General features: G+C 70.7%; 93 protein-coding genes and 2 pseudogenes (2 of these 95 running past the window's edge). 53 read left to right on the top strand and 42 right to left on the bottom strand.

Features of this window, described 5'->3' with window-relative positions:
* From FM051_RS26020 to FM051_RS26010, 4 genes are all read left to right on the top strand, one after another.
* Positions 1 to 2237: the 3' portion of an amidohydrolase family protein gene (locus tag FM051_RS26020; protein WP_158847741.1), read on the top strand. The gene continues 871 nt to the left of window position 1, outside the view; only the last 2237 of its 3108 coding nucleotides appear in the window; its start codon lies beyond the left edge, outside the window; it ends in the stop codon at positions 2235 to 2237.
* Positions 2238 to 2423: 186 nt separating this feature from the next.
* Positions 2424 to 3107 carry a hypothetical protein gene (locus FM051_RS50750; protein ID WP_202919027.1) on the top strand — a complete coding sequence of 228 codons (684 nt, stop codon included), beginning with the start codon at positions 2424 to 2426 and terminating at the stop codon, positions 3105 to 3107.
* Positions 3025 to 3741 (top strand): hypothetical protein, encoded by a 717-nt coding sequence (locus FM051_RS50745; RefSeq protein WP_202919026.1) that lies wholly within the window; start codon positions 3025 to 3027, stop codon positions 3739 to 3741. The genes FM051_RS50750 and FM051_RS50745 overlap by 83 nt, the downstream gene beginning before the upstream one ends.
* 257 nt (positions 3742 to 3998) lie before the next feature.
* Positions 3999 to 4763 (top strand): anti-sigma factor family protein, encoded by a 765-nt coding sequence (locus FM051_RS26010; protein WP_158847739.1) that lies wholly within the window; start codon positions 3999 to 4001, stop codon positions 4761 to 4763.
* Here the strand turns inward: FM051_RS26010 and FM051_RS26005 are convergent.
* The 3 genes from FM051_RS26005 to FM051_RS25995 all read right to left on the bottom strand — a co-directional run bounded on the left by FM051_RS26005 (position 4697) and on the right by FM051_RS25995 (position 11178).
* Positions 4697 to 7873, bottom strand: a complete 3177-nt coding sequence (locus FM051_RS26005) for a glycosyl hydrolase 115 family protein (protein ID WP_158847737.1) — start codon at positions 7871 to 7873, stop codon at positions 4697 to 4699. The two genes, FM051_RS26010 and FM051_RS26005, sit on opposite strands and share 67 nt — an antisense overlap.
* A 166-nt stretch (positions 7874 to 8039) precedes the next feature.
* Positions 8040 to 9371, bottom strand: coding sequence for a LacI family DNA-binding transcriptional regulator (locus tag FM051_RS26000; RefSeq protein ID WP_202919025.1), 1332 nt, complete (start codon positions 9369 to 9371; stop codon positions 8040 to 8042).
* Positions 9372 to 9450: 79 nt separating this feature from the next.
* Positions 9451 to 11178, bottom strand: coding sequence for a LamG-like jellyroll fold domain-containing protein (locus FM051_RS25995; RefSeq protein WP_158847735.1), 1728 nt, complete (start codon positions 11176 to 11178; stop codon positions 9451 to 9453).
* A gap of 406 nt (positions 11179 to 11584) precedes the next feature.
* Here FM051_RS25995 and FM051_RS25990 point away from each other — a divergent pair, with 406 nt between their 5' ends.
* The gene (locus FM051_RS25990; RefSeq protein ID WP_158847733.1) at positions 11585 to 12964 is read left to right on the top strand and encodes a hypothetical protein; all 1380 of its coding nucleotides are present in this window, start codon (positions 11585 to 11587) and stop codon (positions 12962 to 12964) included.
* Here the strand turns inward: FM051_RS25990 and FM051_RS25985 are convergent.
* Both FM051_RS25985 and FM051_RS25980 read right to left on the bottom strand, forming a co-directional pair.
* A pseudogene (locus FM051_RS25985) lies at positions 12949 to 13266 on the bottom strand (AMP-binding enzyme); the annotation flags it as partial. The gene FM051_RS25990 and the pseudogene FM051_RS25985 sit on opposite strands and share 16 nt — an antisense overlap.
* Before the next feature lie 28 nt (positions 13267 to 13294).
* Positions 13295 to 13429, bottom strand: a complete 135-nt coding sequence (locus FM051_RS25980) for a GntR family transcriptional regulator (protein ID WP_238412654.1) — start codon at positions 13427 to 13429, stop codon at positions 13295 to 13297.
* A 15-nt stretch (positions 13430 to 13444) separates the two neighbouring features.
* Between FM051_RS25980 and FM051_RS25975 the strand changes: the two genes are divergently transcribed.
* The 3 genes from FM051_RS25975 (at position 13445) to FM051_RS25965 (ending at position 16238) form a co-directional block, all read left to right on the top strand.
* On the top strand, positions 13445 to 13894 hold the full coding sequence (locus tag FM051_RS25975; protein WP_158847731.1) for a DUF5605 domain-containing protein: 450 nt from the start codon (positions 13445 to 13447) through the stop codon (positions 13892 to 13894).
* Between the two features lie 233 nt (positions 13895 to 14127).
* Positions 14128 to 15468, top strand: a complete 1341-nt coding sequence (locus FM051_RS25970; protein ID WP_158847729.1) for an MFS transporter — start codon at positions 14128 to 14130, stop codon at positions 15466 to 15468.
* A complete protein-coding gene (locus tag FM051_RS25965) occupies positions 15465 to 16238 on the top strand; it encodes an alpha/beta hydrolase family protein (RefSeq protein ID WP_158847727.1) in 774 nt (257 codons plus the stop codon). Before FM051_RS25970 ends, FM051_RS25965 begins: the two co-directional genes overlap by 4 nt.
* 35 nt (positions 16239 to 16273) lie before the next feature.
* Here FM051_RS25965 and FM051_RS25960 read toward each other — a convergent pair whose 3' ends face one another.
* Positions 16274 to 17275, bottom strand: coding sequence for a LacI family DNA-binding transcriptional regulator (locus tag FM051_RS25960; protein WP_158847725.1), 1002 nt, complete (start codon positions 17273 to 17275; stop codon positions 16274 to 16276).
* A 119-nt stretch (positions 17276 to 17394) separates the two neighbouring features.
* On the opposite strand from FM051_RS25960, the pseudogene FM051_RS52025 reads away from it, so the two are divergent.
* Positions 17395 to 18459 (top strand): annotated as a pseudogene (locus FM051_RS52025) (family 78 glycoside hydrolase catalytic domain); the annotation flags it as partial.
* Positions 18460 to 18545: 86 nt separating this feature from the next.
* Positions 18546 to 19532: an alpha-L-rhamnosidase-related protein gene (locus FM051_RS50735; RefSeq protein WP_238412653.1), complete on the top strand. Its 987-nt coding sequence runs from the start codon at positions 18546 to 18548 to the stop codon at positions 19530 to 19532.
* Positions 19533 to 19589: 57 nt separating this feature from the next.
* On the opposite strand, the gene FM051_RS25950 is transcribed toward FM051_RS50735, so the two are convergent.
* Together FM051_RS25950 and FM051_RS53280 are read right to left on the bottom strand one after the other, a co-directional pair.
* Positions 19590 to 21050: a cellulase family glycosylhydrolase gene (locus FM051_RS25950; RefSeq protein ID WP_238412652.1), complete on the bottom strand. Its 1461-nt coding sequence runs from the start codon at positions 21048 to 21050 to the stop codon at positions 19590 to 19592.
* 119 nt (positions 21051 to 21169) lie between these two features.
* Positions 21170 to 21301 (bottom strand): hypothetical protein, encoded by a 132-nt coding sequence (locus tag FM051_RS53280; RefSeq protein ID WP_274383717.1) that lies wholly within the window; start codon positions 21299 to 21301, stop codon positions 21170 to 21172.
* Positions 21302 to 21421: 120 nt separating this feature from the next.
* Here FM051_RS53280 and FM051_RS25945 point away from each other — a divergent pair, with 120 nt between their 5' ends.
* From FM051_RS25945 to FM051_RS25935, 3 genes are all read left to right on the top strand, one after another.
* Complete coding sequence (locus tag FM051_RS25945) at positions 21422 to 21682, top strand: beta-xylosidase family glycoside hydrolase (RefSeq protein WP_238412651.1); 261 nt, start codon at positions 21422 to 21424, stop codon at positions 21680 to 21682.
* Positions 21683 to 21753: 71 nt separating this feature from the next.
* The gene (locus tag FM051_RS25940; protein ID WP_158847723.1) at positions 21754 to 22206 is read left to right on the top strand and encodes a LacI family DNA-binding transcriptional regulator; all 453 of its coding nucleotides are present in this window, start codon (positions 21754 to 21756) and stop codon (positions 22204 to 22206) included.
* Between the two features lie 129 nt (positions 22207 to 22335).
* On the top strand, positions 22336 to 22899 hold the full coding sequence (locus FM051_RS25935; RefSeq protein WP_158847721.1) for a superoxide dismutase: 564 nt from the start codon (positions 22336 to 22338) through the stop codon (positions 22897 to 22899).
* Between the two features lie 357 nt (positions 22900 to 23256).
* Here the strand turns inward: FM051_RS25935 and FM051_RS25925 are convergent, their stop codons facing one another.
* The gene (locus FM051_RS25925) at positions 23257 to 24333 is read right to left on the bottom strand and encodes a LacI family DNA-binding transcriptional regulator (RefSeq protein WP_158847719.1); all 1077 of its coding nucleotides are present in this window, start codon (positions 24331 to 24333) and stop codon (positions 23257 to 23259) included.
* A gap of 180 nt (positions 24334 to 24513) precedes the next feature.
* Between FM051_RS25925 and FM051_RS25920 the strand changes: the two genes are divergently transcribed.
* Complete coding sequence (locus FM051_RS25920; RefSeq protein WP_158847717.1) at positions 24514 to 26418, top strand: DUF2264 domain-containing protein; 1905 nt, start codon at positions 24514 to 24516, stop codon at positions 26416 to 26418.
* 30 nt (positions 26419 to 26448) lie between these two features.
* On the opposite strand, the gene FM051_RS25915 is transcribed toward FM051_RS25920, so the two are convergent.
* From FM051_RS25915 to FM051_RS25905, 3 genes are all read right to left on the bottom strand, one after another.
* Positions 26449 to 28092, bottom strand: a complete 1644-nt coding sequence (locus FM051_RS25915) for an extracellular solute-binding protein (protein WP_158847715.1) — start codon at positions 28090 to 28092, stop codon at positions 26449 to 26451.
* Between the two features lie 62 nt (positions 28093 to 28154).
* Complete coding sequence (locus tag FM051_RS25910) at positions 28155 to 29015, bottom strand: carbohydrate ABC transporter permease (RefSeq protein WP_202919022.1); 861 nt, start codon at positions 29013 to 29015, stop codon at positions 28155 to 28157.
* Positions 29016 to 29038: 23 nt separating this feature from the next.
* Positions 29039 to 30079 (bottom strand): ABC transporter permease, encoded by a 1041-nt coding sequence (locus FM051_RS25905; RefSeq protein WP_202919021.1) that lies wholly within the window; start codon positions 30077 to 30079, stop codon positions 29039 to 29041.
* A gap of 193 nt (positions 30080 to 30272) precedes the next feature.
* Here FM051_RS25905 and FM051_RS25900 point away from each other — a divergent pair, with 193 nt between their 5' ends.
* A complete protein-coding gene (locus FM051_RS25900; protein ID WP_202919020.1) occupies positions 30273 to 31286 on the top strand; it encodes a hydroxyacid dehydrogenase in 1014 nt (337 codons plus the stop codon).
* Positions 31287 to 31312: 26 nt separating this feature from the next.
* Here FM051_RS25900 and dacB read toward each other — a convergent pair whose 3' ends face one another.
* From dacB to FM051_RS25880, 4 genes are all read right to left on the bottom strand, one after another.
* Positions 31313 to 32884, bottom strand: coding sequence for a D-alanyl-D-alanine carboxypeptidase/D-alanyl-D-alanine endopeptidase (dacB, locus tag FM051_RS25895; protein ID WP_158847709.1), 1572 nt, complete (start codon positions 32882 to 32884; stop codon positions 31313 to 31315).
* Between the two features lie 101 nt (positions 32885 to 32985).
* Complete coding sequence (locus tag FM051_RS25890) at positions 32986 to 33504, bottom strand: oxidoreductase (protein ID WP_158847707.1); 519 nt, start codon at positions 33502 to 33504, stop codon at positions 32986 to 32988.
* Complete coding sequence (locus FM051_RS25885; RefSeq protein ID WP_158847705.1) at positions 33505 to 34422, bottom strand: class I SAM-dependent methyltransferase; 918 nt, start codon at positions 34420 to 34422, stop codon at positions 33505 to 33507.
* Positions 34423 to 34532: 110 nt separating this feature from the next.
* A complete protein-coding gene (locus tag FM051_RS25880) occupies positions 34533 to 35246 on the bottom strand; it encodes a DUF4386 domain-containing protein (protein WP_158847703.1) in 714 nt (237 codons plus the stop codon).
* A gap of 290 nt (positions 35247 to 35536) precedes the next feature.
* On the opposite strand from FM051_RS25880, the gene FM051_RS25875 reads away from it, so the two are divergent.
* The 11 genes from FM051_RS25875 (at position 35537) to FM051_RS25825 (ending at position 46091) form a co-directional block, all read left to right on the top strand.
* Positions 35537 to 36067 (top strand): hypothetical protein, encoded by a 531-nt coding sequence (locus tag FM051_RS25875; RefSeq protein WP_158847701.1) that lies wholly within the window; start codon positions 35537 to 35539, stop codon positions 36065 to 36067.
* A gap of 51 nt (positions 36068 to 36118) precedes the next feature.
* Entirely contained in the window at positions 36119 to 36715 is a 597-nt protein-coding gene (locus FM051_RS25870; protein WP_158847699.1) for a hypothetical protein, read from the top strand.
* Between the two features lie 123 nt (positions 36716 to 36838).
* A complete protein-coding gene (locus FM051_RS25865; protein WP_158847697.1) occupies positions 36839 to 37537 on the top strand; it encodes an LPXTG cell wall anchor domain-containing protein in 699 nt (232 codons plus the stop codon).
* A 184-nt stretch (positions 37538 to 37721) separates the two neighbouring features.
* Positions 37722 to 39962: a WD40/YVTN/BNR-like repeat-containing protein gene (locus FM051_RS25860; RefSeq protein WP_158847695.1), complete on the top strand. Its 2241-nt coding sequence runs from the start codon at positions 37722 to 37724 to the stop codon at positions 39960 to 39962.
* A gap of 124 nt (positions 39963 to 40086) precedes the next feature.
* Positions 40087 to 41343, top strand: coding sequence for a cellulose-binding domain-containing protein (locus FM051_RS52020; RefSeq protein ID WP_238412650.1), 1257 nt, complete (start codon positions 40087 to 40089; stop codon positions 41341 to 41343).
* An 85-nt stretch (positions 41344 to 41428) separates the two neighbouring features.
* Positions 41429 to 42874, top strand: a complete 1446-nt coding sequence (locus tag FM051_RS25850) for a phenylacetate--CoA ligase family protein (protein ID WP_238412649.1) — start codon at positions 41429 to 41431, stop codon at positions 42872 to 42874.
* A complete protein-coding gene (locus FM051_RS25845; RefSeq protein ID WP_158847693.1) occupies positions 42871 to 43071 on the top strand; it encodes a hypothetical protein in 201 nt (66 codons plus the stop codon). The genes FM051_RS25850 and FM051_RS25845 overlap by 4 nt, the downstream gene beginning before the upstream one ends.
* An 80-nt stretch (positions 43072 to 43151) precedes the next feature.
* Positions 43152 to 43547: a nuclear transport factor 2 family protein gene (locus tag FM051_RS25840; protein WP_158847691.1), complete on the top strand. Its 396-nt coding sequence runs from the start codon at positions 43152 to 43154 to the stop codon at positions 43545 to 43547.
* A gap of 76 nt (positions 43548 to 43623) precedes the next feature.
* A complete protein-coding gene (locus tag FM051_RS25835; RefSeq protein WP_158847689.1) occupies positions 43624 to 44571 on the top strand; it encodes an alpha/beta fold hydrolase in 948 nt (315 codons plus the stop codon).
* A gap of 42 nt (positions 44572 to 44613) precedes the next feature.
* The gene (locus FM051_RS25830) at positions 44614 to 45498 is read left to right on the top strand and encodes an alpha/beta fold hydrolase (RefSeq protein WP_158847687.1); all 885 of its coding nucleotides are present in this window, start codon (positions 44614 to 44616) and stop codon (positions 45496 to 45498) included.
* A 5-nt stretch (positions 45499 to 45503) separates the two neighbouring features.
* On the top strand, positions 45504 to 46091 hold the full coding sequence (locus FM051_RS25825; protein ID WP_202919019.1) for an MFS transporter: 588 nt from the start codon (positions 45504 to 45506) through the stop codon (positions 46089 to 46091).
* A gap of 181 nt (positions 46092 to 46272) precedes the next feature.
* Here the strand turns inward: FM051_RS25825 and FM051_RS25820 are convergent, their stop codons facing one another.
* Positions 46273 to 47157 carry an SDR family NAD(P)-dependent oxidoreductase gene (locus FM051_RS25820; protein WP_158847685.1) on the bottom strand — a complete coding sequence of 295 codons (885 nt, stop codon included), beginning with the start codon at positions 47155 to 47157 and terminating at the stop codon, positions 46273 to 46275.
* Positions 47158 to 47465: 308 nt separating this feature from the next.
* Between FM051_RS25820 and FM051_RS25815 the strand changes: the two genes are divergently transcribed.
* Complete coding sequence (locus tag FM051_RS25815; protein WP_158847683.1) at positions 47466 to 48086, top strand: TetR/AcrR family transcriptional regulator; 621 nt, start codon at positions 47466 to 47468, stop codon at positions 48084 to 48086.
* A gap of 250 nt (positions 48087 to 48336) precedes the next feature.
* Here the strand turns inward: FM051_RS25815 and FM051_RS25810 are convergent, their stop codons facing one another.
* The 5 genes from FM051_RS25810 to FM051_RS25790 form a co-directional block, all read right to left on the bottom strand.
* Positions 48337 to 48525, bottom strand: a complete 189-nt coding sequence (locus tag FM051_RS25810; protein WP_158847548.1) for a DUF5999 family protein — start codon at positions 48523 to 48525, stop codon at positions 48337 to 48339.
* 172 nt (positions 48526 to 48697) lie between these two features.
* Positions 48698 to 49342, bottom strand: coding sequence for a 2'-5' RNA ligase family protein (locus FM051_RS25805; RefSeq protein WP_202919018.1), 645 nt, complete (start codon positions 49340 to 49342; stop codon positions 48698 to 48700).
* Positions 49339 to 50721 carry an extracellular solute-binding protein gene (locus tag FM051_RS25800; RefSeq protein WP_158847681.1) on the bottom strand — a complete coding sequence of 461 codons (1383 nt, stop codon included), beginning with the start codon at positions 50719 to 50721 and terminating at the stop codon, positions 49339 to 49341. The genes FM051_RS25805 and FM051_RS25800 overlap by 4 nt, the downstream gene beginning before the upstream one ends.
* A gap of 76 nt (positions 50722 to 50797) precedes the next feature.
* Positions 50798 to 51619 (bottom strand): carbohydrate ABC transporter permease, encoded by an 822-nt coding sequence (locus FM051_RS25795; RefSeq protein WP_158847679.1) that lies wholly within the window; start codon positions 51617 to 51619, stop codon positions 50798 to 50800.
* The gene (locus FM051_RS25790) at positions 51616 to 52455 is read right to left on the bottom strand and encodes a carbohydrate ABC transporter permease (RefSeq protein ID WP_158847677.1); all 840 of its coding nucleotides are present in this window, start codon (positions 52453 to 52455) and stop codon (positions 51616 to 51618) included. The genes FM051_RS25795 and FM051_RS25790 overlap by 4 nt, the downstream gene beginning before the upstream one ends.
* A 185-nt stretch (positions 52456 to 52640) precedes the next feature.
* Between FM051_RS25790 and FM051_RS25785 the strand changes: the two genes are divergently transcribed.
* The 3 genes from FM051_RS25785 to FM051_RS25775 all read left to right on the top strand — a co-directional run bounded on the left by FM051_RS25785 (position 52641) and on the right by FM051_RS25775 (position 58233).
* Positions 52641 to 53318 carry an HAD family hydrolase gene (locus tag FM051_RS25785; RefSeq protein ID WP_158847675.1) on the top strand — a complete coding sequence of 226 codons (678 nt, stop codon included), beginning with the start codon at positions 52641 to 52643 and terminating at the stop codon, positions 53316 to 53318.
* Positions 53311 to 54324, top strand: a complete 1014-nt coding sequence (locus tag FM051_RS25780) for a LacI family DNA-binding transcriptional regulator (protein ID WP_158847673.1) — start codon at positions 53311 to 53313, stop codon at positions 54322 to 54324. Before FM051_RS25785 ends, FM051_RS25780 begins: the two co-directional genes overlap by 8 nt.
* A 174-nt stretch (positions 54325 to 54498) precedes the next feature.
* Positions 54499 to 58233, top strand: a complete 3735-nt coding sequence (locus tag FM051_RS25775) for a S8 family serine peptidase (protein ID WP_158847671.1) — start codon at positions 54499 to 54501, stop codon at positions 58231 to 58233.
* 82 nt (positions 58234 to 58315) lie between these two features.
* Here the strand turns inward: FM051_RS25775 and FM051_RS25770 are convergent, their stop codons facing one another.
* The gene (locus FM051_RS25770; RefSeq protein WP_158847669.1) at positions 58316 to 58909 is read right to left on the bottom strand and encodes a TetR/AcrR family transcriptional regulator; all 594 of its coding nucleotides are present in this window, start codon (positions 58907 to 58909) and stop codon (positions 58316 to 58318) included.
* 82 nt (positions 58910 to 58991) lie between these two features.
* Here FM051_RS25770 and FM051_RS25765 point away from each other — a divergent pair, with 82 nt between their 5' ends.
* Entirely contained in the window at positions 58992 to 59915 is a 924-nt protein-coding gene (locus FM051_RS25765; protein WP_158847667.1) for an alpha/beta fold hydrolase, read from the top strand.
* On the opposite strand, the gene FM051_RS25760 is transcribed toward FM051_RS25765, so the two are convergent.
* On the bottom strand, positions 59872 to 60264 hold the full coding sequence (locus FM051_RS25760) for a DUF4333 domain-containing protein (protein ID WP_158847665.1): 393 nt from the start codon (positions 60262 to 60264) through the stop codon (positions 59872 to 59874). The two genes, FM051_RS25765 and FM051_RS25760, sit on opposite strands and share 44 nt — an antisense overlap.
* A gap of 104 nt (positions 60265 to 60368) precedes the next feature.
* Between FM051_RS25760 and FM051_RS25755 the strand changes: the two genes are divergently transcribed.
* From FM051_RS25755 to FM051_RS25730, 6 genes are all read left to right on the top strand, one after another.
* On the top strand, positions 60369 to 60899 hold the full coding sequence (locus FM051_RS25755) for a GNAT family N-acetyltransferase (protein ID WP_158847663.1): 531 nt from the start codon (positions 60369 to 60371) through the stop codon (positions 60897 to 60899).
* The gene (locus FM051_RS25750; protein WP_158847661.1) at positions 60896 to 63142 is read left to right on the top strand and encodes an Rv1355c family protein; all 2247 of its coding nucleotides are present in this window, start codon (positions 60896 to 60898) and stop codon (positions 63140 to 63142) included. Before FM051_RS25755 ends, FM051_RS25750 begins: the two co-directional genes overlap by 4 nt.
* A gap of 270 nt (positions 63143 to 63412) precedes the next feature.
* A complete protein-coding gene (locus tag FM051_RS25745; protein ID WP_158847659.1) occupies positions 63413 to 64993 on the top strand; it encodes a cellulase family glycosylhydrolase in 1581 nt (526 codons plus the stop codon).
* Positions 64994 to 65193: 200 nt separating this feature from the next.
* The gene (locus FM051_RS25740) at positions 65194 to 71031 is read left to right on the top strand and encodes a hypothetical protein (RefSeq protein WP_158847657.1); all 5838 of its coding nucleotides are present in this window, start codon (positions 65194 to 65196) and stop codon (positions 71029 to 71031) included.
* A 4-nt stretch (positions 71032 to 71035) separates the two neighbouring features.
* A complete protein-coding gene (locus FM051_RS25735) occupies positions 71036 to 71494 on the top strand; it encodes a hypothetical protein (RefSeq protein ID WP_158847655.1) in 459 nt (152 codons plus the stop codon).
* A 153-nt stretch (positions 71495 to 71647) separates the two neighbouring features.
* Positions 71648 to 72955, top strand: coding sequence for a hypothetical protein (locus FM051_RS25730; RefSeq protein WP_158847653.1), 1308 nt, complete (start codon positions 71648 to 71650; stop codon positions 72953 to 72955).
* Positions 72956 to 73547: 592 nt separating this feature from the next.
* Here the strand turns inward: FM051_RS25730 and FM051_RS25725 are convergent.
* On the bottom strand, positions 73548 to 73883 hold the full coding sequence (locus FM051_RS25725; RefSeq protein WP_158847651.1) for a hypothetical protein: 336 nt from the start codon (positions 73881 to 73883) through the stop codon (positions 73548 to 73550).
* A gap of 194 nt (positions 73884 to 74077) precedes the next feature.
* Positions 74078 to 74392, bottom strand: a complete 315-nt coding sequence (locus FM051_RS25720; RefSeq protein ID WP_238412648.1) for a type 2 periplasmic-binding domain-containing protein — start codon at positions 74390 to 74392, stop codon at positions 74078 to 74080.
* A gap of 98 nt (positions 74393 to 74490) precedes the next feature.
* Here FM051_RS25720 and FM051_RS25715 point away from each other — a divergent pair, with 98 nt between their 5' ends.
* Entirely contained in the window at positions 74491 to 74748 is a 258-nt protein-coding gene (locus FM051_RS25715) for a helix-turn-helix domain-containing protein (protein WP_158847649.1), read from the top strand.
* A 455-nt stretch (positions 74749 to 75203) separates the two neighbouring features.
* Positions 75204 to 76535 (top strand): pectate lyase family protein, encoded by a 1332-nt coding sequence (locus FM051_RS25710; RefSeq protein WP_202919017.1) that lies wholly within the window; start codon positions 75204 to 75206, stop codon positions 76533 to 76535.
* A gap of 70 nt (positions 76536 to 76605) precedes the next feature.
* Here the strand turns inward: FM051_RS25710 and FM051_RS25705 are convergent, their stop codons facing one another.
* The gene (locus FM051_RS25705; protein WP_158847645.1) at positions 76606 to 76950 is read right to left on the bottom strand and encodes a peptidase inhibitor family I36 protein; all 345 of its coding nucleotides are present in this window, start codon (positions 76948 to 76950) and stop codon (positions 76606 to 76608) included.
* A 189-nt stretch (positions 76951 to 77139) separates the two neighbouring features.
* On the opposite strand from FM051_RS25705, the gene FM051_RS25700 reads away from it, so the two are divergent.
* Positions 77140 to 79710: a tetratricopeptide repeat protein gene (locus tag FM051_RS25700; protein WP_238412647.1), complete on the top strand. Its 2571-nt coding sequence runs from the start codon at positions 77140 to 77142 to the stop codon at positions 79708 to 79710.
* A 19-nt stretch (positions 79711 to 79729) separates the two neighbouring features.
* Here the strand turns inward: FM051_RS25700 and FM051_RS25695 are convergent, their stop codons facing one another.
* The 8 genes from FM051_RS25695 to FM051_RS25660 all read right to left on the bottom strand — a co-directional run bounded on the left by FM051_RS25695 (position 79730) and on the right by FM051_RS25660 (position 89785).
* On the bottom strand, positions 79730 to 81322 hold the full coding sequence (locus FM051_RS25695) for a thiopeptide-type bacteriocin biosynthesis protein (protein ID WP_158847641.1): 1593 nt from the start codon (positions 81320 to 81322) through the stop codon (positions 79730 to 79732).
* Entirely contained in the window at positions 81322 to 82458 is a 1137-nt protein-coding gene (locus FM051_RS25690) for a hypothetical protein (protein ID WP_158847639.1), read from the bottom strand. The genes FM051_RS25695 and FM051_RS25690 overlap by 1 nt, the downstream gene beginning before the upstream one ends.
* Entirely contained in the window at positions 82455 to 84185 is a 1731-nt protein-coding gene (locus tag FM051_RS25685) for a TOMM precursor leader peptide-binding protein (RefSeq protein ID WP_158847637.1), read from the bottom strand. The genes FM051_RS25690 and FM051_RS25685 overlap by 4 nt, the downstream gene beginning before the upstream one ends.
* The gene (locus FM051_RS25680) at positions 84182 to 85732 is read right to left on the bottom strand and encodes a hypothetical protein (protein ID WP_158847635.1); all 1551 of its coding nucleotides are present in this window, start codon (positions 85730 to 85732) and stop codon (positions 84182 to 84184) included. The genes FM051_RS25685 and FM051_RS25680 overlap by 4 nt, the downstream gene beginning before the upstream one ends.
* Positions 85729 to 86805, bottom strand: a complete 1077-nt coding sequence (locus FM051_RS25675) for a lantibiotic dehydratase C-terminal domain-containing protein (protein ID WP_158847633.1) — start codon at positions 86803 to 86805, stop codon at positions 85729 to 85731. The genes FM051_RS25680 and FM051_RS25675 overlap by 4 nt, the downstream gene beginning before the upstream one ends.
* On the bottom strand, positions 86802 to 89234 hold the full coding sequence (locus FM051_RS25670) for a lantibiotic dehydratase (RefSeq protein WP_158847631.1): 2433 nt from the start codon (positions 89232 to 89234) through the stop codon (positions 86802 to 86804). The genes FM051_RS25675 and FM051_RS25670 overlap by 4 nt, the downstream gene beginning before the upstream one ends.
* Positions 89235 to 89356: 122 nt before the next feature.
* A complete protein-coding gene (locus FM051_RS25665; RefSeq protein WP_158847629.1) occupies positions 89357 to 89524 on the bottom strand; it encodes a thiazolylpeptide-type bacteriocin in 168 nt (55 codons plus the stop codon).
* 99 nt (positions 89525 to 89623) lie between these two features.
* Positions 89624 to 89785, bottom strand: a complete 162-nt coding sequence (locus tag FM051_RS25660; protein ID WP_238412646.1) for a thiazolylpeptide-type bacteriocin — start codon at positions 89783 to 89785, stop codon at positions 89624 to 89626.
* 807 nt (positions 89786 to 90592) lie between these two features.
* On the opposite strand from FM051_RS25660, the gene FM051_RS25655 reads away from it, so the two are divergent.
* Entirely contained in the window at positions 90593 to 91807 is a 1215-nt protein-coding gene (locus FM051_RS25655) for an MFS transporter (protein WP_158847627.1), read from the top strand.
* Between the two features lie 207 nt (positions 91808 to 92014).
* Here FM051_RS25655 and katG read toward each other — a convergent pair whose 3' ends face one another.
* On the bottom strand, positions 92015 to 94249 hold the full coding sequence (gene katG, locus FM051_RS25650) for a catalase/peroxidase HPI (RefSeq protein WP_158847625.1): 2235 nt from the start codon (positions 94247 to 94249) through the stop codon (positions 92015 to 92017).
* 33 nt (positions 94250 to 94282) lie between these two features.
* Entirely contained in the window at positions 94283 to 94711 is a 429-nt protein-coding gene (locus FM051_RS25645) for a Fur family transcriptional regulator (protein ID WP_158847623.1), read from the bottom strand.
* A 272-nt stretch (positions 94712 to 94983) separates the two neighbouring features.
* On the opposite strand from FM051_RS25645, the gene FM051_RS25640 reads away from it, so the two are divergent.
* The 10 genes from FM051_RS25640 to FM051_RS25595 all read left to right on the top strand — a co-directional run bounded on the left by FM051_RS25640 (position 94984) and on the right by FM051_RS25595 (position 105323).
* On the top strand, positions 94984 to 95478 hold the full coding sequence (locus tag FM051_RS25640) for a MarR family winged helix-turn-helix transcriptional regulator (RefSeq protein ID WP_158847621.1): 495 nt from the start codon (positions 94984 to 94986) through the stop codon (positions 95476 to 95478).
* Between the two features lie 155 nt (positions 95479 to 95633).
* Positions 95634 to 96902, top strand: coding sequence for an FAD-dependent monooxygenase (locus FM051_RS25635; protein WP_158847619.1), 1269 nt, complete (start codon positions 95634 to 95636; stop codon positions 96900 to 96902).
* A gap of 111 nt (positions 96903 to 97013) precedes the next feature.
* Entirely contained in the window at positions 97014 to 98402 is a 1389-nt protein-coding gene (locus FM051_RS25630; RefSeq protein ID WP_158847964.1) for an MFS transporter, read from the top strand.
* 22 nt (positions 98403 to 98424) lie between these two features.
* Positions 98425 to 99282 carry an FAD binding domain-containing protein gene (locus FM051_RS25625; RefSeq protein WP_158847617.1) on the top strand — a complete coding sequence of 286 codons (858 nt, stop codon included), beginning with the start codon at positions 98425 to 98427 and terminating at the stop codon, positions 99280 to 99282.
* A complete protein-coding gene (locus FM051_RS25620; protein ID WP_158847615.1) occupies positions 99279 to 101654 on the top strand; it encodes a xanthine dehydrogenase family protein molybdopterin-binding subunit in 2376 nt (791 codons plus the stop codon). The genes FM051_RS25625 and FM051_RS25620 overlap by 4 nt, the downstream gene beginning before the upstream one ends.
* Positions 101651 to 102148 carry a (2Fe-2S)-binding protein gene (locus FM051_RS25615; RefSeq protein WP_158847962.1) on the top strand — a complete coding sequence of 166 codons (498 nt, stop codon included), beginning with the start codon at positions 101651 to 101653 and terminating at the stop codon, positions 102146 to 102148. The genes FM051_RS25620 and FM051_RS25615 overlap by 4 nt, the downstream gene beginning before the upstream one ends.
* Complete coding sequence (locus FM051_RS25610) at positions 102145 to 102807, top strand: SRPBCC family protein (protein ID WP_158847613.1); 663 nt, start codon at positions 102145 to 102147, stop codon at positions 102805 to 102807. The genes FM051_RS25615 and FM051_RS25610 overlap by 4 nt, the downstream gene beginning before the upstream one ends.
* Positions 102785 to 103447, top strand: a complete 663-nt coding sequence (locus FM051_RS25605; RefSeq protein WP_158847611.1) for an isochorismatase family protein — start codon at positions 102785 to 102787, stop codon at positions 103445 to 103447. The genes FM051_RS25610 and FM051_RS25605 overlap by 23 nt, the downstream gene beginning before the upstream one ends.
* Positions 103435 to 104295: an alpha/beta fold hydrolase gene (locus FM051_RS25600; RefSeq protein WP_158847609.1), complete on the top strand. Its 861-nt coding sequence runs from the start codon at positions 103435 to 103437 to the stop codon at positions 104293 to 104295. Before FM051_RS25605 ends, FM051_RS25600 begins: the two co-directional genes overlap by 13 nt.
* Positions 104292 to 105323, top strand: a complete 1032-nt coding sequence (locus FM051_RS25595; protein WP_158847607.1) for a 2,5-dihydroxypyridine 5,6-dioxygenase NicX family protein — start codon at positions 104292 to 104294, stop codon at positions 105321 to 105323. Before FM051_RS25600 ends, FM051_RS25595 begins: the two co-directional genes overlap by 4 nt.
* A 129-nt stretch (positions 105324 to 105452) precedes the next feature.
* Here the strand turns inward: FM051_RS25595 and FM051_RS25590 are convergent, their stop codons facing one another.
* The 5 genes from FM051_RS25590 to FM051_RS25570 all read right to left on the bottom strand — a co-directional run bounded on the left by FM051_RS25590 (position 105453) and on the right by FM051_RS25570 (position 113382).
* Positions 105453 to 105770 (bottom strand): hypothetical protein, encoded by a 318-nt coding sequence (locus tag FM051_RS25590; RefSeq protein ID WP_158847605.1) that lies wholly within the window; start codon positions 105768 to 105770, stop codon positions 105453 to 105455.
* Between the two features lie 160 nt (positions 105771 to 105930).
* Positions 105931 to 107412, bottom strand: a complete 1482-nt coding sequence (locus FM051_RS25585; RefSeq protein WP_202919015.1) for a discoidin domain-containing protein — start codon at positions 107410 to 107412, stop codon at positions 105931 to 105933.
* A gap of 287 nt (positions 107413 to 107699) precedes the next feature.
* Positions 107700 to 109520, bottom strand: a complete 1821-nt coding sequence (locus FM051_RS25580; protein ID WP_238412645.1) for an RICIN domain-containing protein — start codon at positions 109518 to 109520, stop codon at positions 107700 to 107702.
* Between the two features lie 89 nt (positions 109521 to 109609).
* Entirely contained in the window at positions 109610 to 112249 is a 2640-nt protein-coding gene (locus tag FM051_RS25575; protein WP_158847601.1) for a carbohydrate-binding protein, read from the bottom strand.
* A 122-nt stretch (positions 112250 to 112371) separates the two neighbouring features.
* A complete protein-coding gene (locus FM051_RS25570) occupies positions 112372 to 113382 on the bottom strand; it encodes a LacI family DNA-binding transcriptional regulator (RefSeq protein WP_158847599.1) in 1011 nt (336 codons plus the stop codon).
* Positions 113383 to 113553: 171 nt separating this feature from the next.
* On the opposite strand from FM051_RS25570, the gene FM051_RS25565 reads away from it, so the two are divergent.
* Positions 113554 to 114798: a sugar ABC transporter substrate-binding protein gene (locus FM051_RS25565; RefSeq protein ID WP_158847597.1), complete on the top strand. Its 1245-nt coding sequence runs from the start codon at positions 113554 to 113556 to the stop codon at positions 114796 to 114798.
* A 12-nt stretch (positions 114799 to 114810) separates the two neighbouring features.
* Positions 114811 to 115343: the 5' portion of a carbohydrate ABC transporter permease gene (locus FM051_RS25560; RefSeq protein WP_158847595.1), read on the top strand. 346 nt of this gene lie beyond the right edge of the window; 533 of the gene's 879 nt are visible here — the first part of the coding sequence; its start codon is at positions 114811 to 114813; the stop codon falls past the right edge of the window.

The following is a 115343-nucleotide window of genomic DNA, read 5'->3' as shown; positions in this document are numbered from 1 at the left end:
CTGATGGCGCGGTGCGGGACATCCCGTTCCAGGCCTCCGTGCCGATCGCCCGCCGGGCACCGCGCCGCCCCGCACGTGACGTGGAGGGCGGCCCGGTGCGGGGCATCGCGAGCCCCGTCGTGTCGCCGGACGGGCGGCAGATCGCGTTCCGCGCCCTCAACGCCATCCACGTCGTCCCGATCACGGGCGGTAGGCCGCGCAAGCTCACCGACGGCGCGTTCTTCGACTCCGACCCCGACTTCTCGCCGGACGGTCGGTCCATCGTGTACTCCAGCGACCGGCAGGGCGTTCCCGCGCTGCGGTTGCGCGACCTGGTGACCGGCGACGACACCGCACTGGCCGCGTCCCCCGGTGCGCAGACGACACCGCGGTTCTCTCCGGACGGCAAGCAGATCGCCTACGTGGACCAGGACGGCGCGGTGTGGGTCCTCGACATCGCCGCAGGAAGCCGAAAGCAGGTCACGCCCACGCTCTTCATGCCCGGCAGGCCCACCTGGTCGGCCGACGGCGCCGTGCTCGCGCTCGCCGCGGTCAAGCCGTTCTCCCGCCGCTTCCGCGAAGGCACCAGCCAGATCCTCACCGTGCACCTGAAGACCGGCGAACTCCGCTACACCGAGCCGATGCCGTTCCGCTCGATCGCGACCCGCGGTGACGACGGGCCGGTGTGGTCACCCGACGGGCGGCACCTGGCGTTCGTCGTGGAGAGCGTCGCGTGGGTCGTCGCGGTCGACGCGGCGGGCCGGTTCCTCGGCGACCCGCGCCAGGTGACCCACGAGGTGACCGACTCCCTGGCGTGGTGCGGGTCGGACGCCCTGGTCCACCTCTGCAACGGGGTGCTGCGCCGGGTGCCCCTCGACAGCGGGCCGTCCCGCACCATCCGCCTGGACTTCTCGTGGCGCAGGCCGAAACCGCCGCAGCGCACCGTCATCCACGCCGGCGCGGTGTGGGACGGGGAGAGCGGCGACCTCCGCCACGACGTCGACATCGTCGTGGAACGCGGTCGCGTCCAGGAGATCCGGCCGCACCGCGCGGCACCGGGGGAGAAGGTGGTGGACGCGCGGGACCTCGTCGCCATGCCCGGACTGGTCGACGCCCACAACCACTGGCACCTGCGCGGCCGCCAGTGGGGCGCGCGGCAGGGCAGGCTGTGGCTCGCCTACGGCATCACGACGACCCGCTCGCCGGGCGACCCGGTGTACCAGATGCTGGAGACCAAGGAGGCGCTGGAGTCGGGCGCCCTCGTCGGGCCGCGGTTCTTCGGCACCGGCGAGGCGATCGACGGCTCGCGCGTCTACTACAACTTCATGCGGCCCACGCTGTCGCGCGCGCAGCTCGACCTGGAGCTGAAGCGGGCGCTCGAACTCGACTACGACATGGTGAAGACGTACGTGCGGCTGCCCGTGGAACTCCAGCGGGAGACCGTGCGGGCCGCGCACCGCGCCGGTGTCCCGCTGTCGTCCCACTACCTGTACCCCGCGGCGTCCGTCGGCATGGACGGCATGGAGCACGTCGGTGCCACGAACCGGCTCGGCTACTCGCACACGGTGAGCCGCACCGGCCGGGCGTACCAGGACGTGGTGGAGCTGTTCGTGCGCTCCGGCATGTCGGTGACCCCGACCCTGTTCCAGTCCCGCGCCCTCTACGCCGACGACAAGTCCCTGGTGACCGACGAACGCACCCGCGTGCTGTTCCCGCCGTGGGAGTACGAGAGGTACGTCGCCGACGCCGAGGCCGCGGGCAAGCCGGAATCGCCGTGGTCGCGCGACATCCTCGCGGGCTGGGTGGACATGGTGCTGCGGGTGCACCGCGGCGGCGGTCTGGTCATCTGCGGCACGGACGCGCCGCTGGACGCCGTGGCCACCGCGACGCACCAGAACCTGCGGGCGATGGTGGCCTTCGGCTTCACCCCGCTGGAGGCGCTGACCACGGCGACCCGCAACCCGGCGGCGTGGCTGGGGCTGTCCGGGCGGGTGGGCACCCTGCGGCCGGGCGCGTACGCCGACATCGCGCTCGTGGCGGGCAACCCGCTGGCGGACATCCGTGCCGCCGCGGCGGTGCGCCAGGTCGTGGTCGGCGGGGTCGTGCACCGCGTCGAGGACCTCCTCACCCCGTTCCGCGCGTCACAACCCGCCGCCCTCGCGCAACCGCGGGTACATGAGCACTCCGTGGCGTCCGACCCGGAGCACTGGTGGCACGAGCCGGAATGGGCCGCCCACGTGTGCTGCGGGGAGGTCTGACACCGGCCGCATTGTCGGCAGCCCCGACTTCGCCGTTCCTCGTGCTCAACTCGTACCGTGACCTGCACCGTCACGATGAAAGGAGCCTGATTATACCAGAGAAAGAGACCTTCTTCAGTCTCTTGTGAAACTGCATGCGGCAGCACTGGAACCAACGCGCATTGACCAATTCGAGGGGGATTGCGCGTGCGTTTGGCAACGTTATTGGTTTCTGTGCTGCTCATGGCCGGCCTGACCACACCGGCGTCGGCGGCCGAGCCGGCGGCTGCTTCGCCGCCTCCGGGGTGGACGTTCACCGGCGGGCAGCTGGTGTGGACGGCGCCCGGCCCGATTCCACCGGGTGACGCCGCGATCGAGTTCTGGGACGGTGACCGGCTGCTCGGGCTGCCACGTCCCTCCGCCGACCTGCGCTCGTACACCCTGGACGGGCCCGGGATCAGCGGTGTCGACCGGCTCCAGGTCCGGGCTTCGGGCAGACGGCTGGACGCCGAGGAGCCGTTGCGCCCGATGAACTCGACGCCGCCCGCGTCCGCGCCCGCGCCGCTGCCCGCCGGCGGGATCGACCCCGGCAAGCCCGGCCCGTTCCAGACGCGCACCGGGGAGTACGCGCTGGACCCGATCACCGTCCCGGGATACCCGACGCCCATCGAGGTGCAGGCCGTCGTCGTGGCGCCGAAAGACCTGCCCGGCAAGCGCCCGCTGGCGTTGTTCCCGCACGGCAGGCACTTCACGTGCTACGACCCCGCCGATCCGGACAGGATCCTGATGTCGCGGCTGCGACGGCGACGTGAGCGACCTGCAGGGCCAGACGTACGAGGAAGGCGATTCCGGCACCCAGACCTTCCAGGTCCCGGTCACCGTCTCCGGTGACGGCCCCGGCTCGCTGCGGCTGTTCGTCAACGACGCGAACGGCACGTCCACCCAGCGGCTGGTGACGGTCCAACCGGGCCAGCACAAGATCGAGATCCCGGTGCAGGTCACCGGCAACACGCGCTGGAGTTCGCGGCCACGGCAGACGCTGGTGCTGGTGAAAGCCGTCCAGGGCACGGTCGCCGGTCGCTACGTCGGTGGCCTCACGGTGCTCGACGACGACCCCGAGCCGACGGTCACCGTCACCCCGGTCGCCGACGAGGTCGCCGAGGGCGGTGTCCTGACGTGGCGGGTGACGTTGTCCGCGGTGGCCGATGACGGCGTCGTCCGGCTGGGCGGGCCGGTCGCCGTGGCCGGCGGGTCCGAGTTGTCCACCACCGACGTCGACGCCGAGTGGTTCCGGCGGCAGACGTTCGACGGCCCGCTGCCGGCCCGGCCGTTGTCCGCCTCAGGGCTGCGAATGACGATCTACGTGCCGCCGGGGCAGCTGAGCACGGAGATCACCATCCCGACGGCGACCGACACCGAGACCGAACCAGCCGAGCAGGTCCGGTTGCGCTTCACGCCGCGAGTGCCGGACGGCAGTGAGATCACCATCGTCGGCACGGTCACCGACGCGGGCGTCGGAGGCTGAGATCCGGCCGAGGACTCGAACGGCCCGCGCAGAGTCGTTCTACTCTGCGTGGGCCGTCGGGGCTGAGATCTCAGCCGTCGGGTGAAACCCGCTGCGCGAATGGCCCTGTGACGTCGCCGCGTGCGTTACGCAACGCCGTTGATATAACAATTCGAGTCAACTTGGGTTCGGACGCTGAACCGGTGCGGAGCGTTTACGCGTTTTTCTTACGACACCGTTTCGCCGCGGGGTCGATTCGGGACGACGAGGGAGGCCGTATGACAGTCGGCGCACACGACGCCGTCACCGTGGGCTGCTACGCCCTCGGAGTTCTGGATCCGCACGAGAGACGTGCCGTCGAGCAGCACCTGCGGGGCTGCGCGGGCTGCCGTGCCGATGTCGCCGACTTCCACCGGGTCCGGTTGGTGCTCGACGACTTGCGGCGAGCGGAGTTCGCGGAACCGGTCGTCGACGAGGAGCTGCCCAGGCCGTCCGAGCTGGTGCTGCAACGCGCGTTGCGGCAGATCCGCAGCGAACGTGTGGTCCCCTCGCCCGCGGACGGCTCCGAACCGGGCCCGCGGGCCGTGCCGGGGCCGATGGCGGGGGAGCCGCAGCCGCAGCACGCCCAGCGGCGTCGGTGGCCGAAGTTCGTGGCCGCCGCAGCCGTCGCGACCGTCGTGGCCTTCGGGGCGTCCACGATGCTGGAGTCGGGAACGCCGGCGGAGACGACCACCGCCACCGCGCGGGCGGCGTCCGCGACCGAGACCGGCACGGGGATCAAACTGGAAGCCAACGTGCTGCCGGACCAGAGCGCATCGCTGGTCAAGGCCAAGGTCCGCGGTCTGCCGCCGGGACAGCGGTGCAACCTGGTGATCGTGGGCGCCGACGGGCAGCGCCAGATCGCCTTCACGTGGACGACGACGGAGAAGGGCAAGGCCGACGGCTCCGCCGTGGAGGGGCGCACGACGTTCTCCCCTCAGGACGTGAAGTCCATCGTCGTGGAGACGGTTGCGGGCAAGTCTTTCGTGGCCGCCGACTTGTAGAACCCGGCTGCGGCTCGCCCTACCGGTGGTGCCTGGCGGCTCTCCGGTGGGCCGAGGTAGCTGTACTTGAGCCCGCCGGTGTCGACCACGAGTCTCTGCACCACCACGGTGGGGTCGACCACCCAGAACTTCAGGGTGTGCGCGCCGGGGGAGGAGACCGTGAACGTGGTGGAGGTGCGGTTGACCGCCTCCAGCGTGTTCATCTCCCAGCCCTTGTTCATGGCGGTGTCGTCGGCGCCGGTCGCGGTGGTGATGTTCACCGTTTTCGGTGCCTGGTCGTCGATCGACACGGCGTACTTGACGCCGTCGCCCGGCCGCACGTTGTTGCGTGGCGAGAGGTGGGCCCACACGGTGACCGGGCCGGTCGTGGTGAGGTTGATCCGGTACTCCAGCCGTGGACCGTTGCCGCCGGGGGTCTGGTTGGCGGCGGTCACCGGGCTGGGTTGCACGCCGGACCCGGTGCGCCCGATGTCGGGCAGGCGCGACCAGGAGATGCCGTTGCCGTTGACGGCTTTGGTGTAGTGGTCAGCTTCGATGGAGACGTAGCCGTTGGCCTCCACGAACCCATCCACAGCAACGGTGGTCGGTTTGTTCACCACGGCCTGCACGGTGACGGTGCGGCCCGCGCCGGTGACGGTGATGGGCACCGTCGTCTTCCCGGTGGGGGCCTTGGACCAGTCGACCCGGAGGGTGGCCCGTGCCTGCTTCGTCACGGTGCCGTTGGCGGCCGTGGCGGCGATCCACGGCACGGATGGTGTGATCGCGTAGGTGAACGGGCTCGTGCCCCGGTTGAACACCTCGATGTACTGGGCGGGTTGGCTCTGGTACGGGCTGAACTCCGGCAGCACCGGTTGGCCGGTGGCGTTGGGCCACCAGTTCAGCGATCCGTCGACCGCCACGCCCATCTCCGCCGCGGACGGCACGGTGATGCGCTGCACCGCCGGGTAGATCTGGTCCGGCTCCGGCGGTTCCTGCCAGCTGGCGTTGTTGCCGTAGCGCGCCTTGTCGCCGTAGCCGAACTTGGTCTGGCTCTGCCAGCCCGTCCACTTCCCGCCGGCCAGGGTGTTGTTGTAGTGGTTCGACATCGCCACGTCGTCGGCCAGGCGCGCCTCGGCCGCCGCGGCGAGGTCGTTGGTGGCCGCCCGACCCTGTGAGGCGTACCAGCGGTTGAGGAACTGCGCCTTGCGCAGCGCGTACATGTTGGCGGTCGCCTTCGCCGCGTAGAGCACGAGTTGGTGGTAGGCGTCCTGGTCGGCTGCCGGCAGCCTCTGGCCCACCGCCTGTGCCCTGGCGGCCAGTGCCTCCCACTCCGCGGTGACCCGGTCCAGCTCGCCGTAGTTCTCGATGCTGTACGGGGTCATCGCGTCGTCGGTGGTGATCGCTCCGGCGGCGTCACGGGTGTAGCGCCGGTTGGTCGCCTCGGGCTTGCGGCGCGCCTGGAGCTGTCCGTAGGCGTGCAGCACCTCGGCCACCGCGGGTGCGGCCTGCTCGCCGAAGTTCTGGGCGGCGTACCGGCGGGTCCAGTCGTCGACGCTGTCAGCGGGCCAGGCGTCGGGGTTCCAGGCGTAGTCGAGGAAGAACTGGGTCGGCGCCTCCTCGTTCTTCAGGTCGCCGACGTTGACCACCCACAGCCTGTCGATGCCGCTCTTGTAGGACAGGTTCAACTGCTCGCGGGTGTTGGCCAGGTTGACGGTGTCGACCCACTTGTAGTTGCGGCCTCCGCCGACGTAGTCGAAGTGGTAGTACATGCCGTAGCCGCCCGACCGCGGTGCCAGGCCGGGGTCGGGGACCTTGCGCATGTTGCCCCAGTTGTCGTCGGCGAACACCACGGTCACGTCGTCCGGCGGGCGCATACCGCGGTCCCAGTAGCGCTGAACCTCCTTGTACAGCGTGAAAACCTGCGGGATCTCGGTCAACGGGGTGCTGCTCTCCCGGTCCAGGATCTCGCGCTGGCTCGCGATGATGTTCCGCATCAGCTCGACACCGTCGCCGTCGGGCAGGCTGGTGTCGCCTTCACCGCGCATGCCCAGCGTCACGACGCCCTCGAAGTCCTCCTGCTCCATCCGCTTGACGCCGTCGGCCCAGTAGTCCTTCACGGCGGTGGCGTTGCGCACGAAGCTCCACTCGCCGGTGCCGCCGTAGCGGGTCGGGTTGCGCTTCCACTCCTCGATGCCGCGCATCATCGGCGCCTCGTGCGAGGTGCCCATCACCACGCCGTAGCGCTTCGCGGTCTCGTGGTTGACCGGGTCGTCCTCGGCGAACGCCCGACCCCACACCGCGGGCCACAGGTAGTTGGCCTTGAGCCGGAGCATGACCTCGAAGACCTTCTCGTAGTACAGGTGGTTCAGCCCACCCGCCTGACCGGGTGCCAGGCCCGGACCGAACGTCGCGCGCGCCCACCGACCGGTGGAGGGGTTCTCGTCGTTGATGAAGAAACCCCGGTACTTCACCGCGGGCGTGCCCTGCGTGTGGCGGCCCGGCCGCACGTAGACCGCGCTGTGCTTCCGGGCCGGCACGTCGTCGAAGTAGTGCCACGGCGACACCCCGATCCGGCGGGACACGTCGTAGGCGCCGAAGACGGTGCCCCGCTGGTCGCTGCCGGCGATCACCAACGCCCGGCTCACGCCCGCCATCGGGTTCTCGACCACCTGTTGCAGCGAGGTCTCCCACTTGCCGCGGATCCGGTCGACGTCCAGCTTCCCGGCGGTGACCAGCCCGTCGATCAGCGGACTGCGGCCGACGGTGCCGATCAACACGACCTCACCGGACGACGGAGTGCCGGTGGAGACGGCGGGTCGGGCGCCGGTGACGCGCTCGACGTCGTCGCGGAAGTCGTTCACCACCCGCACGACGCCGGGATGGTCGCCTCCGCTGACGAACAGCGGCGCGGCCTTCCCGTTCGCCGCGAGGGTGAACCCGCCCGCGACCGGCGTGAACGAGATGTACTCGCCGGGTTCGGCAGCGGCGGCCGGCGCACGGGCGGTCATCACGACCGCGGGCACCACCGCCGCCAGGACCAGCAGGGCGAGGACCGCGGGCACGGCCCGGCTCGCCGCGGCCAGTGCCGTGGCAGCGGTGAGCACTCCACGCCGCTTTCCCTGTCGGAACATCGTCGTCCCCTCGCGTCGCTCCCGCCCACAGCGGAAGTTAGGAGCGAAGAGCCGGGAGGGCAACCTCCCCGAAGCCCTGATCAGGCAAGATCAACCGAGGGATTCCGCAGGTCGAAAGCTTTCGAGCATCCTTCGAAACGCTTCGCGGCTTCACTCGTTCAGCCCATCAGATTCCTCGGCCGGGAGGCGCGGTGCTGTCGCGGACGACGAGGGTGGTCGCCAGTTCGACGCGGGTCTGGGCGGGCGGCTGCCCCGCGGCCAGCGACAGGACCAGCTCGGCGGCGGTGGCTCCCATCTCCACCATGGGCTGCCGCACGGTGGTCATCGGCGGCCCGCACCAACGGCTGACGGGGACGTCGTCGAAGCCGACCACGCTGAGGTCCTGCGGGATGCGCAGGCCCGCCTGCCGGGCCGCCTCGTAGACGCCCAGCGCCTGCAGGTCGTTGCCGCACAGCACGGCGGTGGGACGGTCGGGCGAACGCAGCAACTCGCGCGCGTGGCTGAGCCCGTCCTCGAAGGCGAACCACTGCCCGGTGCGCACCAGCCGCTCGTCCAGCGGAACCCCGTGCTCGTCCATCGCCGCCCGAGCACCCCCCAGCCGGGCCCTCGCGCACATCCTCTCGGCCGGCCCCGTGATGACGGCGATGCGCCGATGGCCGAGGTCGAGCAGGTGCCGGGCGGCGGCGATCCCGCCGCTCCAGTTGGTCGCCCCGACAGACGGCACCGAGTGCTCCGGCTCGCCCATCGGGTCCAGCGCCACCAGCGGGATCCCGCTCGTGGCCAGCAGGGCGTGCTGTTCGGAGGTGAAGCCCAGGTGCACGGCGATCACACCGAACGGCTGCCGCGCCAGCAGGTCGTGGGCCCAGGACCGACCGGTCGACGCCTGGTGCACGGCGTCGGTGAACCCGACGGCCAGCCCGTGTCCGCCGGCGACCAGCTCGACGCCACGCATGATCTCGACCGCCAGGTGGCTCTGCATCCCGAAGAAGACGACCTCCACATTGGGCGCCCGCACGACGGTCTCCGGTCGGCGGTAGCCGTGCTCGCGCAGCGCGGCCTCCACCCGACGCCGGGTCTCCGACGCCACACCCGAACGCCCGTTGAGCACCTTCGACACCGTCGGCGCGGACACCCCGGCGAGCCGGGCGACCGCCGCGACCGTCAACTCGCCCCGCCGACGCACACCCCTCAGCGTGGCGGTGGCCGGCGCGGCGACCGGGCGGGCGTCTCCGGCGCCGACCGCAGGCCGCCGGCCCAGCGCCTGGTCATCGACCTGCCGGGTCCGCTGGTTGCGGAGTTCGTCCGCCTCGTTGAGCAGGCGGGTGCGGACCGCCTCTGCCTCGCGGTCCGCCGTCGGGCCGGCCGGAACCGTCTCCGTCAGGTAGCGCCGCTTCCCGGAGTCGGGGTCGACACCGGCGTACACCCGCACCCGCAAAGACCCGCTCGGCAGCCTCTCGATCTCGCCGCGCGCCTGCCGCCGTGCACCGGGAGCTGCCATGGAGCCACCATATCGAAGCATGGCTCCATGGCAACATCGGATAGCTCCACGGATAGCTCCATGGAGACTCTGCAAGCTGTCAGCGGGTCAGGAACTTGTCGACGGGCAGGGCGTGGTCCACGATGCGGAAGTCGCCCAGCCAACCGTGGTACGACTTCTCCACGATCCGGTCGTAGGCGTACGCGCCGACCAGCCACGGGTCGCCGGCCGTGGAGATGCCGGTGGCCGGGGTGGACGGGTTGCGCAGCAGCTCCGAGCCCTCGACGAACAGCCTGGTGTGCGTGCCGTCGTTGACGACGGCCACGTGCCACCACGTCTCCTCGTCCATCTCGTGGCCCCAGTTGGTCGAGATACCGTTCTGGTTCCGGGGGAACACCGCCCACTGGAGCCCGCCGCCGCCCGCCAGGTTGAGGGTGCAGAGCGGCTCCTTCGGGTCGTCGCCCGTCTTGCCGGCGGCCGCGCCCGGGGCGAGCTTGGTGAACAGGCCGCACCACGGGTGGTTGAAACCCCTGGGCAGCTTGACGAACGCCTCGATCGTGTAGCCGCGGTCGAACGTCATCCGGTTCAGCGGAGCGTTGTCCACCGTGGACAGATAGCCCTGCTTGTCGAAGAACCTGCTGCCGTGGGACGGTGAATCGGCGTGGTGGTCGTCGGTGCTGGTCAGCGTCCCGACCTGGCGCAGGTCGTTGCCGTTGCCGGACAGGTCCTTCAGCGAGTCCGCCCGCCAGTAGGCGACCGTGCCCGGGACGAGAACCTGCTGGGCGGGACGTGCCGGGCGGACCGGCACCGGGGCGAACCCGGCGAACCGCTTCGCGAAGTCGATCGGCACGCTGAACCGGTCGGCGTCGCCGGTCAGCTCGATCTCCTTGCGCTCCAACGCGTTCAGCGACTTCTTGGCCTGGAGCCACGGTGAGAACGTGCGCACGTCGACGACGTTGCGCGCCAGGTCGAACTGGTACAGCCGGATCATGGCGCTGCCGCCGTAGTAGCGGTCCTGGTAGTTCGTGATGTGCACGTGCACGTCGTTGCCCGCGGTGTTGTGCAGCACCGCGCGGGCGGGTGGCCAGAAGTGGCCGTTGATGGTGAGGAAGATCTGGTCGCTGTCCTTGATCAGCTCGTCCCACAGGCGGCGGCCGTAGTCGGAGAGCTCGGCCTGGGCGTCGCCCGCGTGCACCAGTTCGTGGGTGGTGAGGATGACGGGCAGCTTCGGGTGCTTCTTCAGCACGTCGCGCGCCCAGCCGAAGCCCTTCGCCGACATCCGCCAGTCCAGCGCGAGCACCAGCCACTCCCGGCCGCCGGCCCGGAACACGTGGTAGCTGTTGTAACCGTCCGGGCTCGCGCCGCGGAACGTCGGCGAGTCGCGGAACCGGTGCGGCCCGAACTCGTCCAGGTACGGCGTGCGGCCGCGCTGGTCGTCGGTGCGCGCGTCGAGGTCGTGGTTGCCGGCCAGCACGCTGTAGCCGACGCGGTGCCGGTCCAGCGCCCGGAACGACCGGCCGATGTCCTCGATCTCGCTCTTCGTGCCGTTCTCGGTGAGGTCGCCGAGGTGCGAGATGAACACGATGTTGTCGCGGCCGGTGTGGTCCAGCAGGTAGCGCAGCGACGCGTCGAGCGGCTCCGAGTCGCCCCGGTCCTGGTCGAACAGGTACTGGGTGTCCGGGATGACCGCGATCGTGAACCGGTCGCCGTCGGCGTCCGGGCGGCCGCCGGTCCGGCTGTCGGGCGCGGCGGCGGCGGCGGGAAGCGGAACGAGGGTGCCCGCAGCGGCAACACCGGTGCCCAGCAGGAACGTGCGGCGGGTCGTCATGCCGCGGGATGCTAAGTGCGCTGCCACAACACGGAACCAACCGCACGTGAACGTCTCATGTGGTCAATGGGATCTCGAAGTGCACGGCGTGTCGCACGTTCGAGTGAACTTCACGGCATCCCGCGCAGGACGAGAACGTGGCGCGAGCCCTGAAGCAGTGCGCGGCGGTGGGTCGGTCTGCCCGTTCGAGTGCGAGCCGATGAGCTGGTTCTTTGAGGTGTTCTGCGGGTACCTGGCCGACTGGGCGGCAAGTCCTCTCCGTCCGCGCCGGGCCCTCAAGGGCACGGTTTGGCTCCCGAGTGGACCCGAGTGGTCACCCTGCGCGATCTAGCCGGTCCTTGTAGCCTCCGCGCCGGCGTGCTGTCACTTAGCGTGACGGATCGAAACTCTCAGTGGAGACCTTGTGATGGGCAAGAGCCCGGTCGTGGACGAGAACCCCGTGGTGCGGCAGGAGCCGGTGGTGGCCGGCGGGTCGCGGTGGCGTGCGCTCGTCGACCGGGCGCTGCCGGAGGCGCCGCCGAGCCGATTGCCGCGCCGGCGGCTGGTGTCCGCCTACGTCGGGGCGTTCCTCGCGGCCATGGCGTTCCAACTCCTCATCCCGGCGGGCCGGTCCCGGCTGGACCACCTCTGGGCCGAGGACGGCGGGCGCTTCCTCTACGACGCCATCACGCAGCCGTTGACGACGAACCTGATCACCCCCTACGCCGGCTACCTGCACACGATCCCTCGGCTGGTCGCGGAACTGGCGTCGGTGTTGCCGCTGGGGTGGGCGCCGGTGGTGTTCGCCGTGTCGGCCGCGATGGTGCGGACTTTGGTCGCGCTGCTGGTCTTCGCCGCCTCCGGCGCCCACCTGCGGTCGATGCCGGTCCGCCTCGCGCACGCCTCCCTGGTGGTGCTGCTGCCCGTGGGCAACACCGAGCCGCTGGACAACGTCACGAACCTGCACTGGTTCCTGCTCTACGGCGCACTCTGGGCGCTGCTGTGGCGGTCGGCGCCCCGCGTGCCGGTGGTGATCTTCGTGGTGCTGGCCGCCCTGACCAGTTCGCTGGCGTTCGTGCTGGTGCCGGTCGCGCTCGTGCGGCTGGCGCTGCCCCGGGTCAGGGCGGTGCCGGTCGCCTTCCTCGTCGGCCTGGCGCTGCACGGCCTGGCCATGGCGCGCACGCAGCGGGCCCCGTACTCGGACGACCGCTTCGAGCCGCTCCAGGTGGTGCTGGCCGCGCTGCTGCGGGTGCCGCTGGCGGGGTTCACCGGCTCCGAGCAGGTCCAGCGGTTCTACCCGGCGTTCGGCCACGTGCCGCTGCTGGTGGCCCTGCTGTTGGCGGGCGTGCCGATCCTCGCCGCGTTGCGGTGGGGGAATCTCTCCGGTCGGCTGCTGGTGGTGTTCAGCGTCGGGTGCGCTGCGGTGGTGATCACGGCGTCGCTGGCCTGCAACTGGATCAACGTGCTGGCGGTGCAGTTCCCGGGCGTCGTCATGAGGGCGCAGCGCTACAGCGTCCTGCCGTGCCTGCTCCTGTTCACCGCGATGGCCGTGGGGCTGGACGTGCTGCCCCGACGGCGCTGGGCGCGGTCGGCGGTGTGGGCCGGGCGAATCGTCATCGCCGCCATCTTGCTGGTGAGCATCGTGCAGCACGTCCGGGTGGGCGGCGGTGTGCTGACCGGCGTCTCGTGGGACCAGACCGTCGTCCAAGCCCACGAGCAGTGCGCCGCCGGCGAGCCGTACGGCCGGTTCATCCTGGAACCGGCCGGCTGGTTGATCGACGTGCCCTGCGGCTACCTGGGGGAGTGAGCCGGGTCGCGTGGCAGGCCCAGCAGGTCGACGGCCCGTTCGCGCATCTCGACCTTGCGGATCTTGCCGGTGACGGTCATGGGGAACCCGTCGACGACGTGGACGTAACGCGGGATCTTGTAGTGCGCCAGGCGGCCGGCGCAGAACTCCCGCACGCGTTCGGCGGTGAGCGGCTCGGCGCCGGGGCGCGGCACGATCCACGCCATCAGCTCCTCGCCGTACTTCGCGTCCGGGACGCCGATCACCTGGACGTCGGCGATGTCCGGGTGGGTGTAGAGGTACTCCTCGATCTCCCGCGGCATGACTGGCCGACGGTCTCGGTGCGCTGGGTCAGGCCGTCGTCGCGGCGGCCAGCTCGTTCTCCGACAGCGCCGCGCCGGGCGGCAGCTCCATGGTCAGGACCTTGCGGCGCAGGGTCTCGTAGACCGCGCGGCGGCCCGTCTTCTTCCCATCGGATCTGACCACGATTCCGTGTGCACGGTGCCGGGCGACTGGGAGGGCGCGGTCCGCGGCGGGTACGTCCAACACGGCGAGACCTACCTCAACGACGCCGAGGAGCTGTGGTGGTCCAAGGGCGGCGAACTCGTCGGGACCAGCCCTGAGCGCATCGCGTTCCTGCGCGGCATCATCCGCGAATCCCCCACGGGCGTGCTCGACCCCCTCGACTCCGACTGGGACGCGCCGCGCGGCGGGGTCCGGGGCGAGTACGAACTGATCTACTTCGGCTTCAACCGCCCGCGGTTCCGCAACGTCACCCTGCCCACGAGCGGGCGGTTCGCGATCGACGTCATCGACACCTGGGCCATGACGGTCCAACGCGTCGCCGAGTCCGCGAGCGCCGGCCTGCGCGTGGAGCTGCCCGGCCGCCCGCACATGGCGATCCGCCTCACCCGCCTGGGTCCTGTGCCGGCGGATCAGGTGACCGTCTGACGATCCGGCCGCGGCTGCCTGATCAGGTCGGACGGTTCCCGTCCTCCTGCGTGAGCCTGCCCGGACCCGTGCAACTGCCTGCCGCCTGACGGGTGGGGACAGGTCGCCGTCCTCCCGGATTTGCCTCTTGCTGGCCCCGGCGATGCGGGGTCACCGTGACGGCGCCCATTTACTGACACGAGTCAGTGACACGAATCAGTCCGGCTTATCGCGGCGCTCAAAGAGGAGAACCGATGTCTGATCCCGCACAACGGGCGAACCGTCCGTGGAAGACGGCGACGCTGGCCGGGATGGCCTCGTGCCTGGATTCCGGGGCACTCGTCACCTCCGGCATCGCGATCGGCGGGTCCTACGCGGGCGCGCTCGGCCTCGGCGCCGGGACCATCGGAGCCCTGCTGGGGTTGCAGACGCTGATGTTCGCCGCGGGCGCCCTGGTCGGCGGGCGGTTGGGTGACAGGTTCGGCCGGCGGCGGATCTTCAGCCTCTCGCTCCTGCTGTACGCGGTCGGCGCGGCTTTCCTGCTGGCCGCGACCTCGCCCGCGGTGCTGTTCGTCGGGGTGGTCGCCCTCGGGCTCGCGATCGGCGCGGACCTGCCGGTGTCGCTGGCGTTGATCAACGAGGAGGCGCCGACCGGCAAGAAGGGCAGCATGGTCGTCTTCTCCAACCAGCTCTGGCTCGCCGGGATCGTCGCGGTCGTGGTGCTGAGTTCGGTGGTGGGTTCCTGGGGAGTGCTCGGCGGCCGGATCATGTTCGCCCACCTGCTGGTCGTGGCGGTCGTGGTGCTCATCCTGCGGATGACCCTGCGTGAATCGGCGGAGTGGTCCGCCGCCCGGCAGGCGGCCGACGCCGCCGAGGCAGCAGACGCCGAGCGGATCCGGTTCCGGCAGGTCGGTCAGCTGTTCCGCCCGCCGGTCGTGTTCGCGGTGGTCGCGACCGGGCTGTACTACGCCATGTGGAACCTCGGGGCCTCGACGATGGGCAGCTTCGGCACCTACCTGTGGACCACCCTGGCCGGCGGCGAGGTCGCGGAGTTCTCGCAGTTGGCCCTGTTGGGCCTGCCCGCCGGCTTCGTCATGGGCATGATCTTCATGCGCGTGGTCGACAAGCCCGCGCGGCACGCCTGGTTCGTCGCCGGTTCGGTGCTGATCGTGCTCGCGTGGACGGTGCCCGCGGTGCTCGGGCCGAGCAAGTTCACCCTGATCGCCGTGCTGCTGCTGTCCGGTCTGGGCAACGCGTTCGCCGGGGAGAGCATCTACAAGGTGTGGTCGCAGGAACTGGTGCCGACCCTGCTGCGCAGCACGTCCAGCGGCGTGACGATGGCCTTCACCCGGGTTCTCGCCGGTCTGGCCGCGTTCGGCACGCCCGCGCTCGCCCTCGCCAACCCCCGGCTGCTGTTCGGGCTGCTGCTCGGTTTCACCCTGATCGCCACCGTGATCGGCCTGTTCTGGGTGCCGCGGCTGCCGAAGGCACGTGAACTCGAAGAGCCACCGGTGGTCGTCGAGGACGCACACGAGAAGCACGAGAAGCACGAGAAGCACGAGAAGCACGAGAAGACGGGAAACGCGACGGCGTGATCAGGTACCACGACTTCCACCACGGCGGGCTGACCTTGCGGTCCACTGTGCACATCCCGGACGGCCCGGCGGGGACGCGGTGGCCCGTGGTGGTCTTCATCCACGGCTTCACGTCCAACCGGTTCGAACTCCCCTCCTTCGTCGGGATGTCGAGGCTGCTGGAGGCCAACGGCATCGCGTCGGTCCGAGTGGACCTGTCCGGCCACGGCGAGAGCGACGGCGACTTCTTCGACGTCACGATCACGGGCGAGATCGCGGAGGCGCGGTCGGTGGTGCGGGCGGTCCGCACCTCCGACTTCGCCGACGTCGACCGGCTCGGGCTGGTCGGGATGAGCATGGGTGGTGTCGTCGCGGGCATCGTGGCCGCCGAGGAGCCCGGAATCCGGGCCCTGTGCCTGTGGTCGCCGGCCGCGGTGGCCCCGTCCGAGATCGGCAGCGGTTACCTCAAGGGCCGCGCCATCGCCGCTGAGATGGAGGAGAAGGGGTACTTCGACGCCGACGGGTACCGGGTGAGCCCGGCCCTCGTCGAGGACATCGCCGGCCTCGACGTCTACGGGCGCTCGGCGGCCCACACCGGGCCTGTCCGCATCATCCACGGCGACAAGGACGACATCGCCCCCGTCGAGTACGCACACCGGTACCTCGACCACTACGACGGCAACGCCGAGGTGGAGGTCGTTCCCGGCGCCGATCACGCGTGGGGAACCGTCCCGCATCGGACCCGGCTCCACCGGTCCACGCTGGGATTCTTCCAGCGGGAACTGCGGTGACGGTCGCGCACCGGATCCGCCTGGCTCCTCCGGGGTCAGGCGGATCCGCGGATTTCCAGCCGGAACCCGTCTCCGACCGGCGTGGCGGGGATCGGTTCGCCGTTGAGCGCCGCGACGACGCTGTCGGCGTAGTGCTCGGCGATGGCGGTGAAGTCCTGGACCACGGTGGTCAACGGCGGGTGCGCGACGGCCGCGCTGGGGATGTCGTCGACGCCGACGACCGCCATGTCCCGCGGCGCCTCGAGCCCGAGGTGCGCCAGGCCGGACAGGACGGCCATGGCGATCTCGTCGTTGAAGGCGCAGATCCCGGTCACCGGCGGGTCGGCGGAGAGCCAGCCCTGGACGACTTCGGCGGCCGTGGCCGGCTTGAGCGGGACCATGCGGACGTCGGGTTCGGGCAGGCCCAGTTCGGCGCAGACTTCGCGGACCCCGGCGAGGCGTGGTTCGGCGAACACGGCGACCCGTTCGTCGTCGGGGTAGGCGTACCCCAACCGCTGGTGGGAGGCGGCGAGGTGGCGGGCCTGCAGGGCTCCGATCGGGTTCTCGGGCGTGCTCATCTCACGCCACCTGCGCCGTGCCGAGGCCTGCATGGCCACGATGACCTGGACGCCTGCGGCCCGCATCGCCTCGTCGTCGTCATCGGAGAACTCGTCCAGGGCCAGCACGGCTGCCGGGGTGATGGCCTTCCACACCTCGCTCAGCGGGCGCGCGGCGCGGGTGTCGGAGTGCACCACGAAGGTGAGCTTGTGCCGCGCGAAGGCGGCCGTCATGCGCTGGACCAGGGTTCCGACCGCGTACCCGAGGGGCCAGTCGGGGAGCAGGCAGAGCACGACCTCGGACCGTCCACTCCGGAGGGCCCTCGCGGCGGCGGACGGGGCGTAGCCGAGCTTCGCCGCGGCGTCGAGGACTCGCTGACGGGTGGAGTCGGGGATCTTCTGGTGCGGGGTGTTGTTGAGGACGTAGCTCACCGTGGACCGGGCCACGCCGGCCTCGCGCGCGACATCGGCGCTGGTGACCCTTCTGCCCTCGCGTGCCATTGCGTCCCCGTCCCTCGCTCGTTCCTCGGCGCTCGTTCCTTGCCAACGCGCACAGCGGCTCACTAGCGTACTGACCATCGTAGCTGACACGTGTCAGTAGACGACGAGAGGCGGCGCCGTTGAGCGCGGAGAGCGAAGACAGGGTTGTCCGGCCGCGCACTTCCGATGACAGCGGACTGGTCGCGACCGGCAGCGCGGAGCCCCGCTTGTCGTGGTCGCTCGCCGGTGACCGGCCCGGCATCCTGCAACACGCGTACGAGATCCAGGTCGCCCCGGATCCGACGTTCACCGATCCGGTGACCAGCGGTGAGGTCTCCTCCGATGTGGTCTGCGATCACGGCTGGCCCGCCGAACCGCTGCGGAGCCGGGAAGTCCGGTTCTGGCGGGTCCGCGTCCGCACCGATTCCGGTTGGACGGCGTGGAGCGAGCCTTCCAGGGTGGAGGCGGCGCTGTTGGCGGAGGAGGACTGGACTGCCCGACCCGTTCACGTGCCGAGTGATCGTGGACGTGCGGCTGCGGGGCCGGTGCCGGTGGTGCGGCGGGAGTTCGACCTGCCGTCGGAGCCGGTGTCGGCGCGGCTGTACGTGACCGCGCTCGGTGTGCACCGCACGGCGGTCAACGGCCGGCCGGTCGGCGACGAACTGCTCGAACCAGGCTGGACGAGCTACCCGAACCGGCTGCTCTACGCCACCCACGACGTCACCCACCTGCTCACGTCGGGGCGGAACGTCATCAGCGCGACGATCGGCGACGGCTGGCACCGCGGCAACCTCACGTGGCACAAGATCCGCAACGTCTACGGCGACACGTCGGCGCTCCTCGCCCAACTCGAAGTGACACTGGCGGACGGCAGCACCATCACCGTCGGCACCGACGAGCGCTGGCGCGGCGGCTACGGCGAGCTGCGCGCGGCCGACCTGTACGACGGCTGCGAGCGCGATCTCCGCCTCCGGCCGCCCGGCTGGCAGTCGGCGGGCTTCGACGACGCGGACTGGGAGCCCGTCGGCGTCCTGCCGCTGCCCACCGGACTCGCGCAGCGGGCCCACCCACCGGTGCGCGTGCTCGACGTCATCGAGTCGGAACTGCGGACACTGCCCGATGGGACGATCGCGGTCGACGCGGGCCAGAACCTCACCGGCTGGCTCCGGCTGCGGGTCACCGGCCCGGAAGGCGGCACGGTCACCGTCCGGCACGCCCGCTGGGCGAACCGCCGCCGAACCCGTTGCCCTTCGCGGGCTCCGCCGCCGGCTGGGGTGATGCCGCGACCGTCGTGCCCGTCGCGTTGTTCGAGGCCTACGGGCACCGCACTCTCCTCGACCGCCACTACCCCGCGATGCGGGCGTGGGTCGAGTTCACCGCCAACCTGCTCGACGACGACGGAACGCGGAGCGGCAACGCCCAACTCGGCGACTGGCTCGACCCGGCCGCACCGCCGGAGGACCCGTCGGCGGCACGCACGGACTCCGGTTACGTCGCCACCGCCTTCGTCGCCCACAGCGCCCGCTTGGTCGCCGACGCCGCCCGTGAACTGGGCTTGGCCGCCGATGCCGAGCGGTACGAGCAGCTGAGCGCACGAGTGGCTGACGCGGCCTGGAAGAAGTGGGGTGCGCACGCCCGCACGACGCAAACCGGGTGCGCTCTCGCGATCGAGTTCGACATCGCGCCGGCCACCGAACGCGCCCCGGTCGGTGAGGCGTTGGCCGCCTTGGTCCGCGACAACGGCGGCCGGATCGGCACCGGGTTCCTGGGCACCCCGTTCGTCCTGCCCGCGCTCACCGACACCGGGCACGTCGCCGAGGCGTACCAGCTACTGCTCAACACCGAATGCCCCGGCTGGCTCTACCAGATCGCCCACGGCGCCACGACGATGTGGGAACGCTGGGACGCCATCCGCCCGGACGGGACGGTTCACCTCGAAGCCAGTTCGATGTTGTCCTTCAACCACTACGCCTACGGCGCCGTGGCGAACTGGTTGTACCGGAGCGTGGCAGGCCTCGCCCCCGCGGCACCCGGTTACCGGGAGGTGCTGATCGCGCCGCGGCCCGGGGGAGGACTCGCGAACGCCTCCGCCTCCGTCGAGACCGAGTACGGCACGGCGTCCGTCGCCTGGTCCATCAGCGGCACGACGCTGACCGTCGAAGCCGAACTGCCGCCCGGCACCACGGGACAGTTCGTCGCGCCGGACGGCTGGTCGTCCCCTGAGCCGGGTGGAGCGCTCGGCTCCGGGCGGCACCGGTGGGTTCTCGAGCGGGTGTGAAACGTCGGCGGGCGGGGACCCGGTACCGGGTCCCCGCCCGCTCGCGCACGCGAACCGTCAGCCGGTCGTGCCGGTGACCGAGGTTCCCGACTTGGTGACGTAGTACGTCACCTCGGCGCCGCTCCAGAAGTGGAAGGTGAGCGTCACCCGCGCGCCGTCGTTGATCGACTTGACGAACTCGTGCGTCAAGTCGATGGCGTTGTTCGGGAGGTCCGCCCAGAACGCGGCGCCGAACTGCTGGTACGAGGTCCAGGTGGCCGGACCGGCGTTGCTCCCGTCGTCGTACTTGGCCTCCATAGTGGACAGCACGTCACCGCGGAAGTCGGTCGGGACGGCGAAGCAACGGGACCACCCGTCGGGGCCGCAGCCGCCGGTGTTCCCGGTCGCGTTCGACAGGGCCGGGGTGTCGTTGGTGACGACGTCGATGCGCCACGGGACGCCGCGGGAGAACCGGGCTTGCAGCGTCGCGTTGACCCCGTACGCCCGGTCCCCGCTCAGCCGGGTGAGTGCGGCGGCGGTCAGCGTCAGCTGGTTGCCGGAGACCGTGTAGTCCGTGCCCCGGACCAGGTCGCGGTTGCCGTGCCGGAGCCCCTGGAAGTTGGTGCCGTTCTCGTTCAGGGTGATCGTCTTGCTGGTGATCCCGCTCGACCTGGAGTTGAACACCAGGTCGGCGGAGGCGGTCCCCGAACGCGTCGTCCAGCTCGACTTGATCTGGCCGAACAGCTCGGGGTCGCGCCACTCCAGCGTCCAGCGGTTCAGGAACTGGCCGGCGTCCCAGATGACCGTGGTGACCTTCCGCGTGCGGGCGTAGTGGCCCAGGTACTCGAAGAACTTCCGCATCTCGCCCCGCTCCACGATGCCGGGGAAGTTGGGGTCGATGCCGAACAGGGCGTACTCGCCCATGATGACCGGGATGCCGCGTGCGACGAAGGTGTTGTGGACGCGGTCGAAGGTGCCGGCGAGGTCCTGCTCCGACGCGGCGTCGAACCGCGTGTACCCGGCGATGTTCACGCTGAACGGCCAGAACCCGTAGAAGTGGATGGTCGTGGCCACCATCGGGTCGTCCAACGCGGTGAGCTCGGCCGCCAGCGCGTCGAGCCGGGGCTGGTCGGCGTTCGTGTACAGGGTGGGCAGCACGAGCAGGCGGGTGGTGTTCCGGCCGCCGGACCCGCGGACGATCCGGTGGAACTCCGCGTTCAGTTCGCGCAACAGCTGGTAGTTCTGGTCGTCGCCGGTGGTGCCGCTGAACGTCGGCTCGTTGATGCTCTCGAACACCAGTCGGTCCGAGGCGTCGCGGAAGGTCGCGGCGAGCTGGTTCCAGGTCGCGGTGTACCGGGCCAGCACGGCGTCACGGTCGGTCGTGTACTGGTTGATCCACATCCACGAGTCGTGGTGCAGGTTGATCATCACGTACAGACCCTCGGCCAACGCCCAGTCGACGCTCTGCCGCACCTTCGCCAGCCACGCCGGGTCGATCGCGTAGCCGGGCGCCCCGCCCTGGCGGCCTTCCCAGGTCACCGGGATCCGGACGCTCTTGAACCCTCCGACCTGACCTTCTTGAACAAAGCCCTCGTCACCGGCGGGTTGCCCCACACGGTCTCGTCGGCACCGATGGCGTCGTAGGTGTTGCCCAGCCCTCAGCCGGGCTGCATCGCCGCCACGATGCTGCGCGCCGCCGGGGAACTGGAGAACCCCGACGGTGCGGCTACCTCAGCCCGCGCGACGGCGGGTATCACGGCGGCCATGACGACCGCCAGGGCGAGTGTCACCAGCCGTGCCGCGGGTCGCGAGGACCGGGGGATTGTTGGGACGCGGTCTTGTCGGCATCGTCAACACCGTGCACCTTCCTGCCAGGGGAACCGGAGAAACGCTCGTGCGCCGGACCGGTCGTGCTCGGCGTCGAGGTGACCGCCACGCAGACCCTGAGCGACGCCCGCACCGGCCCCGACACCCTGACCTTCGGCGTCGAGGAGCCGGACGGAACCTTCACCGCTCTCGGCGCGCTCGACGGCCGGTACCTGTCGACCGAGGTCGCCGGTGGCTTCACCGGCCGCGTCATCGGGATGTACGCCGCGGCGGGCACCGTCCACTTCGACTGGTTCGACTACGAGCCGGTCGACATCGCCACGGAGGACGAGCCGGTCGGCTGACCTGCCGCGGCACGGGCGGCCGATACGCCCGGATCCGAACACGAGGGCCCGGCCGGCGAGGAGGAACAGGCTTGTCACACACCGAGTCGGGTGATCCGGCGGCCGATCGGGAGCACCCACGCGGCGGTTCGTCCAAGCCGGTCACCATCTCCTACATCGCGGAGACGGCCGGGGTTTCGGTCCCGACCGTGTCCAAGGTGATCAACGGCCGGTCCGGGGTGTCCGCCGACACCCGCGCCCGGGTCGACGGCTACCGCTCCGCCATGGACGCCGCGAACCTGCCCGTCCACCCCGACCTCATGGTGCGCACCGACCTCACCCAGGAAGCCGGCCACACCGCCGCCCGCGCCCTGCTCGACCCCCCGCTGACCACCGTCCACCAACCCCTGACCGAGATGGCCACGGCCGCCACCGAACTCGCCCTCGCCCTCGGCCGCGGCGAAAAACCACCACAGCTCCGACTCGAACTCGCCACCACCCTCACCGTCCGGAAGAGCACCGCCCCACCCGGGATCCCCCAGTAGCTCCTCCTGCTCGACTGCGTGAGTTCCTGAAATCCTGGCGTGATTGTCCCGCCCGGTCGTGATGTGGCACCCGAATCTAGGGAAACGCTCATTGGGGTGCTCACGATCATCTTGCTAGCGTCGGCTTCCGTGAAACTTCTCCTTCCCATTGTCGGTGCCGTCGTCCTGTGCGCGGCCGTCACTCCCGCCGCGTCGGCGGACCCGGGCTTCGATCGCGGTATGGCGGTGACGGTCGCGAGTTTCGAGGCGCCGGACGCGGCCACCAAGGCGTTCACCTACGACCCGGCGCTCGTGCCGGTCGGGGCGAAAGCCATGGTGATGGCGGTGCCGGCGCGCGAGTCGACCAAGGTCCTGCTGAGCGTCCACGGGTTGGTGCCGAACCGGACCTACGGTGCTCACGCGCACCAGCGGCCGTGCGGCACGGCGGCGGCCGACTCCGGCGCGCACCACCAGCACGTGGTGGACCCCAACCAGCCGTCCGTCGATCCCGCGTACGCCAACCCGAACAACGAGATCTGGCTCGACTTCACCACCGACCACCGCGGGTGGGCCGTCGTGAAGACGGCCGTGCCGTGGCGGTTCGCCGACCGCCGTGCGGGCTCCGTCGTGGTGCACGCCCAGAAGACCAGCACCGAGGCCGGCAAGGCGGGCACGGCCGGCCCGCGAGTGGCGTGCGCGACCGTCAAGTTCTAGCCCGACCGCCGAGTTCCAAGTGGTGTTCGGACGTCGGGTGACGGTCGGCGAAGCCATCGCGGCGTTGATCGGATAGCCGGGGTCTCCGGTGGAAGTGTTGTCGACACGAGAACCTGAACCACCGGAGACCCCGCGACCGGCCACCCGGTCCTGGCCGTGGACCGCGCCGTGGCAACCGGCGGGCACGGCCGCGAACGGGACGGCCGCGCGCGGTACAGACCGCACCTGCCGGCTTGTCGACCTGAACTTCGAAGCGATGGAACTGCCGTCAGAGCCGGGCCTGACCCTCAACGTCTACACCGCCACCCCGGACAGCCCGACCGCCGAGGCTTGGCGGCACGCGCTACCGGGTCGGGATCAGTCAGTGCGGATGACGGGGCGAACCGAGTCGCGGATGACGATGTGGGTGCCGAGCATGACGTGCTCGGCCATGTCCGACTTGTCCCGCACGCGTTCGAGGGCCATGCGCACGGCGGTGCGGCCCAGCTCCTCGTGCGGCACGTGGACGGTGGTGAGGTCGATGTCGGCGGCAGGCGGCAGGTCGTCGAAGCCGACCAGCGAGACGTCGTCGGGGACGCGCAGCCCGTGCTCGCGCAACGCCTGGCGGGCGCCGGCCGCGATGAGGTCGTTGCAGGCGAAGACGGCCGTGAAGTCGCGTGGTCCCGAGGCGAGCCTTTCGCGGACCATCCGGTAGCCCTCGCGCCGATCCATCCGGCCTTCGACCTCCAGGCCCGGGTCGTGGGGCACGTGGTGGTCGGCCAGGGCTTTGCGGTAGCCGAGGATGCGGCTTTCGGGAGTGGTGTAGCTGTCGCGGCGGCCGAGGAACAGGATGCGCCGGTGGCCCGCGGACAGCAGGTGGCTGGTGATGGCGTGGGCGCCGCCGGTGTTGTCGTACTCGACGACGAGGGCGGGCACGTCGGGGCCCAGTTCCGGGCGCCCGCACAGGACGAGTTGCGAGCCCGCGAGCGCCAGTGCGCGGGCGTACTCGGCCATGCGCGCGCGGTAGGCGTCGTCCGCCACGACGTTGCCGACGAGGATCACGCACTCGGCGTGCTCCTCGCGCATGAGCTGGACCGTGGCGAACTCGCGCTCGGGGTCACTGCCGGTGGTGCCGACGATGCACAGCTTGCCCTCGATCGCGGCCTGCGTCTGCACGCCCTGCGCGACGTGGGCGTAGTGGGGCGAGATGACCGAGTTGACGATGATGGCGACGCTGCGGCTGCTCGCGCCGGCCAGTCCGCGCGCGTTGGCGTTGGCCACGTAGTCCAGCTCGCGGACCGCTCGCATGACTTTGCTGCGGGTGGCGGGTGCGCTGGGGTAGGTGCCGGACAGGATCCGGGAGACGGTGGCGACGGACACGCCCGCGTGCGCGGCCACGTCACGGATCGTCGTCGGACGCCGCCCCTCGCTGTCGGACGCCGCGCGCCGGACCATCCCACCTCCACCTGACACCGGAACAGCTGCTGCAAGGTCTCGTGTAAACGTATACCACGCGAGGCGTGGTTTCTTGACAGGCATACCAGGTCATGCTGCTATCAAACCGTAGTAAACGGTTAAACAATGGTCTGGTCGCCCATCCAGTGTCTCGCCCAGTTCCCAGCGTAGGAGCCATTGATGCCACTGAGCTTGCCATCGCCCGATGAACGACTGTCCGGCTACACCGGCTGGACCCGGGCGCATTGGGAGGCGGTGGCGGATCAGCTGCTGACGTCCGTGGTGCCGTCCGCGACGGACGGCTTCGCCCAGTTCCGCCTGCCCGGCAGGGCGAGCCGGTCAGGGCCGGTGAGCGACGGTCTGGAGGGCTTCGCCCGCACGTTCCTGCTCGCCGCCTTCAGGATCGCCGGCAGCAGGATCGGCGGAGCGGGCGAAGCCGTCCCGACCGTGTTGCTGGAGCGATACGGGAACGGCCTGGTCACCGGGACGGACCCGGCACACCCGTACGCCTGGCCGGCGCTGACCGACATGTCCCAGCAGCTCGTCGAGGCGGCCTCGGTGGCGCTGGCGTTGCACGAGACCCGGCCCTGGCTGTTCGACCGGCTGTCGTCCGCCCAGCAGGAACGGGTGGTGGCCTGGCTGGCCGGGTTCATCGGGCGGCGCACACCGGACAACAACTGGGTGCTGTTCCGGGTGATCGTCGAGCAGTTCCTGGCCGAGGTGGGCGGGCCGCACGAAACCTGTGAGATCACCGGCGGCTTGGAGCGGGTCGAGGAGTGGTACGTCGGCGACGGCTGGTACTCCGACGGCAAGGGCAAGAACTTCGACTACTACTGCGGCTGGGCGATGCACCTGTACACGTCGCTGTGGGCGCGGATGGCCGGCGACACCGGGCGGCAGGAGCTCTACGCCGCGCGGCTGAGCCGTTTCCTGGAGCAGTACCAGCACTTCTTCGCCGCCGACGGCGGGCCGGTGCACCAGGGACGTTCGTTGACCTACCGGTTCGCGACGGTGGCGCCGCTGTGGCTGGGCGCGCTGACCGGTGCGTCACCCCTTCCGCCCGGCCGGACCCGGCGCATCGCCAGTGGCGTGCTGCGCCACTTCACCGAGCGGGGCGTGCCGGACGAGCGCGGGCTGCTCACCCTGGGCTGGTACGACCCGTTCCTGCCCACCGCGCAGGACTACTCGGGTCCGGCGTCGCCGTACTGGGCGAGCAAGGCGTTCCTCGGTCTGCTGCTGCCGCCCGACCACCCGGTCTGGACGGACGCCGAGGAGGCGGCCCCCGTCGACCTGGCGGACCAGTTCGTGACGATGCCCGCGCCCGGCTGGCTGCTGCACGCCACCCGCTCGGACGGCGTCGTCCGGCTGGTCAACCACGGCAGCGACCGCGACCGCGTCCAGGACCCGCACGGTGTGCCCGACCCGCACTACCTCAAGTTCGGCTACACCAGCCACACCGGACCCGAGGTGGGGGAGAAGGCGTCGGGCGTGGACAACCACCTGGCCGTCATCGCGCCCGATGGGACAGCCTCCTCCAGGCGGCGCATCGAGCCGTTGACCGTGTCGGACCGCTTCGCCGCTTCGGCCTACCGCGACGGCCCCGTCCGCGTGCTGACGGCCTCGGTGGTCCACGGCGCGGCGGAGATCAGGATCCACCAGGTCACGGCCCCGGCCGGGCACCAGGTCAGGGACGGAGGCCACGCCCTGGCCGCGCCGGTCCCGCTCGAACTGCGCGAACGGGACGGCGTGGCGCTGGCCCGGCGTCCGGACGGGCTGAGCAGTGCCGTCCGGGCCTTGCACGGCTACACGGGTGCGGGCCTGGTGACGGCGGAGGGCGCCAACGCCTTCGGCACGCACTCCGCCACGCCGTACGTGATCGCCGACGCGCATCCCGGCGGCACCACGGTCTACGTGAGCCTCGTGCAGCTCGCGGTGACGGGGGAGGAGCCGCCCGCGCCCGGCGTGCGCGTCGAGGGCGACCTGGTCGTCCTGGACCTGCCGGGCGCGGAGACGGTGGCGGAGACGGTCACGGTCACCCTGGGCGACACCCCCACCTGCGAACGCCGAGCCGTCCCCGCAGGCTGACATTCCCACGGGGACGGCAGGGATCCGGCGTCACTGGTTGGCCGCGTACTCCGAGGCGAATTCCTCGGCCGCCTTGTCGCCGCCCGCCTGCCGCCACTGGGCGACGACGTCCTTCCACGCCGACGGCGGCTTGCGGCCGAACGCGATCGCCGCGATGCCGTCCCCGATGATCTGGTTGAGCTGGGCGCCCTTGCTCGCATCAGTGGCCGAGCGCAGTCCGGTGCCGGGGTTGCGCACGCTCTTGGGCAGGGTCGCCTTCTGCCACTCGTGGACGGCTTTGGCCACGTTGGAGTTGCCGGGCAGGTAGAGGACCGACGGGGCCACACCGATGAACTTGGTCGGCAGCAGCGAGTTGTTCTCCTGCTTGTACAGCTCGGTGGTCTTGATGCCGTCGGCGTCCTTGGTGAAGTGCTTGCCCTCCAAGCCGTAGTTGGCCAGCTCGTACTCCTCGGTGCCGAACGGCGCGCTGAGGTAGTCGCAGATGCGCAGCAGCAGCTTGATCCGGGCGGGCTCGGCCTTCTTCATGGTGACGTGACCGAAGACGCCGGCACTCTGCCAGGGCGTGGCCTGCGGCCCGTACGGCCGGCCGAGGTCGAGGTCGAACCGACCGTTGATCTTGGTCAGGGTGGACAGGTTCACCGAGCCGAAGCCGTCGCCGATCGAGGCGACCGTGCCGTTGTGGAAGTAGCTCTGCATGTCGGTGGAGCTGACGGTGAGGCTGTCGGGGTAGTGCGTCCCGGTCTCGACCAGTTTGCGCATCACCTCCAGGGCCTGCTCGAACTGCGGCGTGGTGATGGTGTGCGTGAACTTGCCGCCCTCCTCCGACCACGTGTTGGGCGCGCCCAACGAGCCGGCGTGGTAGGTGACCGCGCCCATCCCGTTGAACAGCGTCTTGAACCAGCCGACGCCCCACTTGCGGTCGCCGGTCAGCTCCTTCATGGCCTCCAGGTACTGCTCGGTCGTCCAGTCCTTCGGGATGCCCGCCGCCTCCATGGCCGAGCGGTTGACGAACAGGCTGTTGCCCGGCATCGGCCGTTCCAGCGGGATCCCGTAGATCTTGCCGCCGATGCGGCCCATGCCCTGCCAGGCGTAGGTCGGGATGTTGGCCAGGTTCGGGAACTCCTTGACCGCGTCACCGCCGACGAACTCCGACAGGTCGGCGGCGCGGGCCTGGATGAACTCGGCCGCGTGCGGCAGTGCCAGGTTCGTGAACATGATCATGTCCGGCAGGTCCTCGCCGGAGGCCATCAGCGTGGCCATCTTCTGCCCGTACTCCGGGTCGGGCACGACGGTGATCTTCAGGTTGACGTTGAGCGCCTTGTTGATCGCCTGCCAGTACTGGTTCTCGCCGACCGGCTTCGGCGGCGCGCCGAACGACACGACCATCACCGAGACGTCCGAGCCGTCACCCACGGGGTTGTTCACCGACCGCGTGAGCTTCTCGGGGTACTTCAGGTAGAGCGGCTGCACGCCGGACGCGTCGCCGGGGGAGTCGGGGGTCGGCCCGGTGAACGGCACGTAGGCCGGCCAGGGGGTGAGGTCCTTGCCGGCGTTGGAGACGCCGTCGCGTCCCGCCGAACTCCCGCACGCCGTGAACAGGGGCGCGGCGACCAGGCCGAGCGCGCCGGTACCCGCGAGCCGCAGCAGGGAACGGCGGTCGATGCGGTGATCCATGACGAGATTCCTCTCCCGGCGTGGCGCCGAAAGGAGTGGTTCCGGTGGGAGGATGGGAGGACTCAGGCCTTCAAGGCCCCGGTGACGACGCCCTTGACGAAGTAGCGCTGCACGAACGGGTACACGCACACGATGGGCAGCGTCGCCAGCATCACGACGGCCATCTGCACGGATTGCGGTGAAGCGGTCGCCAGTTCCCCGGAGGTCTCGGCGAGGGAGGCGCCGCCGGTGACGTACTGCCGCAGGACGGTGCCGATCGGCCACTTGGTCTGGTCGTTGAAGTAGATGATCGCCTCGAAGAAGCGGTTCCAGTACGCGACCGCGTAGAACAGGCCGATCACCGCGATGACCGCCTTGGACAGCGGCAGCACGATCTTGCGCAGGATCGCGAACTCGCCGGCCCCGTCGATCCGCGCGGCGTCGATCAGCTCCGACGGGATCGACTGGAAGAAACCGCGCATCACGACCAGGTTGAACACGTTGACCAGGAAGGGCAGGATCAGCGCGGCGTACTGGTCGAACAGCCCGGCACTCTGCACCACCAGGAACAGCGGCACCATCCCCGGCGGGAACAGGAACGTGAACAGCACCAGCAGCAGCAGGGGTTTGCCGCCGTAGACCTTCGGCCTGCTCAACGTGTAGGCGAGGCCGATGGTGCACGTCAGGCTCAACGCCGTGCCGACGACGGTGATGGCCGTGCTGACCAGCAGCGCGCGGGTGATGATCCCGCCTTGCAGGATCTCGGTGTACGCGCCGAAGGAGAAGTCCTCCGGCCAGATCACCCAGCCGCCGTTCTCGATGACGTTCTGAGGGCTGGCCAGGCTCGTCGCCACGACCGTCCACAGTGGGAAGATCACCAGCAGCACGACAACGGTTAACGCGACGGCCTTCGCGGCGCGCACCGCGGGGGTGGGGCGGCCCATCCAGGCCGGTGTACCTGTCCTGCTCATCGCTGGTAGACCCCCTGCTCGCCCAGCCGGTGCGCCACCTTGTTGGCGGTGTAGATGAGCGCCACGCCGATCACGCCCTTGAACAGCCCGACCGCGGCGGCGTAGCCGAAATCGCCGCTGGCGAAGCCGGTGAAGTAGACGAACGTCTCCAGCACCTCGCCGGTCTCCGGCCCCACCGACTGGCGCTGGAGGAAGAACTGCTCGAACCCGATCGACAGGAACTCGCCCAGCCGCAGCACCAGCAGCAGCGCGATGACCGGCCTGATCGCGGGCAGCGTCACGTGCCACAGCCGCCGTCCCCAGCCCGCGCCGTCCAGCGCCGCGGCCTCGTACTGCTGTTCGTCGACCTGCGACAGCGCCGCCAGGAAGATGATCGTGGCCCAGCCGCACTCCTTCCAGATGAGCTGCGCGATCACCAGCGGCCCGTACGCGTCCGGGTTGCCGATGACCGAGATGCCGCCCATGCCCAGGTCCGACAGCCACCCGTTCACCACGCCCGCGCCGCCCAGCATCTGCTGGAACAGCGCGACGACGATCACCCACGACAGGAAGTGCGGCAGGTAGACCACGCTCTGCACGAACCGCCGGATGGTGTCGCCCACGATGCTGTTCAGCAGCAGCGCGAGGGCCAGCGGTGCGGGGAAGAAGAACACCAGCTGCAACGCGGCGATGACCAGCGTGTTCTTCACCGCGTTCCAGAACTCCGGATCGCCGAACATGCGCTCGAAGTGGGCCAGGCCCACCCACTCGCTGCCCGAGAGCCCGAGGAACGGGACGAAGTCCTGGAAGGCCAGCACGTTCCCGAACAGCGCGCCGTAGTGGAAGAACAGGAAGTACGCCAGGCCGGGCACCGCGATGATCAGCAGCACCCGGTCGGCCCGGATGCGGCGCAGGTGGCCGGGCCGCGAGCCGTCCTCCTTGGACCGGGTGGGTGGTTCTTCGACCGGAGGGCTGGTTCCACCAGTGCCGCCGCGGACCCGCGTCATGCTCACGTCCAACGCCTCTCTCGCGGTGCCGAGCTGAAACAGAATGTTCATCAAGCTAAAACGGTTACATGACGTCCGTCAACCGCTCGTCTGCGGACGGCAGGGCTCTAGCCGCACGTCACTGCGGTGGACAGGTTCTTGGAGGAGCGTTGTGAGCGAGGAGCACTTGTGCGTAGAGTTGACTTCATGTGGAAACGTTTACATCGATTGGTCGCTGCCTGATCCACTGATGGGAGCTCACTCCGTGTCACGGCGCCCCGTCGCGGTCTTCGCCCTCGCACCCTGGGCGCTCGGCGACGTCTTCCCTCCCGACCTCGTCACCCGGCTGCGGCAACTGGTCGACATCGACCCGGCGACGACGTTCACCTCGTTCGAAGGCCCGGCCGCCGCCGCGGCCCTGGCGCAAGCGGACATCCTGATCACCGGGTGGGGGTGCCCGCGCGTCGATGCCGATGTGCTGGCCGCCGCGCCGGGGTTGCGCGTCCTCGTCCACGCCGCCGGCACCGTCAAGGCCCGCCTCGACCCCGTCGTGTTCGAGCGCGGTCTAGTCGTGTCGTCCGCCGCCGATGTCAACGCCGTCCCGGTGGCCGACTACACCATGGCCATGCTCGTCCTGGGCGCGAAGCAGGCGTTCAGCCGCGCCAGGCGGTACGCGACCGCCGTCGAGGGCGCGCCGAGGGACTGGTTGTCAGGGGACGGCACCGGACTCCACCACTGCACCGTCGGAGTCATCGGCGCCTCCCGGATCGGTCGCCTCGTGCTGCGGCGGCTCCAGTCGTTCGACGTCGAGGTCCTGCTCCACGACCCGTACGTGACCGCCGCCGAAGCCGCGCGCCTCGGCGCCGAGCCGGTGAGCGTGGACGACCTCTGCCGCCGCAGCGACCTGGTCACCGTGCACGCCCCAGCCCTGCCCGAGACGCGCCACATGCTCGACGGCCGCAGGCTGGACCTCCTGCCCGAGGGCGCGGTCGTCATCAACACCGCCCGCGGATCGCTGATCGACACCGAGGCGCTGACCCGGTTGTGCGCCACCGGCCGCATCTCCGCCGTCCTCGACGTGACCGACCCGGAACCGCTGCCGTCCGGGCACCCGCTCTTCGCCCTGCCCAACGTCATCATCACGCCACACCTGGCGGGGGCCCAGGGCCGCGAGCTGCGGCGCCTGGGCGAGTTCGCCGTCGCCGAGGTGAGCCGGTTCCTCAAGGGCACGCCGCTCCTCGGACGGGTGGAGCCCGAACACCTTCCGTACAGCGCGTGACGGTCAGGCGGCTGCGGGCCGGCGGTTCAGCAGGACTTGGTCCAGCTGCATTCCAGTTCAAGGCTGCTGCCGGGGTGCACCTGATCCGCCGCCGACTCGGGCACGATCCGGACCGTGGGCGGAGTCTGGCCGTTCCGGTTGCCCGCCAGCCGCACCACGACGGCGTCCTCGAACGGTTTCGCCGACGTGAGGGTGTTGTTGCTGATCATCGAGAACACCAACGGGGTGCCGTCCGCGGTGGTCACGTAGCCGGACAGCGCGCTCACACCGGTCAAGGTGCCTGTCTTGGCCCGCACGTTGCCCTCGGCCGGCGTGCCGCGCATCCGGCTGCGCAGTGTGCCGCCGATCATCCGGTCGCTCACCCCGGCGACGGGTAGCGCGTCGTACCAGGCCTGGAACCACGGCTTGGTCTTCGCCGCGAGCAGCAGCGCGGCCATCTGGTCCGGTGTCGCGTTGTCCATTCTGGACAGACCGGAGCCGTCCTTCAGCGACAGCGCGGTCGGATCCACACCCAACCCGCCGAGCTTCGCCGAGATCGCCCGCAACCCCGCGCTCCAACTGCCCTCGCCGTACACGGCCCGGCCGGCGGTCTTCACCAGGATCTCGGCGTGCATGTTGTTGCTGAGCTTGAGGAAGGGGGCCAGCAACCCCGACAGCGGCATCGACAGGTGCTCGCCGAGAAGCCGGGCGTCCGCCGGGGTCGCGCCGATGCCCGTGCCGCCGACCACGCGGACCCCGTGCCGAGCCAGGGCGTCGTGGAACAGGGACGTGACCAGTCCGGTCGGTTCCCACACCGTGCTCCACTTCGCCTCGACCGCACCACCCGCGGGGACGGTGCCTCGGACGCTGATCACGTTGGTGCCGTGCCGTCGCTCCACGGACACGCTCGGCGTCGAGCCGGGCGGGCCGGTCACAGCCGTGTTGGCGATCGTGACATAGCTCGTGGGCGGCTCCGTGGTGACCGTAGCCGGCGTGCCCATCGCACCGGGGGTGACCCGCACGATGATCGATCCGGCGTCGTAGTCGGTGTCCGGCGAGACGGTCAGCGCCGAGATCTGACCGCTGTAGTAGTACGGCTCGTCGTCCCAGGCCCAGCCGGTGCCCAGCCTCACGGAGTCGAACCAGGTGTCGTCGGCGACGAGTTTGCCGAGGACCAGCCTGATCCCACCGGCCGCGACCTTGGCGGCCAGCGCGTCGTAGTCGGCGGCGAGCATGGTCGGGTCTCCGGTTCCACGCAGGTGCACATCACCTGCCAATGCGCCGCCACGCACGCTGCCCGCTGCGGACACGCTCGTGCTGAACCGGTGGTCGGGACCGAGTACGTCGAGTACCGCGGCGGAGCTGATCAGCTTGCCGTTGGACGCCGGTTGGCTGCGCTTGTCGCTCCTCGTGGTGAACAACACGGCGCCGGTATCGGCGTGGCGGACCACGAGTCCCACATCCGCGCCGCTGAGGCCGGGGTTGGTGAGGATCGCGCTGAGGTCCCGGCCGAGCGTGTCCTCGACCTGCGCGGATGCGCTGGTCGCCAGATCGGGAGCCGGAACCGCGGCGAACACAACGGCGGCCAGCACGAGGGCGAGTGACCGTGGTCTGGGCATCGGAGCTCCTGGAGGCTGGGCGACTGATCGTCAAGGATTCTCCACATAACCAAATGGCATGTGAAGACTTGACGGCCGCTGCCCGGCCCCAAGGGCAGCCGTCACACCGGAGCTCCGTACCAGCGGCGATGGACGAGCGGCTCGACGGTCAGCACACCGACGGCCGCCGTGATCGCGACCGCCCAGACGAGCCAGTCGACCGACCCCGCCACCGACCACGCCGTGGCGCCGATCACGACCACCGGCCGTGCCAGGGTGAACGGCCCGAGACCCACCAGGATCACGAACGTGCTCCCCCTCATCGGCAGCAGCCAGTACGCCGGCAGCGACACCGCCACGGGCACCGCGAACGGCGCCAGCACCTGGAGCATCCGCGTGCCCGCACGGACCAGTTCGTCGTAACGAGCGCCCGGATCCGCCGTGAACACCAGGGTCGCCGCGATCGGCAGCGTCACGAGCGCGAGCGCGGCGGCGCCGACCACGAAGCCCCGGCGTGCGGCCGTCAGGTGGTACGAGCGCTTGCGGATCCTGGCGTTGCGGCCGGTGGCGGCACGAAAACCCGCGAAGCCGGCGTCGACGAGCGCGAGCAGGCCCAGCACCGCCGGAACCGTCGTCGCCATTCAGCCCACCTTCGCCCGCGCCGCGACCAGCCCGCGTGCCCGGCGTCCCAGGGCACGGCGGAAATCGCCGGTCAACGCCGGGCGCAGGCCGACGACCGGCCTCATCGCCGCGCAGAACGGATTGGTGTACTTGGGCGATTCGAACAGGAACGCGTCCATCCCACCGGCGTGCGCCGCGGCGGACAGCAGCACGTCGTCGCCGTGAGCGCGCATCGCGGACACCACGCCGTCGTGGCGGCCGAGCGGCTCGCGCATCCGGGCTCGGTGGAACAGCCAGGCCCCGAACGGGGCCAGTCGGGTCGCGGCGATGTCGTAGTGGATGAACGCCTGCGTGCCGGCGCGGTCCTGGGCGCGGAAGAACTCGGCCAGCCGGTCGGCCGGGAAGTGGTGCAGCAGCCCGCTCGACAGGTAGACGGTGGCCTCCTCGGCCAGTGCGAACGCGTCCGCGCAGACGAACGTGCACGGGAGCTGCTCGTCCTCGGCGAGCCTGGTCGCCTCGTCCACCAGGGCGCGGTTGAAGTCCACGCCCACCAACTCGACATCGGTGCCCAACACGCCGGAGGCGGCCAGGCTGCGCACCATGAACCCGATACCGCAACCGATGTCCACGATCCGAGGTCGGCTCCCGGCTGCCCGCACGGCGGTGAGCACCGGCACCAGGATCTCGGTGAACCGCTGTGCCATGTGCAGTTCTTCGTTGAGCCGCTGCAGTTCGGTGTGAACCCGGACCAGGAGCCGGTCCACCGCCACGGGATCGAGGAACTCGCCGGTCACGGGCATCCGCTGCACGATCCGGGCGGCGCGCTCGTCCCCGACCTCGCGCAGCCGGGCGATCACCTCGCCCCGGTGCACCGGAAGGCGCTCGCCGGTCACCGGATCCCACACCGCCACCAGATCGGAGATCTCCAGCACGGCCATGGTCGAACTGTAGCGATCAGGTGCGGTCGAGGCCGCCTGCTTCGGTGTACCGCGACAGTTCGCCATGAAGATCGTCCGTCTGCTGATGACCGACGTCGCCGTGCTTCGGATCAGGCCGCGGCGGGGACGAGTCCGCCTGGCCGGGTGTCCTCCTTGACGCTGTTGCGCAGGAGGCAGCCGATCATCCAGAGCTCCGCGACGACCGCGGGCGCCAGCACGAACGGGGACGCGGCGGCCCCGAGGTCGGGGAGCAGGAACTTCGCCAGCAGGTCCACCAGGTAGCTGAAGCACCCGACCGCCAGCAGGACACCGAGCGACCTGGGGAACTGACCCGATGCGCGGACCAGGTGCCCGAGCGGGAGGAGCCACAGGCCGAAGAAGACCTGGGCGATCAGGTATCCGTTGTGGTGCAGGTCGAGGAACATCAGCACCAGGGCGTCGGACCCGTCAGGGCCGAAGGCCGTCGCGAAGGACCCGTCGGTGGCGACCATCAGCGCGGCGAAGTGGTTGAGCAGGTTCGCGCACATCAGCGCGACGGCGACGGTCACGAAGACGACCATGGCCGCGGCGGCGTTCTTGTCGACGTGCCCGAGCAACCGGTGCAGGGCCATGGCCACGAAGAGCAGGCAGGCGATGCCCACGAGGTCGCCCACGAAGCCGAGGCGGAACAGGGTGGCGTGCGCGACGACGTTGTCGGCCGTGGCAGCCGCGTCGCCGGGCTGGACGATCGTGGCCCGCACGTACATCTCCGCTGCGCCGTTGAGAACGGCGAGGAGGAGGTAGAGGACGCCCGCGACTCTCGCCGCGCGCTTGGGTGAGCTCATGACTTCCCCTTGGGTGTGCTGAACAGAGCCCACGAGGCGGTTTCCTCGTGCGGCCGGGTGGTGTGCGGTGGTCAGCCCTCGGGTATCGGAAGGCGTCGTCGAGCGGAGCTTCGATGTACAACATGTTTGACATGGCCAACGTAAAGCCAGCTTGACACCATGTCAAGTGTTCTTAACTTCGGGCGCCCTGTCGGCATGGCCTGTCGCCACCGGCGGGACGCCGACGCGGCGTTGGCAGCATCCGGCCGTGGTCGAGCACTCCACCGGAATCGGTGTGTACACAGTTACCCGTGAAGGATGTTCCGCTTGCCGGCTTGCTGCTGGGCATGGCAGCGGTGGTGCTCGCCACCCCGCTGCTCCCGGCGTCCTCGTGGTGGATCTTGCCTCTGATCGGTGGTGGGGTCTCTGGACTGAGTGCCTATGCCATCTCGCACGGCGTCAACAACATTCCCGGCGCCTCCCCGAAAGCGGTTGCCGCGCTGGCGACGATCTTGGTGGTCGGTGCGGCGGGCGTCGGTGTCGTGGCTCTGGGATCCCGATTGGACGGAGTCCAGGCAGTGGTCGTCATCGTGACGGCCCACGTGGCGTTCCGGCTCGTGGTCGCGACGGTGGACCGGTTCACGCCATCGTTCACCGTTTCCTTGCTGGCCGGCCTCGCGGGGACCCTGGTCTTCGCCGCCGCCGTGCCTCTGCTGGCACTCGCCCATGCGGGTCTTTCGGCCTGGGCCTGTATCGGCATCGGGGCCGGAGCCGGCTATCTGGAGGGCGTTCTGATCGGTGCCACGTTGAAACCCCTGTTCGACTCCGACGGCGGAGCCTGACGTATGGCGGTTCCGCGTGGTCCGGCCCGGCACGGGACGTTCGTGGTTCGAATGCGACTGCGGATCGGTGGTCTGGTCAGCGGTGCCTTGTTGATCGCCGGCCTCGGTTGGCTGGCGATCCTGGTCCTGACCGCCCCGTCGTGGATCGCCGAGGTGTTCCGGTCCGCGGACGACCTCGGCTCGTTCCTGATCGCGTTGTTCGCCGCGCTCTTGATGCTGTGCCTGCCCGCTGTGGTCGCGTTGCTCGCCGGGATTCGTCCGGGCAACGCCGTGCTGCGCCGACGCGTGCTGGCCATGGACGGCGAGGGCGTGTGGTTCTACGAGTCGGCCAAGTGGTGGTCCGCTCCGCGCCTGGTGCCGTGGCGCGACGCCGGCCGGATTCGCGTGTACACCCTCGATGTCGCCGACATCGATCCGGCCGACACCGGGCCGGGACCGACGTTGGTGCCGTGGGATTTCCTGATGTTCGGCGATCCACCCGGGGGCACCATCCACCTGCTGTGGTTGACCGCGACCGCCGAGGAGATCGTCGAGCAGGCCCGGCGTCGACGACCGGACCTGACCGTCCTCGACCAGCGCAAGCCCCCGGTCCCGGGTTTCGGTGGTCGGGTACTACGTCGGCGTCGGCGGCACCGTCGGCCCGGATGATCAGGCCGTGTCCCCAGCGTTGCCGAATGGTGATCTACCCGGATGAACGGTGTAGGGGTTGCCCCCGTACGGCTAAGTACCGCCCCGCGATGACCGCTGTTCAAGCCGATACAGGAGACCTTCATGGAGTTCGCACGGATCGCCCGCAGAGCACTCGGCCTGTCCGCGGTGACGGCCACCGCGGCAGTGGCCATGCTGGCGATGACGGCCCCGGCCTCAGCGCACGTGCCGGAGCTCAAGGCGGAGTGCAAGGACGAGAAGGCCGTTCTTTCCGTGAAACTCAAGTCGTACGCGCGCGGCGACTCGAACACCATCAAGATCAAGGATGGCGACGAGACCCTCAAGGACCAGAAGTTCGGCCAGTCCTACGAGGAGAAGTTCACCAGACCGGGCGACGTCGCCCACGTCTTCACCATCACGGTGAAGGCGAGCGACGGCGACCAGTTCTCGTTCACCAAGAAGCTCAAGACCCCGCCGTGCGTCACGCGGACGACGACCACCACCACGCCCGCGACGACCACCACCACATCGACCACCACTACAACCACCACCACGACCACCGTCGGCACGACGACCACCACTGAGCCGACGACGACCACCACGACCACCACGACGACGCCGAGCGAGACCACGCCGACGACGACTACGACGTTTTCCCTGCCGACGACCACGACGACCACCGGCATCGTGCCGGTCAGCAACGAGTCGGACCTGGCGGACACCGGCGCCTCGACCACCGTCCCGTTGGTGATCGGCCTGGTCCTCCTCGGCGCGGGCGGCCTGGCGCTGTTCATGCTGCGCCGCCGTCGCACCGCCGAGTAAGCGGCAGCCGCACGGAGAAGCCGGTCAGGCGAACGCCCGACCGGCTTCTCCGCGTTCGCGTCCCGCGATTCGGGGTTCCGGGGGTCAACTGTCAAGAACCTCCGACGATCTCGGATGTCGTCCGGACACGGGGTCCCCTAACGTGCGCGACGGCTGTGCTGACGCTCACCGCTGGGGGATCCCGATGCGAGTTCGCCGTCTACTGGTCGCCATCTGCTCCCTGATGGTGATCTCGCCCTTGCCCGCGCTTGCCGCCGCCGACCCACCCGGCACCGGACAGCCCGGCGAGTACCGCCCGGTCCGCGGGCCTTCGGCCCCCGCCGAGCACCGGTTCCTGCAGAAGGCCGTCCGTGGCGAGACCATCCCGCGGCACGCACATGACCTCGCCGCCGCCCAGGCCGACAGCCTTCCCTCCGCCGGTGCGCCTTGGCGCTCGATCGGTCCGACGAACATCGGCGGCCGGATCGTGAGCCTGGCGCTGGACCCGCGGCGGGCCGACACCGTCTACGCCGCCGCGGCGAGCGGCGGGCTGTGGCGGTCCACCGACGCCGGGCGCACCTTCGCACCGGCGTGGCCGGACAACTGGACCCAGGCCATGGGCGCGGTGGCGACCGCGGGTGACGGCACGCTGTACGTCGGGACCGGCGAGCCCAACCCGGGCGGCGGCAGCGTGACCTACGAGGGCACCGGCGTCTACCGCTCCAACGACGGCGGCGACACCTGGCACAACACCGGCTTGCGCGACTCCGGCACCATCGGCGGGATCGCGATCGACAAGACGAACCCCGACCGGCTCTTCGCCGCCGCCAACGGGTCGCTGTACAGCCCGGGTGGCGACCGGGGCGTGTACCTGTCCACCAACGGTGGCGGCAGCTGGCAGCGCGTGCTCGACGTCGCGAACGAGTTCACCGGCGCGGTCGACGTGCAGATCGACCCGGCCGACCCCAAGCGCGTGTACGCCGTTCTGTGGGACCACCGGCGGACTCCGGTCAAGCGGGTCTACGGCGGCGAGGGCTCCGGCGTGTTCCGGTCCGTCGACGGCGGCCTGACGTGGCAGCGGCTCGCGGGTGGGCTGCCGTCCGCCGGGCCCGACGTCGGCCGCATCGGCATCGGCGTCTCGGCGTCCGAACCGGGCCGGCTGTACGTGATCGTCAACAGCACCGCGGGCCCGTTCGCCGGTTTCTACACCTCGGCCGATGCCGGTGACAACTGGACGCGGCTGCCCGAGCCGGACGTGCTGAAGTCCTCGCAGTCGACCTTCGGCTGGTGGTTCGGCAAGGTCTGGGTCTCGCCGGACGACTCTCGGCACGTGCACGTCGCCGGTGTCCCGCTGCTGACCACGAAGGACGGCGGGGAGACCTGGACGGCGGACGACGCCTCGATCCACGTCGACCACCACGCCATGGTCTGGGACCCCCGTTACCCGGCACGGGTCTACCTGGGCAACGACGGCGGCGTGTACCGGTCGGACGCCGACGGCGACGGCGGCTGGGTCAAGGCCGAACACGAGCCGTGGACGCAGTTCTACAGCGTGGCGATCACCCCGCAGGACGTCACGCGGGTCTCCGGCGGCACCCAGGACAACGGGTCGCTGCGGTCGTGGGGCGGACCGGCGTTCAACGAGTACCTCGGCGGTGACGGCGAGGAGAACATCATCAACCCGCGTAACAAGGACAACGTCTTCGCCTGCTACCAGTACGGCAACTGCTTCCGGTCGACCGACGGTGGCACGACGATGGACTACTTCACCCCCGGCACGACCGCGGACCGGCGCAACTGGTTCACCCCGGTGCAGTTCGACCCGACGAACCCGGAGGTCCTGTACTACGGCGGGAACCGGCTCAACCGGTCGGCCGACGGCGGGGTGACGTGGACGCCGATCAGCCCCGACCTGACCGGCGGGCCGGGCCAGGACAGCTACCCGTTCGGCACGATCACCACGGTCGCCGCCGCACCGTCCGACCCGCGCACGATCTGGGTCGGCACCGACGACGGCCGGGTGTGGATCACCCGCGACCTGGGCGCCACCTGGACGAAGGTGCTCGAAGGCCAACCGTGGGTGACCCGGATCGCGGTGTCCGAACGTGACGCCGCGACCGCGTACGTGACGCTGTCCGGCTACCGGTCCGGTTCGTCGGAGCCCCACGTGCTGGCGACCCGTTCGGCGGGCGCCCGGTGGACCGACATCTCGGGCAACCTGCCGTCGGCCCCGGTCAACGACGTCGTGCTCGGCCGCGCGGGGCAGCTGTACGTGGCCACGGACCAAGGCGTGTTCGTCGGCGACGCGTTCGTGGCCGGGCGCTGGCTCCGGTTGGGCCACGACATGCCCCGGGTCCCGGTCGACGACATCGAGTACGACGGCCGCAACCACCGGCTCGTGGCGGCGACCTTCGGCCGGGGGATCTACGAGACGTTCGTCCCCTGACCGCTGGGGGCAACCCGCCCGGGAGCGCTCCCAGAAACCTTTTCGGCTGTTACCCTCACGTTTTCACGCCGCCGCTCACGAACCCGCACCGGCAGTGTCGCCGGACGATTCGAAGGAGCACGAGGTGTTCAGACGAACAGGCTGGTCGCATTCACGGCGCGCTGCGGCCGTCGCAGCGGCGGTCCCCTTGGTGGTCGTCGGGTTGCTCGCCGTCGAAGGCGGCGCGTCCGCCGCCCCGGGGTGCTCGGTGGACTACCGCATCCAGAGCCAGTGGCAGGGCGGGTTCAGCGCGAACGTCACCATCCGCAACCTCGGCGACCCGATCAACGGCTGGCGCCTGGCCTGGCGGTTCCCCGGCAGCGACCGGCTCGCGCAGGGCTGGAACGCCGAGTTCACCGCCAACGGGGCCGACATCACGGCGTCCAACGTGAGTTGGAACGGGTCGTTGCCCACCAACGGGACCGCGGACTTCGGGTTCAACGGCACCGGCACCCCGGGCGTCCCGGCCTCGTTCGCGCTCAACGGCACGACGTGCACCGGCGGCACCGCACCGACCAGCACCACTACGACCAGCACCACTACGACCAGCACCACCACGACCACCACGCCGCCGACGACCACGACCACCCCGCCGACCGGGAGCGGCTGGAACCCGCCCGCGAACCTGGTCACCCCGCTCAACGAGGTGTGGCAGCACCAGGAGAGCACCTACGGCGACCTGTACGGGTTCCGCAACTACGGCTGGGACCAGATCTTCGCCAACGGCGGGTACCTGAACTTCTGCGTCCGCTGGGACTCCTCGGCCCCGGTCAGCGCCGCGCTGCGCGACCAGATCCACGCCAAGCTCGCCCAGCAGTACAAGAAGTGGACGGACGCCATGGTCGGTCACAACAACTTCCCGTACGCCTCCGTGCCGATCAAGGTCGTCGGCTGGGCGGTGCGCGACCGGAACCAGTTGCAGTGGTCGGACAACTCCGTCGACATCTACGTCAACGACATCCGCGAGAACGCGCCGCAGTGCGCCGAGGGGTGCGGGCGGTTCTTCAACCGCAACGGCACCTACCCCAACTGCCCCGGCGGCACGCCGCGGCACTACGACCAGTCGCTGTGGCTGACCGCCGGCATGGGTGGCGGCGCGGGTGGTGACTGGGGCCAGCGGATGGGCAGCGAGTACTTCGTCAACAGCCTCAACAGCAACGACGTGACGATCCTCCTGCACGAGATCGGCCACACCTACGGGCTGGACGACTTCTACGACTGGACGCCGTCCGGCGTGAACAACTTCATCATGAAGGCGGGCAGTTCGGCGTCGATCACCGACTTCGACCTCTGGATGCTGCGCGACTGGTGGCGACACCTGAAGAACCGCTACGGCTACTGACGCCCCGCTCCGAACCGACGCCACCGCACGGACTCCGGGTCTCCACACGCCAGACCCGGAGTCCGTCCGCTCTAAAGTGGGGTCCATGGACGTGGATCGCGCGGCACGGGAGGTGGTGGACATGCGGTCCTACTCGCCGCACGGCACCGAGGAGGCGCCGGTGCTGGAGCTGTTCCACCGGGTGGCCGCCACGGTGCCCGCGTACCGCAAGTTCCTGGCGGAGCACGACATCCGGCCCGACGACATCAGGACCGTGGACGCCTTCCGCGGCCTTCCGCTGACCGACAAGGAGAACTACCACCGCCGTTACCCGCTGCCCGAGCTGTGCCGCGACGGCAGGCTCGACGGGTGCGACATGGTGGCCGTGTCGTCCGGTTCGAGCGGCCAACCGACCGTGTGGCCGCGTTCCCTGCTCGACGAGAGGGCGGTCGCCCGCCGCTTCGAACAGGTGTTCCGCGACGCCTTCCGGGCGCACGAACGCAGCACCCTCGCCGTTGTCTGCTTCCCGCTGGGCACATGGGTCGGCGGCCTGTACACGATGTCGTGCCTGCGCTTGCTCGGACCGATGGGGAAGGGCTACCCGATCACGGTGGTCGCGCCGGGCAACAACAAGGCGGAGATCCTGCGTGTGCTGCCGGAACTGGCCGGGCACTTCGAGCAGGTCGTGCTGCTGGGTTACCCGCCGTTCGTGAAGGACGTGGTGGACACCGGTCTGGCCGCCGGGTTCGACTGGTCCCGGCACGCGGTGAAACTGGTGCTGGCGGGCGAGGTCTTCAGCGAGCAGTGGCGTGACCTCGTCGGCCGGCGGCTCGGCATGGCCGATCCCGTGCGGGACACGGCATCCCTGTACGGGACGGCGGACGGTGGCGTGCTCGGCAACGAAACCCCGCTGTCCGTGTCGATCCGGCGTTTCCTGGCCGGACGGCCGGAACTCTCGCGCGAGCTGTTCGGCGACTCGCGCCTGCCGACCCTGGTCCAGTACGACCCGACGAGCCGGTTCTTCGAGGAGCAGCGGGGAACCCTGCTGTTCTCCGGGGACAACGGCGTGCCCCTGATCCGCTACCACATCGCGGACGAGGGTGGTCTCGTGTCCCATGCGGACATGCTGGACTTCTGTGCCCGCAACGGTTTCACGCCGGACTTCGACAACGACGAGCCGTTCGTCTACGTCTTCGGGCGTTCGCTGTTCACGGTGTCGTTCTTCGGCGCCAACGTCTACCCCGAGAACGTGACGGTCGGCTTGGAGCAGCCGGGCGTGAGCGACTTCGTGACCGGTAAGTTCGTGCTGGAGACGGTCGCGGACTCCGACGAGAACACCGCGCTGCGGGTGACGGTCGAACTGGCTCCCGGGCGGACCGGTGACGCGGACCTGGTGGCGGCATCGATCCGGGACCAGTTGGTCCGGCTCAACAGCGAGTTCGCGCACTACGTCCCGGCGGAACGCCAACTGCCCCGAGTGGTCCTGCGCCCGACCGGAGACCCGGAGTACTTCCCGGTCGGCGTCAAGCACCGCTACACGCGACCGTCGTGACCGGGAACGCGGTCGCCGCAACCATCGGTCAGGCCGCCGCCGACGTCGACGGCGACCTGATCGCGTTGCGCCGGGATCTGCACCGGTGGCCGGAGTCGGCCGCCGACGAACGGGCGATCGAACCGATCGTGCTCGACTGCGAAATCATGCTCACGCCCAGCGAAGACCAGCCACCAGTGGATGCCGTCCAGAACTGAACAACATCCAAGCTTGCACGCCGTCCAACTTTCTGGTTGGGGTTTCAGCCATCGGCACCCCAGGAAAGCGAGCCAAGCGAATGTCGAGTCCCGATGAGATCGTCCGTGCCTTCGTCCAGGGCTGGAACGTGCCCGACCCCGATCCCGACCAGCTCAGCGCGTACTTCGCCGAAGACGTCGTCTACCACAACATCCCGCTGGAGCCCGTCGTCGGCCGTGCCGCCATCCGCGACGCCTTCGCGGCCTTCCTGAAGACCTTCGACGCCACCCACTGGGAGACCCACCACCAGGTCGCGTCCGGCAACGTGGTCATGAACGAACGCACCGACACGTACCACATCGGCGGGCGCGTGGGTCCCGTGCGGGTCATGGGCGTCTTCGAGGTCACCGACGGCCTCATCACCGGCTGGCGCGACTACTGCGACCTGGCCGAGGCCGGCCGAGCCCTGGACCTGCAGGGCGGGGAGGACGCCTGATCCAGGACCGGGAACGGCGCACGCCACCGGTCACACGCGCAGCACGGTCGCCGACCATCCACTTAGGAATGACACCATGACCACCTCCACCGGAGCACCCACGACCGTCGGCGCCGTCGACTCGGAGGAGCCGCTCAGCCCCGGCTACGACACGGCGACCAGGGACGACGCGGAGTTCAACGAGGATTTCCGGCACGGCTTCACCACCGTCGACGACGTGCAGATGCACTACGTCGTCGGCGGCGACGGACCGCAGGTCATGGTGTTGCTGCACGGCTGGCCGCACAGCTGGTACGTGTACCGCGACGTCATGGCCTCGCTGCTGCCCGGCCGCACCGTCATCGCCATCGACCTGCCGGGCATGGGCGACTCGACCGGGAACCCGCCGTCCATGGCCCGGACGGTCCTGGCGACCTACGTCCACCGGCTGCTCGACCGCCTCGGCCACCGCGAGAACGTGCAGGTCGTCGCCCACGACTTCGGCGTCGGCGTCGCCTACGCGCTCGCCGCCCAGTACCGCGAACAGGCGGCGGGACTGTTCCTCATGGACTACGGACTGCCCGGCAAGAACCTGAAGTTCGCCACCCTCGAACCGCTGTCGTGGCACTTCACCTTCAACAAGCAGTACCCGCTCGCGGAGGAACTGGTCACCGACCGGGTCGAGACCTTCCTCACCCGCTTCCTCCAGTCGATGAAGTCCGGCGAAGCCGAGCCCGTCTCCGACAACGAGCTGGCCGAGTACGTCCGGGTGTTCTCCCGCCCGCAGGTCCTGCACGCCGGCTTCGAGCTCTACCGGGTCTGGCCCCAGGACGAGGCGGACAACACCGCCCTGCAGGAAACCCCGCTGACCATCCCGGTCCGCCTGCTCACCCAGGCCGGCCTCGCACAGTTCACGCTGCCGTCCATCCAGGACGCCGCCCCCGATGCCACCGCCGACGACGTACCGGGCGCCGGGCACTTCCTCGTCCACGAAGCACCCGACCGCGTCCTGGCCGAGATCAACGCCTTCTACCCGACTTCCTGACCGCACGCCCCCCGGAATGTCCATTCCGGAAAGGATTTTCACATGACTTCCGTACCGTCCGATGCCGAACTCGCGCGGTCGCTGGACGGCGACTTCGAAAGCCGGCACGCCGAGGTCAACGGAACCGACCTACACTACGTGATCGGCGGCCAGGGCGACCCGCTGCTCCTGCTCGGCGGCTGGCCGCAGACCTGGTGGCAGTTCCGCAAGATCATGCCGTCACTCGCGCAGCGGCACCAGGTGATCGCGGTCGACCTGCGCGGCATGGGTTCCTCGGGCAAGCCGGAATCCGGCTACGACAAGAAGACGATGGCCGCCGACGTCCTCGCGCTGGCGCGCCACCTCGGACACGAACAGGTGGACATCGCCGGTCACGACATCGGCGCCCTCGTCGCCTACAGCTTCGCGGCCAACCACCCAGAAGCCGCGCGCCGGATCGCGCTGCTGGACGTGATGCACCCCGACGAGAGCTGGTTCCAGCACACCGTGCTGCCCCGACCCGGACGGCCGCTGCTGTGGTGGTTCGCGTTCAACCAGCTCCGCGGGCTGCCGGAGCAGTTGATCACCGGGCGTTCGCGGTACCTGATCGACTTCGTGCACGACGAGTCGACGCCCGATCCCGCCGCCATCGGCGACTTCGACCGGGCCGTCTACGCGCACGCCTACTCCACACCCGAGGCGATCCGGGCGTCGAACAGCTGGTACCGGGCATTCGGCCAGGACATCGAGGACGAGAAGGGCTACGGCCCGCTGACCCCGCCGATCCTCGCGTTGACCGGCGAGGGGCTCTACGACGCCGCGCGGGACGTGTTGTCCCGCAAGGCACTCGACGCCGAAGTCGTGAAGCTCGACGGCGCGGCGACGGCCTGCTCGGCACGGTCCGCGACTGCGGGCGGCTGTTCACCGACCGGGTCTACGTCGGACTGATCCTGGTGGCGGGGCTGACGGTCGCGGTGCTCTTCGCGTACGTGAGCGGCTCGTCCTTCGTCTTCCAGCAGGAGTACGGGATGAGCGAGCAGCAGTTCGCCCTCGTCTTCGCCGGGGGCGCGGTCGGGCTGATCGGCGCGACCCAGCTCAACGTGCGGCTGCTGCGCCGCTGGTCACCGCAACGGATCCTGGCCGGCTCGCTGCTCGGCGGACTGGTCGCCGGGGTGGTCCTGCTGGTCTGCGCGCAGACCGGGTTCGGCGGACTCGCCGGCGTGCTCGTCCCGCTCTGGACCGTGCTCGCCACGGTGGGCCTGTCCCTGCCCAACGCCCCGGCGCTCGCCCTGGCCCGACACGGCGAGACGGCCGGCACGGCCGCCGCGCTGCTCGGAGCCGCCCAGTCCGGTGTCGGCGCCCTGGCCGCGTCGCTGGTCGGCGTCCTCGGCGTCGGCTCGATGGCGACGGCGATGGCGATGGCGATCGTGGTGGCCGGCAGCGCGTTCGCCGCGAACGTGGTGCTCTGGCTGGTCGTCCGGCCGCGTCGGCTGCCCACCGACGAGGAGTCGCTCGAACCGGCGATCGCGGTCGCCCACTGAGCGCCGGGCGCCGTCACGGACAGATTTTCGGAGTACACCGGCAATAGAGCCGGTTTGTGCGGGGTCGGCCGGTATCCCTCGTGACCGGCACGCGCAACGCCGAGCTCTGCCGTGAGCTCGGCGCCGATGGCGTGCTCGACCACACCGCGACTGTGCGGCAGGAACGGAAATCCAGGCCGCGTCAGTCCGTTGACGCCTTGGACGGTTCGCTGTGCTGTTGCTGGGCAGGGGACTGCAGACCGGTCAGCTCTGCCGATCGCTCCCACAGCTGCCTGGCCAGGCGCTGGTCGTTGGCCTGCGCGTTCCTGGGTTCCTCGCGGATGAGCCGGTGGAAGTACGCGCCGTTCACCGAGTGCGGGTCGGTGGTGGCCAGGTGCAGCAGTGGTTCGGCGCCCTTCTCGGGGGAGAGGATGAGGGCCTTGCCGAGCGCGGACTTCATGATCGCCCGTTGCCACGCGCTGTCGCGGGCGACGTCGGTGGCGACGCTTCCGGGGTGGAAGGCGGAGGTGGTGATGCCGGTGCCCTGCGTCCGCCGGGCCAGTTCGCCGGTGAACAGGATGGTGGCGAGCTTGGACGTCCCGTACACGCCCAGGTTGCGGTAGCGGGTCTTGGTGCTGTCCAGGTCGGCCAGGTCGAGGTGCGCCTTGCGGTACCGCATGCTGCCCGTGTTGATCACGCGTGCGCCGTCCGTGGAAGCGGTCAGCCGGTCCAGGAGCAGGTTGGTCAGCAGGAACGGGGCCAGGTGGTTGACCTGGAAGGTCATCTCGTGGCCGTCGACGCTGGTCTTGCGGGTCCGGAAGATGGCGCCCGCGTTGTTGGCCAGGACGTCGATCCGCTCGTAGGTGTCCAGCAGGTCGGCGGCGAGCCTGCGCACGTCGTCCAGCGATCCGTAGTCGACCAGGTGCGCCCGGCCGCCGACCTGTGCCGCGACCGCCGCGGTCTTCTCCGGTGACCGGCCCACTACCGCCACGGTCGCGCCCAGCTCGGCGAAGCGACGTGCCGCCGCCTCACCGATCCCGGCGCTGGCGCCCGTGACCACCACCGTCTTGCCCTGGAAGTCCGTCATGTCGCTCACTGTCCTTTCTGATCGGTCGAAGCCGTCGCGCCGGGATGCTTCCGCCCGCGGTGCCCCGGACGGCGCTGTCGGTCCGGTCCGCGGGCACCGGGACTCCGGGGGATTCGAGGAACCAGCGCATCAGAGCTGGAACGCGACGACGTTGGCGAGGATTGCTCAGGCCGATCTAGTTGGCCGTGGTCTCGTGCCACGCCGACCTTCATCGACCCCTCCTCGGTAACTGGCAGTTGACTGCCAATTCATCCTGGGGCTGACGTTAGCACAAGTGGCAGGCGACTGTCGGTTGCTATGCTGACGTGGTGACCACCGAGACCGAGCGGCACCTCCGCGCCGATGCCGCGCGCAACGCCGAGCGGATCCTCCGCGCCGCGCGCGAGGTCTACGCCGACGTCGGTCCGGAGGCACCCCTCGACGAGATCGCCCGCCGCGCGGGCGTGGGCACCCGAACGCTCTACCGCCGCTTCCCCAACAAGGAAGAACTCGTCCGCGCGGTCCTCGAACAGAGCTTCGCCGAGGACCTGACCCCCGCCATCGAGCGGGCGCTGAACGACGACGACCCCAGGAACGGCCTGGTCACCCTGCTGGAGGCCATGCTGTCCATGGTCGACCGCGACCGCAACACCCTCGCCGCCGCGAACAACTCCGGCGCCCTCACCACCGAGATCAGCGCCCCGCTGCTCGACTCGCTGACCCTGCTCACCCGCCGCGGCCAACAGGCCGGCCTCATCCGCGCCGATCTCGTCCCCGAGGACACGCACCGGATCCTGGGCATGCTCGTCAGCGTGCTGTGGAGCACGGCTCCCCGGGCCGACGGCTGGCGGCGCTACGTCGCTCTCGTCCTGGACGCCCTGTCGCCCGAGGGGGCCACCCCCCTGCCACCCCTCACCCCCTTCGTGCGGGGCGACAACTGCCTCATGTGATCAGGTGGGCCTGGACTTCGACCTGGTCATGGCACCGCAGGACATACAAAAACGGGACGGGCGGCGCGTGAGTGGCATGAGGGGATGTCACTCGCGCGCCGCCTGTCCCGTCGGGACCGGTGCACTGCGGCGTCCGGATATAGACGTCGAGTCGGGGGAACACCGGGTTGAGCGGTGGGTGTCGTCGTCGACACCCTGTGCGGCCGGTCGCCGGGGTTGGGGACGCTCGGCGGCCGGGGTCTGGGGTTGGTCAGGCCGCGACCAGTTCGTAGACGGGGGCGACGACGCGGTGGTCGGAGAGCATCAGGCCGCCGTCGTCGAACAGGACCACGCCGTTGCACAGCAGGTACCAGCCCTGCTCGGGGTGGGAGGTGACGATGCGGGCGTTCTGGCCGTTGGCGTCCGTTCCGGACGGGCACGGGGGCTGGTGCTGGCACATGATTGACGCTCCTGGCGGCCCATCGGTCGATCCCTCAACCAACCTGTGTGCGCTGGGTCGTGTGTCAATAGCCTGCGCCTCCCGCTACCCACGAACATCCGGAGAACTACGTATACGGGTGCGCAAGTCGGCAAGGTACGTATGGACGGGAAGACGTGAGTCGACCCCGTGGTCAGCCCGGAAGCCGCCAGGTGTGCACGTGTTCCCATGTCAAGGTGCGCCACCAGCGACCGGTCCAGTCGTCGCTCCGGGTTCGGTAGAGGGTGACCGTGTCGCCGGTGAACCGGTCCGGGTGTTCGACGGGCAACCCGCGTGCGTACTCCTCGATCTCCTCCCGCAGGTCAGGCCGTTCGAACAGGTCGTGCGAGGCCAGTGACAGGTGGGCGCGGAAGGTCGCGCGGTCGAAGCGGTGCTCGTCCGGGTTCGGGGCGGGGGTCACCAGCGGGGCGACGGCCTTGTCGACGGTGGCCGCGAGTTCGACGAGTGCCTGGTTCGGCGTGGTCCCGTCGGCCAGGTGGTGGACGTCGTAGACCAGCCCCACGCCCAGTCCGCTGATACCGGCGTTGTGGACGGTGAACGCGCTGGTTCCGGCGATCCCGTCGGTCACCGCTTCGACGATGGCCTCGACGGGGGCGTTGATGTGCTGGCTGCCGACGAGGGTCGCGTGGGGCGGGAACGCGCCTGCGGAGACGAACCCGTACTGGGCCCGCAGTTGCGACGTCACTGCGGTCACCATCGCGCAGGTGGTCGGGTCGGGGCGCAGGTAGACGCCGTAGCGGTAGGGGTCACCGGGGGCCTTCGCGAAGCGCTCTCTCACTGTCCTGCCTGCTCACGGTAGTCGTTGATCTTGGTGGTGCCGGCTTGTTGCGCCGCCGCGAGCGCCTGGTCCAGCGGGAGGGCTCCGCTGAACGCCTGCTGCATCTGGGGCACGACCACGGCGCGGATCCCGGACATCGCGCCGGTCAGGCACCCGGACGTGGCCGGGGTCGCCGGGGTGTCGGCGAACTGCTTCCCGAGCACGGCGTGGTCCGGGTTGGCGGCCAGGAACGCCTGCCAGGTGGGCGAGTCGTCGACGGCCGTGTTGACGGGCGCGTAGCCGGACGCCTGGGAGAACCGCTCCTGCACGGCGGCGGAGGCCAGGTGGCTGATGACCTTCCAACTGGCCACCTGTTCGGCTTCGCTGTGCCCGACGGCGTCCAGCCACATGGCGGCTCCACCGATCACCGCTCCGGCGCTCGACCGGTCGCCGGACAAGGGGTAGGGCAGGGCGCTGTACCCCTTCATGCCCGCTTTCCTGATGCTGCCGATCGCGCCGCTGGAGTTGAACATCATGGCGACCTTGCCCGCGACGAACGCCGACAGCGCCGCGTTGCCGTCCGCGCCGGTGTCGAGGCCGACACCATCGGTGTAGAGCTTCGCCATGGTGCCGATCGCCCGGCGCTGGGCGTCGCCGGTCAAGGAGAGCGCGGTGGCCCCGCCGGCCTCCCGGCCGTTGCCGGGAGTGCAGTAGAGCGCTCCCGCACCGGCGCTGAGCTGCTCGAACCACCAGCCGTCCATGGGCTGGACGATGCCCTTGACCTCGGGAACCGCAGTGTGGATCTTGCGAGCGGCCGCGGCCACCCCGTCCAGGGTGCCGAGCGTCGAGCGGTCCACACCGGCACGGGCCAGCAGGTCGTCGTTGACGTACAGCAACGGCATCGACGTGTTGAGCGGCACGGCGAGCAGTCGGCCGTCCGCCGTGTAGTAGCCGCGCGCCGCCGGGCGGATCTGGTCGAGATCGAGGTCGGCCGGGTTCGCCGCGGCCATCGCCTGCGCGGACACCGTCTGCCCGGCGTCGCGGAGGAAACCGCTGGTGACGTCGTTCGTCACCATGATGCTCGGCGTGCTCTTGTCCCGGACCGCGGAGGTGTACTTGGCGATGGCGTCGGCATAGCTGCCCTGGAACGCGGCCTTCACCTCGATCCTGCCGCTGTTGGCCGAGTTGAAGGCGTCGATCTCGGCTTGCAGTGCCTCACCCGCGGCCCCACCGATGCCGTGCCAGAGGGTCACGGTGACGGGACCGGTCGCGGAGGCCAGCGCCGACGGACCCGGCGCGGCCGTCGGAGCGGTCGCCTGGTCCGCGGAGCCGCCGCAGGCGGTGAGCGTTGTCGCGATGGCGGCGATGAGCACGCCCGTGACGCGAAGGCGTAGGGACATGGCGGTGCCTTTCTCTGTGATCGCTCGGCTGTGAGCCGCCCTGGGAACCAGGTGCGGGCGGGTGTGCGGGAACGGTTCAGGTGGTGACGCGGCTTGCCAGGCCGCGGAGCAGGAAGCGCTGGCCGAGCAGGACCAGCAGCAGGGTCGGCAGCAGGACGAGCAGCGTGCCGGCGTAGATCACGGCGGGTGTGGTGGCCTGTTCGACGACGAGCTGGGCGAGGCCGACCTGGATGGTGCGCCGATCCGGTGAATCGGTGATCAGCAACGGCCAGAAGTAGCCGTTCCACGCCGACAAGGCGCACCACATCGCCGCCGTGACGAGCTGCGGCCGGGCCATGGGCAGCACGACGTGCAGCAGCGCCCGCAGGTCACCGCAGCCGTCCATGCGGGCGGCTTCCCAGGTCTCCCGCGGCTGGTCGAGGAACGCCTGGCGGAGCAGGAAGACCGCGTACCCCGCCGCCAGGTACGGGACGGCGATCCCGAGCAGGGTGTTCCGCAGCCCGAGCGCGGTGACGAGTTCGAAGTTCGGGATGACCAGGCTTTCGCCCGGGATGGCCAGGGTCGCGAGCACCACGGCGAAAACGACACCCCGACCGCGCCACCGGGGAAACGCGAACGCATAGGCGGCCAGCACAGCGGTGACCAGCTGCGCCCCCGACTGGAGCACCGTCACCAGCACGCTGACGAGGTACTGCTCGGCCAGCGGGGCGGACTGCAGCGCCTCGCGCAGGTTGTCCAGCGTCAACCGGGTAGGGATGGGGATGAGCCGGCCCGAGGCGACGTCGCCCTGCGGCAGCAGCGCCGTGACCACGGTGACGTAGACGGGGAACGCGATGACCGCGCTGATCGCGACGAGCCACAGCCAGCGCAGCACGGAACCGAACCGTGCCCGTGTCATGCCGACCTCCGCACGATGAGGAACTGGACTCCGGTGACGACGAGGACTGCCAGCAGCAGGACCAGCGCCAGGGCCGATGCCGAGCCGAAGCTGGGCAACGCCTCGCCGAACGCGCGCCGGTACAGCTCGTAGACCACCGTCGACGTCGCGTCCGCCGGGCCGCCCCTGGTGAGCACCTGGACCTGCGTGAACACCTGCAGACCGCTGATGGTCTGGGTCACCAGGAGGAACACCAGGCTCGGCCGGAGCATCGGGATGATCACCGACCACGCCGTCCGCAGCCCGGATGCGCCGTCGAGCGCGGCGGCCTCGATGACCTGCTGGTCGATCTGGTTGAGCGCCGCCAGCAGGACCAGGAAGGAGAACCCGAACTCGTACCAGGCCGTGGCGACCGAGATGCTGAGGAGGGCCCACACGGGCGACTCCAGCCATTGCGGCCCGCCGACCCCGATACCGGCCAGCAACTCGTTGATCGTGCCGACCGCCGGGGCGAACAGGCCGGCGAACACCGCCGACGCCGCCGCTGCCGAGTAGGCGAACGGCAGTGACAGCAGCACCGACACCACCGCACGCGGCCGGCGGGCGGCCCGGCGCAGGGGGAGGGCTGCGGCGAGCGCCCCGCCGACGGCGAGCAGCACGCTGAGTGCGGTGATGACGGCCGTGGTCACCAGCGCCCGGCGCAGCCGCGGGTCGGTGACCAGCTCGATGTAGTTGGCGGCGCCGACGAACCGGGTGGGGTTACCCAGGAGGTCGGTGCCGTGCAGGCTCAGGAAGGCACCGCGGACGACGGGCCAGTAGGCGAACACGAGCAGCAGCCCGAGACACGGTAGGACCATCAGCGGCCCAGTCAGCCCCCGCCTGCGATGAAGGCGAGGTGGAACGTTCCCATCCACGGGTGGAACGTTCCCATTTTCCGGCGTTCAAGGGAAGAGGGGAGGGTGGTGAACGCTTCGCGAACTTGCGTTGAGCTGTGGGTTGTGATGGCCCTAATGGCTGGTAGAGCCCGAATGGGCATGGACTCGTGCGACAGGATCGCTATCATCGTGTTGTGGAACGTTCCCAATACAGCCCGGCGGCAGTGGTCGTCTTCGATCTCGGTGGCGTCCTGGCGCCGACGGGAAGGTCGCTGACCGCCCTCGCCGACGCTCTCGAGGTGCCGGAAAACGATCTCGCAGGGCCGTACTGGGCGTACCGTGACGCCTATGATCTTGGTGCCGGCGCGGCCGAGTACTGGTACCGCGTCACCGCGGCGCTCGGGCGCTCCCCGGACGCCGGACTGGTCGGCCGGCTCGACGAGATCGATGTCGAGTGCTGGACGGAGATCGCGGCCGACGCGGCGGCGTTGCTCGCCGACCTGGCGGCACGGGGCATCCCGCTCGGAGTCCTGTCCAACGCCCCGGCATCGCTGGCGAGGGCGGTCCGGGCCGCGGCGTGGAGCCCCCTCTTCAGGACGCTGGTCTTCTCCTCCGACCTGGGGATGATGAAGCCGGATCCGTTGATCTACCGCGCCGCCGATGCGGAACTGGGGGTCTCGCCCTCGGACGTCGTGTTCTTCGACGACCGCCCGGTGAACGTCGAGGCGGCCCGCGAGCACGGCTGGCGGGCACACGTGTGGACGGGATGCGAACAGGCGCGGGCGGTGCTCGCCGGTGAGACGGTGCTCGCCAGTCTCGCCAGTGAGGATGGGGTCGATGGCTGAGCGGCACCGCAACCCGACGATCATCGACGTGGCCGAGCGCGCCGGGGTCTCGAAGTCGGTCGTCTCGCGGGTGGTCTCCGGGCGGGGCAGCGTCGGGGAGGAGACGCGTCGGCGGGTTCTCGATGCCGCACAGGACTTGGGCTACGTCGTCAACGCGGTCGCACGAGCCATGGTGGCTCACCGCACCTACACCGTCGGGGTGTTCGTCCGTGACGCCGCGACACCGTTCTACGGGCACCTGCTCACCGCCCTCCAAGAGCGTGCCGCATCCCACGGCTACCGGGTGGTGACCGCGACCGGGTCCGGTCGGTTCGCGGTGGCCGACGAGCACCGGGCCCTGGAGACCCTGGTGATGCTGCGCGTCGAGGCCCTGATCGTGTGCAGTGGGATCCTGCCCGCCGCGCAGATCGTCCCCTTCGCCGAACGGCTGCCGACGGTCGTGGCCGGACGTCCGGAGACCCACGGGAGCATCACGAGCGTCTTCTGCGACGAGGAGGAGGGCGGCGCCGCACTTGCCGATCACGTCGTCGATCTGGGGCACCGGAACGTCGCGGTGATCACGGTGCCGGTGAGCAACTCCGTGACGATGGGCCCGCGGACGGCGGCCATGGCCAGGCGCCTGCGGGAGCGGGGAGCGCGGGTCCTGGAGGTCGTCGGCCCGCATCGGGAGATGGCGGGCGGGTGGGCCACCGAGATCCTGCGGCATCCGGAGATCACCGCGGTGATGGCGCCCAGCGACCGGCACGCGGTCGCGTTCCTCGAACAGCTCCAGCTGCGCAACGTCGCCGTTCCCCAAGACCTGTCGGTCACCGGCTACGACGGCATCGGCGACCTGGTCAGCCCGTTGATCGGGCTGACGCACTGGCGCCAGCCGATCGAGTTGATCGGTGAGCGGGCCGTCGACACCTTGGTGCGCCTGCTCGACGGGGAACAGCCGCCGGACCACCACCAGGCGCTGTCCGGTTCGCTGGTGGTCGGGCGGACAACGGCCCCGCCCACCCGGTGAACCAGTACGACCCCACCCGTTGAACCAGTACGACAGCGACCACCCGCGCCACGGCTGACGAGCCGTAACTCGTTTTCCCCCGGATGGCGCAGTGCTGTCTGTGTGATCCGTGCAACGCCGAGCTGCCCTGAGGCGTCAACATCAAATGGGGCAAAACTCGATGGGGGAGTGCGCATGAAACGACGAGTGCGGTTACTCGCGGGCGTGGCGGCTCTGGCCGCCGCGATGGCGACGGCGCCGCTGGGAGCGGGAGTGGGCAGCGCGGCGGCGGTCCCGTCGGCGCAGGGCGCTCCGACCGCGTCCGGCGGGCAGTGGGTCACCTTGGTCAGCGGGCACCGCGTGTTCGTCTCGCGCAACGCGCAGGGCCGGTGGTCGGTGCTCACCGAGCCCGAGGCAGGCGGCAGGCCCGGCGCGTTCATCCAGTACGCCAAGCGCAACGGCGCCGAGACCGACCTGTACGTGGTGCCGCAGGAGGCGGCGGCGCTGGTGCGGTCCGGGACGCTGGACGCGGAGCTGTTCAACGTCTCCGGACTGATCCGGCAGCGCTACGACGACGCACGCAGCGACACGATGCCGCTGCTGGTCGAGTACGCGGACGTGACCGCGGTCGCGGCGCCCGAGGGCGCGCGGATCGAGCGGGAGTTGCCCGACCTGCGCTTGGCGGCCGTCGCCGAGCGCAAGGCCGACGCGCGCCGGTTCTGGTCGGCGGTCACCGGCGGCCAACCGGGCGCGGCCCAGCTGGCGGGTGGCCCCCGCCGGATCTGGCTGAACTCGCGCATCCAGGCGGCGCTGGACGTCAGCGTCCCGCAGACCGGCGCGCCCGCCGCGTGGGCCGACGGCCTGACCGGCCAGGACGTCACGGTGGCCGTGCTGGACACCGGCTACGACAGCACGCACCCCGACCTGGTGGACAAGGTCGCGGTCAGCCAGGACTTCAGCGGCACGGGCAGTGCACGGGACGGCAACGGGCACGGTACGCACGTCGCCTCCACCATCGCGGGCTCCGGCGCGGCGTCGGGCGGCAAGTACAAGGGCGTCGCGCCGGGCGCCAAGCTGGCCATCGGCAAGGTGCTCGACGACAACGGGTCGGGCCAGATGGACGACGTCATCGCCGGGATGCGGTGGGCGGCAGCCGAAGCCGGGGCCAAGGTGGTGAACCTGAGCCTGGGCTCGGGCCCCACCGACGGCACCGACCCGGCGTCGCAGGCGATCAACGCCCTGAGTGCCCAGTACGGCGCGCTGTTCGTGGTGGCGGCCGGGAACTGGGGCAGTGACGAGGCGGTTTCCAGCCCGGCGTCGGCCGACGCGGCGCTCGCGGTCGGCAGCGTCACCAAGTCCGGCGCGCTGTCGGACTTCTCCAGTCGCGGTCCGCGGCTGACCGACGCCGCGGTCAAGCCGGAGATCGCCGCGCCGGGCTCGGACATCGTCGCGGCCAAGGCCGTGGACGCGCGGATCGGCGAGCCGGTGGACGAGCACTACACCAAGCTGTCCGGCACGTCGATGGCCACGCCGCACACCGCGGGCGCGGCGGCGATCCTGGCCCAGCGGCACCCGGACTGGACCGGTGAACGCCTCAAGGCGGCGCTGGTGGGCACGGCCGCGCCGGTGGCGGACGCGGGCGTGTACGCGGTCGGCGGCGGTCTGGTCGACGTGGCTCGGGCGACGAAGCAGGAGGTCCAGGTCGCGCCCGGCACGGTCAACTCCTACCTGAAGTGGCCCGGCACCCAGCCGGACGCGCGCGTGGTGACCTACACCAACCCCACCGCCGCGCCGATCACCCTGGCGCTGGACCTCAAGCTGGCCGACGCACAGGGGCAGGCTCCGCCGGCCGGGTTGGCCGTGCTGTCCGCGTCCGCGGTGACGATCCCGGCCGGGGGCAAGGCGGACGTCACGCTGACGTTGACGCCGCGATCGGGCAAGCCGGGCGTGTACGGCGGCGTGCTCACCGCGACCTCGGCGGACGGCGCGATCCGGCTGCGCACCCCGGTAGGTGTGCACGACGAGCCGGAGAAGCACGACCTGACCGTGGCGGTGAAGAACCGCGACGGCGCCGCACCGGGGCCCCAGGACCGCACCGTCGCGCTGGTGGTCAACGTCGACAACGGTGACGTGTGGTTCGGCTCTCCGGGGGAGACGCTCCGGGTGCCCGCGGGCAGGTACTCGGTGGTCGGCGCCGCGAGCACGCCCAGGCCGGGCGCACTGCCGCTGGAGAGCACCTTCGTCGACCCCGACGTGCGGGTGTCGCGCACCACGACGGTGAACTTCGACCTGCGCAAGGGCAAGCGGGTCTCGCACACCACCGACCAACCCGCGGCGCGCGGCGGCGTGTGGAACTCGCAGTTCCGCTTCTCGATCACCGACCGCCCGGAGTACCCGACGGGCTTCTCCTACGGGGCAGACCCCCGGTTCACCGAGCTGTACACGCAGTCGGAGGAGCGGCGGTTCGTGCCCTGGTTCGGTTACGCGGACAACCTCCGCCTGGAGGAGCCCCAGCTGGAGGTGTACGCCGAGGGACCGCAGCGGTTCGAGCTGCCCGCGGGCTGGCTCCGCGGCTCGCCGACGCCCAGCGGGACCCAACGGCTGGCGACCGTCCACGGTGGACAGGGCACGCCCGAGGACCTGGCGGGCGTCGACGCCAAGGACAAGCTCGTGGTGCTGGAGCTGCCCGGTGAGATGACGTACGACGAGGTCTACGCGCGCATCCGGGCGGTCAAGGACGCGGGCGGCAAGGTGGTGGCGGTCGGCGTCCTGGAGGAGACCGCGACGGCGGACCGGCTGGACGACGAGTTCCCGGCCGTGCTGCCGACGCTGCGGCTGTACGAAGAGCCGGGCAGGCGGTTCGCCGACCTGGCCCGGAAGGGCGGGCTGACGACGAGCTTCACCGCCCGGTCCAGCAGCGCCTACCGCTACGAACTGGCCTACCCGTCACCGGGGCAGCTGCCCCGGCAGCTGACCACGGTGGCCAAGACCGCCGACCTCGCCGCGGTGCGCATGGTCTACCACGGCGGAACCGAGCAGGAGCCGCCGATCACCACCGCCTCGGTGGAAGGGCTGGACGGCGAGATCAGCACCCAGTGGGGGCTGGCCGGTGTGCCGCACGCCGAACGCGTCGAGCACTTCACGCCGGGTAAGTGGCGCATCGGGGTGGGAGGCTGGTGGGCCGCGGCGGGCACCGGCTACGAGCAGGCAACCCTGGAGCGCGGCAAGTCCTACCGGATGGAGTGGAACGCGGCGGTGGCCGGGCCCGGTTTCGCCGGCACGACCACCAACGAGCTGGGCGAGAACCACCCGTGGGTCTGGCGCACCGGCCAGCTGTTGGACATCACGGTGCCGTTCTTCACCGACGCCGCCGGGCACGCCAGGGCGGCCGAGCCGTTCTTCGGCTACGACAAGGGTTCGACCACGCTGCACCTGGACGGCCGTGTCGTCGGCACGCAGGACCAGCCGGGACGCGGTGTGTTCGTGGTGCCCGGTGACGAGGGCACGTACCGGTTGACCGCCGACGTCAGCCGGGAGAACCTGCCGTGGTGGCCGCTGTCCACGAAGGTCAGCGGCAGCTGGACGTTCCGCTCCGGGTTCCGCCAGGGACCGGGTGGGGCGCTCCCGCTGCTCTCGGTGGGCTTCGCACCCGCCGTCGACCTGCACAACGTCGCGCCAGGCGGGCAGTTCACCTTCCCGGTCACGGTGAACAGGCAGGACAAGACGCCCGACACGAAGTCGTTGGAGCTGGAGATCTCCTTCGACGACGGCGCCACCTGGACGCCGGTTCCGGTCAGCCGTGACGGCACGCGGTGGACGGCGACCGTCACCAACCCGGCCGGCGGGTTCGCATCGCTGCGCGCCAAGGCATCCGACGCGGACGGCAACGCCGTGGAGCAGACCGTGATCCGGGCGTACCGGATCGGCTGACCGGCGGTCCGAGCGCAGGGCGGGTTGTCCGGGCACGTCCCGGACAACCCGCCGCGGTCCGTTGTCCCGGCGCTCTAGGCGGTCACACCGCACGCACGGCGAACAGGCGGTCGAGCCGGTAGTCGACGAGCGCGATGGCCTCTTCCGGCGTGTACGTCTCGATCAGGATCTGCGTGGCGAGCCCGGCCACCATCGCCACGAGCGACGCCGTCTCCGCGAGTGGGTCGACATCGGCGTCCTGCGCGCTCTCGGCAAGGGGCGCCAGCTGGGTCGCGAGCGACTTGGCGATGGACTGGACCATCACCTTGATCTCCGGGTCGTGCACGGCGTACGACAGGTACGCGGTGTAGATCGTCGAGGTGAGCTTGGCCGTCTCGTCCACCGGCAGCATGCCCAGCAGGCAAGCCCGGAGCACGGCCCGCGGGTTGCCGCTCCCGGTGAACTCGGCCATCTCGTCCCGCATCCGCTCGACCGCCACCTCGATCACCCGTTGCAGTCCGTAGCGGAGCAGTTGGTCCTTGGTCGTGAAGTAGTACTGCACCAGGTTCATCGACACGCCTGCTTCGGCGGCGACCCGGCGGAGGGTGGCCGCGGCCACCCCTTCCGTCATGGCGATCCGCCACAGCGCCTGAGTGATCTCTTGGCGACGCTGCTCGTGGTCCACCCGCTTCGGCACCCGCTCACTGTGCCACAGGGGTGGCAGACGCGAACACGTTGGGTTATCGTGCAAGTGCACTATAAAAACCGAGGGGGCAACGATGATCAGCGGTTTTGCCAATGAGCAGGCCCGGCGGCGCTACCACGAGGTGTACGACTCGGTACTCGACTGGCCCGTGCCCGCCACGGACGTCACCGTGCCGACTTCGTTCGGCCCGACCTACCTCCGGCGCAGCGGCAACACGGATCAGCCGCCGCTCGTCCTGCTGCCCGGGATGAGCGCGACATCCCTGTCCTGGCAGCCGCACGTCGCCGAGCTGAGCGAACGGCACCTCGTGTACGCCGTGGATCCCATCGGGGAGGCCGGCCGCAGCGAGCAAACCGCGCCGATGCCGGACGCACGCGCCGTCGCACAGTGGTTGGCGGAGGTGATCGCCGGACTCGGGCACGACCGCGTGCACCTTCTCGGCATTTCCCGGGGCGGCTGGCTGGCCCTCAACCAGGCCGCTCATTCACCGGACGGTATCGCCGGCGTCACGGCGGTGGATCCCGGCGGGTTCGCCACCAACGGATTCCGGTTACAGCGGTACATCTACACCGGCTTGCTCTTGATGCTCGCGCCCAGAGTCATCAGGCGCCGGATCAGGCCGGACTCCAACTACCACCCGTTCACCGAGGAGGTCTCCCGGCGGCTGGTCCTGGCCCAGCTGTCGTTCCGGATGAGGGCGTTCGTCCTCGGCCGGTTCACCGAGGACGAACTCCGGGCGATCACGGTGCCGACCACCGTCGTGCTAGCCGAGCGCAGCATCGTGCAGGACGCGACCGAGACGCAAAACCTCCTGCACCGGGTCAACCCGTCGATCGACGTCGAGATCCTCCCCGGCACGGCCCACAACCAGGCCATGCTCGCCCAGGCCATCACCCGGTACGCCCGCCACCCCCGGCGCCCCTGGTGTCCTGAGTGGTCAGTTCTGCGGCCCCTCAACGAGGCTGACCCACCTCGTACTCGCCGTCCTCGGTCATGACCGTGATGGTCACCGCCTTGGCGCGTCCGCCGATCTGTGCCGTGCACTCGAACGAGGTGTCGGGCACCACGGGCTGATTCCGCGGGCACTCGACCGCCTCGACGTCCGCGATCTTGTAGTCGTCCCGGAGGACTCCCGTCACGCCGCGCTCCATCACATCCGCCCGGAATGCCTTCCGGGTCGGCCGCTGGGGCGTTGCGGTGACCGTGGAAACCACGGTGGCGGTCGCGCGGACCTGGTAGGCGACCCCCGGTGTCGTCACGGTGCACGCCGACGTGATGACCGCCGCGACGGTGGCAGCCAGGGCGACGAGTGCCGCTGAAGGGCGCATGTCCTCGGAATCGACCATGACCGTCGGTACGTTACGGCAACTGGTTCATCTGGAACGAGAGGATGCCGACGATCATGCCCGCTGCTCGATGGCCTGTCCGCCATGATCGTGTCGGGACCGCCGTGGGGGACATCGATCTCCTGACCGCCGACCTGCGCCGGTTCCCCGCGGTGTGGCCGGCGTACCAGCGCGGTCTGCACGAGGTGTACGCCGGGATCGGTGCGGGCGATCTGGCCGTGGGGCCTGAGTTGCCCGCCGGCGTCACGACGGTTGTCGTGGCCGGCGCGCCGGGCGAGGAGATCATCGGCGGTGTTCTGCTGCGGGAAAGCACCGAAATCGCTCAGCAGACGGGGCTCGCGCACATCGCCGTCGCCATCGCCGAGCGTGAGCCTGACGGCGTGAACGAAATCGGCGGGTGCTGGATCCGTCCTGCCTGGCGGGGGACGGGTCTTGGTGCCGCGCTTGCCGGGGAGGCCGTCAGGGCCGCGACCGGTCGTGGGCGGTGGACTGTCACGTTGGCCAACCAGTTCAGTCTCGGTATCAGCATTCGCGCGGGATTCGTGCCGGATGCGCGGTTCCGGGATCTCCCGTTTCCCGACAGCCGGTTCCGCAGCGCTCTTTGTTGGTTCGACCACCACGGTGAAGGGCGATGACGGCGACATCGTGGCGTCCCACGGTCTTCGACCCGGCCGACGCCGAAGACCGCCGACAGCTCGACGATCTCGTGTCGTCCGGGCGGGTGTGGGAGACCAGCGACACCTTGCAGGCGCAGCTCCGCGACCTGGCGAAGGCCCGCTGTCCTGGCAACGACCAGGCCCCCGACGTGGACGGGATTCTGGCCGGGGTGCCGCTGTCCGAGTACGGCCGGTGGGTCTACTACCCGTGGTCGGGACGGCTCGTGCGGCTGCTGCCGCCCGACCGGTTCCGCGAACTGCGCCTCGACCGGAACCGGCCCAAGGTCGCGCCGGCCGAGATGGACCGGCTCGCCGAGTTCACCGTGGGCATCGCGGGCTTGTCCGTGGGGAACGCCGTCGCGCTCACCCTCGCGCTGGAGGGCTCGGTGGGGCACCTGCGGCTCGCCGACTTCGACACGCTCGGGCTGTCCAACATGAACCGCATCCGGGCCGGCGTGCACGACATCGGGCGGCCGAAAACCGTGCTCGCGGCGCGGCAGATCGCCGAGTTCGACCCGTACCTGGGCATTTCGGTGCTGGACGGCATCGGGCCGGAGAACGTCGAGGAGTTCCTGCTCGGCGGGCCGGACCTGGGGCCGCCGCTCGACGCGGTCATCGACGAGTGCGACTCGCTGAACGTGAAGTTCCTGCTGCGCAGGCGGGCCCGGTCGCACGGCTTGCCGGTGCTGATGGAGACGAGCGACCGGGGGATGCTCGACGTCGAGCGCTTCGACCTGGAGCCCGCACGTCCGCTCTTCCACGGGCTCACCGGTGACACGGCGGACGTTGGCGACGGCGGGTTCGGCGTCGGCGACGACGCGGCCAAAGCACGCAAGGCGGCGGTCGCCCTGCGCCTGCTCGACGAGCAGATGATCTCCACGAACCTGGCGGCGTCCTTCGTGGAGATGGGATCGACGATCTCCAGCTGGCCGCAGTTGGCCGGCGACGTGGTTCTCGGCGGCGCCAGCATGACCGTGGCGATCCGCCGCCTTGCCCTCGGCGCGCCGATGCCGTCCGGGCGCCGGTACCTCGACCTCGAAACCAAAGTCAGCGAATCCGCGGCAAGTCCGGTGCCGCAGTCCGCACGCCCCGAAGCACGCCCCCGGCCAGGCCTGGCCCACGCCGGATCGACCGCGCCGGTGCCCGAACTGGTGCGATACCTGGTGGACCACGCGGTTCTCGCGCCGTCAGGCGGGAATTCCCAGCCATGGCACTTCTACTGGGGCGACGACCGGATCTGGGTGGTCCATGACCGGGAACGTGGCCAGAACCTCATGGATCCGCACGCCCGCGCGGCGCGTCTGGCGCTGGGCGCCGCTGTGGAGAACGTGGTGATCGCGGCTGCCGCCCGTGGGCTGGCTGCCACCGTGGAACTGTTCCCGCTCCCGGACGTCGTCGCCGCGATCACCACCCAGCCCGGCGCGTCAACCCCGGACGGCTTCGTGGTGGCGTTGCGACACCGCCGGACACACCGTGCCCCGGGGACGCGGTCGGCGCTGACAGCCGAAGAGGTCGCCGAGCTCACGGCTACCGCGCGACACCACGGCGCGCGGCTGGACCTGTGCCTGCGTCCCGACGAACTGGACGAGCTCGGCCGGATCGTCGGCGCCTGCGACCGGATCCGTTTCCTGAACCCCCACCTCCACCGGGAGCTGGTGGGAGAACTGCGGTTCGGCCCGGCCGAGGCCCGTGACGGGATCGCCCTCTCGACGCTGGCGCTCCCACCGGGTTCCGAGGAGGCCATCCGGCTCATCGCCCGGCCGGACGTCGCCGCCCGGCTCCGGCAGCTCGGTGGTGGCGCTCGTCTTGAAGAAGGCGCCCACGACGCGCTGGACGGCGCGTCGGCCATGGTGCTGCTGTCGGTCGGCGAGGACACCCCGGAAAGCTGGCTCGCGGGTGGGCGTGCGATGCAACGGACCTGGCTGCGGGCCGAGCAGCTCGGCCTCGGACTGCACCCGATGACCTCGGCGATCTACCTGTTCGACATGCTCGACGGCCCGCCGGCGGCGATCTTCAACGCCGCCGAGACCGCCGAACTGCACGAGTTGCGCACCCGCTTCCACCAGGTGATGCCGAAGCCGGACGGCCCGATGGCCCTGCTGTCACGCCTCACCCGGACCAGTGGACAACCACCACTGGCAGACGCAAGCGTGCGGTCTCTGCGTCTGCCAGGCGCGTCAGTGCTGACCGCCGGGCTCCCACCGGGGCACCCGGGAGCCTGACGCTCACCGGTTCTCACCACCGTTGACACACGCCTCGGACGTGCGATAACTTCGGCCCGAAACTTTCGCAGAAAGTCAGAGAAAGTTTCCTGGATGCGGGAGCCGCGCAGCGTCCGCAGAGGCAAGGCAGGTCTGCGAAACACGCGATCACTGCCTGCGTGCGGTCACCACACGTGACCGGCAGCGTCCGTCACGCCGACCACGTTCACGCTCAACGGTGTCGCGTGCACCGGGACCCCCGGCGGTGGTGATCCGCAGCCGAGCGACGCGATGGCGACGGTGGCCGCCATGCAGCCCGGCTGGAACCTGGGCAACACGTTGGACGCCATCCCCGACGAGACGTCGTGGGGCAACCCGCGAACGACCCGGGAGCACCTGCGCCACGTGCGCTCCCAGGGGTACAAGAGCATCCGGATCCCGGTGACGTGGAGCAACCACCACGGCCCGGCGCCGCAGTACACCATCGACGCGGCCTGGCTGAACCGCGTCCGCGAGGTCGTCGACTGGTCCCTGGCGGAGGACCTCTACGTGATGATCAACCTCCACCACGACTCGTGGCAGTGGATCCACACCTACCCCGGCGACCGCGCGAACGTGCTGGCGAGGTACAACGCGTTGTGGACCCAGCTCGCCACCGCGTTCCGCAACCACTCCTCGAAGCTGGTGTTCGAGAGCATCAACGAACCGCAGTTCGCGGGGACCTCCGGAGACGACCAGAACTACCAGGTGCTGCACGAGCTCAACGCCGAGTTCCACCGGATCGTCCGCGGGTCCGGCGGCGGCAACGCCAACCGCCTGCTGGTGCTGCCCACCCTGTACACCAACGCCGAGCAGGGCCGACTGGACGCGTTCCTGACCAGCTACAACCAATTGCGCGACACCAACATCGCCGCGACGGTCCACTTCTACGGGTTCTGGCCGTTCAGCGTCAACATCGCCGGTTTCACCCGCTACAACGCCGAAGTGGAGCAGGACCTCATCGGCACCTTCGACCGGGTGTACAACACGTTCGTGTCCCGCGGCATACCCGTGATCGTCGGCGAATGGGCTCTGCTCAACTACGACCACAACCGGCCCGGCGTCATCGAACGAGGCGAGTTCCTGAAGTTCCTGGAAGCCGTCGGCTACCACGTTCGCACCCGCAAGCTCACCACCATGATCTGGGACGCGGGCCAATTCCTGAACCGCAACGAGCTGCGGTGGCGTGACCAGGGGCTGCACGACCTGATCAAGTCGAGCTGGACCACGCGCTCCGGCACGGCCTCGTCCGATCAGGTGTACGTGCCCCGCAGCGGTGCGATCACCGCCAAGACGCTGACGCTCAACCTGAACGGCACCTCGTTCCAAGGCCTCCGACAGGGCGGCACGGACCTCGCCAACGGTGCCGACTACACCGTATCGGGCAACACGTTGACGCTCACGTCGGCGGCACTCACCCGGCTGGTGGGGAACCGCGCCTACGGGGTGAACTCCACCATCGAGGCGCGTTTCTCGCAGGGCGTGCCGTGGCCGATCAGCATCATCACCTACGACCCGCCGACCCAAGCCGCCGCCACCGGCACGACGACGTCGTTCGCCATTCCCACCCAGTTCCGCGGCGACCAACTCGCCACCATGGAGGCGAAGTACGCCGACGGCAGCCCTGCCGGACCGGCCGACTGGACCCCGTTCAAGGAGTTCTGGCAACACTTCCAGCCCGACTACAACGCCGGCGGCCTGATCCTCAAACCGGAGTTCTTCGCCGAGGTCGACGACGGCCGGGTCACCCTCACGTTCCACTTCTGGAGCGGGACACAAGTCGCGTACTACATCACCAAGACCGGCAGCACGGTGACCGGCAGCACCGGTTGACGAGAGACTGGGCGAACCTGCGCCGGCCGGACACCGGTCGGCGCAGAACGCCGATGAGGCGGGCGTGACCACCCTCAGACCAAGGGGACTGGTGCGAACGGCTGATTGACGACACCTGCGTCCGGTGGTGCGGTTGTCAGCGGACACACCAGTGCCCAGGAGGTCCGGGGGGACCTTCGCTGACTTCGGGGGGAGCAGCAGTGTTCACTCATGCACGCCGTACGACGCTGCGCGTTTTGGTGGCCGGTGTCGCCGTCGTCGGCCAGATCGCGCTCGGCGCGACCGCGGTGGCCGCGCCGACACCCGAGCCCGCGCCGACGCCGGTCGTCCCGGCAGCGCCCACGTCGCCCGCCTCGCCTGCCGCACCTGCCTCGCCCGAGGTCGAACCACTCGCGCCCACCGCACCGAGCGCGGCCGTGCTGGACGTGCCCGACCTCGGCCCGATCGACCCCGGCCCGGACGGGCACGTGCCGATCACGCGGGAGAGATCCAAGGCGCTGCAGGACATCGAGCCGCTGCCGGGGCTGAACCCGGCGCCGGGCACGGTGCCGATCGAACGCGCACCCGTGACGCCCCAGCCGCCGGTCTCCCCGTACCAGCTGACCCTGCCGCAACGCCCCGGCCAGGAACTCGTCGACGCGACCGCGGCCGACGCGCTGGCCACCCTCGGGCGGGCCGGTCGGCTCAACCCCGACGGCACGCCCGACCTGGACGCGCGGAAGCTCCAGCCGCAGGTGTCGTCGGCCCAGTTCGTCGACCCGAGCCGGCCCGCGACGATCCAGGAGCTGATCGACGCGCTGCTGTCCGGGAACATCCCGCCGCCGCTGCCCGTCGACCCGTTGGCACTGCTGAACGAACTGCCGGACGGCATCCCGCGCATCACCTACCGCGTGTGCTCCGAGTCGAGCACGAAGCAGGTGTCCTGCTCCCTCACGTTGCCGCTCGGCGTTCCCGCGATCGTCGACGTCACCGGCGACCGGACCCCGGACGTGCTGGCCGACCTGCTGCCCGCCGTCGCGGTCGGCGACGTCGTCGGGCCGGTCCGCGAGATCCTCGACCTCGACCGGCAGATCAACGACGCCACCGCGCGCCTCAACGTGCTCGTCGAACTGCTTAAGGACCCGCTCAACGTGATCCTGCACCCCGAGTGGCTGCTGGAGAAGCTGGAGCTGGAAGAGCTGCTGCGCGGCCTGAACACGACCGTGCAGGAGAAGCTGACCGCCCTGCTCGACCTGATCAACGTCGGCCTGGCGTTCCTGCAACTGCGCCTGCCGACCAGCGAGCACGTCGGCCGCGACCTGCCCGGCCACGTGTGGGCCGTCTACGACATCCCCGGCCGCACGCGGCTCTCGCTCGGGTTCGACGGTTTCCGCCGGGGCAGCAGCCTGCCCACCGGCACGCTCGGCATCTTCACGCTCAACCCGATCCGCGCCCTGCAAGGCATCTACGACATCAAGGCCACCCTGCTGTCGGCCGGTGCGGGCGAGTCGCTGGCGATCACGGCGGGCATGGCGTCGGTGCGCGACGACCGCGCCGGCGACGCCTACGACCCGACCGTCGCGAGCACCCGGTTCTCCCCGGTGCCCAACATCTTCCACGCGCACGCGTACATCGACCCCGGCGCGGCCGATCGCGGCCAACGGGCCACCGTCGACTCCAGCAGCAACGTGCGCACGCACCTCGACGCGCAAGTCCTCTCCAACCGCGGCGGGACGAGCCGGTTCGACCAGCTCAAGGTCGACATGCTGCCGACGCAGGTGTCCGCGACCGTGACCAGGCCCGTCGGCGGCGGCGAGGCCGACGTCGAGTACCGCGCCGACTCCACCATCGACGACGTCCTGTTCGCCGACTACGTCTACGCGGGGCAGCGGCTCGACTGGGCGCTCCAGGCCGGCGCCAAGGCCGTGCCCGCGACCTGGGACGCGAACTTCAAGACCGAGCAGGACAGGATCACCGCCAACTACACGGCGAGCAGCAGGCTGGACGCGCTCGACGTGAACTTCTACGACCGCGACCCGGCGATCGTCGGACGCGGTTCGCTGCGGGCGCTGCCGACGCGCCTCGACCTGCTGGTGGACCGGGCCGCGAGCCACGTCGACCTGAAGGCGGAGCAGGCCATCGGGTCGGCCGCGGTCGCGTTCTCCAAGAACCTCGGCGACTACGCGCCGCTGGACGGCGACCACGCCACGGTGATCACCCGTGACCAGAAGATCGGGGCCAGCGCCCGGATCTCCGGTCTGAAGACGGTCGACGCCTACTTCGACGGCCACACCAGGCTCACCACCGAGTTCGAGCCGGGCGGCCAGGCGTTCACCGGCGCGGGCGATATCGACGGCCTGCACAAGGCCAGGCTGGAGGTCTCCAACCTGCCCGCGACGCTGTCGGTCGACGCCGACACGGCGAACCGCACGGTCGCCTACCGGGCCAGTGCCGTGGTCAACCGGGTGCACGTCGCGTACACGAACACCGCGAGCGGACCGACGCTGTTCGGCACGGTCCTCGAACTGCCGTCCACAGTGGACCTGAAGTACGAGGTGGGCGAGCAGCCGAGGCTGCTCTACACCGCGTCCAGCCGCGTGCCGCGGATCGAGCTGTTCGCCAGCCTGGCGCACATCGAGGCGCTGCGCCCGCAGGACGACCACTACCTGTCCGCGCTGACCACCGGTGTGCCGACGAGCGTCGACGTCACGATCGACCTCGCCGCCAAGCACCTGAAGGGCACGCTCGCGCAGACGATGGACGGCATCACGGTCGTCGCCCGCGCCCCCGCCGCCGGTCGCGACTGGACCGCGATCGCCGAGTTGGCGGGCATCCCGACCGAGTTCGACGCGGACTGGGCGGACGGCGACTACCGGTTCCGCGCCCTGACCGCGCCACTGGCCTCGGCACGGCTCGCGGTGACCAACCACCGCGACACCGTCGCGCCGACCGGCCTGCACGCCGCCGTCCACTACCGGCAGTCCACGGGCGATCTCGACGCGAGCATGGCCGTGCGCAACCTCTCGCACGTCGAGTACTCGAAGACGGAGGGCAACCAGACCTTCCGGCTCGACACCGACACCGGTGGCGCGCCCGTGTTCGTCGACGCGGAGGCGATCCTCGCCACCGCGGACAACGTCGACGACGTCAAGTTCGCCGTGTCCGGCAGGGTCGACAACCTGCCGAGCACGATCCGGGTCGACTACGGGGCAGGGAGGCTGACCTACGCCGCCGACCGCAACATCGGCCTCGCGCTCAACGTCGCGTTCGGCAAGATCGCCGCGTTGAACGGGCTCGGGGCGCCGCTGTTCGGCAACGGTGTCGCCGCGGTCGCCCGCGGCTGCGACGACGGAACCGGCTGCGCGAAGGACGACGGCCCGTTCTGCTCGACGTTCCCGCGCTGCTTCGGCGTGGTCGGCACGGTGAGCCTGCCGGGCCTGCCGACCGCCGTCACCGTCGACATGAACGCCCGCACCGTCGTCCTGGACGACTACCGGCCGACCGGCCCGCTCCAGGCGTACGTCGGCGTGCACGGGCTGATCGACGCGCTGCCCGACTTCAAGGCGTTGGCGACGCTGGCGGGCGTGCCCTCGCCGGTGGACCTGACCGTCGGGCCGATCGACGTCGGCGGCGGCAAGGTCGACGTCGGCTACACGGCGTCCGCCGCGCTCGGCAGCCTCACCCTCGACGTCGACACCCGCACCACCGACCAGCGGTTCCCGGTGGTGCGCGGCCGGGCGGCGGTGTCGAACCTGCCCGCGTCCATGCGCGTCACCGGCACCCTGGGCGACCGCACGACGCTGAGCATGCGCAACTCCGCCCCGGTCGACGAGATCGCGTTGACCGTGACGGGAGACCGCGTCGGGCACCTCCGGGCGGCCGTGCGCGGCGTGCCCGCCGAGGCCGACGTGGTGGTCGACGCGACCGCCAAGCACGCCGAGGTCACCATGTCCGCGCCGATCAGCGCGGTCACCGCCCTCGTGCGCGACATCCCGGTGGACGGGCGCAACTGGTCGGCGTTCGGCGAGCTGCGGGACATCCCGGCGAAGTTCACCGCGGACTGGGCCGACGGGAACTACCGGCTGGTCGCGGAGTCGTCCGCGCTCGGGTCGGCGACGTTCGCGGTGACCAACCACGGCGGCGCGACGTCCCCGGTCGGCCCGCACCTCGCGGGCCACTTCCGCGAGCTGAGCAACGACATCGACGCGAGCGCGACGATCGCCGGGCTGAGGTCGGTCACCTACACCAAGGACAAGACCGGCTCGACGGCCACGCTCGCCATGGCGGCGACCCGGATCGCGCTCGACGCCGACGCGGTGTTCGCCGCGAACGGCGCCGACGACACGAGGATCGCCGCGACCGCGCTCCTGGACACGCCGAACACCGTCGAGATCGGCATGACCGAGGGCAAGATTACTTACCAGGCGGACCGGCAGGCGGGCTTCCAGGCCGAGGCGTACCTGGGCAAGATCGCCGCGTTGAACGGGCTCGGCGCGCCGCTGTTCGACAACGGCGTCGCCGCACGGGGCCGGTCCTGCGCGAACGGACCGGGCTGCGTGCGGGACGACAGCCCGTTCTGCACGCTGCTCGCCGCCTGCTTCGGCGCGGTGGCCACGGTGAACCTGCCCGGCCTGCCCAGGACGGTGACCGTCGACCTCAAGACCAAGCAGGTGGACCTGACCGAGTACTCGCCCGCCGGTGGCGCGCTGCGGCTGTACGCGTCGCTCGACGGCCTGGTGGACAAGGTCTCGCACGCGGCGGGCATGGTCACCCTCTCCGGGCTGTCGCCGACGATCGACCACCTCACCGTCGGCCCGTTCCACCCCGCGGACGCCGACCCGCGCGGGTTCACCTACGCGCACGACGCGCACGGCGCGTCGTTGGGCGGGGTGGACGCGCGGATCGAGGCGACCACGGCGGACTACGGGACCGTGTACGGCGCGGCCGGCCTGTCCAACGTGCCGAGCAAGGTGAACGTCGACGGGATCTTCGGCTCGAAGAGCACCGTGCGCTCGGTCGCGTCGGAGGGGATCGGCAGCCTGACCGCACACGTCACCGCGGCGTTCCAGGGCGGTCCGGCGTCCGGGCGGCTCTCGATCACCGACGTGCCCGCAAAGCTCGACTTCGAGATGACCGGTTTCGCGTCCGGAGCCGTCGCCACACCGAAGATCACCTACAGCGGTCGGACGACGGCGGACGCACCGCAGTCCACTCTGGACGGATCGGCCGAGGTCGAGGCCGACCTGGTCAAGGGGTTCCCGATCGGCGGGGTGGACATCCCGCTCGCGGGCAACGCCTTCGCCGGCTTCACCGACCTCGGCGCGGTCACCACGGTCGCGCTCGGCACGGGGACGTCCGTCGAGGTGGACTCGGTGCCGGCGACGGCGGAACTGCGGTTGGGCGCCACCGTGCACACCGCCTACCCGGTGCAGCAGATCGACCTGGAGGTGTTCAACGAGGAGGTGCCGGTGCTGGGTGAGGCCAAGGGGACGCTCACCGGGCACGCCGGGGTGCCGGAGATCAAGATCGACGACTTCCAGCTCGTGCTGACCGGGGTCCGCCACGTCACGTTCTCGCCGGGGGCGAACCTGAGCTACCTCACCACGGGCATCGAAGGCGACTTCGAGCGGATCTTCCTGAAGTTCGGCGGGCTGACCATCGTGCCGGACGTCGACCTCACGTTCCACGTGGACATCCCCGGCCCGGACCAGGAGGTGAAGCTCAAGCTGGACGAGAGCAACACCATCCACGCCATCCGCTTCCACCTGGCCGACCAGGAGCTGAGGCTGTCCCGGAAGTTCGACTTCGGCGTGGCGTGCCTGGGGGTCAGCACCCTGCCCGGCAAGTTCGCGACGAGCGAGAACGAGATCGCCATCGAAGGCCGACCGGGGGAGACGATCCTGCGCACGCTGAACTACCTGGACCCCGTGCCGTCGCCGGTGGGCATCGCGCCGGAGGACATGTCGTTCGGCATCGACATGCTCACCGCGTATTACACGCACCCGTTCAACGACCCGCCGGCCCGCGCCGCCTACGACTGGTCGGCTGGTGGATGCTGAGGCCATGACGCAGAGCAAGCGCGACCGCCGGGGGTTCCGCGTCGCGGGACTCCCGGCGGTGCTCCTCGCCGTGACCGGTCTGGCGGCGTGCGGGACCGAGCCGGGTTCGCGGTCGTGCACCGAGACGGCCATCGCCGTGGCGGACGTGACGGTCACCGACCGGGTCGCCCCGCTGACCCTGACCGCGACGATGACGGCAGGCGGCAAGCCGGTGCAGGGCGCGGAACTGGCGTTCTTCATCGCGGTCGGCCCGGTGGACGGCAAGACGACCGGGCGACGGGTGGCCGAGGAGACGACCGACGCCGACGGCGTGGCGACCCACGAGCGGCCGGACGGCGTGGACGGGCTGCTGGTCGGCGACCGGAAGATCGACCGGTACTCGGTGGAGTTCAACCCGATCAACAAGATCGACGGCGTCCAGTACTGCCGCGCCCGCGGCGACGCCGCCCTGACCGTCACCTGACCCCGCCTGGACGTAGGACTCGCGAGTAGTGCGGTGGAGACCCGGGAGTTGGGCGTTCGGGTCGGTGGATCGCTCGGGCTGATGCGGCGTTCGGCCCATGGCGGTGCGTGTTGTCCACTAGCGTCGGCTGGTGTGAAGGGTGGGGGAGTTCCAGTGGGCGGCTCGGTCTGGCGGTTGGTCACCGCCGGTGTGGCGGGGGCGGTGGTGCTCGCGTTCGTGGGGTCGCCGCAGTCGTTGGGGATGTTGTTCGTGGTCGGGCCGGACAGCCCGGCCCACATCGGCGCGCAGCTCGTGATCGCGCTGTGCGGTGCGGGCGCGATGGCGGTGGCCGTGCTGCTCGACCGGTATTGGCGTTGGCTGGTCGCCGCGGGTGCGGCGGGTGTGGTGCTCGCGACGGTGCTGCACGCGCCGGAGTACCGGGGCCTGACGGCCACCGCTGTCGGCAGCGGGCAAGACCCGGCGACGCAGGGGTTGTCGATCCCCGTCGCGGTCGGCTGCCTGGTCGCGGGTGCTGCCGGCGTGTTGGTGATCGGGCTCTTCGGCGTCGTGCGGGAAGTCGCGAGGTCGAGCAGGGCTGGTGGCGCGCTCGCCGGCTTCGTCGCGGTCGCGGCGTACTACGGCGTGGCCGTCATCGGTCCGGCGCGGTCCGCCGCCGCGACGCCGCGTGTGCTGATCGTCGCGGTGGCCGCCGCCGTCGCGATCACCGCCGTCGTGCTCGGCGGCAAAGCGGCGGTCGTGGAGAGCGACGGCTGGGCGCGGGCCGCCGGAGCCTGCGCCGCTGTCGCGACCGTGCTGCCGACGGTGGCGGTCGCGATCACCGGGGAGCAGGCCTTCGGCACCGTCACCGGGGGAGTGGTAGGACTCGTGGTGTTCGGGATCGCGGTCGCGGCGAGCGCGACGACCGGGCTCAGGAGCGTGACCGCGGTCGCGCTGACAGGCCTGGTCCTGGCCGCGCCCGTCGTGATGCTCGTCCTGATCCACGACGCGCCGGCGGGCGCCACCGGCTTCGCGTGGCCGCTCGCGCTGGCGGGTGTGCTGGTCGGCGCCGTCGGTGCGCTGCGGACGTGGTCGACCGCCGCGCTCGTCGCCCTGGCCGTCCTCCCGTTCATCGGGATGGCACTGCGGCCCGACGAACGCGGCGTCGCGGAGTTCGTCGTGTGGGCCTTGCTGTTCCTGGTGATGGCCGCCGTCGCGGCGAGCGCGGGCTTGGCCTTCCGCGTGGTCGGAACGCCCGCCTTCGCGGCCTTGGCGACGGCCTCGGCGCTCGGCGTGTTCGGCACGCTCAACCTCTGGCGTGCGGCCGTCACGGAGGATGACGGTGGCGTGGGCGCGTCACTGGGCACGGCCGGGCATTGGGTTTCGGCCCTGCTCCTCGTGTGCGCGGTCGCCCTCGTGCTGGTGGTCGGTCGCCCCGACCCAGGACCTGACCAAGGCGTTCCTCAAGCCGCTGGAACGACTTGAGGGACGCCTTGATCAGGTAGAGGTCAGGACCCCGGGTACCAACCGCGCCAGGTGCCGCCGGCGTCCCGGTAGGACCACCAGGTCGAGTTTGTTGTTCCGTACACCCGGACGGTGACGTGCCGGAGCCCCTCGAGCACGAAGCAGCTCTGCGTGTCGTCGGCCCGGCCGCCGTTGGGCATCTCGTGCCAGGTGGTGGCGCCCGGCCAGGTGCGGTAGATGCGCCGGGTGGGCGAGATGGCGAACGCGGTCGCCTCGCCGCGTCACCCCAGTTGCACTCCAACTTCGTGCCGCAGATGCCTTGCCCGGAGACGCCGAACGCGGTCGCCGGGTTGATTTCACCGGGATGGTGGTTGATGAGCAGCCCTGTTCGACGTACTTGACGGCCGCACCATCGCCACTGCCGGCACCGACAAACCATCGCCCTCTGGAACACCGACCCCGACACGCCATCACCACCGTCTGCCACACGCTCGACCGCGATCTCACCCCTGATGAATGGACGAAGTTCCTCCCCAACACGCCCACCACCCGATCTGCGCCCAGTGATGCAGTCGTCGGGTCGATCACGACCCGACGACTGCGCCGGGACCGGTTACCTGATGTCGAAGAACAGGTCCTGCGAACCCCAGCACGTGACCTTCCGCGCGATGACCGGGTCGCTCTTGCTGCACGAGACCCGGGCCGCCCATTCGACGGTGTCGGTCGGGAACTGCCGCTTGGGGGCCAGCGACGCACCCGAGACGACCCTGATGCACCACCGGTCGGGGTTCGACTTGACCACCACGGCCACCCACACCGCGTGGTTGCGGTGGTTTGTGAAGTTGATGAGGTTGCCCGCGGCCTGAGCGGACGGTGCGGCGACGAGCGTGGTCACGGCGGCGCAGGCCAGCGTGGCCGGGCCCACCTTGCGGAACCAGTTCTTGAGCACTGACGACTCTTGCGGGGTCGGAGGGTGCGTTGACGCTGTTCATGGTCACCGCCGGAGCGATCGATGAACATGCGCGAAATCCCGAAGTCGTCTTCCGCAATTCGCGGCCACCGGAACGTGCGAAAGGCGCGTTGCCGGAAAATCCGACGCGCCTTTCGAGGATGCCGCCCGCAGGCCTGCGCCGAATTGATGTCCTAACGGCCGGGGTGCAGCCCGAGCCGGCCGGGTGTGGGTGCGCCTTGCACCTCGCCGAAGTAGAGCGCGAACGTCTGCTTCCAGCGCTCGACCTCGGCGCGGTCGGCCATGAACTGGGGGAAGCCGCCGAGGTGGGCGTCGGGGTACTGCCAGATCGGCTTGAAGCCACCGGCGGGGGTGACGTCGGTGCGGACCGACCAGCCGTTGAACGAGTTCGCCTGCACACCGGTGGAGAGCTGCCAGTTCATGTAGAGCTCGGCCGCCGCCGGGTGCTTGGCGCCGGCCAGGATCACCGCCCGCTGACCCCGGGCCATGAACGGGTGGCCGTCCGCGACGACCCAGCGGAGCGCGGCGGTCGGCGGCGGTCGTCGTGCTCACCAGCTACGGCACCCGGGCGGACGTGGTGCGAGCCATGACCGCGGGTGCCCGCGGCTACGTGCTCAAAGCCGGCGCGCCGGACGAACTGTTCCAGGCCGCCCGGACAGCCGCCTGTGGCGGTGCAGCCCTCGGCCCGGACGCCGCCGCCCGCGTGGTCAGCCGACTCACCGGCCCGGAGCCCGTCCTCACCGACCGGGAGATCGAGGTGATCCGCCTGGTCGCCCAAGGCCTGGGCAACCGCGCCGGCGCCGTCTCCGAAGCGGTCCGCCGAGGCCTGGTCGAACTCCGCTGACGGACCCATATCTGCGTAATCCCCTGGTTCACAAGTATGACCAGTGCCCGCCGATTTTGTTCACAAGTATGACCGGTCCGCATTTTCCGCCGCAGGTCCGAGGCGAGTCGGTGATCAATTTTGGTGGCGATGACCTGGGCATTCGATCGATTCGACGCTCGGCGACGTGGTGCTACCCCGGAATTCGCCGTTGACCCCGCGTTGTCGACCTCATAGCATCCGATGGGAAAACGGTTTCCTGTCCGATGGCGCAAAGAAGCACCCAGGGGCACCGTGTTTGTCGCCTTCCCGTCGACGGGTCGATATCACTGGGTGTCGCACAGTTGCGCCTCGATCGATTCTGTCACCCTGCAAATGGAAAGCGCCTTCACGACGAGCTGATCCCACGGAGACTTACCATGCGCGTGAGACCCATGATTGCGTGTATCGGCCTGTTGGCCGGTGCACTGGTTGCGGTGGCATCGTCCACCGCGCAGGCCGCGCCTACGCGGTACGAGGTGGAGAACTCGCCGGCGGTGTGTTCCGGCACGATCGATTCCAACTGGTCCGGGTACTCCGGCAGCGGGTTCTGCAACGGCACCAACGCCACCAGCGGCTACGTCCAGTTCACGGTGAACGCGTCGGCTTCGGGTACGGCGACGTTGGGCGTCCGGTTCGCCAACGGGACCACCACGGCCCGGCCGGCCAACCTGGTCGTGAACGGCTCCACGGTCCAGGCGCCGTCGTTCGAGGGCACGGGCGCCTGGTCGACTTGGGTGACCAAGACGCTGAGCGTGTCGGTGAACGCGGGTAGCAACACCATCCGGCTCAACCCGACCACCGCCGGCGGCCTGGCCAACATCGACTACCTCGACTTCGAAGTCGGTGGCACCCCTCAGCCGCAGCCGCCCGGCGGGATCGTCGGCTGGGCCACGCAGGCCGGCGGCACCACCGGTGGTGCGGGCGGTTCCACGGTCACGGTGAGCAGTTGGGCCGATCTCCGGACCCAGGCGCAGGCCTCGGGTGCCCGGACGATCCTGGTCAACGGCATGCTCAGCGGTTCGGGCACGATCGAGGTCAGCGCCAACAAGACGATCCGGGGCGTCGGCGCCAACTCGGGCATCTCCGGGACCACCCTCAACATCGAGGACATGACCCCGGCCAACGTGATCATCCAGAACATGAACATCCGCGGGGTGCCCGGCAACGACGCGATCCAGGTCGAGAGCGCCACCCACGTCTGGATCGACCACAACACCTTGTCCAGCACCATCGAGAACGACCCAGACTTCTACGACGGCATGATGGACTTCACCCACGCCGCCGACTACATCACGGTGTCCTGGAACGTCGTCCGGAACCACTGGAAGACCTCGCTGGTCGGCCACTCCGACGGCAACGCCGGTGAGGACCGCGGTCACCTGCGGATCACGTACCACCACAACTGGTTCGACCGCACGTTCGAGCGCAGCCCGCGGGTCCGCTTCGGCGAGACGGTCCACGTGTTCAACAACTACTACTCCAACGTCAACAACAACTCCGACTCGTACGCCATCGCTTCCCTGATGGACGCCGGACTGCTCGTGGAGGGCAACGTCTTCGAGAACGTGCAGCAGGCGTGCTGGTCGGCGAGCGGGTACGCGGACTCCGATCCCGGACGGTTGGTGGCACGCAACAACTCGCTCACCAACTCCGGACCGTGTGAGATCAACGGCACGGTGGCCGCTATCCCGTACGGCTACACCGCGGACGGTGTCGGCACTGTCAAGTCGTCCGTCACGGCGGGTGCGGGCGCGGGCAAGCTCTGACCCCGCTTCCGGCTCAGCACGACTGGAGACGGCGACCGGCACCGGCCGGTCGCCGTCCCCACGCGGAGTCTCAGTCGGTGCAGACGTACCGCTCGCCGGAGAACGACGAGCTGTCGGAACTGCTGCCGCCGTTGCGGATGTTCCAGACGTTGCCCCAGCTCGCGTCGTAGAAGCGGGCGTAGACGGCCATGTTGTTGCGGTAGGAGAAGACGGCGTTGGCGAGCCCGTAGTCCGCGAGGTCCCAGCACTGGCCGCGCCGCTCGGTCACGAACTTCATGTTGATGAAGCCGGTGTTGCGGTACAGGCACAGGCCTCCGGCACGGCACGGCTCGGCGGCGGACGCCGCGGGGGAGAACACGACGCCGGCGGCCGTCAACGCCAGCGTAGCGACAGCGGTCGCTGCCTTTTTCCACATGGTGATCATCCGTTCTTTCCCGTTCAAGATCGGTTGCAGCCCGTGGAGGTGACGCCTCCCGCGCCCCTCCGGCGGGGTCGATGGTGCCGGGCCCCGGCGGGCGGTCGGGCGAATCCGACCGAATCCGAACGCCACGGGCACCGGGCCGCTACGGTGGGACACCCCAGTCGATCCATGGAGTCGCACGGCATGTCGCGCCCGGTCCGCACGTTCGCGGATTTGCCCGATCCCGGGCAGGCGGCCACGCTCGACGACCTGGTCGAGCGGCTGCGGCGGCTCAAGGTGTGGGCGGGCGACCCGTCGTTCGAGCGGATCACGGCCGCGGTCAACGCGGAGTGGACGCGCGCCGGGCGGCCGGCGGGTGAGTTGGCGCGCAAGACGACCGTCGTGGACTGCTTCCGGGCCGGGCGGAGGCGGGTCAACGCCGACCTGGTCGTCGGGGTCGTGCAGGCGCTGCACCCGGACGCGGGGTACGTGTCGCACTGGCGGCAGGTGTTGCGGGTGATCGGCGGTGAGGCCGCCGCGGCGGCGCAGGTGCGGGTGCGGGGCGCGTTGCCGGACGACCTGCCGCGGTTCACCGGGCGCGAGGCGGAACTGGCGGTGCTGCGGCGCGCGGCGGCCGGCGGGTGGGTGGCGGCCGGCGGGCGGGTGGCGATAGCGACCATCGAGGGCATGGCGGGCGCCGGGAAGACGCGGCTGGCCGTGCACGCGGCGCACGTGCTGGCGCGCGAGCGGGCGTTCGCCCGGGTGCTGTTCGTCGACCTGCGCGGTTTCGACCCGGACCAGCCCCCGGCCGACCCGGCGGCCGTCCTGGACGGGTTCCTGCGGCTGCTCGGGGTGCCCGGCACGGAGGTGCCGCACGACCTGCCGGACCGGGTCGCCGCCTACCGCGAGCGGATCGCCGACGCCCTCGTGGTGCTCGACAACGCCGCCGACGAAGCGCAGGTCCGGCCGCTGCTGCCGGACGCGCCGGGCTGCGTCGCGCTCGTCACGAGCAGGCGCGGCCTGACCGGGCTGGAGGCGACGGCCCGCGTGTCGATCGACGTCTTCACACCCGCGGACGCCGTCGCGTTCCTCGCGGACGAGGTCGGCGACGTGCCGCGGGGCGACGACCCGTCGGCGTTGGCGCGCATCGCCGGCCGCTGCGGGTACCTGCCGCTGGCCCTGGGCCTGATCGCCGGGCACATCCGCGCCGCGGCCGGCTGGACGCTCACCGACCACGCGGACCGGCTCGACGACCGCCACCGGCTCCACCGCCTGGACACGGGCGTGGAACTGGCCCTGGACGTCTCCTACCGACGCCTGCCCGCGGACCGGCGTCGGCTGTTGCGGCTGACGGCCCTGCACCCGACCGGGGAGTTCGACGCGCACGCCGCCGCCGCGCTCGCCGACACCGACCTGGCCACCGCCCGTGCGCACCTGGAGCACCTGCACCACGACCACCTCGTGCAGGGCACCGCGGGTCGCTACTCGTTCCACGACCTGGTCCGCGCCCACGCCTCCGGCCGCGCCGCCGACGAGGACCCGCCGTCGGCCCGGCACGCGGCCGTGACCAGGCTGTTCGCCTACCAGTTGGCAACGGCCTCGGCCGCGATGGACACCCTGCACCCGGCGGAGGCCGACCGCAGGCCCCGGGTGGCCGCGGCCACGACACCGGTGCCGGACGTCACCGACGCCGACGCGGCGTTGGCATGGCTGGACACCGAACGCCCGGCGCTGGTCACGTCGGCCGCGCACGGCAGCCCCGCGCACGCCGTGCACCTGTCGCTCACGCTGTTCCGCCACCTCAACAACGGCCACCCGGTCGATGCCCTGACCCTCCACGGCCACGCGCACGACGCCGCCCGCGAACTCGACGACCCGTCGCTGCTGGCCCACGTGCTCACCAACCTCGCCGCGACCCACCTCCAGCTGCGCCAGGCGGAACCGGCGGCCGAGTACCTCCACGAGGCGCTGGAGCTGTTCCGCCGCGCCGAGGACAGCGCCGGCGCGGCCCGCGCGTTGACCAACCTGGGCGTCGTCGACACGCGCCTGGGTCGCTTCCAGCAGGCGGCGGACCGCTACGGGCAGGCGCTGGGGCTGTGCCGGGACACCGGGGACCGGGCGGCCGAGGCACGGGTGCTGACGAACCTCGCCGGGGTCGAAGAGCGCCTCGGCCGCTACGAGTCGGCCGCCGACCACCTGGAGCTGGCGCTGCGCCTGTGTCGTGACCTCGGCGACCGCGACGACGAGGCGTGGGCGATGGAGGGTCTGGGCTCGGTCGAGGTGAAACTCGGCCGCCACGAGTCCGCGATCGACCACTACGAGCAGGCGTCGGCCCGGTACCGGCAACTCGGCAACCGCTCCGGCGAGGCGTGGGCGGCGGAGGGGCTGGGCACGCTGCACGCCCACCTCGGCGACTGCGAGCGCGCCGCCGAGCACTACGCCCGCGCGCTGGCCGCGTTCCGCGAAATCGGAGACCGCGACGGCGAGGCGTACGCCCTCAACGGCCTTGGCGAGACGGCCGCGGAGTCGAGCGCCGCCGTCCACCACCACACCGCCGCGTTGAGCCTCGCCGTGGAGATCGACGCCACCGACCAGCGGGCGCGGGCCCACGCCGGGTTGGGCCGCGCCTTGGGGTCGCGTGAGCACTACGAGCAGGCGTTGGCCCTCTTCACGGAACTCGACGCGCCGGAAGCCGAACAGCTCCGGGCGCTGCTCGCCGATGAGGCGGGCGCACCGCCTCGGGACGCGTCTGCGTCAACGCCACCACACGAATGATCTTCCGCTGTCGCGCGCGTCACGCTGTCGACGTGGGAGCCGAACTGACCGGCATGAAGTAGACCAGCACGTCGTTCACGCCGTCCAACCCGAGCACGTCGTGGGCCATGTCGTCGTAGAACCCGCCGATCGTCCCCAGTGACAGCCCGGCCGACTGGGCCACGAGCGCGAGGTTCTGCGCCAGGTGACCCGCCTCGACCAACGTCAGCCGCAGCGCCCGCAAGCCGTAGAACCGGCGCAGCTCGCCCACCCGCACGTACAGGGCGAGCAGCGCGGGCGTCGTGGCGAGCACGACGCCGTCGTCCCGCGGGCCGAACCACATCGACGTCAGCGTGACGTCCGATGTGGACGGTGCTGGCGCGATCCGCACCAGGACCCGCTTCGCCTCGTCCACGTCGTACACGCCCGGCGCGAGGTCGGACACCTCCCACGCGATCAGTCTCAGCCGAGCGGTGTGCAGCGCGCCCGCGCTCGGGTAAGGCCTGCGCCCGCCGGGCAGCGCGCCCTGCGCGGTCCACAGCAGGGTGGCCAGTTGCTCCGCCGACAGCGGTCCGGTCAACTGCTCGCCGCGCGAGGTGTGGCGGGCCGACAGCGCGTCCGCCAGCGAACCGGACGGGGCCTGGACCGGTGGCAGCGCCACGACCTCGTGCCACGGCAGAACCGGCGGCCACGACGGGATCACGCCCTTGCGCGGTCCCTGTTCCTCCACACCGGACAGGAACTTGCTCGCCTCCACGTACCGGCGGTCGGGCGCCGAGGCCCCGTCCTCGTGGAACGGCGTGACGCCGTCCGGGGAGCCTGCGGTCTGCGCGACCAGCCAGCACACCGTGCGCTCCTCCTCGGAGCCGATGCCCAGCCGGTTCAGCAGCATGTGCAACTGCGACGCCCACACGTACGACGGCAGGTCCGGCCGCACCTGGTCCATCCAGAACGCGACCGCGCCGGTCGAGTGGGACTCCAGCCGGTCCCAGCGGGCACTGAGATCCGCCGCCCGTTGCTCGTGCAGCTTCCGCGCGGCCACGTGCGAGCGGAGCGTCGGCGGCGCGGACGGCTCGTGGCCCTGCCTCCACCCGGACGCGAGCGTGCGCAGCCACGACGCCGCGGCCGGGCGGTCCAGCTTGAGCGCGATGGTCGTGGCCATCACCAACTCCACGGCGGCGCTGATCTTCGCGCCCGGCGTCCTCGCGGCACGCAGCACGGCCACCGCGACCTCCGTGCTGCGGCAGAACACTTCCTCCGCCACCGGCAGCGCCTGTGGTCCGCCGTACCGGTGCACTTCGGGCTCGTACGGCACCTCGCGCACGTCGCCGTGCGGCAGCCAGGCCTCCCCCGAGGCGCCGAGGGAGGCGTAGAACCGCTCGGGGTCGACCGACAGCTCGGGGAAGCCCGCCCCGGAGACCAGGTCGCGCAACTGCGCGGTGACGTCCGTGGTCGCGTCACGGAGCCGGATGCGCAGGTGCGGGCCGGTCAACCAGTACCGGACGTAGAACCAGTCGGCGATCCGGCCCGCCGCGCGGTGCTCGGCCAGCGCCGGTGCGAGCGTGTCGGCGATGAACGCGTCCACGTGCTCGGTCGCCCACGACAGCCGGACTTGCAGGCTGGTCCAGCTCATCACGCCTCCAGCGGACTCAGGTCGTAGGTGAAACCCGCGCCGCGCGGGCGGCCTGCCACGAGCAGGTACAGCAGCGAGTGCGACGCCGGCGCCCGGACGAGCGCTTCCAGCGGGCTGTCGAACACGCTGCGCGCCGGCCGGCAGAACATCCCCGCGCCCGCCGCGGCCGTGCACACGTGCTGCGCCGTCGCGCCGGCCGCACGCAGGAGCGCGGGATAGCCGTCCGGGCCGTCCGACGCCACGGCCGCGGCCGGGTCGCCCGTGGTCACCAGCGCCAGGTTCATCCGGGCCACGTCGATGGTGTTGGGCGGGTGCCCGAACACCTCGCGCAGGCCCTCCAGCGCCGGACCGGGTTCGACCAGCCGCAGCCCGTCCACCTCGCACCACCCGTCCAGCGCGTACCACCCATCGGCCAGGCCCTCGACGTTGCGCACCGCCAGCCTGTGCCGCAGGTCGTCGCGCACCGGTGAGCCCGCCGGGGGACGGGTGATCGCCGCCACGAACGCGCGCACGGCGCTCGCGGGCAGCGGCCTGGGGTCGGCGGAGATGCCGCGCGGCCCGAAACCCGAGCCGCGCGGCGGCATCGGCGGCGGCTCCAGCGGCTCGCCGGTCTCGCGGTCCGGGGCCACGGTCACGGTGAGCCCCGATGTCCACGCCTTCAGCCCGTGCCGGACAGCGTGTTCCACCAGGGCCGCCGCCACGTGGCCGACCTCCAGTTCGGTGAGCACGTCGCCGAACTCCCGGTAGCCCTCCGCGAGGCGTTCCCGCCGCCGCACGAGCTCCAGCCGCACCGGTCCGTCCAGGACGGGCGGCTCCGCGCCGATCGTCGCCCGCCGCACCGGGTCCAGCGGCCACCGCCGCGACCCGATCGCCAGCACGACGTCCACCGTGAACGCGGCCCGCGCCGACGGGTAGCCGCGGTGGTCGTTGTACTGGTTCCACGTCTCCCAGCGCAGCGGAGTCGCCACTTCCGTCAGCAGGTGGCCCAGCGCCGCGCCGAAACGGCCCTGGGCGGCCAGGGCGGTGAGCGGCACCCGAGGTCCCGCCGAGGGCCGGAACGGTGCGGGTCGCCCTTGCTCCACCACCCGGCCGGGGCCGTGCGCGTAGGCGGTGGCGAGCGCGTCGGCGGCGGTCACGGGAACGGGTGGGGCAGCGGGGGACCGACCGGGCGCAGCCGGGGTATGCCGTGCGTGCGGCGGTTGAGCTCGCCGAACGACATCGGCACGGTTCCGGGCACGATGACCTTCGCCGAGTGCAGTCCCAGCCGGGCGCGCCACACCGGGTCGGTCTGGTCGACCGCGATCACCTCCAGGTCCAGCGCGGCCCACTTCCGCACGTAGTGCTCCAGCAGCGCGTCCAGGTCGTCCCGCGGCACGTCCGGGACCACCGGGTCGACCGGTGTCGCGGGTACGAGGAAGTCGTACCGGCCGGCGGCCTCCGGGAGCCCGTTGACGGTCACGTGGTCCTCCATCGTGCGGATCAGCTCCGGCGTCGCGAGCATCTTCCGCAGCCGTTCCCGGTCGTGGTCGCCGGGGCGGCTGCGGTACTGCCTGGCCGCCGACTCCACGTCCACCGCCACTTCGGCCGCCGCCGAGCGCATCGCCGCGTCCGGGTCCAAGCCCGCGCTGGCGGCGAAGAACGCCCTCGGTGCCAGCTCTGCGCGGCCGGTGTAGCGGGCCAGGGACAACACGGAGGGCACGCCCAGGTCGTTGGTGGCGTCGTAGAACTCCAGGTCGTAGCCCAGCTGCGCCATCCGGTCGACCAGGTGCCGGACGAACCCGTCCCGGACGACCAGGTGCGGCAGGCGTTTCCGCTCGTACCAGGCGGTCAGGAACGCGTCCCGCTCGGCGATCTCGAACATCCCGTACAGCACGGCTTCGGTGAGGCTGTTGCCCGTGCCGCAGCCGTTGGACGTCTCGTCGACGAACCGCGGGCCCGCGTCGTGCCCCATGGCCCAGTACGCCACGTGCTCGGGCACCGCGATCGGTCTGGCGTTCGTGTACGACCAGCCGTGCACCCAACGCGTCCGGACGTCGGGGTGGTACTCGACGGTGTGCGGGGACTCGTTGTCGGGTAGGCCCAGGCGGGGCGGGTCCAGCGCTCTCGACCCGAGTTCGGCGTAGGACGACTCCAGGACCGTGGTGACGCGGCGGGGCCGCATCCCGGCGTGCCGCTCCACGGCCTCGAACAGCGCCACCCGCTCGGCTTCGGCGTAGTCGCCCGTGCGGCCGAAACCGGCCTGCCCGGTCTGGTTGTCCGGCACGATCTCCGCGGTGACCGCCGCCAGGGGCAGGTCGCCGATCCGGAAGATCCCGCCGACCGGGCCGTGCCGCAGGTCGAACAGCGCTTCCCGCACCGCGTCGCCGTCGGTGAGCGGGTTGGCGCCCCGCAGCGTGCCCGGCACCACCGGGACCGGGGTGCGGACGACCGTGGCGGCATCGGGGGAGTCCTCCGGCAGCGGCCCGCACACCGGGCAGCCGCCGGACCGGGGCCGCACCCGGTGCTCCCCGACCGTCGCCAGGTCCGTCCGCACGGCCAACACGACGTCGCGGTACGCGTCCGGATCCGCCAGCACCCGCTCGACGAGCACGTCCAACAGGGGCTTGAGCGCGGGGGAGCACAGGCCGCCCAAGCGCATCCTCTCGTCACGGCGCGGCACGGACCTGCCCAGCGTGGCGAGCCGCGCGTCCTCGGCGCAGCGCAGGCACACGCCGTCACCCACGCCGTCACCGCCGCCGAACACCGGCCCGAGCAGCACCAGACCACCGTCGTGGCGCATCGGAAGCACGGGCGCGTCCGCGCCGTCCGCGCTGATCCGGTCGAGGTCGCCGATCGTGTACCGGGACAGCTCCAGCACGGTCACCGGCTCACCTCCGGCACCGCGAACGCCACCACGCCGGCGGCGTCCAACACCGGGCCGAGGCTCACCGGTTTCACCTCGGCCGGCGCGAGCAGCGCCCGCAGGTCGTGCTGCAACGCCTCCTCGCCGTCCCGGACCCCGAAGGGCCAGAACCAGTCCCGGTTCGCCCACGGCGCGTCGGCCCCCTCCGGGGCGGTGACCGGCACCGCTCCACAAAGGACGATCGTGTCGTCGAGCCCGGCCTGCGCCCGTCCGGCGGCGGCCAGCGCGGCGAACGCCACGGCGTCGGCGGCGCCCGCCTCCACCGCCCAGGACAGCACCTCCTCGCCGAGCCGCACGACGGCGCGGACCACGCGGTGGTCCAGCCTCGTCACCTCGACCTGTGCGGGCAGGCCGAACCGCAGTGTGACGGCCTTCCACCAGCGCCGCGCGGTCGGGTCGGTGAGCCATTCGTCCTCGCCGACCGGGGTGCCCGGCACCTCCCGCACGGCCGTGCGCAGCGCCAGGCCCAGGGCGTGGGTCCGGTCCGCGCCGAGGACCGCGCCCTCGGGCGCGAGCTTCCGCGCGGCACGGATCAGCGCGTCGAGCCGCGCCGAGTGCTCGGTCGTGCCGAACCCGACCACGTCACCGGACGCGGCGAGCTTGACCGGCAGTTGCGGCAGGTCGCCGGGCACCGGTTTCGCGACCGGGCCGAGTTCGGCGTCCCCCAGCACTTCCAGCAGTATCCCGTTCGGCTCGCACGGCCGGACCTCGGACAGCCACGGGTGGTACTCGGCGCGCAGCGGGTCGACCCCGGCGACGAGCACCGCCTGGTGCGGTGGGCCGGGCGGCGGCACGTCCTGCCACATGTTCACCACCTCCGCCGACGGGTCGGGCAGACCGCCCACCGCGCACACCAGCCGGTGCGCGGCGGCCGAGCCGAGCAGCGCGGCCAGCACCTCGGGCGGCGTGCCCGCGGTGCCCGCGAGTCGGTCGGCGACCGCCGACGCGTCCGCGAGCACGTCGGCCCGCGAGCCCGGCGCGACCACGAAACCCACGTCCTCGGCGCACCCGGCGGCGACCGCGTGACCGCCGGCGGTGAGGAGGAGCCCTTCGCCGGACTCGACCACGGTCTTCAGCCCGGTCGCGGTCAGCGCGCGGACCGCCGCTTTCGCCAACGCGTCGTCACCCGTCACGGTGACCGTCGTGGCCTTCATCCGCCGCCACGACTCCAGCGGTGACGCGGCGACGGACTCCAGCCAGCTCGCGATGTCCCCGGGAGGCGCCTCGTCGCCCCATGACGCGGGCACCTCGACCAGCAGGTCGTGCTCCCACAACTGGGCGATGATCAGCTCCAAGGCCTTGGCCACGGCCGGCGGCGCGTTCTCCGGAACGGCCAGTCGCCCCGGCGGCACGCCGTCGGCCAGCGGACCGGCGAGGCGTTCCCAGATGGTCCACAGGCCCTTGCCGCCGTCCAGGGTGAAGCTGGACTTCCAGCCCCGCACGTGCAGGCCGGTCGCGGTGGGGGTGGCGTGCGCGATGGGGCGCAAGCGCAGCAGCACGTCGTTCACCGCGTCACCTCGGCCATCCGCGCGATGTGCTCGGACCAGCCGACCCCGGTGATCCGCTGGGCGGCCTTCGCGACGAGGTCCGCCGCCAGGTAGCGCTCGACCGGCGTCACGTCGCACACCGCGAGCAGTTGGTAGAGCATGTTGGTCCCGAAGCGGTAGACGGTGACGGGTCGCTGGTAGAGCGGGTGGTCGAGGTCGACGGCCTGGAGCTGCCGGTGGTACTCGCTCTGGTAGTCGCGGTGGTCGGGGTGCCAGCGGCGGATCGCCTTCTCCTCGCCCAGTTCCACGGCCCGCTCGCCGTGCAGCGACGGGCGCTCGGTGGGCAGCTCGCCCCGGTCGAAGACCTCCTCGATCAGGCCGCGGGTGTCGACCGTCCACGCCGTCCACGGCGTCCGGGTCCGGCCCTCGGCGATGTCGCGGACGGTTTCCGTGACCGGGTCGGCGTTGCGCTCCCACACCTGGTCGAACCGCGCGCGCAGCACGCCGTCCGGATCGCTGTGCAGCAGGAAGTCCTCCAGGTGGGACAGGAACGAGTGGTAGCCGTTGAGCAGCCCGGCCGGGTAGCGGCTCGCGTGCGCGGCCATCGCGGTCAGGGCGAGGTGGACGCGGGACGCGGACGTGCCGTCGGTGGCCACCGCACCCCGCACGGCCGGCACCCCCAGGCGCAGGCACCGCGTCCGCAGGTCCACCAGCACGTCCGAGCCGAGCAACCCCCGGATGTCGGTCAGGTCCGTCGGCTCCACCACGACCGTGTTGTCCGGGTGGATCGGCTCGTAGGGTGGCCGGATCAGCTCGGCCACACCGTTGCGCCGGGCCTGCGCCAGCAGCTCCTCGTCCGATGTGTCCACTGTGGAGGGAGATGTGGCCAGGTACGAGCGCAGCCCGTCCGCGACGAGCTCGGCGGCCTCCTCGGGGCCGTCCAGCCTGATGCGCAGGTGGGGGCCGTGCAGCCAGTGCCGTTCCACGTGGCCGGTGGCGCCGGTGCGCTCCGCCGCCGCGAGTGCGGGCAGCACTGCCTCCCGGAGCAGTGGCGCCTTCACCGGGTCACGGTAGTAGCAGACGACATCGGTCACAGTGCCCTCCAGTACGTTTCCGCGATCATCTCGACCACCCGCCCGTTCGGTGACCCGGCGCCGGGCACGGGCAGTGCCTCGGTCAGCCGGACGCCCTCGGGGAACCGGGAGAGCAGGCGGGGCAGGCAGCGCAGGTGCAGCGCGTCGCCGAGGTCGGCGTACTGCGGTTTGCCCGCGGCGAGCGTGCGTTCGTAGACGTCGGCCGACATCGGTCCGAGGTCGGGCCCGACGAAGACGTGCTCCGGCAGGCCGTGTCGGGCGCGCAGCCTCGCGGTGTCCACGGCGGCCTGTTCCTCGGCGCCGATGCCGGGTGGCACGGGGAAGTCCCACGACCGGCGGGCCAGGACGACGTCCCCGTAGGTGAGTCGGCCCCTGACCGTGACAGCTCCGTCCACTGTGGACGTGCGGAGCGGGTCCAGGTCGACCCAGCCGCAGGCCAGGTCGGAGTACAGCGGGATCTGCCGGTCGGGTAGCGCCAGCGGGATCAGGAATCCCAGGTACAGCACGTCGAGCGGGGCGCCGCGGTGGGTCACCCGGATCTCGTCGGTGTCCTGGTCGTGCCGGACGTCGATCTCGTCGGCGGGCAGGTCGGCCCAGCGGGCGTCCTCCCCGATCTCGCGGGCGTCCAGCAGCGGGTGCAGGTTGGCGTTGAAGCCCCGGACCGGGCGGAACTGGGCCCGGTCGGGCAGGTAGCGGCCGACCTGGGCGGCGACCGCGTCGCGCGCGCCGGGCAGCCGGTCGAGGAAGCGGCTGGTGAACTTGCCGAACCCGGCGTAGACGCGGTTGACCACGAGCCCGCCGTCGGCGGTGGGCTGGACGAAGAAGCCGTAGGAACCGGGCCGGCGGATCGCCCAGGGCGGCAGCAGGTCGGCGGCCGTGGCGAGGACGTGGTCGGTGACCGTGCCGTCGTGGACCTGGTCGACGAGCTTGGCGCGGGCGTCGAGCACGGCGAGGACCTCGGGGTCGTGCACGTCGCCGATCCGCGTGGAGTCCTGCCAGGCCAGGCCGAGCGGGGCGGCGCAGTCGGCGAGCGAGGCCGTGCCGCCTTCGCCGAACCACTCGACGAAACGGGTCCTGGCCAGCCTGCGGAGGAGGATCTGCTGGTCGAACGCCACCAGCAGCGGGGTCAGCCGGGCCAGGGCGGCGGACGCGCCGGGCGGGACGGGGATCGGTTCGGGCAGCAGCACGTCCTCCACGACCGGGGGAATGCCGGACAGGTCCGCGCCGAGGCGTTCACCGACTCCGCGCCAGCCTTCGGCCAGATGGGCGATGGTGGTCGCCCGGGTCGGCGGGTCGGCCGTGCCGAACGCGGCGGTCGTCTCGGCCAGGCGCGTCACCTCGGCGGCGGCGGTGTCGTCGTGCGACCGCAGCCAGGTGGCGAGCGAGCCGATCGCGTCCGGGTCCTGCGGGTCGATCGGGGACACCGGCACCAGCAGGCCGATGTCCCGCATCTTCGCCACGTAGCCCGCGGCCTTCGCCGCGTCCGCCGCCGACAGCCTGGCCGCCAACGCCTCCGCGACCGCCTCCGGCCGCACCCCTTCCGGCCCGGCGGCCCGCACGGTCGCGATGACGAACCGCAGCGGCCCGGTCGCGGCCACGTCGACTTCCTCTTCCTTGGTCACCAGGGCCCGCCCGCCGCCGGCGACCGGGGTGTCGCGGCGGAACAGCACGCGGCCGTCGCGTTCCCGCAGACCGGGCGCGAGGCGGTGCGGCAACACCGGACCCAGCGCCGCGACGATCCTGTCCGGCAGCAGCCGGTTCACCGCCGGGTGCGACACGGGCTCCGCCGAGGGCCACGGCCCGTCCGCCCACGTGCCCCACCCGACGTGGGTGTACCAGGACAGGGGGCTCGTCTTGGCGGTGGCGCGCAGTGCGTACCGGAGCACGGTCGCCTCCGCCTTGCGCGCCTTGCGATCCGGCTCACCGCGACCGGCCGCGGTCCGGTCGACGCCGTGCAACAGGTCCGCCCCGGTCAGCACGCTCGCCCGGCGCAGCTCACCGGTCGAGCACACCTCGGCCAGCCACGCCCGCGACGCGGCGAGACCGGCGGGCCAGGCGCTCAGCGCCGCGTCGACCGCCGTCTCCAGCGCGGTGCGGGCGTCGAGCCAGTGCGCCAGCAGGGGAACCCGGTCGGACAACGTGCCCAGCTCCGCCGGCAGCGCGGGCCGGGGCGCACGTCCGTTGTGGACGGCTCGCCGCAACGGCAGCACGACGCGCCGGTGGAAGCCGGGGGAGTGGGTGTCGGCGCTGTCGTGCAACGCGTCCGCCAGGTCGGCCGCCATCGCCGAGATCCGGGCCTCCGCCGCGACCACCGCGTCCAGCGCGGCCCGGAAGTCCGACGGCGCCGGCCCGGGGTGCGGCAGCGCCGCCACGCGGATCAGCGCGTAGGGCGCGAGTTCCGCGGTGAGGCGGGTCGGTGCACTGGTCATCCGGTGGTCCCCCGTGTGTTTCGCCCGTGGACGTGTGCTCTCTGGTCCGGTGCGGTGTGAATCCCCATGGCGTGGGGGCCGGGAGCGCCCGCGAACGGGTGCTCCCGGCGTGCTGATCGAACTCAGCCCATGGCGGGGGGTAAACCCGGGTCCTGCTGGCAGCAGCAACACGAACCGCAGGAGCAGGAGTTCGACGCGCCGGTCTCCGGCAGCGCGACGCCGTCACGCATGGCGGTGACGGCCAAGTCGTCCAGGACCAGGTCCTCGACCTCGAAGCTCAGTTCGTACATGACAAGCCCTCCAAGTGGGTCGTCCGGCCCGCAACGCCCGCGAACGAGCGCACCGTGCCGTTGAGGGAGCAAGGACTGCGACGTGCAGTCCTCTCGGGGTCAGTCCGGCAGTTGCGGCGACGGGCAGCAGCAGCACGAGCTGCCGCCCGAGCACGACCCGCCCGACGCGCCGGTCTCCGGGAGCGCTACGGCGTCGCGCATGGCGACGACCGCGAGGTCGTCGAGCGCCAACTCTTCGACATCGAAAGTCAAGTCCAACACAGTGAATTCACCCCCTTTCGCAAGCGCGGACTCTAAACAGTGCATCATCGTCCGGCAAGGCTTCGGGTTTTATTCCCGCATTGCCTGCAATTCGCCTATGGGGTGTATTGAAAACTTCTGTGTGCAGCGCAAACGGCGTAGTCGGCACACCGTAGGCGCGCTTCTCCGCGCTAGGGGGCAAGGAACGGGCGAGGGTCGTCCGGTCAGTCGGTTCCCGCAGGCACAACGCGTACGGGTCCGATTTGGTATATGTCGCGCGTCCGCATTCGGTGTACTTCTGCTTGACCCGGTCGAGGTACTTCTCGGCCGTGTCCGGGCGCACTCCCGCCGGCGGGCGGCCGAAGCCGGCGCATACCCGATGCGCAACCCACGAACCCGGCGCGCTCCTGATCGGACGGCCTCGGCTCGCGCGGCCCGTGCCAACCCGCACCAACTCACGATCCGCGCCGGTCTTTACGCGATGTTGCGTTCGACATTCGAGCGGGTCGGCGTGTCGTGGACGACTGCGATCAAGAGGATCGGGCGACGCGGTGTTCGTCCTGGTCTCGGCGCAGATACCCAAGGCGCCTTCGTCGACCGAGTGCCCTGAAGGGCGACCGATGAGCCGGGTGTGATAGCCGGACTGCTGGAGCATCGCGGGGAACATGGCACGCAGTTCGGTGTCGGTGTGCACGTGCCGGCCTCAGCGACCCACCCGTGGCGCCACCTCACCGGTCGCCTTGTCGCTGCCCTCCACTTGTCCGAACTGGACAGTCTGCTCGCCGAAATGCGCTGGGGCCAGGCCAGGACGGACGTTACGGTCGAGTTGTGCCGGAGCCACTTCGCGCGACCACCCCGAAGCTGACCTACCGCCAGGTCGTGCTGATGCCGCACGTCGCGCCGCTGCTCGGCGCGGCGCTGTGCTCCCGTCTTGCCGAGCAGATGTTCACCCTCGTGCTGGTGTTGCACGTGCTCGACGTGTTCAAGTCGCCGACGCTGGCCGGTGTCGTGGTGTTCGCCGCGGTCGCCCCCGGCCTGATCGTCAGCCCGGTGGCGGGCGCCCTGCTCGACCGCATCGGGGCGGTGCGGTCGATCGTGGCCGACCTGGTGGCGAGCGCGGTGCTGGTGGGCGCGCTGGCGTTCGTCTCCGGTGGCATCGTGCCGGTCGTGGTGCTGGCGGTGCTGTACTCGCTCACCAGCCCGCTGAACATCGCCGGGGTGCGCGTGTTGCTGCCGAGGCTGGTGCCCGGCCCCGCCATCGAACGAGCGAACGCGCTGGACACCGGCCTGTTCAACCTGGTCGAGGTGCTGGGGCCGGTGCTCGCGGGCGCGTTGTTCGCACTGGCCGGTGGGCAGGCCACCATGGTGGTCGTCGCCGTGCTCTACGCCCTGGCCTGCGCGTTCACGCTGGTGCTGCCGGCAGGGCGGCCCGAGCACGCGGAACACCGGCCGTTGCTGCGTTCCACCGTCGAGGGCGTGCGCTATGTCCTGACACACCCGGTGCTGCGGGCACTGGTCGTGTCCTACGGCCTCTACCAGGTGGTGTGGGGCGTGCTGGTGGTAGCGGTGCCGACGGTGGCGGGCAGCGCGCGGGCGGGTCTGCTGTGGGCTGTCGCCGGGGTCGCGGGCATCGTCGGTGCGTTGATCGTCGGCCACGTCCTGCGTGAGGGCCGCGAACGCGCGGCGATGGTCGTGGGCACCGCGATCACGGCGGTCGCGGCGGTGGTCGCCATCGGCGGCATCGTCGGGCTGACCATCGGCCTGGTCGCGGTCGGGCTGGTGTCCGGCCTGGTCAACGTGGGTCTGCTGACGTTGCGTCAGCGCCGCACCGATCCGGACAAGCTCGGCCGGGTACTGGCCGTGTCGATCAGCCTCAACACCCTGGGCATGCCCATCGGCTCGGCTGTCGGTGGTTTCGTGATCGAGAGGTCGTCGGCTCTGGCGTTCGTGGTGGCGGGTGTCGCCGCGGCGCTCGGTGCGGTGGCGGTGTGGGTGATGGTGCCGAAGGAGCCCTCGAAACAGCGCGAGGAGGCCGGGACGTGACGAACGTGCTGCGAGCCATGCCGCCGCGGCCGCAGGCCAGGCTGCGGCTGTTGTGCCTGCCCTTCGCCGGTACTGGGGCCTGAAGCTGTATCTGGTGTGCGCAGGGGACGCCATGCCGGTCATGTGGTGCCTGGCCAACCCCGAGATCGGCGTCCAGGCCGGCCGACGCGCGGCCGGCCTGGACGCCGTGATCAGGCGATGTCGGGATCAGGCGATGTCGAACCGGTCGAGGTTCATGACCTTGTCCCACGCGGCCACGAAGTCCTGGACGAACTTCTCCCGCGAGTCGTCGCTGGCGTAGACCTCGGCGACGGCGCGCAGCTCGGAGTTCGAGCCGAAGACCAGGTCGACGCGGCTGCCGGTCCACTTGACCTCGCCGGTGGCGCGGTCACGGCCCTCGAAGGTCTCCGCGTCTTCGGAGGTCGACTTCCACTCCGTGCCCATGTCGAGCAGGTTCGCGAAGAAGTCGTTGGTCAGCGACTCCGGCGTCTCGGTGAGAACGCCCAGCGCGGACTGCTGGTGGTTGGCGCCCAGCACGCGCAGGCCGCCCACGAGGACGGTCATCTCGGGCGCGCTCAGGCTCAGCAGGTTCGCGCGGTCGATCAGCAGGTACTCCGACGGCAGCCGGTTGCCCTTGCCGCGGTAGTTGCGGAACCCGTCCGCGGTCGGCTCGAGCGGGGCGAAGGACTCCGCATCGGTCTGCTCCTGGGACGCGTCCGTGCGGCCCGGGGTGAACGGGACCTGGATGTCCTGTCCCGCGTTCTTGGCGGCCCGCTCCACGGCGGCGCACCCGCCGAGCACGATGAGGTCGGCCAGCGAGACCTTCTTGCCGCCGGTCTGGGAGCTGTTGAAGCGCTCCTGGATCTCCTCCAGCGTGCGCAGCACCTTCGCCAGGTCGTCGGGGTTGTTGACCTCCCACCCGCGCTGGGGCTCCAGGCGGATGCGCGCACCGTTCGCCCCGCCGCGCTTGTCACTGCTGCGGAACGTCGAGGCCGACGCCCACGCGGTGGACACGAGCTGGGAGATCGACAGCCCCGAGTCGAGGATCTCGCGCTTGAGGCCGGCGATGTCCTCGTCACCGACCAGCTCGTGGTCCACGGCGGGGACGCGGTCCTGCCAGATCAGCTCCTCCTGCGGGACGAGCGGACCGAGGTAGCGCTGGATCGGGCCCATGTCGCGGTGCGTCAGCTTGAACCAGGCCCTGGCGAACGCGTCCGCGAACTGGTCCGGGTGCTCCAGGAAGCGGCGCGAGATCTGCTCGTAGACCGGGTCGAACCGGAGCGCGAGGTCGGTCGTCAGCATCGTCGGGGTACGCGTCAGCGAGCCGTCCTCGGGGTCCGGCACGGTGTTCGCGCCAGCGCCGTCCTTCGGCTTCCACTGGTGGGCGCCGGCGAGGCTCTTGGTCAGCTCCCACTCGTAGCCGAACAGGTTCTCGAAGAAGCCGTTGCTCCACCGCGTCGGCGTGGTCGTCCAGGTGACCTCGAGGCCGCTGGTGATCGCGTCCCGACCCTTGCCGGTGCCGAAGGTGTTCTTCCAGCCGAAGCCCTGCTCCTCGATCGAGGCGCCCTCGGGCTCGGGGCCGACGTACTTGTCCGGGTCGGCCGCGCCGTGGGTCTTGCCGAAGGTGTGCCCGCCCGCGATCAGCGCGACGGTCTCCTCGTCGTTCATCGCCATGCGCCCGAAGGTGTCGCGGATGTCGCGGGCCGCGGCGAGCGGGTCCGGGACGCCGTTCGGGCCTTCCGGGTTGACGTAGATGAGGCCCATCTGGACGGCGGCCAGGGGGTTCTCCAGGTCCCGGTCGCCGGTGTACCGCTCGTCACCGAGCCAGGTGCGCTCGGGACCCCAGTAGACGTCCTGGTCGGGTTCCCAGACGTCCGCCCGGCCACCGGCGAAGCCGAAGGTCGTGAAGCCCATCGTCTCCAGGGCGCGGTTGCCCGCGAAGATCATCAGGTCGGCCCAGGAGATCTTGCGGCCGTACTTCTTCTTCACCGGCCACAGCAGCCGGCGCGCCTTGTCGAGGTTGCCGTTGTCGGGCCAGCTGTTGAGCGGTGCGAAGCGCTGCATGCCCGCGCCCGCACCGCCGCGGCCGTCCTGGACGCGGTACGTGCCCGCGCTGTGCCACGCCATCCGGATCATGAACGGCCCGTAGTGGCCGAAGTCGGCGGGCCACCACTCCTGCGACGTGGTCATCACCTCGTCGACGTCCTTCGCCAGGGCGTCGAGGTCGAGGGTCTGGAACTCGGCGGCGTAGTCGAAGTCGGCGCCCATGGGGTTGGCCACGACGGGGTGCTTCCGGAGGATGCCCAGGTTGAGCTGGTTCGGCCACCAGTCGCGGTTGCTCCCGCCTTCGGTCGGGTGGTTGAAGCGGCCGGCCGAGACCGGACACCCGCCCGCACCCTCCTCGTTCATCTCTCCAACGACGGCGTTAGGGCTGTCGGTCACAGGAATCCTTCCGGGGGAACAGGGAACTGCTCGTCAACTGGTTGCGGTGGAGCACTCGGGGCACAGGCCCCGGTAGACGACCTCGGCTTCGTCGATCGTGAAGCCGTGGTCGTCGGACGCGATCAGACAAGGTGCGGAGCCGACGGCACAGTCCACATCGGCGATGGCGCCGCAGGAACGGCACACCACGTGGTGGTGGTTGTCCCCGACGCGCGCCTCGTAACGCGCCACCGAGCCGGGCGGCTCGATGCGTCGCAGCAGACCCGCGCCGGTCAGCGCACGTAGCACGTCGTACACGGCCTGGTGGGACACCGCACCGAGCTTCCCACGCACGACGCCGGTGATCGATTCGGTGTCGGCGTGCGGGTGCTCGTGCACCGCGGACAGCACGGCCATCCGAGGAGCCGTCACGCGCAGGGACGCTCCGCGCAACATGTGTTGGAAGTCGGAAGCCGTGGGCACGTGCGGAAGTCTCACTCAATTTCTGGAATCAATCAAGTTTAAGTTTGGTTGTCCTGGGTCACAGTCTGCCGCCCGGGTGCTTGTGGACTGATCACTGTCGGTCGCGGACAGTGCGGACAGTACGGCCTCCCGCGCCACCGGGAGAGCTCACGGTCGGTGACCGTGAGATTACTCTGCACCGCCTCCGGCGCCTCGACGAGGCGTCCCGTGTCGAGCGCTGAGGCGGCGGAGGGGCGACCGGTCGTCCGCCGCGCACGTGGTTAGCTGGCCGCATGGTGACCGGCAGGAGGGCGGCGGCGCACGGTCCGGTGGACGGTGCCCGCCTGGAGGTTCCGGGCGAGCTGCTGGGGGCTCCCGGGTACGTGGCGCGGCGGCTGTACCAGGCGTACCTGGCCAACTGGGTGCGCGCGGTCGACTCGACCGTGACCGGGCCGCAGTTCGCGGTGTTGGTCGCGGTCGACAAGTACCCCGGCGAGGACCAGGGGTCGCTCGCGCACGTCGCGGCGCTGGACCGGTCCACCATGGCCGATGTGGTGCGGCGCCTGGAGGAACGCGGGCTGGTCGACCGGCGGACCGCGCTCAACGACGCCCGGCGCAAGCTGCTGCACCTCACCGAGGAGGGTGAACGAACGCTTGCCGAGGTCAACCGGCGGGCCCGTGACCTGGACCGGAAGCTGCTGCGCGGCCGTACCGCGGCCGGTATCCAGCAGTGGCTGGAAGAGCTCAACGGCGTCGCCGAGCACTGGGAGTCGTTGATCGAGGACTGAGGGGGTCGGCCCGGCGTCGGTCGTGCGTCGGCCGCGCGCCGGGGTGTTCCGTTGGTGTTACGCCGCGAATCGCCCCTTGATTTCCCAGATAGTCCGTGTTCGGATTAATTCGCTGTCGACGGATGCTCCCGGCCCCCGGACTACCTGGAGGAGACGTGCGCACGAGTCAGTCCTACGACGTGACCGTCGTCGGCGGTGGCCTCGGTGGCCTGACGGCCGCTCTGTCCTTGCGGCAGAAGGGCATCCGGGTCACCGTGCTGGAGCAGGCCGATGAGCTGGGCGAGGTGGGCGCGGGCATCCAGACCGCACCGAACGCCAGCCGCATCCTGACCGGCCTCGGCCTGCGCGCCCGGCTGGAGGCCATCCACACCGAACCGCAGGACCAGGTGCGCCGCCGCTGGGAGGACGGCAGCGTGATCGCCCTGACCCCGCTGGGCGATCACTGCAAGCGCACCTACAACGCGCCGTACTGGCACTACCACCGGGCCGACCTGCACCGGGTGCTGCTCGACGCCTGCCTCGACCCGGACGGCCCCGGACCGGTCGTGCGGGTGCGCACGGGCAGCCGGATCGTCGACGTGGACCGGACCGACCCGGCCCGCCCGACCGCCGTCACCGCCACCGGTGAACGGCACGAGGCGGACGTGCTGATCGGCGCGGACGGCATCAGGTCCGCGGTGCGGGACGTCCTCGGCTTCCCGGACACCCTGGTGTTCTCCGGCGAGATGGCCTACCGGGCGCTGGTCCCCGGCGACAAGATCGCGGCGGACCCGGCGACCCGGTGGCTGGTGGACCGGTTCCAGAGCACCATCTGGTACGGACCGGACCGGCACCTGGTGCACTACCTGATCCGCGGCGGCGAGTACCTGAACGTGGTGGCGATCGTGCCCTGCACCGAGGAGGTGGCCGAGCGGTGGAGCGCGCCCGCCACGGCCGACGAGCTGGTCGACGCGTTCCCCGGCTGGGACGACCGGGTGGCCGCCGTGCTGTCCAAGGCGGAGGGCGACGCCTCGGCGTGGGCGATGTACTACCGACGCCGCGATCCGGTGTGGGTGGACGGTCACGTCGCGCTGCTCGGCGACGCCTGCCACGCGATGCTGCCCTACCAGGCACAGGGCGCGTCGCAGGCGATGGAGGACGCCGCCGTGCTGGCCGAGGAACTGGGCTCGGTCCCGGTCTCGGACGTGGCCGGCGCGCTGGCGAGGTACGTGGCGCGCCGCGCCAAGCACGCCGGGATGGTGCAGGAGGCCTCCTTGCGCAACAAGGACTTCTACCACCTCCCGGACGGTCCGGAGCAACGCGCCCGCGACGCCGGGCTCCGCGACTTCACCGGTGAATCCGATGTCTCCTACGACTGGCTGTGGCGCGGGACCCCGCTGAACGACCCCGATGCGGAGTCCTTCTCCTACCCGTTCCACCGGTAGGCACAGCACCTTCCCCCACCCCGAGACGCCTCCTGCCGTCGCTGCCGGGCCGGTGTCACCTACCCACCCCGACACACCGGAAGGTCTTGGTCCGTCATGAACACAGGTGTGCTGAAGACCGGCGAGCAGATCGTTCAGGAACTGCCCTGGAAGTGGCCGGTCCAGGGCAGGATCTTCGTCATCGGCGGCCTGGGCTACATGTTCGACGCCTGGGACGTCACGCTCAACGGGTTCCTCACCCCGTTGCTCGGCGTGGAGTTCGGACTGTCCACAGCGGAACGCGGACTGGTCGCCACGGTCAACCTGATCGGCATGGCGGTCGGCGCGATCGGCTGGGGGACGATCGCCGACCGGATGGGGCGCAAACAGGCGTTCAGCATCACGTTGCTGATCTTCGCGCTGTTCTCGCTGTTCGGCGCGTTCTCGCCGAACTTCACCGTCTTCCTGGTCCTGCGGTTCATCGCGGGTATCGGCCTCGGCGGGTGCATCCCGGTGGACTACGCCCTGGTCAGCGAGTTCTCGCCACGCAGACTGCGCGGGAAGGTCCTCACCGCGATGGACCTGTGGTGGCCGATCGGCGGCACGCTGTGCGGTGTGGTGGCCACCGTGCTGGCACCGGTGGACGGCAACTGGCGCTGGATGCTCGGGCTGATGGTCGTCCCGGCGCTGCTGGTGTTCTGGGTCCGGCGCGGTATCCCGGAGTCGCCGCTCTACCTCGCCCGCACCGGACGCGAGGCCGAGGCGCGGGCCGTCATCGACGATCTGGTGTCCCGCACGGGTGCCGCGCCACAGGACTACGTGATCAACGCGCCGACCACGGCCAAGCGGGAACGCGGCCCGCGCGTGGCGTTGTCCCAGCTCCGCCGGGTGTGGAGCTACAGCCCGCGGATCACATCGGTGGCCTGGTCGCTGTTCGTCACCGTGATGCTGACCTACTACGTCGCGCTGAGCTGGATGCCGTCGATCCTGACCGCCCAGGGCTACGGCACGTACGCCGCGTTCTCCAAGACCACCGTGATGAGCGCGGTGGGCATCGCGGGCGTGGCGCTGTCGGCCTTCCTGGTCGAGGTGCTCGGCCGCAAGTGGCTGATCGGCCTGTCGGCCCCGTTCGCCGCGGCGGCGCTGGTGGTCTTCTCGCTGGTGCTGGAGTTCCCGACCGCCGCGGTGATCTGGATCGGGATCTTCGGCTTCGTGATCCAACTCGCGATCCCGGTGCTCTACGCCTACGTGTCCGAGCTGTACCCGACGGACATCCGGGCCAGTGGTTTCGGGTGGGCCTCCGCGTCCAGCCGGGTGGCCAGCGGCTTCATCCCGTTGATCTTCGGCAGCCTGCTGTGGCCCGCGCTCGGCCTGCCGCTGACGTTCACCGCGCTCACCGTCGTGGTGCTCGCCGCCGTGCTGTGGATGGCGGTGGGCGCGCCGGAGACCAAGGGCCGGGAGCTGGACCGGATCACCGAGGCCGACGCGGAGCCCGTCGTCGGGACCGCGCGGACCGCCTGACGCGCCGGAGGGGATGGACAGCATGAAACCGCCGCCGTTCGGCTACCACCGCGCCCGTGACGTCGCCGGCGCCACCGCGCTCGTCGCGGAACTCGGTGAGGACGCGAAGTTCCTCGCGGGCGGGCAGAGCCTGATCCCGATGATGAACTTCCGGCTGGCGCGGCCCGCGCACCTGGTCGACATCGCCCGGCTGGGTGAGCTGTCCTTCCTGCGGCGTGACGACGACCGGCTGCACGTCGGCGCGCTGACCACCCACCACGAGGTGGAGTCCGCGCCGGACCGGTCGGTGCGCGGGTTCGAGGTGGTGCGGGAGGCGATGAGGTGGATCGGGCACCTGCCGATCCGCACCAGGGGGACGGCCGGGGGCAGCCTGGCGCACGGCGACGCCACCGCCGAGTGGTGCCTGCTGGCCGTCCTGCTGGACGCCGAGATCGTCACGGCCTCGCCCCGCGGCAGCCGGGTCATCCCGGCGGGGGAGGCGTTCCTCGGCTTCTTCACCACGCTGCTGGAACCCGACGAGCTGATCGTCGAGGTGGTCTTCCCCAAGCCCGCGCCGCACGCCGCGCTCACCGAGTTCGCCGAGCGTCGCGGCGACTTCGCCATCGTGGCCGCCGCCGTCGACCTGGACGTGGCCGGCGGGCGGGTGACCGGTGGCCGGGTCGTGCTCGGCGGTGTGGCGCCCGTGCCGCTGCGGGTGCCCGCGGCGGAAGCCCTGTTGGGCGCCGGCGAACGGGCCGACGCCGAGCTGTTCGCGGCCTGCGGCCGGGCCGCGGCGGAGGCGGTCGACCCGCCCGACGGTCCCGGACCCGGCGCGGACTACCGCCGGTCGCTGGTCCGCGCCCTGGTCGCCCGTGCGTGCGAGGAGGCGCTGGCCCGATGAGGGAACCCGGGTTCACCGCCGACGGGACGTGGGTCGGCGCCTCGGTCAAGCGCAAGGAGGACCCGCGCCTGCTGACCGGGCGCGCCCGGTTCGTGGACGACATCCACCTGCCCCGGATGCTGCACGCCCAGTTCGTGCGCAGCAGCGTCGCGGCGGGGGAGATCACCTCCGTCGACCTGAGCCGGGTGCGCGACGTGCCGGGCGTGGTCGCCGCGTTCACCGCCGCCGACCTCGACCTGGGCGACATCACCGCCGTGCTGGACCGGCCGCGTTCGGAGTTCGTGCCCACCGCGATGCCGGTGCTGGCGCGTGACCGGGTCCGGTTCGTCGGCGAGCCGATCGCCATCGTGCTCGCCGAGGACGCCTACGCGGTGGAGGACGGCCTCGAAGCCGCGGAGGTGACCTACCGGGCCGGCACGCCGGTGCTGTCGGAGGAGCAGGCGCTGGCCCCCGGCGCGCCGCTGGTGCACGACGAGGCGGCGGACAACGTGCTGCTCGACGTGTCGATGTTCGCCACCGAGGGCATCGACGACATCTTCGCCGACGCGCCCTGCGTGGTGTCCGTGCGGGCCACGACCGGCAGGCAGAACGCGTTGCCGCTGGAGACCAGGGGAGTGGTGGCGAGCTGGGACGCCCGCGCCGGACAACTGTTGGTCCAGACCTGCACCCAGGTGCCGCACGTGGTGCGGACCGTGCTCGCCGGTTGCCTCGGCCGGCCGGAGAACACCGTGCGCGTCGTGGTGCCCGACATGGGCGGCGGGTTCGGGATCAAGTGCGTGGTGGGCCGCGAGGAGATCGCGGTGGCAGCGGCGAGCCTGCGGGTCGGCCGGCCGGTCAAGTGGATCGAGGACCGCAAGGACGCGCTGACCGCGTCGTTCCTGGCCCGCGAACAGCGTTACCAGGCACGTGCGGCGTTCGACGAGGCCGGGCGGATCCTGGCGCTGGACGCCGACGTGCTGTGCGACATGGGCGCCTACTCGTGTTACCCGTTCAGCGCGGGCATCGAGCCGCTGATGGCCTCGGCCGAGATGCCGGGCGTCTACCGGGTGCCCGCCTACCGGGTGCGCGGGCGTGCGATCACCACCAACAAAGCGCCGACGGCCCCCTATCGCGGGGTGTCCCGGCCTCAGTACGTGATGGTGATGGAGCGGCTGTTCGAGCGGGCGGCCCGCGAACTGGGGCTCGGTCCGGTGGAGATCCGCAGGCGGAACCTCATCACCACCTTCCCCTACACCGGCGTCAACGGGATCACCTACGACCCCGGCTCCTACCTGGAGTCGCTGAACCTGGCCGAGCGGGTGCTCACCGAGGAGGGCTGGTACGAGCGGCAACGCGAGCTGGCCGGGCAGGGCCGGTTCCTCGGCATCGGCTACTCGTGCTTCAACGAGCGCACCGGCTACGGCTCCGACGCGTTCGCCAAGCGCAGGATGGCCGTGGTGCCCGGCTTCGACATCTCCGAGATCCGGATGGACACCAGCGGCACCGTCGTGGCGACCACCGGCACCATGAGCCACGGGCAGAGCCACGAGACCACGATGGCCCAGATCGTGGCCGACCGGCTCGGCCTCGACCTCGACCACGTCTTCATCCAGCAGGGTGACACCGACCGGGTCGCCTACGGCTGGGGCACGTTCGCCAGCCGGTCCATCACCATCGGCGGCAGCGCGGTCGGGCTCGCCGCCGGCAGGCTCGGCGACAAGCTCCTGCACATCGGCGCGCACCTGTTGCGGACCCGGCCGGACAACGTCGAGCTGTCCGGCGGCCGGGTCCGGAAGTGCGACGACCACACCCGCAGTCTGTCCTACGTGGACATAGCCGAGGTCGCCTACCTGAAGGCGCACCTGCTGCCCAAGGACGTCGACCCCGGCCTGACCGCGACCGCGAGCTTCGACGGCATCGGCGACGGAACGTTCTCCAACGCGAGCCACGGCGTGGTCGTGGAGCTGCACGCCGGCACCGGGCAGGTGGAGATCCTGCGGTACGCGTGCGTGGAGGACTGCGGGGTGGCGATCAACCCGCAGGTGGTGGAGGGCCAAGCGCGCGGCGGGATCGCGCAGGGCATCGCGGGGGCGCTGTTCGAGCAGGTCACCTACGACGAACAGGGTGAGCCGTCGGCGGCGAGCTTCATCGACTACAAGGTGCCGACCGCGTGCGAGATCCCCGACATCTCCATCCACCACCTGGAAACCCCGAGCGCGTTCACCGGCAACGGCGCGAAGGGCGTGGGCGAGGGCGGCACGATCGGCGCGCCCGCCGCCGTGCTCAACGCCGTCAACGACGCCCTGCGCCCCACCGGCGTGGAGCTGGACGACACCCCGATCACCCCGGAACGGGTGCTCGGCGCACTGGAGGTGCGGTGGACGACGCGGTGAACGACAAGGTCCTGTTGAGCCTCGACGTCAACGGCAGCGAGCACGAGGTGCTGGTGGAGCCCAGGCGCACCCTCGCCGACGTGCTGCGCCACGACCTGGAGCTGACCGGCACGCACATCGCGTGCGAGCACGGTGTCTGCGGCGCCTGCACGGTGCTGGTCGACGGGGCGCCGGTGCGGTCCTGCCTGATGTTCGCCGCCCAGGCCGAGGGCCGCGGGGTGCGCACGGTCGAGTCCCTGGGCCGCGGCGACGAGTTGAGCGACTTGCAGCGGGCGTTCACCGAGCACCACGCGTTGCAGTGCGGGTTCTGCACACCCGGTTTCCTGATGCTGGCCGAGGGGTTCCTGGCCGCGCGGCCGGACGCTTCGCGTGCGGAGATCCGCGAGGCGGTGTCGTCGAACCTGTGCCGCTGCACCGGCTACCAGACGATCGTCGACGCGATCGAGGACTGCGCCGCGCGGCGGCGTGCGGCGGAAAGGACGCGGAGCGCGTGATCCTCGAGAACCAGGTGTCCGTGCCGGCTTCCCCGGCCGAGGTGTTCGCACTGATCAACGACGTGGAACGGGTGGTCGGCTGCCTGCCGGGCGCGTCGATCGACGGCCGCGACGGCGAGACCTACCGGGGGCGGGTGAAGGTCAAGGTCGGGCCGATCACCGCCGGGTACGCGGGCGTCGTGCGCTTCCTGGAGGTCGACCCGGAGCGGCGGCGGCTGCGGTTGCAGGCCAGGGGAAGCGATGCGCACGGTGCCGGCGACGCCGAAGCGGAGGTGGTGGTGACCGTGGCCGACGCGCCGGACGGCGCGCTGCTGCGACTGACCACCGACCTGCTCATCCGGGGCAAGATCGCCCAGTTCGGCAAGGGCGCGATCGGCACGGTGTCGGACAAGCTGCTGCGGCAGTTCGCGGCCAACCTGGCAGACCTGTTGACCGCTCCACCCGGCCCTGCTCCTGTTCCCGCCGCTGCCGCGCCCACCCCCGAGTCGGCCACCCCCGAGCTGGACGGGTTGTCGATGCTGCTCGGCCCACTGGCCAAGCACCTGCCCGTGGTCGGCGCGTTCGTGCTCGGCGCGGTGCAGGGGTGGCTGTTGGCGACGCTGCGCTCCCAGTCGAAGCAACTCAAGGAGGCACGCCGTGTACGGCGAGCAGACCGATGAGACCTACGAACGGGCCGGGTTCGGCGCGGCCGTGCGCCGGGGCGCGCGACCCGCGATCGTGGTGGTGGACCTGACCAACGGGTTCACCCGCACGTCCTACCCGACCGGCGCGGACCTCGGTGACGTCGTCGCGGCCACCGCCGCGCTGATCGAGCGCGGCCGAACCGCAGACGTGCCGGTGGTGTTCACCACCATCGCCTACACCCCGGCCGAACTGGCGGGCGACGCCGTGCCGTGGCTGCGGAAAGCGCCCGGTATGCGCGGACTCGTCGAGGGCGGCGAGGCGGTCGACGTGGACGACCGGCTGCCGCGTCGGGACACCGACCACCTGGTCGTGAAGAAGGGCGCCTCGGCGTTCTTCGGCACCACGCTGGCCGCCACGCTCACCGGCCTCGGCCGAGACACCGTGGTGGTGTGCGGCGCGACCACCAGCGGGTGCGTGCGGGCCACGGTCGTGGACGCGGTGCAGTCCGGGTTCCCGGTGCTGGTGCCCCGCGAGTGCGTGGGCGACCGGGTGGCGGGCCCGCACGAGGCGAACCTGTTCGACATCCAGGCCAAGTACGGCGACGTGATCGACCTCGCCGACGCCCTCGACTACCTGACCGGACTCGCCGAGGAGCGCGTGCCATGCGCAACCTGACCCAGGAGGCGTTGGCCGACCTCACCGACGTGCCCGCCACCAGCAGTTGGGTCACCAACGGCGCGGTGCGCCTGCACGCACTCGACTACGGCGGCCACGGACTGCCGGCGCTGCTCGTGCTGCCCGGCATCACCAGCCCCGCGATCAGCATGGACTTCGTCGCCCGCGCGCTCGCCGAGCAGGTGCGGCCGGTCGTGCTCGACATCCGGGGCCGAGGGCTGTCCGACGAGGGCGACGGCTACGCGCTGACCGACTACGCCGCCGACGTCGAGGCGGTGATCACCGGTCTCCAACTCGACCGCCCGATCCTCCTGGGTCACTCGATGGGCGCCCGGATCGCGGCCGTGGTGGCGGCGAAGTCGGCGTTGCGCGGCACCATCCTGGTGGACCCGCCGATGAGCGGACCCGGCCGCAACCCGTACCCGACCACCCTCGACATGTTCCTCGGCCAACTGGACGAGGCTCGGCGGGGCACCGACGCGGACGAGGTCGCCCGCTGGTGGCCCCGATGGCCACGGCGGGAGCAGGAACTGCGGGCCCGCTGGCTCGCCTCCTGCGCCGAGGAGGCGGTGGCCGCCACCCACCGCGGCTTCGAGGCCGAGGACTTCTTCGACCACTGGCCGGCGGTGCCCGCGCCGACCGTCCTGCTCTACGGCGCGGACAGCCCGGTGGTCACCGCGGAGGGCGCGCGCGAGGCGGAACGCGCCAACCCGCGCGCACAGCTGACCAGGGTACCGGCCGCCGGGCACATGGTCTTCTGGGACAACGCCGGGGCCTCGCTGGACGCGGTGCGCGCCGCGCTGGGCTCGATGCTGGGCTCGATCGACAACCACGTGGAGGAACGGTGAACCAGAACCAGCTCAACGACATCTGCCTGCGGCAGCTCAGCCTCAGCGCGGTCCACGAGGGCGAGACCGTCGCCGTGCTCTCGCGCGGCAACGAGCGTCCCGACTACGCCGACGCGTTCATGTACGCCGCTCAGCGACTCGGCGCCGCCACCTACCACCTGCGGCTGCCGGACGCGCCCACCGCGTCCGGCGCGTGGGCGGTCGGCGATTCCGGGCTGGCCGACAACCCGCTCGCGGTCGACGCGCTCAAGCAGGCCGACATGCTCGTCGACCTGGCGTTCCTGCTGTTCAGCAAGGAGCAGTTCGCCATCCAGGACGCCGGGACGCGCATCCTCACCTGCGTCGAGCCCGCGCCGCTGCTCGCCCGCCTGATGCCGACGGAAGAGCTGCGCGAACGGGTCGAGGTCGGTGAGGAGATCCTGGCCAAGGCGAGCACGATGCGGATCACCAGCCCCGCCGGCACCGACGTCACCTACCGGCTCGGCGTGTACCCGACGATGAGCGAGTACGGCTACACCGACAAACCCGGCCGCTGGGACCACTGGCCCGCCGCGTTCGTGTTCACCGGCGGCGCCGACGACGGTGTCGACGGCAGGATCGTGCTCTCGCCCGGCGACGTGCTGCTGCCGTTCAACACCTACGTGCAGACGCCGGTCACGCTCACCGTCGAACAGGGCTTCATCACCGACATCCGCGGCGGTCTCGATGCCGACCTGCTGTCGTCCTACATCGCCTCGTTCGACGACCCCCGCGGTTACGGCATGTCGCACGTGGGGTGGGGGCTGGACGAGCGGGCGCAGTGGCACGGCCTCACCCAGTTCCCCGGCGGGATGGGCATGGAGCTGCGGTCGTTCTACGGCAACGTGATGTTCTCGATCGGGCCGAACAACGAGCTGGGCGGCCCGAACGACACCCCGTGCCACTTCGACATCCCGATGCGCGGGTGCAGCCTGTACCTGGACGATGAGCAGATCGTCGTCGACGGCGACATCGCGGTGCCCGACATGCGTCCCAGGGCCCGCCGGTGAGGGCGCGAAGCGGGTCGGGATCATCACGCCCTGCCTGAAACCGCTCACGAAACCTGGTCGTCGACCAAGAGCCGTCCCGCACCGGTGGCGACCGCGTGGTCGGCCACCACCCGTGCGGACTGCCGGGGATCAGTAGACGGAGCCGTGGTGCCAGACGTCGCAGTACACGTTGGCGCCGCCCGATCCGTTGCGGAGGCACGCCCGGAGCCGGTAGTCCGAGCCTCCGGTCAGTCCCGTGATGGCCTTCGAGTTGCAACTGCCGGTGCCGCCGGCAGCGTGAACCTCGAACCTCTTGCTGCCGACCTCCAGGATCGCGACAGCCCGCAGGCCGTCGGCGGCTCCGTCGTCGCACGCGTCCAACTCGCGGATGCCGGCGGTCGGGTTGTAGAACAGGGCGGTGCCGAAGCCGTCGCGCCGTTCGAGTTCGTTCGGAATCGGCTCGAACACCTTGAACACCTTGAACGCCTTGAACGTGAGTGGGCTGTGCCTCAGCCGATCCGCACCGCTGGAGGTCAGTCGCTCACCGCGTGATCCGGAGGAAACGGCCGGCCCACGCCGTGATGGAGCATCATGGCGTGGGCCGGTGCCGGGATCAGTGTTCCAGCGATCAGTGTTCCAGCAGGGAGACGCTGGTGCGGTAGCCGGAGTCGCCGACGTAGGGCACCGGGCGGCCGATGCCGACGGTGACGGTGACGTTCTTCCCGGTGATGTCACCGGTCGGGAAGTAGCGGCTGGGGATCAGCCCGCCGGGGCACCAGCTGCGCGGGTTGGTGGTGGTGTTGTTGCGGAAGATCCCCGGGTTTCCGTCCGGGCTGTACTGCTCCAGGCTCGCGCAGTCCACGGCGGTGGAGAACGAACCGACCCTGGTGCCGTTCACCGACACGGTGACCGTGGTGTTGGAGTACTCCTCGCCCCCGGCCGCCGAGCCGTAGCCGGCGATCACCAGCGCGATGTCGCCGCGGTTGCCGGCCGCGGTGTGCGTGACCGGGCCCGCGGTGATCGAGTTGGTGCTCTCCCGGACGCCGGAGATCATCCCGGCGACATCGTGATCCCGCGCGGACAGCGCGGTGGTGGAGATCAGCGACATCGAGTACTTGAAGCCGATGGCCCTGAAGTCGGCGTCGACCTCGGGGTGCGACTCGCAGGCGTCGCCGCGGTAGGGGTTGGAGCCGCCGCCGATGCCGAGGTACACGTCCTTGTTCGGGTCGGCGAGCGCACCGGCGTACGGGCCGAGGTCGGCGTCCGGGAAGGTGTAGTTCGCCTTGGCGCCCCGCCAGTAGTTGCTGAACGGGGTGATGAAGTCCTGCAAGGTCACCCTGGGCGTGGTCGCGGTCGGCGTGGTGCCCTTCGGCACGGCGACGTAGAACACCGTGCCGATCCGGTCGTAGTTGTCGCACTGCGCGTGGTAGCTGACCCGCACCCGCAGGTCGCCGCCGATCAGCCCCTTCTCGGCGTCGGTCAGCTTCCTGGCGAACTCGGTGCCCCGGTTCCACATCAGCACGCCGGCGGGCGGGGTGTAGTTGGCCGGGTCGTCGCTGGTGTAGATGCCGAACTGGGGGATGCGGTCGAACACCGTGATCGTGCCGCCACCCGGAGTGCCGCCACCGGTGCCGTACACCTCGAACTCGTAGATCCGCGCCACCGAGTCGGAGCTCTGGGTCGGGGTGGTGACGATGAGCTTGGCGTAGCGGGCGTTGGTCGCGGTGATCGAGTGCGTCGTCGTGCTCGACGTGTTGTTCGTGACGGTCACCGGGCTGGTCCAGGTGCTGCCGTCGGTGGACAGCGAGATGGTGAACGCCTTGGTGTTGTACGTGGTGGACTCGCCGCCGGCGCCGGCGTGCTTGACGGTGAAGCCGGTGATCGACGCGGCGGCGCCGAGGTCGACCTGGAGGTACTTGCTGCCGGCCGGCGAGCACCACTTGTCGCCGAGGCCGCCCGAGACACTGCCGTTCACGGCCTTCTCCGGCCCTTCGGTGCCCGCGCACGCGGCAGAGCCGGTTGCCGGTTTGTTCAGGGCCAGGTTGGTGGCCGCGGCGGTCGCGGCCGGTGGGACGGCGATCAGGGACAGGACGAGCGCGCCTAACGGCACGATCGCTCGGACCGTTGTTGCTTTGACCGTCACGTGGACCTCAGTGGGGTAGCAGGGAGGGTGACGCGTGCCCGTTTCCCGAGGCCTGCGGCAGGGGGCCTGGGGAACCGGACACGCGAACCGCATACTGCCGAGTAACCCTCAGTGCGGACCAGACCCATTCGGCTGGTGCTTGATCACTGCGCCGGAGTCGTTCAGGACACATCTCCAGCGCACATCTTCAGGGCGCATCTCCAGCGCACATCTTCAGGGCACGTCGAAGAAGGCCGGTCACCGCGACTTCGTCGCTAGCGACCCCAGAGCCGCCACGTCTGGTTGAGCGGGCTGCTCTGGCCGGCCGGGTTGCAGGTCCACTGGTGGATCGGGGCGCGTGCGGCGGTGGAGATCTCGCTGACGTCGACGCACTTGCCGCTGTGCCGGGCGACGAGCTGGTAGTCGCGGGGGTCGTTGCCCGAGTACGTGACCTTCCGCAGCGCGAACTGCTGGTTCAGCGCCCCGCTTGCGCAGGTCCACTGCTGCACGGCGGCGCCGTCGGCGGTGGACGAGCCGTTGACGTCGAGGCACTTGCCGGTCTGCTGGTTGACCACGGTGTAGGTGTTGGCGACCCCGGATACGGGACGGAAGTTCCACAGCTGCTGGTCCCCGCCTTCGCAGGGGAACTGCTGTTGCCGGTTGCCGTCGGCGGTGCTCAGGTTGGTGTTGTCCAGGCACTGCTGGGAGTGCTGGGCGACGGCGACGGACTGGAAGCTGGTGTCCGAGGGCGGCAGGAGCGTGATGGTGAACGCGTCGTCGGCGTTGGAGTGCGGCAGGTTGACCGTCGTGGCGTTGCCGGACAGCGTCACGACGGAGTTCTGGATCGTGATCGGACCCTGGACCGCACCGCCACCGTTGTACGGGATGCGCTGCGCGATCACCCGCACCTGGTTGTTCTGCACGATCCCGCTCGTGGTGTCGAGGCGCTGCAACCCGACCGCGATGTTGCCCGTGGTGCCGCCACCGCCGACCAGGATCTTCGCGACCCCGGGCGTTTTCGTGGCGAACGCGTCGTACGCCGGGCTGGGCGTGACGCTGACGACCTGCCCGGTCTGCGAGCCGTAGAAGCGGTAGACCCACCACTCGCCCTTCGGCTGGTGCACGCCCGCCGAGTTCCGGACGAGCAGGTTGCCGAGGTCGTTGTGCAGGTCGCCGCTGCTGGCCCAGTTGGCGCGCAGGCCGTCGGCTCCGGCCCGTTCCAGGCGCGCGATGTACCAGGAGCCGTCACCGGGGTTCTGCTCGGTGGTGCCCCCGTACTCGTTGATCTGGTACGGGCGCGGGTGCGGGATGCCGCGCGAGTCGAGCGTGGTGTTCGCCGCCGCCACGTTCGCCACCGGATCACTGGGCAACGAGTGCCAGCTGACGATGTCGGGCACCGTGTTGGTGGAGCGGACGAAGTCCAGGTACTGGGTCCACCAACCCGACGAAGTCGTCGGAACGCCCGCGTGGCTCGGGCCGACGATCAGCTGTGCCGGGAACGCCGCGCGCACGCGCTGATAGGTGCGCCGCCACAGCTCGAAGTACTGGGACTGCGGGCGGTTCCAGAACGGCGTGATGTTGGGTTCGTTCCAGAGGTCCCACTGCACCGGGACGCCCGTCGCGCGCACGTCGTTGAACAGGCGGGTGAGGAAGTTCTCGTAGTCGGTCCAGTCGCCGTTGTCACCGGGGAAGCGGGAGATCGGGTAGCTGTCGGCGCCCCACAGGTCGTGGACGAGCAGGATGAACTCGCCGCCCAGCGACCGGGTGCGCAGCATCTGCGCACGCGTGGCGTTCCACCGGCGGTCGTACTTGCCCGAGACCCAACCGCCGGGGCTGTCGAGCTGGGCGCCACCGGCGCGCATGTAGCGGAACTTCACGTCGCGGAAGAAGTGGTCCGCGGGCCCCGCCGCGTTCTCGGTCATCCCGTAGATCCACCCGGACGCCCGGTAGGTCGGGGAACCGCCGGCGACGGAGAAGTTGACGGTGATGGACTCGTCTCCGGCCTGGGCGGGCGTGGTCATCGTGGCGAGGGATGCGGCGATCGCGAGGAGAGCGACGATGCCGCGGCCTCGCCGCCTTGCGCGCTTGGTATCCACACGTGTCTCCTTGAGCAGGGGATGGGTGCGCGGGGAGAGTGCAGGGGTGGGCGGCGTGATCAGCGCTCGGCCACCCGGACGTCGCAGGATCAGCCGACGAGGGGTGCGACGGTGACGTAATCGATGTTCGGCGCGTACTTGGACCGCTGGCCGTACTCGTTGTGGGTCGTGCCGTCCCAGTTCGGCAGCTCCTGGGACGTGAACGTGATCGTGTTCGTCCCGGAGACCAGGTCGACCGGCACCGCGAGGTCGCGGAACTGGTTGAAGTGGAACGTGTTGGGGAACTGGACGCGCTGCACGCGACCGTTGACCGAGATGTCGGCGTGCCGCGTGACCGGGTCGGGGTTGTAGTGGGTGGGGATGGATTCCTGGGCGTTGGCGTAGCGGATGACGAGCACGTGCTGCCCGGCGCGCTCGGCGGTGACCTGGAGGCTCAACGCGTTCGCCGGGCCGTCGCCGACGTTCGTCGCGACCTGGCCGGAGGCGAAGGAGTGCTCGCCGGTGAACGTCGCCGCGCCGGTCACCTCGCCGCTCTCGGCCTCTACCTTCACCGGCACCGCAGCCGTCGAAGGACTCGTGCGGACCCGGTCGAGACGCAGGGTGTCGCTGGTGCCCGTGACGGTCAACTGGTTGATGCCGGCCGAGAGGAACAGCCGGGTGGTGTCACTGCCGCGAGCACCGCCGACGGTGAGGCCGTCCACCGTGCGGCCGTTGAGCCGCACCGACGCCTTGCCGCCGCCGAAGTGGTCGAACGACACCGACGCGTGGCCGTCGTGGTCGGCGTGCACCCAGAACGTCGCGGAGCCGCCACGCGGGACGGCGGCGACACCCGGGCCCGATGACCGGACGACGTTGTACCGCGGCGCGGCCGAGCGCAGGTCGGCGTACTCGGCCTCGTACGAGGAGTGCCCGTCCGCGGTCGGGTCGACCAGCGCGAGGTCGATCTTGTCGATGATCGCGTCACCCTTGGTGGAGCCGAGCTGCGGGTCCGACGCGGCCAGGGTGATCGTGTGCTTGCCCGCGGTCAGCTGGACGCGGGTGTCGGTGTGCTCCCACACCACCCAGCCGTAGGAGGTCGGCAGGCGCAGCTCTTGCGGCTGCTCGCCGTCGACGCGCAGGAACACGTTGGTCGGGCCCTGCGGCACGACACTGGCGTACTTGTTGTAGGTGCTGGAGAGCACGCTGAGGTCGTAGGTCCCGGTCTGCGGCACGTCCACCGCGAACGACAGCACGACGTCCGAGCCGGTGCGCAGACCGCCGACGTTGTAGAAGTTCGACGTGGCGAACTTGCTGACGTTGGCCGGACTGCCTTCGGGGCCGTTGCGGCTCCACCCGGTGCCGGTGTGCGCGGCGTCTTCGGCTTCGTAGGTCTTGCGCCACTGCGTGTTCGCGCCGGCGGCGGTGCCCCCGCCGGCCGGGCTGACGATCACCTGGTAGGCCGACATCTCCTCCAGGTCCGTGAACGGAAGCACCAGGCTGCCGTCGGTGCCCACGGACTGGACGGTGTCGAGCAGGCGGCGCGGCGCGGGGGAGTCGCCGAGCTGACCGGTCCACGGGATCTCCTGCACGGTGACGTGCACCCGGTCGCCGAAAACGTCGCGGTCGACGTTGGTGAAGCGCACGTCGGCCGCACCGTTCGCGCCGCCGAAGATGGTGCGGGCCTGTCGCTTGCCGCGGTCGAGCGTCGCCACGCCCTGCAAGGTGTACTGCTTGCCTGGCAACGGCGGGGTCACGCGGACCGTGTCACCGCTCATCTGGCCGTAGGCGTTGAACAGCCACCACTGGCCGTTGGCCTTGTTGGCCTCCGCGACCGAGTCGTTGAGGTTCCCGTCGATGTTCCAGTACGCCAGGTCGCCGTCCACCTTGGACTCTTCCAGCGCGGAGACCCACTGGATCATCTGGCCGGGCACGGAGAGGTGGTAGCGGAAGGCGTACTCGTTGATGTTGATCGGCAGCGGCCCGATGCCGAGTTCCGCCTCCCACGAGCGGTACTTCGCGACGCTGGTGCGCACCTTGTCCGGCGAGGACAGCTCGTGCCACGTGATCACGTCCGGCAGGCAGTCGTTCGCCTTGCAGTACTCGAGGAAACCCTTGACCTGGTCGTAGAGCAGGCTCGTGTTGGGCCCGCCGATGCGCGCCTGCGGGTCCAGGCTCTTGATCAGGTCGTGGAGCTGCTCCCACTCCTCGAAGAACGGGCGCGGGTCGGTGAGCCAGCTGACCTTGTTGTAGCTGTACTGCCCGGTGCCGTAGAAGTTGCCCTCCGGCTCGTTCACGGGCACGTAGACGATGTGGTCGCGGTGCTCGGAGGCGAGCACCTGGCGCACCTGGGCCTCGACCTTCGCCCGGTAGTCGTCGCGACCGGCCTGTCCCGGCTGCCGCTGGTAGGGGAAGCCGCGGTAGATGTCGGTCATGTAGACGTAGACGTCACGGCCGCCGTTGGCCACGAACGGCTCGGCCACTTCCAGCGCGTCCGCGCCGGGGTGCTGCGGGCCGTCCTGCGCCTTGGTGGACAGGGTCTTGGGGTAGAAGCCCGCGAGCACGGCGTCGCTGGGCACGCCGGGGCCGTACACGCCGTAGAGGGTGCCTCCGGCACCGCCGTGGAAGGCGCCGGTGCTCGCGCCGAGGTCGACGGTCAGCGTGTCGGTCGCTGCCGTGCCGGCAACCGGCAGCAGCGTTGACGCCGCCAGTGCCGTCGCCAATGCCAGGGGAACAGTTCGCCGTTGAACCATGGGGACTCCGAGCGAGATCGGGGAGCAGGGGATCGAACCGGTTCGATCGACGGTGACCGTACGCGAGCAGGTGATGAGCACGCAATGGTGCGCGGTGTGTCGAACCGGTTCGGCCGAAGGTGTCAGCGGCGGCGGGCCCCGGTGCTCGACCGCAACGAGATGGCCGGTTCCAGCAGGGCGTTGCGGGGCGTCGCGCCGGGGTCGGCGATCTGCTCGACCAGCAGGTTCACCGCCAGGCGGGCCATCTCCTCGGCGGGCACGTCCGCCGCGGTCAGCGGCGGGTGGAACCCCTCGGCGAGGCGGCTGGCGATGACCCCGGTGATCGAGAAGTCCCGCGGCACGTCGAGGCCCGCCCGGTGCAGGGCCCGCTGGAGTCCGGGCAGCGCGGCCTCGTTGATCGTCACCGCCGCCGTCACCTCGGGCCAGCGGCTGCGGATGCCCTCGAAGCAGGCCAGACCCGCCGCGGGCTCATCGGCGCAGCACACCGTGCGCGCGGTCAGTCCCCGCTCGCCCGCGGCCTCCAGGAAACCGGCCGACGACCGCAGGGCGGGTCCGTAGCCCGCCGCCACCAGCTCGTCGGACCGGTTGATCAGCACCACGTCCTGGTGGCCGAGGTCGGCCAGGTGGTGCACGCAGCGCCGGATCAGCGCCGCGTAGTCCACGTCGACCCACCACGACGCGCCGGGGTGCTCGACGTGGCCGATGGTCACGAACGGCAGCCCGGCCTGCTCCAGGCGCTCCACGCGCGGGTCGTCCAGCAGGATCTCCATCAGGATCACGCCGTCCACCCGACGGCCGGTGACGATCCGCTCGAACGACCGGTCGTGGTCCCCGCCGCTGGGCGACAGCAGCACGTCGAGGTCCTGGGTGGCGGCGGCCTCCACGACGCTGGCCACGAAGCCGAGTTGCACGTCGGTGAGCCGCCTGCTGGCGGGCGGTATCACCAGGCTCAACGTGCGGGTCCGCCCCTCGGCGAGCGCCCGCGCGCTGGCGTTGGGGCGGTAGCCCAGCTCGTCGATGACCTCGTTGATCCGCCGGGCGGTCTCCGTCGACACGGGCCGCTTCCCGCTGAGCGCGTACGACACGGTGCTGCGCGACACGCCCGCCCGCTTGGCGATCTCGCCGATGTTCATTCGCTCTCCGTCCAACCGGTTCGACAGACCGTCGATGATATGCCACCAGGCTCTTGCACGGGTTCACATCGGCAGTTAGGTTGACGCAGCCTCGTTCAGGTCGAACCGGTTCGACCTGAACGTCTGACGGGTCGTCAGTGCAGCCGCAGCCGCCAGGAAGGACCACCACCCATGAAGCGCTCTCCGATCACCCAACGGTTCGCCGTCGCCCTGGTCGCGGCGGGACTGACCCTCTCCGCGTGCTCCTCCTCCACCGGGGACGCCGGCGGCACCACCGCGGACGGCACCTTCGCCGTGTGGGACCCGTACCCGCAGTTCGACGGCGGCTCGCAGTGGGCGAAGGTGATCGAGAACTGCGGCACGCAGGCCGGCGTCAAGGTCGAGCGCCAGGCGTACGACACCTCCGACCTGACCAACAAGGTCCTCCTCGCCGCGCAGCAGGGCGTCGCGCCGAACGTCCTGGTCGTGGACAACCCCGTGGTGTCCACCCTCGCCGAGGCCGGCGTGCTCAAGGCGAACCAGGACACCGGTCTGGACGCCTCGAAGGCGTCGCCGAACCTGGTGACGGCGGCCGAGTCGGACGGGAAGACCTACGGCGTGCCGATCGGTGCGAACACCCTGGCGCTGTACTACAACAAGGCGGTCCTGACGGCGGCCGGCGTGGACCCGGCGTCGATCAAGGACTGGGCTTCGCTGGACGCGGCGCTGGCGAAGGTCGCCGCGGCGGGCAAGAAGGGCATCACCTTCTCCGCCATCGGCACCGAGGAGGGCACGTTCCAGTTCCTGCCGTGGTTCTGGGGCGCGGGCGCACAGCTCACCGACCTGTCCTCGCCGCAGGCCGTGGCCGCGGTGGAGCTGTGGAAGTCCTGGTTGGACAAGGGGTACGCGCCGAACTCGGTCATCGGCAACACGCAGACCACGAGCTGGCAGGAGTTCGCCACCGGCGAGTACGCCTTCGCCGAGAACGGCACGTGGCAGCTGGGCAACGCCAAGAAGGCCGGCTTCGAGTACGGCGTCATCCCGATCCCGTCCCGCACCGGGGGTGTCGCGCCCGCGCCGACCGGCGGCGAGTTCGTCACCGTGCCCGCCCAGGACGACAAGGACTCCGAAGCGACCGCCGCGAAGATCGCCAACTGCCTCACCAGCCCGGACACCGTGCTGGCCACCGACACGGCCCTGACCTACGTCTCCGCCGTCGCGTCGGTGCAGGACCAGCAGGTCGCCGCCCAGCCGGAGCTGCAGGTGTGGGTGGACGCGGTGAAATCGGCCAAGGGCCGCACCGGCGACAACCTCGGCACCCGCTACCCGCGGATCTCACAGCCGCTGTGGACCGCGGTGCAGGCGGCGCTCACCGCCTCGAAGGCGCCGGCGGACGCGCTGAAGGACGCCCAGGCCGCCGCGGCCTCGGCGAAGTAGGGCACGCGGTCGATGCGCAAGAACCTCGTCGGCTGGGCCTTCCTGACCCCGATCGTCGCCTACCTGCTGCTCAGCTACGCCTACCCGCTGGTGACGACCATCGACCTGAGCATCCGCGACTACACCGTCCGCTCGTTCGTGCGCGGTGGCGCGCCGCTGACGGGGTTGACGAACTACGTGACGGTGTTCGCCGACCCCACCTTCCGCACCGCGCTGCTCAACACGGTGCTCTTCACCGTCGTGTCGCTGGTGTTCCAGTACGGCATCGGGTTGGCCATGGCGTTGTTCTTCTCCCGCAGCTTCCGCCTGTCGGCGACGCTGCGGGCGCTGTTCCTCGTGCCGTGGCTGTTGCCGCTGATCGTGTCGGCCTCGACGTGGGCGTGGATGCTCAACAGCGAGGCCGGCGTGGTCAACGCGGTCCTCGGCGCCGTCGGCATCGACAAGGTGAACTGGCTGACCTCACCGGACTGGTCGCTGGCTTCGGTGACGATCGCCAACATCTGGATCGGCATCCCGTTCAACCTCGTCGTGCTCTACAGCGGGTT

Origin of the sequence: Saccharothrix deserti (assembly GCF_009769385.1) — a bacterium.
Classification (GTDB): Bacteria; Actinomycetota; Actinomycetes; order Mycobacteriales; family Pseudonocardiaceae; genus Actinosynnema; species Actinosynnema deserti.
Note: the sequence above shows the minus strand (reverse complement) of the source record. Positions and strands in the feature narration are given on the sequence as shown.

Bases quoted from the DNA above. Each gene is read 5' to 3' on its own strand.
- FM051_RS25705 (WP_158847645.1), bottom strand. From the start codon at position 76,950: ATGTGGAAAAAGGCAGCGACCGCTGTCGCTACGCTGGCGTTGACGGCC.
- FM051_RS25880 (WP_158847703.1), bottom strand. From the start codon at position 35,246: ATGAGCTCACCCAAGCGCGCGGCGAGAGTCGCGGGCGTCCTCTACCTC.
- dacB (WP_158847709.1), bottom strand. From the start codon at position 32,884: ATGCCCAGACCACGGTCACTCGCCCTCGTGCTGGCCGCCGTTGTGTTC.
- FM051_RS25750 (WP_158847661.1), top strand. From the start codon at position 60,896: ATGACGGCGACATCGTGGCGTCCCACGGTCTTCGACCCGGCCGACGCC.
- FM051_RS25620 (WP_158847615.1), top strand. From the start codon at position 99,279: ATGAGGGAACCCGGGTTCACCGCCGACGGGACGTGGGTCGGCGCCTCG.
- FM051_RS25720 (WP_238412648.1), bottom strand. From the start codon at position 74,392: ATGGCCCGGGGTCAGCGGGCGGTGATCCTGGCCGGCGCCAAGCACCCG.
- FM051_RS25820 (WP_158847685.1), bottom strand. From the start codon at position 47,157: ATGACGGACTTCCAGGGCAAGACGGTGGTGGTCACGGGCGCCAGCGCC.
- FM051_RS26005 (WP_158847737.1), bottom strand. From the start codon at position 7,873: ATGTTCCGACAGGGAAAGCGGCGTGGAGTGCTCACCGCTGCCACGGCA.
- FM051_RS25870 (WP_158847699.1), top strand. From the start codon at position 36,119: ATGCGACTGCGGATCGGTGGTCTGGTCAGCGGTGCCTTGTTGATCGCC.
- FM051_RS25990 (WP_158847733.1), top strand. From the start codon at position 11,585: ATGGGCAAGAGCCCGGTCGTGGACGAGAACCCCGTGGTGCGGCAGGAG.
- FM051_RS25625 (WP_158847617.1), top strand. From the start codon at position 98,425: ATGAAACCGCCGCCGTTCGGCTACCACCGCGCCCGTGACGTCGCCGGC.
- FM051_RS25570 (WP_158847599.1), bottom strand. From the start codon at position 113,382: ATGAACATCGGCGAGATCGCCAAGCGGGCGGGCGTGTCGCGCAGCACC.
- FM051_RS25910 (WP_202919022.1), bottom strand. From the start codon at position 29,015: ATGGGCCGCCCCACCCCCGCGGTGCGCGCCGCGAAGGCCGTCGCGTTA.
- FM051_RS25795 (WP_158847679.1), bottom strand. From the start codon at position 51,619: ATGACACGGGCACGGTTCGGTTCCGTGCTGCGCTGGCTGTGGCTCGTC.
- FM051_RS25905 (WP_202919021.1), bottom strand. From the start codon at position 30,079: ATGAACATTCTGTTTCAGCTCGGCACCGCGAGAGAGGCGTTGGACGTG.
- FM051_RS26000 (WP_202919025.1), bottom strand. From the start codon at position 9,371: ATGGCAGCTCCCGGTGCACGGCGGCAGGCGCGCGGCGAGATCGAGAGG.
- FM051_RS25885 (WP_158847705.1), bottom strand. From the start codon at position 34,422: ATGGCCGTGCTGGAGATCTCCGATCTGGTGGCGGTGTGGGATCCGGTG.
- FM051_RS25840 (WP_158847691.1), top strand. From the start codon at position 43,152: ATGTCGAGTCCCGATGAGATCGTCCGTGCCTTCGTCCAGGGCTGGAAC.
- FM051_RS26010 (WP_158847739.1), top strand. From the start codon at position 3,999: ATGACAGTCGGCGCACACGACGCCGTCACCGTGGGCTGCTACGCCCTC.
- FM051_RS25890 (WP_158847707.1), bottom strand. From the start codon at position 33,504: ATGGCGACGACGGTTCCGGCGGTGCTGGGCCTGCTCGCGCTCGTCGAC.
- FM051_RS25735 (WP_158847655.1), top strand. From the start codon at position 71,036: ATGACGCAGAGCAAGCGCGACCGCCGGGGGTTCCGCGTCGCGGGACTC.
- FM051_RS25670 (WP_158847631.1), bottom strand. From the start codon at position 89,234: ATGACCAGTGCACCGACCCGCCTCACCGCGGAACTCGCGCCCTACGCG.
- FM051_RS25800 (WP_158847681.1), bottom strand. From the start codon at position 50,721: ATGTCCCTACGCCTTCGCGTCACGGGCGTGCTCATCGCCGCCATCGCG.
- FM051_RS25830 (WP_158847687.1), top strand. From the start codon at position 44,614: ATGACTTCCGTACCGTCCGATGCCGAACTCGCGCGGTCGCTGGACGGC.
- FM051_RS25850 (WP_238412649.1), top strand. From the start codon at position 41,429: ATGGACGTGGATCGCGCGGCACGGGAGGTGGTGGACATGCGGTCCTAC.
- FM051_RS25780 (WP_158847673.1), top strand. From the start codon at position 53,311: ATGGCTGAGCGGCACCGCAACCCGACGATCATCGACGTGGCCGAGCGC.
- FM051_RS25600 (WP_158847609.1), top strand. From the start codon at position 103,435: ATGCGCAACCTGACCCAGGAGGCGTTGGCCGACCTCACCGACGTGCCC.
- FM051_RS25765 (WP_158847667.1), top strand. From the start codon at position 58,992: ATGATCAGCGGTTTTGCCAATGAGCAGGCCCGGCGGCGCTACCACGAG.
- FM051_RS25860 (WP_158847695.1), top strand. From the start codon at position 37,722: ATGCGAGTTCGCCGTCTACTGGTCGCCATCTGCTCCCTGATGGTGATC.
- FM051_RS25695 (WP_158847641.1), bottom strand. From the start codon at position 81,322: ATGAGCTGGACCAGCCTGCAAGTCCGGCTGTCGTGGGCGACCGAGCAC.
- FM051_RS25925 (WP_158847719.1), bottom strand. From the start codon at position 24,333: ATGGTCCGGCGCGCGGCGTCCGACAGCGAGGGGCGGCGTCCGACGACG.
- FM051_RS25700 (WP_238412647.1), top strand. From the start codon at position 77,140: ATGTCGCGCCCGGTCCGCACGTTCGCGGATTTGCCCGATCCCGGGCAG.
- FM051_RS25920 (WP_158847717.1), top strand. From the start codon at position 24,514: ATGCCACTGAGCTTGCCATCGCCCGATGAACGACTGTCCGGCTACACC.
- FM051_RS25960 (WP_158847725.1), bottom strand. From the start codon at position 17,275: ATGGCACGCGAGGGCAGAAGGGTCACCAGCGCCGATGTCGCGCGCGAG.
- FM051_RS25575 (WP_158847601.1), bottom strand. From the start codon at position 112,249: ATGGTTCAACGGCGAACTGTTCCCCTGGCATTGGCGACGGCACTGGCG.
- FM051_RS25790 (WP_158847677.1), bottom strand. From the start codon at position 52,455: ATGGTCCTACCGTGTCTCGGGCTGCTGCTCGTGTTCGCCTACTGGCCC.
- FM051_RS25760 (WP_158847665.1), bottom strand. From the start codon at position 60,264: ATGGTCGATTCCGAGGACATGCGCCCTTCAGCGGCACTCGTCGCCCTG.
- FM051_RS25745 (WP_158847659.1), top strand. From the start codon at position 63,413: ATGGCGACGGTGGCCGCCATGCAGCCCGGCTGGAACCTGGGCAACACG.
- FM051_RS25665 (WP_158847629.1), bottom strand. From the start codon at position 89,524: ATGTACGAACTGAGCTTCGAGGTCGAGGACCTGGTCCTGGACGACTTG.
- FM051_RS25865 (WP_158847697.1), top strand. From the start codon at position 36,839: ATGGAGTTCGCACGGATCGCCCGCAGAGCACTCGGCCTGTCCGCGGTG.
- FM051_RS25835 (WP_158847689.1), top strand. From the start codon at position 43,624: ATGACCACCTCCACCGGAGCACCCACGACCGTCGGCGCCGTCGACTCG.
- FM051_RS25565 (WP_158847597.1), top strand. From the start codon at position 113,554: ATGAAGCGCTCTCCGATCACCCAACGGTTCGCCGTCGCCCTGGTCGCG.
- FM051_RS25915 (WP_158847715.1), bottom strand. From the start codon at position 28,092: ATGGATCACCGCATCGACCGCCGTTCCCTGCTGCGGCTCGCGGGTACC.
- FM051_RS25715 (WP_158847649.1), top strand. From the start codon at position 74,491: ATGACCGCGGGTGCCCGCGGCTACGTGCTCAAAGCCGGCGCGCCGGAC.
- FM051_RS25775 (WP_158847671.1), top strand. From the start codon at position 54,499: ATGAAACGACGAGTGCGGTTACTCGCGGGCGTGGCGGCTCTGGCCGCC.
- FM051_RS25995 (WP_158847735.1), bottom strand. From the start codon at position 11,178: ATGACGACCCGCCGCACGTTCCTGCTGGGCACCGGTGTTGCCGCTGCG.
- FM051_RS25810 (WP_158847548.1), bottom strand. From the start codon at position 48,525: ATGTGCCAGCACCAGCCCCCGTGCCCGTCCGGAACGGACGCCAACGGC.
- FM051_RS25970 (WP_158847729.1), top strand. From the start codon at position 14,128: ATGTCTGATCCCGCACAACGGGCGAACCGTCCGTGGAAGACGGCGACG.
- FM051_RS25640 (WP_158847621.1), top strand. From the start codon at position 94,984: ATGGTGACCGGCAGGAGGGCGGCGGCGCACGGTCCGGTGGACGGTGCC.